Genomic DNA, 115,343 nt, shown 5'->3' on the forward strand with positions numbered 1-115,343 from the left:
CACAACGCCGATGCACGACCGCCACGTCGCGAACGGCGCCCACTTCTGGGAGGTCGCCGGCTGGGAGCGCCCGGCCTGGTTCGAGGCGAACGCCGGACTTGCCAAGTCGCTCGAACTTCCCTCGCGAACCGGTTGGGCTGCCTACGAATGGTCGCCGATCCAGGGCGCCGAGGCGATCGCCACCCGCAAGGCCGCCGGCCTCTACGACGTCTCGACCTTCACCAAGCTCGAGGTCTCCGGCGCCGACGCGGCGCGCCTGCTCAACCACGTGCTCGCCAACGACGTCGACAAGCCGGTCGGCCAAGTGGTCTACACCTGCATGCTCAACACCCGCGGCGGCGTGATCTCGGACATGGTGGTGACCCGCACCGCCGATGACGCCTTCCTGATCCTGACCGGCACCGGCTCCGGCCCCAGCGACATCGCCCACATCGAGCGCGTCGCCGCCGGCCCGGCCTTCGCCGGGGCGGACGTCTCGATCCGGAACCTCACCCACGAGCTCTGCGGCATCGGCCTGTGGGGCCCGAAGGTGCGCGACATCCTCGCCGGCCTCACCGACGACGACATCTCCGACGCCGGCTTCCCCTACTACCGCTCCCGCGAGATCGACTTCGGGCCGATCCGCGCCCGGGCGCTCCGGATCTCCTACGCTGGCGAATACGGTTTCGAATTCTACGTCGCCGCCCCGCAGGGCCGGGCGCTGTGGGACGCGCTGGTCGCCGCCGGCGAGGGCCACGACCTCGTCGTCTGCGGTATCGGCGCCCTCGACAGCCTGCGCATCGAGAAGGGCTACCGCCTCGCCGGCGCCGACCTCCACGGCGACCGCACGCCGCTCGAGGCCGGTCTCGGCTGGTCGGTGTCGTTCAAGAAGGGCGATTTCGTGGGCCGGGCCGCTCTCGCCGCCCAGAAGGCGGCCGGCGTGCCGACGCGGCTTTCCTGCCTCACCCTCGACGATCCGGACGTGGTCGTGCTCGGCAAGGAGCCGGTCCTGCGCGATGGCAAGGCGGTCGCCTACGTCACGTCGGCCAACACCGGCTACACCGTCGGCAAGACCATCGCCTACGCCTACCTGCCGGCCGACCTCGCCCGCCCCGGCGAGGCCTTCGAGATCGAGTATCTCGGCACCCGCCACGCCGCGACGGTGGTCGCCGATCCGCTCTACGACCCGAGCGGCAGCCGCCTGAAGGGGTGAGGTCGGGAGGGGGGGGACTCGGACTTCTACCCTCCCCCTTGCGGGGAGGGTCGACGGCCGAAGGCCGGCGGGGTGGGGTCGTCTCCGTCAGTGAGACGGCAAATCTTCGGCGCCTCGCGCGCGGCGCTCGCCGACGTCGAGCCCGTGGAAGCCAACCCCACCCCGGCGCTTCGCGCCGACCATCCCCGCAAGGGGGAGGGTAGAGAACGACTCGCGACGGTGCAGCGCCTACCCTCCCCCTCGTGGGGAGGGTCGACGGCCGCAAGGCCGGCGGGGTGGGGTAGCGTAGAGGCTCGGCCTCGAGCCTCCCTGCGAAGAACCCGCCCCCGCCCCCGGCAGCATTCTCCCGCCAGCGTCGCGCCACCCCACCCCGGCGCTTCGCGCCGACCCTCCCCACGAGGGGGAGGGTAGAACGGCGCCTCGCCCTACCCCGCCACCTTGTAGCGCGCGCGCATGGCGTCGACGAACTTGTCGGGCATGCGGACGGCAAGGTGGAGGCCGTCGGCGGGGGTGTCGTCGCGGTCGAGGACCTCGCCGTGCTCGTAGAGCCAGGCCAAACCCGCGCCGTCGGAGGGATCGACGACCAGCGCGTAGGTCGGACGGTCGCCGACGAGGCGGCGTTCGACCTCTGCGACGAGGGCGTCGAGGCCCTCCCCGGTCACGGCCGAGATGGCGAAGCGCAACTGGCCGGTGGCCGCCGGCGACGCCGCCTGCTCGAGGAGCTGGTCGCGGCGCACCTCGTCGACCTTGTCGAGCTTGTTCCAGACCTCGATCACCCGGGCCGGATCGGCCGGGTCGACCTCGAGCTGGCGCAGCACCGAGGCGACGTCCTCGGCCTGGGCCTCGGTGTCCGGGTGCGAGACGTCGCGGACGTGGAGGATGATCGTCGCCTCGATCACTTCCTCGAGCGTCGCCCGGAAGGCGGCGACGAGATGGGTCGGCAGGTTCGAGATGAAGCCGACGGTGTCGGACAGGATCGCGTCGGTGCCGTGCGGCAGCCGGATCTTGCGGAGCGTGGGATCGAGGGTGGCGAACAGCAGATCCTTGGCGAAGACGTCCGACGACGTCAGCCGATTGAACAGCGTCGACTTGCCGGCGTTGGTGTAGCCGACGAGCGCCACGACCGGATGCGGCGTCTTCTGGCGCTGCCGGCGGTGCAGGTCGCGGGTGCGGCGCACCTGCTCGAGTTCCTCCTCGAGCCGCGCGATCTTTTCCTGCAGCTGCCGGCGATCGGCCTCGATCTGGGTCTCGCCCGGGCCGCCGAGGAAGCCGAAGCCGCCGCGCTGGCGCTCGAGGTGGGTCCACGACCGCACCAGGCGGGACTTCTGGTAGTTGAGGTGGGCGAGGTCGACCTGGAGACGACCCTCGCGGGTACGGGCGCGCTCGCCGAAGATCTCGAGGATCAGGCCGGTACGGTCGATCACCTTGGCCGCCCAGGCCTTTTCGAGATTGCGCTGCTGGATCGGGGTCAGCGCGTGGTCGACCACCACCAGCTCGACCTCCTCGGTGGCGACGGCGAGCTTGATCTCCTCGACCTTGCCGGTGCCCATCAGCGTGGCCGGGCGCGGGGTGGCGACGCGCATCGCCACGGTGGCGCGCACGTCGAGGTCGATGGCGAGCGCGAGGCCGACCGCCTCCTCGAGGCGGGCGTCGAGGCTGCGCGACGGCGCCCGCGACTTGTCCTTGTCGGGATCGCGCGGGCCGCGCTCATCCAGCTCCGGCACCACCACCAGCGCGCGGGTTCGGGTCTTCAGGCGTGAAACGCCGGCCTCCTTCGTCCGCGGCGGCCGGTCGGCGACGTCTTCGGGGTCGCGATGTTCCAAATGTCGTCCTCTCGTGGGAAGCGCACACCCGCCCCCGTCATCCAAACGCTCGATCCGGTCGGCCGATCCCGGTTCGCCGACCGAATCACCACGCCGGCTCAGCCGGCGTCGTCGCCCTGCTCGAACAACTGGACCGGCTGCGCCGGCATGATCGTCGAGATCGCGTGCTTGTAGACCAACTGCGAATGTCCGTCACGGCGCAGCAGGACACAGAAATTGTCGAACCACGTCACCACACCCTGAAGCTTGACCCCGTTGACCAGGAAGATCGTGAGCGACGTCTTGTTCTTGCGAACGTGATTGAGAAAAGTGTCCTGCAGATTCTGAGCTCGGTCCGCCATCTTTGATCGGCCTTTTCGACTTCGTTCTTGGTTTCGAGGCGTTCATCCGAACGGCCGGACAAACCGGCATCCGGGCATTCCACCCCGAAACGGCGCGGTTGTCACCCCTCCCCGGCGCGGATCGCCGACGAGGAGCGGCGATTTTTCGCCGCGGCCGGGTCCGTTGCCGGCGTCGCGATCAGATCGGGGTCCGCTCGGCGAATTCATGGAAGCGGGCGCGCAGCAGCGTCGCGACCGAGCCCGGCGCGCCGTTGGCGACGGCCGCGCCGTCGATGCGCACCACCGGCATCACGATGGTCGAGGCGGCGGTGACGAAGACCTCGCGCGCGGCCTTCGCCTCCGCCACCGTGAACTTGCGTTCGACCACCTCGACGCCGGCCGCGCGAGCCGTCTCGATCACCACGGTGCGGGTGATGCCACGGAGGATGCCGTGGTCGGCCGGGCGGGTGACGAGGCGGCCGTCGCGGTCGACGATCCAGGCGTTGGTGGAGGCGCCCTCGGTGACGTTGCCGTCGGCGTCGACGAACAGCGCCTCGTAGGCGCCGGCCTCGCGGGCGGCCTGCTTGGCGAGCGCGTTCGGCAGGAGGCCGACGGTCTTGATGTCGACCCGGTCCCAGCGGTTGTCCAGCACGGTGACGACGGCGACGCCGGTCTCGGCGCGGCGCTCGGCGGCGGCGCGGTCCATCGGCTTGCAGGTCACGACCAGCGCCGGCCGGACCGACGCCGGCGGAAAGGCGTGGTCGCGCGGGGCGACGCCGCGGGTGACCTGGAGGTAGACGATGCCGTCGCGGACGCGGTTGCGGCGCGCGGTCTCGCGGATCACCGTGACGAGCGCACCGCGCCCCATCGGCGCGGCGATGCGCAGTTCGGCGAGCGAGCGGTCGAGCCGATCGAGATGGCGCCGCAGGTCGACGATGGCGCCGGCGCGGATCTCGCAGGCCTCGTAGACGCCGTCGGCGAACTGGTAGCCGCGGTCCTCCACGTGCACCGCGGCGTCGCGGTGCGGCACGTAGCGACCGTTGACATAGGCAATGCGGGACATCTCACCACCCTCTTCCGCCGGTCGGGTCCGGCCGCGTCGTCGTCGACGCATCTCTAGCACGGCCGGGGCGCCGCGGACGACGCGTCCACCCTCGACATTGGCGACGGCTTCGTGACGTCCCGGACGTCCGATTTGCCAGCTTTCGCATGTTTACCGATCGGTTAATTTGTTTCCCGGGGCGCACGGTCGGAGGCGCTCCCAAACGGGGAGAAGAGACATGTCGAAGATCCTCACCGCCGCCGTCCTGCTCGCGTCGCTCGCCGCCGCCGGTTCGGCCGAGGCCGCCTGCAACACCGCCGCCCTCGCCGGCAAGTGGTCGATCGCCGCCGCCAGCGGCACGCTCTGCACCATCACCGTCACCACCGCCGGCGTCACCAGCGGCACCTGCAGCGGCTTCTCGGCCGCCGGCAAGCTGGCGCTGTCGTCGGCCTGCAAGCTCTCGGGCACCGTGCTCGGCGGCTCGATCACCGGCCGCACCGAGGTGATCGCCACGACGTCGCCGCTGAAGCCCAACCTGATGCTCGGCCTCGGCGGCGGCATCATCGGGCCCTTCGCCGCCTACCGCCAGTAAGCGCGGGCGGTCGCACCGGCCGCGACGCCGAGGGCGCCGCGGCCTTCTCTCTCATTCCAACTCGACGATCCGCCCCTCTTCCAGCGTGATGCGCCGGTCCATGCGGGCGGCGAGTTCGTGGTTGTGGGTGGCGATGACGGCCGAGAGGCCGGTGGCGCGCACCAGGGCCTGCAGCGCGTCGAAGACGTAGTGCGAGGTCTTGGGGTCGAGGTTGCCGGTGGGTTCGTCGGCGAACAGCACCCGCGGTGCGTTGGCGACCGAGCGGGCGATGGCGACGCGCTGGCGCTCGCCGCCGGAGAGTTCGGCCGGCAGGTGCGAGGCGCGCTGCTCGAGCTTCATGTAGGACAGGAGTTCCATGCCGCGCCGGGTCGCCTCCTTGCGGTCGAGCCCGGCGATCATCTGCGGCACCACGACGTTCTCGATCGCGGTGAACTCCGGCAACAGGTGGTGGAACTGGTAGACGAAGCCGACCTCGGTGCGGCGGATCGCCGTGCGGGCGCCGTCGTCGAGGCTGCCGCAAGAACGCCCGCCGATGATCACCTCGCCGGTGTCGGGGCGCTCGAGCAGGCCGGCGATGTGCAGCAGCGTCGACTTGCCGGCGCCGGACGGCGCCACCAGCCCGCAGACCTCGCCGGGGAACAGCGAGAAGTCGGCCTGCCGCAGGATCGGCAGCACGCCGTCGCCCTCGCGATAGGACTTCTCGATCCCGACCAGCTTGAGGACCGGTTCCTCGACGCCCGTGATGATGCCGGCGGTCATCTCACTCGTACCTCAGTGCGTCCACGGGATCGAGACGGGCCGCCCGCCAGGCGGGATAGACCGTGGCGAGGAAGGACAACGCCAGCGCCATCACCAGCACGGTGATCGTCTCGCCGGCCTCGATGTCGGCGGGCAGGCGGGAGAGATAGTAGAGCTCCGGCGAAAACAGCTCGGTAGTGGTGAGCCACGACACGAAGCGCCTGATTTCCTCGACGTTGAGGCAGACGATCAGCCCGAGCACGAAGCCGGCGATCGTGCCGGCGACGCCGATCGCCGAGCCGGTGATCAGGAAGATCCGCAGGATCGCCGACCGCGTCGCGCCCATGGTGCGCAGGATCGCGATGTCGTGGCCCTTGTCCTTCACCAGCATGGTCATGCCGGAGATGATGTTGAGGGCGGCGACGAAGACGATCAGCGTCAGGATCATGAACATCACGTTCCGCTCGACCTCGAGGGCCGAGAAGAAGGTGACGTTGCGCTGGCGCCAGTCGGTGACCAGCGTCGGCCGCTCGGCGGCGATGGTGACGAGGTCCTTCAGCGTGCCGACCTGATCGGGATCGGACACGAAGACGTCGATCGCGGTGACCTGCGGCGAGGTCGACGGCTGCATCGCCGTGGAGAAGAACGCCTGGGCGTCGGCCATCGGCATGAACACGAAGGTCTGGTCGTATTCCGACATGCCGATCTCGAAGATCGCCGTGACCGGATAGGCCTTGACCCGCGGCGTGGTGCCGAGCGCGGTGACGTTGCCCTTCGGGCTCACCAGCGTGACCTTGTCGCCGACGGTGACGCCGAGGTTGTCGGCGAGCCGGCGGCCGATCGCGACGCCGTGGGCGTCGTCGAAGCCGTCGAAGCTGCCGAGCTTCACCGTGCCGGCGATCAGCTTCATCTTGCCGAGGTCGGCACCGGAGACGCCGCGCACCAGCGTGCCGTAGGACCCGGACGGGCCCGACGCCAGCACCTGGCCCTCCACGAAGGGCATCGCCAAGGTGACGCCGGGTACGCCGGCGATCCGCTGCGCGATGGCGTCGTAGTCGGTGAGCGGGCCGTCGATCGGCTGCACGACGATGTGGCCGTTGATGCCGAGGATCTTCTCGAGCAGCTGGCCGCGGAAGCCGTTCATCACCGCCATCACGATGATGAGCGTGGCGACGCCCAGCATGATGCCGGCGAAGGAGAAGCCGGCGATGACGGAGATGAAGCCCGCCTTTCGCTGCGACTTCAGGTAACGGGCCGCCAGCATCCACTCGAAGGGGGCGAAGGCCCGCCCCGCTTTCGCTGCGCTCATCGATGATCTCTCCAACCGTCCCCGCGGGACCGGCCCGCCACGCCGGCGGGCCGAGCGGCCCGCGGTCAGGCCTTGGCGGTGATGCGGGCGATCGCCGATTCGAGCGAGACCGCCTGCTTCTCGCCGGTCGCCCGGCGCTTCAGTTCCACGGTGCCCTCCGCGAGGCCCTTCGGCCCGACGATCAGCTGCCAGGGCAGGCCGATCAGGTCGACGGTGGCGAACTTGGCGCCCGGACGGGCGTCGGTGTCGTCGTAGAGCGGATCGACGCCGGCGGCGGCGAGCTGCTCGTAGGCCGACTGGCAGGCCGCGTCGACCGCGCCGTCGCCCGGGCGCAGGCTGACGATGCCGGCGCCGAACGGGGCGACCGAATCCGGCCAGACGATTCCGGCGTCGTCGTGGCTGGCCTCGATCAGCGCGCCGAGCAGGCGCGACACGCCGACGCCGTAGGAGCCCATGTGCACCGGCTTCTCCTGGCCGTCCGGCCCGGTGACCTTGGCGCCCATCGGCTCGGAGTACTTGGTGCCGAAGTAGAAGATGTGGCCGACCTCGATGCCGCGGGCCGAGACGCGCCGGTCCTCCGGCAGCGCCGCGAAGGCGGCCTCGTCGTGCATCTCCTCGGTGGCGGCGTAGCGGCTGGTGAAGCTCTCGACGATCGGGGCGAGGTCGCCGTCGAAGTCGACGTCGGCGCCCGGCACCGGCGTCTCGAGGAGCTCGCGGTCGCAGAACACCGCGCTCTCGCCGGTGGAGGCGAGGATGATGAACTCGTGGCTGAGGTCGCCGCCGATCGGGCCGGTGTCGGCGCGCATCGGGATCGCCTTGAGGCCGAGCCGCTCGAAGGTGCGCAGGTAGGCCACGAACATCTTGCGGTACGCGCGCTCGGCGCCGGCACGGTCGACGTCGAAGGAATAGGCGTCCTTCATCAGGAACTCGCGGCCGCGCATCACGCCGAATCGCGGGCGGATCTCGTCGCGGAACTTCCACTGGATGTGGTAGAGGTTCAGCGGCAGGTCGCGGTAGCTGCGTACGTTCGACCGGAAGATGTCGGTGATCATCTCCTCGTTGGTCGGCCCGTAGAGCATCTCGCGCTCGTGACGGTCGGTGATGCGGAGCATCTCCTTACCGTAGGCGTCGTAGCGTCCGCTCTCGCGCCAGAGGTCGGCCGATTGAATCGTGGGCATCATCAGCTCGATCGCGCCCGAGCGGTCCTGCTCCTCGCGCACGATCTGCTCGACCTTCTGCAGCACCTTGAAGCCGAGCGGCAGCCACGCGTAGATGCCCGCCGACTGCTGCTTCATCATGCCCGCGCGCAGCATCAGCCGGTGCGAGACGATCTCCGCCTCCTTCGGCGCCTCCTTCAGGATCGGCAGGAAATAGCGGCTGAGGCGCATGGAATCCCTTTCGGCGACGCGAACTCTCGATCGGCGTCACTGAAAGCGCATCGGCCGGGAAAACTCAAGTCCGGCGGCCCCGGGGGCCGTTTTCGCGCCGCTTCCGGCGCCGCCGGATCGACATGCCGAAGCGGCATCGATCGGCGCAAAAAAATTATGCCGAGGCTGCACAGGGAGATGACAACCCCAATAACGCGGTGTATGGTACCGGCCATAATAAACACGGAGACGCAGCGGACCATGTAAAGCCCCAGTAAATGGGGGCCGCGGGTTCGCAATTCAGAACGTTTCCGATCGAGCGCGGTCTGAGTCTTGGGAGGATAGCCCCGGCTGGCGCGGAAATCGCAGCCGCCTCTACGAACGAGAGGGAGGAAACTCGTTCGGAGAAGTACAAGGGGTGACACGCCGAACTGAAGAAAGCAGGGCGAAAGCCCTGCTTTTTCTTTTTAAATCGATGTACCCGCGCTCGTGGCGATCGGTTCATCGGCGCCGCCGACCAAGCCCGGTCCCGTTGGCCGATCCTTCGTCGAGATTGCTCCGGTGCGAAGCCGGCGTCGGGTGGGCCTTCCGACCGCTCGCGAATCGTCCCCGACCGGCCCGCCGCACCGTGCGTTTACCCTGGTGCGGGATGCGCCGAGGCTCTTCACCGGCGATTCAACACTCGCGTGCCGTAATCCCGCCGCCCGTCAATAGAGGCGTGCGGAGCCTCCGTCCGCACGGCAGCGTCGTCCGATGTCCCGCTTCGTGCTCCCGGTGCTCCCGCTCGTCGCCGCCGCGACCGCCCTGCCCGCGTCGGCGGCGACCGGCGACATCACGGAGATGCTGCTGATCGGCCGGTCCGCCGGCCAGTGCGCCGCCGTCGTCGCCGGCGGCACGACGCCGGGCACGCCGGTGACGCAATGGACCTGCTGGGGAACCGCCGGACAGGTGTTCGACGCCCGCGCCGCCGGCGGCGGCTACACGATCGTCGACCGCAACGGCAAGCTCTGCCTCGCCGTGAAGGGCGGCCCGAAGACGACCGGCGCCGCCGTCACCGTCGAAACCTGCGCCGGCACCAAGGACCAGGTCTGGGCGCCGATCGGACGCGGCGGCGACGACGTCTCGCTGAAGAACGCCGCCTCCGGCCTCTGTCTGGCGGTCGGCGCGACCGGGCGGCAGGACGGCGATCCGTTGGTGCAGATGCCCTGCGAGGCCTCGGCGACGCAGACCTTCGTGACCGCGCCGCGCAAGGGCACCTCGTCGTGGTCCGGCATCCTGCCGACGCCGATGCCGGCGGTCGCCTCCACGGTGCTGCCGAACGGCAAGGTGCTGCTGTGGTCGGCGCGCAATCGCTTCAAGTTCGGCTACGGCGAGATCGGCCGGACCTACACGGCCGTATTCGACCCGGTCACCGGCAAGGCCGGCGAGCGCGTCGTCTCCAACACGAACCACGAGATGTTCTGCCCGGGCATCGCGACGCTCGCGGACGGCCGCGTGCTGGTCAACGGCGGCTCGAGCAGCTTCGCCACCTCGCTCTACGATCCGAAGACCAACGCCTGGAGCAAGGGCGCCGCGATGAACGTGCCGCGCGGCTATCAGGCCGACACGGTGCTCGGCAGCGGCGACGTCTTCACGCTCGGCGGATCGTGGTCGGGCGACCTCGGCCACCGCATGGGCGAGGTCTGGAACGCCACGTCCGGCTGGCGCCTGCTCCCCAAGGTCGACGGCGACGACTTTGCCGGCAACGATCCTGGCGGCATCTTCCGCGCCGACAACCACATGTGGCTGTTCGGCTGGGGAACGAAGGACGTGTTCCACGCCGGCCCGGCCGCGGCGATGCACTGGATCGACACCACCGGCGACGGCGCGGTGAAATCGGCCGGCAAGCGTGGCGCCGATCCCTATTCGATCAACGGCAGCGTCGTGATGTACGACGCCTACCGCCTGCTGAAGGCCGGCGGCGCGCCCGGCTACGAGAGCGGCGACGGCACCACCGCCGCCTACACCATCGACTTCTCCGGCGGACCGACCAAGCCGGTGCGGGTGACGCGCCAGAAGCCGATGCTGTTCCCGCGCGCCTTCTCCAACGCCGTCGTGCTGCCCTCGGGCGAGGTGGTGGTGATCGGCGGCCGCTTCTCCGCCTCGACCAGCTCCGACGCGAACGCGATCATGGTGCCGGAGCTGTGGTCGCCGGCGACGAAGACGTTCACCCGGCTCGAGGCGATGTACGTGCCGCGGCACTATCATTCGAGTGCCGTGCTGCTCACCGACGGGCGGATCTTCGTCGGCGGCGGCGGCGTCTGCGGCACCTGCGTCAACCATCCGGACGCGCAGATCCTGACGCCGCCCTATCTCTTCGCCGCCGACGGCGGCCCCGCGGTCCGGCCGGTCGTGACCAAGTCGCAGACCGCCGCCGTGCGCGGCGCCACGCTGAAGGTGACCACCGACCGGGCCGTCGCGAAATTCGCCCTCGTGCGGATGGGCGCGTCGACCCACACGATCAACAACGACCAGCGCCGCGTGCCGCTGACGATCGCCGCGAAGAGCGGCACCAGCTACACGCTGACCGTTCCGGCCGATCCCGGCCTGATGGTCGGCGGCAACTGGCTCCTGTTCGCGCTCGACGCCAAGGGCGTGCCGAGCGTCGGCAAGGTCGTCCGGATCCGCTGAGGAGGGCCAGCCGATGCGCCGTGCGATCCGAACCGCCCTCGTCTTCGCGTTCGTCGCTCTTTCCGGCGCGGCGCTTGCACAGGACGGCCCGCAGGTGGCGCCGATCTTCGATCTCGGCACCGCCGCCGGCGGCACGGTGTCGTCGGCCGGGCTCGACGGCCGGCCCTACGCGATGTTCTTCGGCTTCACCCACTGCCCGGACGTCTGCCCGACCACCTTCGCCGAACTCGGGCTCGCCCTCGCCGCGCTTGGACCGGCGGCGAAGGACTTCCACGTCCATTTCGTGACGGTGGATCCGGACCGCGACACCCCGGATGTGGAGCGCGCCTTCCTGTCGGCCTTCGATCCGCGCATCGTCGCGCTCACCGGCCCGACGGCGGATCTCGCCGCGCTCGCCGACGACTACGGCGTCGTCGCGCGCAAGGTGCCGTTGTCGGACGGCAGCTACACCTTCGAGCACACCGCCACGATCTTCCTGGTCGACCGTGACGGCATCGTCGCCGACCGGGTCGCCTACATGGACGGGTCCGAGGTGATGGCGGCGAAGATCGGCAGGCTGATCGGGGTGGAGTGAACGCCCCGCCCTGTCCCGCGAAACGTGGGCGCCCTCAGTCTCGCGACTTCATCAGGCGGGCCTTCTCGCGGTTCCAATCGCGTTCCTTGATCGACTGGCGCTTGTCGTGGGTCTTCTTGCCCTGGGCGAGCGCGATCTCGCACTTGGCCCGGCCCTTCTCGTTGAAATAGAGCCTGAGCGGCACGATGGTCATGCCCTGGCGCTGGATCGCGGCGATCAGCCGGCTGATCTGGCGGCGGTGCAAGAGCAGTTTGCGCGGCCGGCGGGTCTCGTGGTTGAACCGGTTGGCCTGGAGATATTCGGGGATGTGGGCGTTGAAGAGCCAGATCTCGTCGCCCTTGGCGCCGGCATAGGCGTCGCCGAGGTTGGTGCGGCCCTGGCGCAGGCTCTTCACTTCGGTGCCGGTGAGGGCGATGCCCGCCTCGATCTTCTCGCCCACCTCGTAGTGGTAGCGGGCACCCCGGTTGTCCGCGACGATCTTCTTGGGCGGCTCGACGACTTTCTTGGCGGACATCTTCGTACTCGTTCAGGTCGGCGGACCGCGTCGCGGTCCGCCGTGTCCGGGCCGGCTCAGTTGAGCAGGCCGGCGTGCTCCAGCGCCTTGCGCAGCGCCGCCTCGGTCGGCCCGGAGACCGGAACGAGCGGCAGGCGCAGCTCGTTCCCCATCTTGCCGAGCAGCGAGAGCGCGTATTTGGCGCCCTGCGGATTCGGCTCGAGGAACAGCGCGGTGTGCAGCGGGAACAGGCGGTCCTGGATGGCGAGGGCGGCCTTGTAGTCGCCGGCCATGCAGGCCTCCTGGAACTCGGCGCAGAGCCGCGGCGCGACGTTGGCCGTCACCGAGATGCAGCCGTGGCCGCCCTGCGCCATGAAGGCGAGCGCGGTGCCGTCCTCGCCGGAGAGCTGGCAGAAGTCGGGCCCGCAGGCCTGACGCTGCGCGCTGACGCGGTCGAGCTTGGCGGTGGCGTCCTTGACGCCGCAGATGTTCTTCAGCTCGTAGAGCCGCGCCATCGTCTCCGGGGTCATGTCGATGACCGACCGCGGCGGGATGTTGTAGATCACGATCGGGATGCCGACGGCGTCGTTGATCGCCTTGTAGTGGCGATAGAGGCCTTCCTGGCTCGGCTTGTTGTAGTAGGGCGTCACCACGAGCAGCGCGTCCGCGCCGGCCTTCTCGGCGTGGCGGGCGAGGTCGATCGCCTCGGTGGTGTTGTTGGAGCCCGCGCCGGCGATCACGGGCACCCGGCCCGCGGCGACTTTGATCGCGGTCTCGACCACCTTTTTGTGCTCGTCGTGGCTCAGCGTCGGGCTTTCGCCCGTGGTGCCCACCGGCACGAGGCCGTGGCTGCCCTCCAGGATCTGCCAGTCGACGAAGGCCTCGAAGGCACCCCAGTCGACTTCGCCGTCCCGGAAGGGGGTGACGAGCGCGGTGATCGACCCCTTGAACATGTCTTCCCTTGAAACCCTGCCGGTGAGACGTGCCACGCCGGCCCCGTGGTCGGCGGACAATAGTGTGCGCGCCTTCGCGCCACAACAGCCGAGTTCGCCGCGCCGCCCCCGGGGGCGGGAAGGCGAACCGTTGAACGAAACCGTTCACCCTGACGCGGCCCGGCACGGACCCTCAACCTTTCGTCAACCAAACTCCGCCAAGATTTAAGATATCATCAACGCCCGCTCGGGCCGGATGGTGGGGTCCTGAAAGCCCGGGCGAGAGGTCGGAGGTCGATGCCCATGCCGTGGGCGCACCGGCTCGCCGCTGCGACGAGCCTCGTTTTCGCCGGAGCCCTGGTCGGAGCCGTGATCGCGGTTCCGAACCCGTTCGCGCGCCCCGGCGGCCCGACCCTCGGCGTCCCGTCGCCCGACGGACCCGCCACAACCGGATCGACCCGGGTCGCGGCCGTGCCCGCGGCGCCCGTCCGCACCACCACCGCGGTCGACGTCGCCGCGCTGTCGGCCGGCGACCTCACCGGCGCCCTGCCCCACGCCGCGCTCGACGTCTCCGACGGCCTGCGCGCCGCCCTCGACGCGCTCGACGGCAAGGACTACGCGGCGGCGATGCAGGTGGCGTCGAGCCTGCCGGACCTCGAGCGCGACATCGTCACCTGGGTCGCGATCCGCCGCGGCCTCGACGGCCCGAGCCCGCGCGCCATCACCGAATTCGCCCGTGCCCATCCGCACTGGCCGAGCGCGACGTTGATGCGCTCGCGCGCCGAACAGGCGCTCGCCCGCTCCGCCGACCTCGCCCCCGCCGACCTCGCGGCCGCCTACGACGCCGCGCCGCCGGTGAGCGACACGGGCATGTTCTCGCTGGTGCGCGCCTACCGGGCCCTCGGCCGGACCGAGGACGCCCGTGTCCTGCTCGCCAAGTGGTGGGCGAGCGAGAGCCTGTCGCCGCAGGAGGACGCGGCGATCCTGAAGAGCTACGGCGACCTCCTGACGCCGGCCGACCACAAGACCCGCTTCGAGATGCTGATGGCGCGCGACCGCGTCACTCAAGCCGGGGCGCTCGCCAAGTTCGTCGGCCCGGACGCCCAGACCCTGGTCGCGGCCCGCGCCGCCGTGGTGCGCGGCGCCAGGGACGCCGCCGCCAAGCTGGCGGCCGTGCCGGCGGCGCTGCAGAAGGAGCCGATCCACCTGTTCTCGGTCGCCGAGTGGAACCGCCGCCAGAACCGCCCGCGCGACGCGGCGGCGGCCCTGCTCGCCGTCGACCCCGCCGCCACCCTCGCCGAGGCCGACGAGTGGTGGGTGGAGCGCCGCATCGTCTCGCGCGACCTGATCGAGCGCGGCGAGGCCAAGCTCGCCTACCAGGTGGTCGCCGCCCACAGCGGCGGCTCGTCGGAGACGCTCCAAGAGGCCCATTTCCACGCCGGCTGGTACGCCCTGCGCTTCCTGAACGACCCGGCGCGGGCGATCCCGCATTTCGAGGCGTTGCAGAACGTCTCCTCGAAGCCGATCAGCCGCGCCCGCGCCGCCTATTGGCTCGGCCGCGCCGAGGAGGCCGCCGGCCGGATGGAGGACGCCCGCCAGCACTATACGGTCGCCGCCGCCGACGAGATCGCCTTCTACGGCCAGCTCGCCCGGGTCAAGCTCGGCCGCGACGCCCTCGAGCTGCCGCCGCTGCCGGAGCCGACCGAGGCCGACCGCAAGGCCTTCGCCGAGAACGACCTCTGCCGCGCCCTCGCCATCCTGATCGCCGCCGGCCGCGAGCGCGACGCCGCGGTGATCTACCCCGAACTCGCCCGCCGGCTGCCCTCGGGCGGACAGGTGCGGCTGCTCGCCGACTTCGTGCAGCGCCGCGGCGACCACCGCCTCGCCCTCCAGATCGGCAAGATCGCCGCCGACCGCGGCCTCGGCGTCGAGCGCCTCGCCTTCCCGGTGGATTCGATCCCCGAGCCGGCGCGCAAGGGGACGGCGGTCGAGACCGCCATGGTGTACGCCATCGCCCGCCAGGAGAGCGCTTTCGACCCGCGCGCCGTCAGCCATGCCGGTGCCCGCGGCCTGTTGCAGCTGATGCCGGCGACCGCCGCCGCGACGGCGCGCAAGATCGGCGTCGCCTTCTCGGCCGACAAGCTGACGGACGATCCCGGCCTCAATGCCAAGCTCGGCGCCGCCCATCTCAAGGACCTCGTCGACACCTTCGACGGCTCCTACATCCTCACCTTCGCCGCCTACAACGCAGGCCCCGGCAAGGCGCGCGAGTGGATCCAGCGCTTCGGCGATCCGCGCAATCCAAAGGTCGACCCGATCGACTGGATCGAGCTGATCCCATACGGCGAGACCCGCAACTACGTGCAGCGCGTCACTGAGAATTTGCAAGTCTACCGCGAGCGGCTCGCGGCGGGTACGCTGGGGATCGCGGCGGACCTTCGCCGTGGGAGCAGTTGAGCCGCGGGAGCAGTCGAGTTGTCGACACGCATCGTCGAATGGGCCGCGCTGGACGGCACGCGCCTCGCCGCCACCGTCCACGAGCCGGACACCACCGGCGATCGCGCCGACCTGCCCGTGCTCTGCCTGCCGGGTCTGACCCGCAACGGCCGCGACTTCGCCGTGCTCGCCGCCGCGCTCGCCGGCGATCCCGTCCGGCCGCGCCGGGTGATCGCGATGGACTTCCGCGGTCGCGGCCTGTCCGGCTGGGCCGACCCCGCCACCTACCGCCCCGACGTCGAGGCAACCGACGTCATCGCCGGGCTCGACGCGCTCGGGATCGCGAAGGCGGCCGTGGTCGGCACGTCGCGCGGCGGCATCGTGACCATGGTGCTCGCCGCCGCGGCCGGCGAGCGGATCGGCCCGGTGGTGCTCAACGACATCGGCCCGGTGATCGAGCGCGCCGGCCTCGTCGCCATCCGCGAGCGGATGCACCTGATGCTCGACGCCCGCCCGGCGAGCGACTGGGCCGAGGCGGTGGAGGAGCTGCGCGCCACCATGGGCCGCGCCTTCACCACGCTCTCGGACGACGACTGGATGGCGGTGGCGGAGCAGCTGATGCGCCCCGACGAGACCGGCCGGCCCGTCCTCGACTACGACCCCCGCCTGTTCGACGCCTTCGCCGACTTCGATCCCGCGGTCGGAATCGCGCCGTTCTGGCCCGCCTACGAGGCGCTCGACGGCCGGCCGCTGCTGGTGATCCGCGGCGAGAACTCCGATCTCCTCTCCGAGGAGACCGTCGACGAGATGCTGGCGCGGCTGCCGCACACCGACATCTGGACCGTGCCCGGCGAAGGCCACGCCCCGCTGCTGCGCGACGGCCCGACCATCGCCGCCATCCGCGCATTCCTCGACGGGGCGACCGTGGCCGCCCCGCCGGCGCACGCCGTCACACCGTGAGGATGCTCGAGCCGGTGGTCGCGCGCGACTCGAGCGCCTCGTGGCACTTCACGACGTCGTAGAGCGCGAATTCCTGGCCGATCGCGATCGTGACCTTGCCCGAGGCGATCATCGCGAACAGGTCGGCGGCGGTGGCGAGCAGGTCGGCGCGCGTGGCGGTGTAATGGAACAGCGTCGGGCGGGTGGCGTAGAGGCCGCCCTTCTGGCTGAGCAGCAACATGTCGAACGGCGGTACCGCGCCGGAGGCGTTGCCGAAGGACACGAAGGTGCCGAGCGGACGCAGGCAGTCGAGCGAGGCCGGGAAGGTGTCCTTGCCGATCGAATCGTAGACGACGTGGCACTTGGCCCCGCCGGTGAGTTCGCCGACGCGGGCGACGAAATCCTCCGAGCGGTAGTCGATCACGTGGGTGAAGCCGGCTTCGCGGGCGATCCGGCACTTCTCCGGCCCGCCGGCCGTGGCGATCGAGGTGCAGCCGATCGCCTTCAGCCACTGTCCGGCGATCTGCCCTACGCCGCCGGCGCCGGCGTGGAACAGCACGGTGTGCTCCGGACCGACCGGGAAGGTGCGGCGGACGAGATACTGCACCGTCATGCCCTTGAGGAGGCACGCGGCGGCGGTGCGGTCGTCGATCCCGTCCGGGATCGGCACCAGCCGGTCGGTGGCGACGACGCGCTTCTCGGCGTAGGCGCCGACCGAGCCGGCGTAGACGACGCGGTCGCCGACGGCGACGTCGGTGACGCCTTCCCCGACCGCCTCGACGACACCGGCGGCCTCCGAGCCCGGCACGAAGGGCAGACCCGTCGGCGCCTTGTAGAGGCCGGAGCGGAAGTAGGTGTCGATGAAATTGACGCCGATCACGGTGTGGCGGACCAGCGCCTCGCCGCGGCCCGGCGCCGGCACCTCGGCGTCCTCGAGGCGCATCACCGACGGGGCGCCGGTTTCGTGGACACGTACGACCTTGACCATCTCGACCTTCCTCGGGGCGACTTCGTTCGCGAACGGGAGCGGAGAAGCTAGGCCGGTCCCCCCGCCGTGGAAAGGGTCTTCGCCGTGGTCCGCGGCGCGGCCTCGCCGGCGAGCGCGACCGACATCGCGATCAGCGGCAGCATCGCGGCGAAGGCGGTGACGAGGCCGAAGCCCTCGGCGACGATGCCGATGATCGGCGGTGCGACCAGCAGCGACACCATCACGGCGAGCGCCAGCGCCGCCATGTTGTTGGCCGGGCTGGCGCCGGGCCGGGTCGCGATCGCGGAGATCGCGACGGGGAAGATCAGCGACACCCCGAAGCCCATCAGCACCAGCGCCGCCGCCGCCAGCGGGAAGTTCGGCGCGGACACGAAGCAGGCGAGGCCGATGCCGGACACGGTGGCGCAGACGCGCACGATGGTGACCGCCGGCACGCGGGCGCGGATGGCGTCGCCGGAGAAGCGGCCGACCGCCATCGCCAACATGAAGCCGGCGTAGCCGACCGACGACCAGAACGGGCTGGCACCGACCTCCTCGCGCAGGAACAGCGTGCCCCAGTCGTAGAGCGAGCCTTCCGGCAGCGTGACGCCGACCGCCATCAGGCAGAGCCCGGCGGTGTAGCGGTTCGGCAGCGCGAACACCGGCCCCTCCTGCACCGGCCCGCCGGCGGGCGCCGGCGGCACCCAGACCGGCGCCGGCAGCAGCCGGATCAGGCCGACATAGGCGGCGACGCCGAGAGCGCCGACGATCGGCAGGTGGACGCCGTAGGGGATCGACAGCCCGGCGAAACCGCCGGCCACCAGCGCGCCGGCCATGAAGCCGAGGCTCCAGAAGCCGTGGCAGCGCGCCATGACGTGGACGCCGGAGGCCTTCTCCACCGTGTCGGCGGCGGTGTTGGCGGCGACTTCGATGCCGCCGTTGATCAGCCCGAACACCAGGAGCGCGGCCGCGAGCACCGGCCAGTTCGGCGCCGTCGCGATCACGGCGATCCCGGCGGCGACGCCGATGCCCGAGGCGATCGCGATCCTGCCCGAACCGTGGCGGTCGACCAGTCGGCCGGCGAAGGTGGCCGCGACCACCGAGCCGATCGGCGCGGCGAACAGCGCGAGACCGAGCGTCGCCTTGTCGATGCCGAGCGTGTAGAGCACGTCGGGCAGGCGTGTCAGCCAGCTCGACAGGACGAAGGCGTGCAGGAAGAACAGCGCGCCGACGGGAACGACGGGGGGGAGCACCGGAGACCTCGCGGGACGTCCCGACCGGCGGCCGGGCGCGTTATTGAACCGATTCATGCCACCGGTTCAAGTTACCTCGCACGGATGTGGATCGAAAGACGGCCGGGGGCGGACGACATCTGGTCCCGCGCGTGCCCCGACCTCTCCCGCGCCGATCCGCGCCTCGACGACGGCCGCCGCCTCGGTTAATGCTGCGACGCAACCGCGGCCGTATCGGCCGGACATCGCCCGCGACGGGGAGGACGAAACCTTGAAGTCGGTGGAACAGCTGATCGAACGCCTGCTCCTCGCGAGCCGCTGGACCCTGGTGGTGTTCCTCGGCGGCCTCGGCGTCGCACTGGCGATCTACGCGATCGCCTTCGTCGGCAAGCTCTGGAAGGTCGCGGTCAACGTCCTGGTCTACGCCGAGGACGACATGATCCTCGCCATGCTCGGCCTGATCGACGCGGCACTGGTGGCGAGCCTGATCGTGATGGTGATGATCTCGTCCTACGAGAATTTCGTCGGCCGGCTCGACGAGCACGACGTCGAACTCTCGTTCATCGGCAAGCTCGACAGCGGCAGCCTGAAGATCAAGGTGGCCTCCTCGATCGTGGCGATCTCGTCGATCCACCTGCTGCAGGTCTTCCTCAACGTCGAGCACTACACCGACAATCAACTGCTGTGGTCGACGGTCATGCACCTCGCCTTCGTCGTCAGCGCTCTCCTGCTCGGCTTCCTCGACAAGCTCACGGCCAAGGCCAAGGTCTGACTTCGAGGGCGGCGGAGATACGGTCTTTTCGGAACGTATCTTTACGGAAGGTCCGCGCGGGTCCATCCTGACGGCCGGCCCATTTCCGGGCCGGAACAGGATTGATCCCATGACATATTTCACCCGTTTCCGACAGGTCGTCTGCGCCGCCGCCGTCCTCGGGGCGTCCGCCCTGCCCGCCGCGGCGATCACCGACACCAAGTTCACCTATTCCACCGAACAGACCGGCTTCCTGACGATCTCGCCGATGGACTTCGCGCCCGACGGGAGCAACAGCGCGGCGAACCCGTGGTTCGTCTCCTGGACCGGCATGTCGCTGACCGGCGACGGCTGCTTCGAGACCGGCGTCAACCTGCCCCAAGGCGCCCGGATCACCGAGATCCGAGTATGGTACCGCAAGAAGGTCTACTTCCACTTCCTGTCGACCAAGCTCGTCGACGGTTCCAGCACCAACATCGCGTTGAAGTCGGTGCCGGGCGACGGCACCACCGAGCGCCGGAGCTTCGGCGCCGCCCCGGAGGCCGAGACCATCGTCGACAACCGTAGCCGGATGTACGGCCTCGGGATCTGCGTCGCACCGGGCGAAACCTTCCACGGCGCCCGCATCATCTACAAGTACACCAGCGCCGGCGACTGATCGGGCCCGCCGCGACGGTGCCGCCGGGCGATGGCGGCACCCCGCCCGGGTGGGTCCGTGTTACGGGACGTGGCTTTACGGATGCAGGGGACGCGGTCCATCCTGGCGGCCCGCCCATTTCCGGGCGGCCGGGAATTGCGCCCATGTCATTTTCGATGCTCCTGCGCCGGTCCGCCCTGACCGTCGTCGCCCTCGCCTGCGTCGCCCTTCCGGCCGCGGCGATCACCGATCTCAAGTTCACTTACTCCACCGAACAGACCGGATTCCTGACCATCTCGCCGATGGCGATGGCACCCGACGGCGACGCCACCGCGGCCAAGCCGTGGCTGTCCTATTGGGGCGGCGCCCGCCTCACCGGCCGCGGCTGCTTCCAGACCGGCGTCAACCTGCCCCAGGGGGCACGCATCGCCGAGGTCCGAACCTGGTTCCAGAAGGCGATCACTTTCGAGATGTGGTCGGCCAAACTCGCCGACGGTGTCGCGACGAAGATCGTCGGCAAGGACACCACGGCCGCCGACCCGACGGCCCGCCGCAACTTCGGGCTCGCCCCGGCGACGGCGACCTTCGTCGACAACCGCGCGCAGACCTACGGCTTCGGCGTCTGCCTCGAGGAGAACGAGATCTTCTTCGGCGCCCGCATCATCTACAAGTACACCAGCGCCGGCGATTGAGGAGGCGGCCGCTCGATGTCGAGGCGTCCCCGCGCGAGGGGGCGCCGCATCGCACGGCAAATTCGCACATCACCTTCATAAGCGAGTGCAACCCCCTGAAATCCTTGGTGAGCGCGGTGGGACTCGAACCCACGACCCCATGATTAAAAGTCACGTGCTCTACCGGCTGAGCTACGCGCTCCCACCAAGACCGTCATCACGGCTGCGGTTCACATAGCGGACGCACGGGCGCTCCGCAACGTGTGCGCCGCGGTAGGGCGTGGACGAGCGGCGACCGACCCTCGCCGCCCGGCGCAACCGGTGATTCCGGGCCGGGCGGCAGAAGTTGCCGGGCGCGCGGCAGGAACTACCTCGGCCATGTCCGACCGATTCGCCCAGAGCATTGAATTGGCTCGGTAAAACGCCTCTTTCGAGTGGCACCGCGCTTGCAACCCCTCCGGTGAGCCGGCGTCCGTCCGGCGGCAGATCATCACCGTCGGGACCCCGTTGACCTCGATCTCGTCCTCCTCGCTGTCCGGTTATTCGTTGACGCAGATCGCGGCGTTGACGGCCACGGACATGTCCGGGCTGACGACCGGTCAGGTGATGTCGCTGACGACGACGCAGGTCTCCGCGCTCGCCGACACCCAGATCGCGGCGCTGACGCCGACCAATTTCGTGCTGACCGCCGCCCAGATGGCGGCGCTCGACGAGGAGCAGGTCGCCGCGATCGAGGCCGAGGATCTCGCCTCGCTGACGACGACGCAGATCCGCGCGCTGTCGGCGACCGAGTTGTCCGGGCTGTCGCAGGAGCAGGTCGCGGCACTGACGGCAAGCCAGATCGGTGCGCTGACGTCCGCGCAGCTCGCCGGGCTGACCACCGAGCAGATGGGCTGGCTGTCGACGACGCAGGTGGGCGGCTTCTCCTCGGCCCAGGTCGCGGCGCTGACCGAGACCCAGATCGCGGCGCTCTCGACCGATGCGATCGGCGCGCTGACGGCGTCGCAGGTGCGCGGCCTCGCCACCACCGACCTCGCCGCGCTGTCGCCGACCGCCTTCGCCGCGCTGTCGCCGACCGCCTTCGCGGCGCTGGCGGCCACGCAGATCGCCGGTCTCACGACCACCGCCGTCGCCGACCTCACGGAGACGCAGGCGGCGGCGCTGACCTCGACCCAGATCGGCGCGCTCACCGACACCCAGCTCGCGGTGCTCACGGCGACGCGGATCGCCGCGCTCGGCGTCGATCAGGTCCGCGGCTTCTCCGCGTCCGACTTCTCGCTGTTCTCGTCGACGCAGCTCGCGGCACTGACCACCACGCAGATCGCCGGGCTGTCGACCGTCCAGGTCCGCGCGTTGGCGCCGACGGTGATCGACGCGCTGTCCGACGCCCAGTTCGAGGCGCTGACCGCAACCCAGTTCGCGGTGCTGACGGCGGGGCAGGCGGCGGGCCTCGCCACCACCGACCTCGCCGGCCTGCCCGCCGACGAGTTCGCGGCGCTGTCCGGCACCGCGATCAAGGCGCTGACGACGACGCAGCTCGCCGCGCTCGACACGACGCTGATCGCGGCGCTGACCGCGACGCAGATCCCGATGTTGCAGCGGACGCTGCTGCAGGCGTTGTCGTCGGCGCAGTTCGCGGCGCTGTCGTCGTCGCAGTTCGCGGCGATGGCGACCTCGCAGGTCGCGAGCCTGACCACCGCCCAGGTGGCGGCGATGACCGCGACCCAGATCGCCGGGCTCACCACCAACCAGGTGACGGCGCTGACGGTGACGCAGGTCGGCGCGATGACGCCGACGCAACTCGCCGCGATGACGCCCGGCCAGATCCGCGGCATCTCAAGCGGCGACGTCGCAAGGCTGAGCGCGTCCCAACTCGCCGCCCTCGACACGGACCAGATCGCGGCGCTGACGACCTCGCAGGTCCGCGGCCTGACCTCGCTCCAGATCGCCGGCCTCGCCACCACCCAGATCGCCGCGCTGACGCCGGCGCAGGCGGCCGTGCTCGAGGGCGTCGACGTCGCGGCGCTGTCGAGCGAGCAGTTCGCCGTGCTGTCGGCGTTGCAGATCGCGTCGCTGTCGACGGCCGCGGTGTCGGCGATGACCTCGACCGAGGTCGCCGCGCTCAGCGCCACCCAGCTCGGCGCGCTGACCGGCGTGCAGTTCGCGGCGCTGAAGCCGACCCAGATCTCGCAGATCTCCACCACCGCCGTCGCCTCGCTGACGACGACGCAGCTGCGCGGCCTGACCTCGACCGCGCTCGGCGCGCTCGCCGACACCCAGATCGACGTGCTCTCGACCACGCAGGTCGCCTCGATCGGCGCCGGACAGGTCCGAGGGCTCACCGCCGACCAGATCGCCGGCCTCGCCGACACGCAGTTCGCGGCGCTGACGTCGACCACGCTCGCCGGGCTGTCGACGACGCAGATCGGCGCGCTCTCGACCACCCAGGTCGCCGGCCTGACCACGACCCAGCTCGCCGGCCTCACCAAGACCTCCATCGGTCAGCTCGACGCCGACCAGATCGGCGCGCTGACCACGACCCAGGTCGCGGCGCTGACCGCGACCCAGCTCGGCAACTTCTCCTCGGCCGACGTCGCGGCGCTGCGCACCACGCAGATCGACGCGCTGACGACGACGCAACTCGCCGGCCTGTCCTCGACCGCGCTGCAGGGGCTGGTCGAGACCCAGATCCAGGCGCTCGACACCACCCAGATCGCCCTCCTGACCTCGACCCAGGTGGCCGGGCTGTCGTCGAGCGCGGTGGCGGCGATGTCGACGACCCAGCTCGCGGCGCTGACCGCGACGCAGTTCTCGGCGCTGCGCTCCAGCGCCATCGGCCGCCTCGACGCCACCCAGATCGGCGCGCTCACCGCGGCCGAGATCGAGGCGCTGAAGTCGACCCAGATCAAGGGCCTGACCGCCGACCAGTTCTCGGCGCTGACGACGACGCAACTCGCGGCACTGACCTCCACCGCGCTGTCCGGCCTCACCACCACCCAGGTGGCGGCGCTGCCGACGGCCCGGCTCGCCCTCCTCACCACCACCCAGGCCGCCGGCCTGTCGTCGACCCAGGTCGGCGCCCTCACCGACGACCAGATCGCCAACCTCACCACCACCCAGATCGCCGGCCTCTCGACCACGCAGGTCACCGGCTTCTCGTCGACCGACCTGCAGGCGTTGACGACCGCGCAGATCGCGGCGCTGCAGCAGACCCAGATCGCCTCGCTGCGCACCGCCGCGATCTCCGGCCTGAGCGAGACCCAGGTGGCGGCGCTGTCGCCGACCCAGATCGCCGCCCTGACGACCACGCAGGTGTCCGCGCTCACGGCGACCGAAATCGGCGCGCTCACGACGACGTCGGTCGCGGCGCTGTCGGCCTCGCAGCTGAAAGCGATCTCGTCGACGGCGATCGCTGGCTTGAAGAACGCGCAGGTCGACGCGCTGACGACCACGCAGCTCGGCCTGATCACCCAGACCCAGGTGGCGGGCCTCTCGAACGACCAGATCGTCGCGCTCGACGCGACCCAGCTGACGAGCCTGTCCTCGACGGCGCTGCGCGGCCTAACCGCGACCCAGATCGGCGACCTGCCGGCCTCGGTGTTCGCGACCTTCGCCACCGACCAGCTGCGCGGCCTGACCACGACCCAGTTCGGCGCGATCGCCGGCACCCAGATCGACGCGCTGTCGACGACAGCGGTCGCCTCGCTGGCGACAACGCAGCTGAAGGGGCTGAAGGCGGAGGCCGTGGCCGCGCTCGGGGCCGACCAGATCGCGGTGCTGTCGTCGTCGCAGATCGCCGGGCTGTCGGCGGCCGGCGTCAAGGGGCTGACCGAGACGCAGCTCGCAGGCCTCGACCAGACCCAGCTCGCCGGCCTGACCTCGACCCAGATCGCCGGCCTCGCCGATACCGCGCTGGCGGCGCTGTCGCAGACGCAGATCCAGGGCCTCACCACCACGCAGGTCGCCGCGATCTCGGCGACCGCGGTCGATTCGCTGTCGACCACCCAGATCGCCGACCTAACCACCACGCAGCTGGCGGCGCTGACCTCGGCGCAGATCCGCGTGCTCGACGAGGACCAGCTCGCGGTCCTCACCGGCACCCGGCTCGCCGCGCTGACCTCGACCGAAGTGTCGGCCCTGACGGCGACGCAGATCGGCCAGCTCTCGGCCGAGCAGGTCGCGGCCCTGACGACGACCCAGCTGAAGGGCCTCGGCGCCACGTCGATGGCGGGCCTGCGCACCACCCAGATCGACGCGCTCAGCGCGACGCAGCTGGCGGCCCTGACCTCGACCCAGATCGGCGGCCTCGGCACCACCGCCATCGCCGAGCTCGACGCCACCCAGATCGCGGTGCTGACCTCGACGCAGATCGCCGCGCTGACCACCACCGGCGCCCAGAGCCTGACCAGCGAGCAGGTCTCCGGCCTGACGACGAGCCAGTTGGCGGCGCTCTCCACCAAGGCGATCGGGGCGCTGACCACGACCGCGCTGCGCGGTCTCGACGCCACCGACGTCGCCGGCCTGACCACCACGCAGATCGCGGGCCTGTCGACCACCGGCATCGCCAGCCTGTCGGCGACCCAGCTCGGCGGGCTGACCACGCAGCAGATCGCCAACCTGACGCGGACGCAGCTGGCGGCCCTCGGCACCGACCAGCTCGCGGCCCTCACCGACACCCAGTTCGCCGGCCTGACCTCGACCGGTGTCGCGTCGCTGACCACCACCCAGGTCGCCGCGCTCGACCCGACGCGCCTCGCCGGCATGACCTCGACGCAGCTGAAGGGCCTGACGTCGTCGCAGGTGGCGGCGCTGACCGACACCCAGGTCACCGCGCTCGGGACGGAAGACCTCTCGGCGCTGACCACCACCGCCGTCGCGGGCTTCACCGCCACCGAGATCGGCCAGCTGACCACGACCCAGCTCGCCGCCTTCGCCACGACCCAGGTCGCGGCGCTGTCGACGTCGGGAATCGACGGACTGACGGCGACGCAGATGGCGGGGCTGTCGACGACGCAACTGCGGGCCTTCCAGACGACGCAGATCGGATCGCTGTCCGAGGACCAGATCGCCGCTCTGACCACCTCGCAGGTGGCGGCGCTGACCGCGGCGGGCATCCGCGGGCTCACCTCGACCCAGGTCTCGGCGCTGACCGACGACCAGATCGGCGTACTCACCGCCACCCAGATCGCCGCGCTCGCCGCCGAGGCCGTCGCCGGCTTCTCGGCGACCGACATCGCGGCGCTGTCGACGACGCAGCTCGGCGCCCTCACCGCCACCGAGATCGGCGCGTTCACGACCACCCAAATCGCCGGCCTGTCGCCGTCGCTGATCGCCTCGCTCAGCACGACCCAGATCGCCGGCATGACGGCGACGCAGATCGGCACGCTGACGACGACGCAGATCGGAGCCCTCGGCACCCGTCAGATCGAGGCGCTGACCAACACCGAGATCGGCGGCCTCACCTCCGAGCAGGTCGCGGCGCTCACGACGACGCAGTTCGACCGCCTGACCGAGACCCAGATCGGCGCCCTGTCGGCGACGGGCCTCGCCGGCCTCGACACCACCCGGCTCGTCGGCCTCGACACCACCCAGCTCCTGGCGCTGAAGACCGCCCAGGTGGCGACGCTGTCGACGACGCAGGTCTCGAATCTCGCGACCAGCCAGATCGACGCGCTGACCACGGACGAACTCAAGGGCCTGACCGCCACCCAGGTCGCGGCGCTGTCGACGACCCAGCTCGCCCGCCTCGTCTCGACCCAGATCGGCGCGCTGACCGCGACCGCGGTCGCCGGCCTCACCACCACGCAGATGCAGTCGCTGTCGGCGAGCCAGCTCGCCGCGCTGTCGACGACGCAGGTCGGCGCGCTCTCCGACTGGCAGATCGCGGCCTTTTCGGCGACCCAGGTCGCCGGCCTCGCCACCACCCAGCTCGCCGCCCTCTCCGGCACGGCCTTCTCGGCGCTGACCACCTCGGAGATCGCGGCGCTGACCACGACGCAGCTCGGCGCGCTGACCGCGACCCAGCTCGGCGCGCTCTCCGACACCCAGGTCGCGGCGCTGACCGCGACGCAGATCGGCCAGCTCGGCACCACCTCGCTCCGGATGCTCGGCACCGACCAGATCGAGGCGTTGACGGCGACGCAGCTCGGCCAGCTCTCGACCACCCAGCTCAACGGTCTGGCGACCACCCAGCTCGCCGGCCTGACCGAGACCCAGGTCGAGCAGCTGACGACGGCGCAGATCGCCGCGCTCGGCACCACGCAGGTGTCGAGCCTCACCGGCCGCCAGCTCGCCGCGCTCGACACCACCGGCCTCGCCGCGCTCACAACCACCCAGATCTCGGCGCTGTCGACGTCGGCGATCGGGTCGCTGACGACGACGCAGGTGTCGTCGCTCACCTCGGGCCAGCTCGCGGCGCTGACCGCGACCGAAGTCGGCGCGCTCCTGGCGACGCAGGTCGCCACGCTGTCGACCGGGCAGGTCGCGGCGCTGACCACGACCCAGCTGAAGGGCCTGTCGGCGGCCGGCGTCCAGGCGCTGACGACCACGCAGGTCGCGGCGCTGACGACGGCGCAGGTCGACAACCTCACCACGACGCAGATGGGCGCGCTCGCCGACACCCAGGTGGTGGCGCTCGGCGCGACCGGCGTCGCCCGCCTGTCCACGACCCAGGTCGCGGCGCTGTCGACCGCGGGCATCGCGGCGCTGACCACGGCCGAACTCGCCGCGCTGGCGACGACGCAGGTGGCGGCGCTGACGGCGACGCAGACCGGCGCGCTGGCGACGACGCAGATCTCGGCCCTGGCGGCGACCCAGCTCGCGGCGCTGACCACCTCGGCCGTCGCCGGCTTCACCGAGGTCCAGGTCGGCGCCCTCTCCGAGACGCAGATCAACCAGCTGTCGACCCAGCAGCTCGGCGCGCTCACCGCGACGGCGCTGCGCGGCCTGACGGCCACCGAGGTCGGCGCGCTGACCACGACGCAGGTCGCCTCGCTGTCGGCCTCGGCACTGTCCGGCCTGACCACGACGCAGCTCGGCGGCCTGACCGCGACGCAGGTGGCGGCGCTGACCACCACCCAGGTCAAGGGCCTGACCGCGACCGAACTCGGCGCGCTCTCGGCGACGCAGGTCGCCGCGCTCGGCACCCGTCAGGTCGCGGCGCTGACCACCACCGCCCTCGCCGGCCTCGGCTCGACCGCGGTGGCGACGCTCGACGCCACCCAGCTCGGCGCGCTGACCACGACCCAGGTGGCGGCACTGTCGACCACCGGCGTCAAGGGCCTCAGCGCGGCCTCCTTCGCGGCGCTGTCGACCCGTCAGCTCGCGGCCCTCGGCTCCACCCAGGTCGGCGGTTTGACGACCGCTCAGGTCGCCGGGCTGACGACGACCCAGCTCGCCGGCATCGCCACCACCGCCCTCGCCGGGCTCGCGGCGACGCAGGTCGCCGCCCTGACGCCGGCGCAGTTCGCCGCGCTCGGCACCACCCAGATCGCGGCACTGTCGACCACCGGCGTCTCCGGCCTGACCGCGACCGAACTCGCGGCGTTGTCCACCACCCAGCTCGGCGCGCTCAAGGCGAGCCAGCTCGGCGCGCTGACGTCGACCCAGGTCGGCCAGCTCGCGACCACCCAGATCGCCGCGCTCACCACCACCCAGGTCGCCGGCCTCGGGGCGACGGGCGTCGGCGCGCTCTCGGCCGCCCAGGTCGCGGCCCTGTCAACCAGCCAGATCGCCGCGCTGAGCTCCGCCGGCCTCAAGGGCCTGACCGCGACCCGGATCGGCGACTTCGCCGCGACCCAGCTCGCCGCGCTGAAGACCGGCCAGATCGCCGCGCTCGCGACCACCGCGGTCTCCGGCCTCGACGCCACCGACCTCGCGGCCCTGGCGACGACCCAGTTCAACGCGCTGACTTCGACCCAGATCGGATCGCTGACGACCACCCAGGTTGCGGCGCTGTCGGCCGGCCGCGTCGCCGACCTCACCACGATCCAGCTCGCCGGCCTCGCCGAGACCCAGACCGCGGTGATGTCGACCACCCAGCTCGCCGCGCTGACCACCGGTCAGATCGCCGCGCTGTCGACCTCCGGCGTCGCCGGCCTCGGCGGCACGCAGCTGTCGGGTCTCTCGGACGCCCAGGTCGACGCCCTGACGACGACGCAGTTCGGCTCGCTGTCGACGACCGCGATCAGCGGCCTGACCGCCACCGACATCGCCGCGCTCAACACCACCCAGTTCACCAGCCTGTCGACTACGCAGGTCGGCGCCCTCACCGCGACCCAGGTGGCGGGCCTCTCGACGACGCAGCTGAAGCTGCTCACCACCCGTCAGGTGGCGGCGCTGACCTCGAGCCAGGTCGCCGCCCTCGGCGAGGCGCAGATGGACGCGCTGACGACCACGCAGGTCTCGCACCTGTCGTCGACCGGGCTCGCCGGCCTCACGGCGTCGCAGGTCGCCGGCCTCGAGGCGACGCAGATCGCCGCGCTCGGCTCCGACGAGTTCTACGCGCTGACCTCGACCGCGGTGTCCGGACTGACCACCACCCAGTTCGCCGCGCTGACCTCGACCCAGCTCGGCAGCCTGTCGTCGACCGGCATCGCCGGCCTCGCGACCACCCAGCTCGCCGGCCTCACCACCACGCAGATAGGCTATCTCGGCGAGGAGGAGATCTACGGCCTGACCGCGACCCAGGTCTCGGCCTTGACCAAGAGCCAGATCGAATCGCTGTCGTCGACCATGATCGGCGCGCTGTCCTCGAACGGCATCTCCGGCCTCACCACCACCCAGATCGACGCGCTGACGGTGACGCAGATCGCCGGCCTGTCCTCGACCCAGATCGGCGCCTTCACCGTCACCGGCATCGGGGCGCTCGAGCCCGAGGACCTCGCGGCGATGTCGTCGGAGCAGCTCGCCGGCCTCGTCCGGATGCAGCTCCGGGCGCTGTCGACGGCGCAGATCGCGGCGCTGTCGACCGGCCAGATCGGCGCGCTGTCGCCCGACCAGATCGGCAGCCTGACCTCGACCGAGCTCAACGCCTTCTCGCCGGCGCAGTGGTCGGCGCTGTCGCCGCAGCAGGTGGCGGCGCTGTCGGGCTACCAGTTCGGCCTGCTCGACGTCACCCACGCCCAGAGCCTTTCCCCGGTGCAGTTCTCGGCGCTGACGACGACCACGGTGTCGAGCCTCGCCACCACCTTCATCCAGATGCTGACGACCACCGAGATCCAGGGCCTGAATGCCACGCAAATTGACGCCCTGACGACGACTCAGCTAGCGGTCATGTCGGAAGAGCAGCTGGACGCGCTCGAACTGGCGCTGTCTTGACCGGCGCCGCCCGGCCGCGTCCGTGATCCCTCGAGACCCGGGACGCCGGCATGGTCGACGACGTCTTCGCCTCCGAGATCGGCGCGGCCACCGGGCGCGGCCTCGGCGTGATGGAGCTGATCCGGTCCGCCGAGACGTTGAAGGCCGCCGGTGAACTCGCCGCGGTCGGTGCGCTCTACGGCTCGTGGATCCAGCACAATCGCGACAACGGGCTGCTCTACGCGGTCCTGTTCAACTACGCCGTCGTCCTGACCGACGCCGGCGATCTCCAGCGCGCCCGCGACTGCCTCGAGCAGGCGCTGCAGCTGAAGCCCGATTTCATGCCCGCCCACATCAACCTCGGCCGCGTCCACGAGCGGATGGGGGCGGTGGGCACGGCGGTGCAGCAATGGTCGCAGGTGGTGGACCGGCTGCCGCAGATCGAGGGCAACGGGATCTCGCACAAGCTGACCGCGCTCAACCAGATCGCGCGCACCCTCGAGGGCGCAGGCCAGGACGAGAGCGCCGAGGCGATGCTGCGCCAGAGCCTCGACATCGACTGCCACCAGCGCGAGGTGTCGCAGCATTTCACCGCGCTGCGCCAGCGCGCCTGCGAATGGCCGGTGGTGCAGCCGTGGGAGCGGGCGCCGCGGGCGGCGCAGATGAAGGCGATGTCGCCCCTGTCGGCCGCCGCCTACAGCGACGACCCGCTGTTCCAGCTCGCCGTCGCCGCCAACTACAACGCCGTCGACGTCGGCACGCCCGCCGCCGCGATGGACGCCTGGCCGAAGGCGGCGGCGCGCGCCGACCGGCCGATCCGGATCGGCTATCTCTCGTCGGATCTGCGCGAACACGCGGTCGGCCACTTGATGGCCGAGGTGTTCGGCCTGCACGACCGCGGCGCCGTCGAGGTCTATGCCTATTATTGCGGCATCCCCGCCGCCGACCCGATGCACGAGGCCTACAAGGCCGCGGCCGACCGCTGGGTCGACGTCTCGCGCATGGACGACGCCACCGCGGCGCGGCGGATCGCCGACGACGGCATCCAGATCCTGGTCGACGTCAACGGCTACACCCGCGAGGGCCGCACCAAGCTGCTGGCGCTCCGGCCGGCGCCGGTGATCGTCAACTGGCTCGGCTATCCCGGCACGCTCGGCAGCCCCTACCACCGCTACGTGATCGCCGACGAGGTGATCATCCCGCCGGACCACGAGCTCTACTATTCCGAAAAGGTGCTGCGCCTGCCCTGCTACCAGCCGAACAACCGCAACCGCGTGGTCGCCCCGGTCGGGCAGACCCGTGCGGAGGCGGGGCTGCCGGAGACCGGCACGGTGTTCTGCTGCTTCAACGGCGCCCACAAGATCACGCCCTTCACCCTCGACCGCTGGCTGACCATCCTCGACCGCGTGCCCGGCTCGGTGCTGTGGCTGCTCGCCGGCGCCGACGCGGTCGCCGAGCGGCTGAAGGCGCGGGCGGCGGCACGCGGGGTCGACCCGGCGCGGCTGGTGTTCGCGCCGAAGCTCGACAACCCGCACCATCTCGCGCGCTATCCGCTCGCCGACCTCTTCCTCGACACCACGCCCTACGGCGCCCACACCACCGCCTCCGACGCGCTCTACATGGGCGTGCCGGTGCTGACCTACGCCGGCCGCTGCTTCGCCTCGCGCGTCTGCGGCAGCCTCGTCACCGCCGCCGGCCTGCCCGACCTCGTCGCCGGCACCGCCGAGGGCTTCGTCGACAAGGCGGTGGCGCTCGGCCGCGACCCGGCGGCGCTGGCCGCCCTGAAGGCACGGCTGGCGGAGAACCGCGACACCTGCACCCTGTTCGACATGCCGGGTCTCGTCCGCGCGCTCGAGGGGCTCTACGGCGAGATGTGGGCCGACTTCCGCGCCGGCGCGCTGCCCGAGCCGGACCTTTCCAACATGGACGTCTACCTCGAGGTCGGCATCGAGCCCGACCACGAGGCGATCGAGGTCCAGACCATCGCCGACTACGAAGGTTGGTGGCGCGAGCGGCTGGAACGGCGCAACCGCGTCCGCCCCTTCCCGCACGACCGCCGCGCCTTCCCGGCGCGCTGATCGGCCCCCGCCTTCCTCGAAACGTCACGATGGACGGCTAGAGCGACCGGGCCGGGTCGCCGTCCATCTCCCCGCTTTCGCCGCGCCGCGGGACCGGCGAGGATGACGCGGCGGCCGTCGGGCGGCCGGCCCCGCGGACGGAGCGCAGATGAACAAGGTCGCACGCGAGATCCCGGGTCTGGTCTGGGGCTACCGGTTTCCCGCCGAGGGCGGCGCGCCCGAGACGCTCGGCGCCGTCGACGGCGAACGGGCGCTCGCCGACGGCGGCTTCGTCTGGCTGCACCTCGCCCTCTCCGACGCGCGGGTGCCGGGCTTCCTCTCCGGCATCGACGGCCTGCCGGCGGCCGCGCTGCAGACGCTGACGGGGCGCGACGACCACCCGGTCACCGAGATCGACGACGGCATCGTCCACGGCGTCCTCGTCGACTTCCAGCGCGAGTTCGACCAGGAGACCCGCGAGTTCGGCTGGCTGCGCTTCGCGATCGGCCCGGGCTTCATCCTGACGACGCGGCTGCACCCCCTGCGCAGCGTCGACCGCGCCCGCTCGGCGGTAGCGCACGCCGGCCGGATCGGCCGGACCAGCGACGTACTCGAATTGATCGTGATGGAGTTCGTGCGGGCGCTGACCGGCCTGGTCGGCGAGATGACCGACGAGCTCAACCTGATCGAGGACTACGTCTACGACGATGCCCCACGCGACGAGCGCCGTCGGCTCGGCCCGGTGCGCCGGCTGCTCGCGCGGATGCACCGGCATCTGCGCGCCATGCTGAGCGGCTTCCGCAAGACCGAGATCGCCGATCCCGGCGAGGTGGCGGCCCCGGTCCGCGACATGGCCGAACGGCTCGCCGACCGCATCGAGCGCGTCAACCGCGACGTCTTCGCCCTCCAGGAGCGTGCCCGGCTGCTGCACGAGGAGATCGACAGCAAGATCTCCGCCGAGACTAACCGCCACCTCTACATCCTCTCGGTGATGACCGCCTTCATGCTGCCGCCGACGCTGGTCGCCGGCATCTTCGGCATGAACACCGCCGACCTGCCGTTCCTGCACGAGCCCGGCGGCACCTGGTACGCGGTCGGCCTCTGCGCCATGTCGATCGCGCTGGCCTGGGCGCTGCTGCGCCGGATCGGGATCTTCTGAAGGCCTGCGTTTGCGCACCCCTGCTCTCCCCGCCGCCTCGGTCCGCGGAGGCGGACCGTCCACGAAGGGGCCGGCGGAGACGTTCACCCGGTCGGCGCCGCAACCGGTGGCCGGGTCGTAGATGGTCCGCCTGCGCGGACCATGACGGATCGGGGGCGGAGCGGCATGGCGGCAACCGGCCTGAAACGATCGGGCGGTACCTGATGTCGAGACCGGGATCGGTCAGGCCTTCTTCACCCAGCGGCCCTGCTCGTTCTGCTGCCAGTAGGTCACCGCGTGGCCGGCGGCCTTGAGGGTCTTCCAGTGCGTCCGGGCGTCGGCGAGGGCGTCGGGGTCGTTGCCGTCGAAGAGGAGGACGAGGCGGTCGTAGCCGGCGGCGTCGGCCGGCGGGGCGGCGCGGTCGACCAGGAAGCGGACGGTGGCGCGGTTGGGGTTGACGTCGTCGGTGGCGAGGAAGACCGGTTGCTCGGCCTCGTGGCCGTCGGCGGCGGTGCCGTGCGGCAGGAAGCTCTCGTCCTCGAAGGTCCAGAGCAGCGTGTCGAGCGCCTCGAGCCGCTCGGCCGACCCGGCCTGCACCACCGCGCGCCAGCCGCGCTCCAGCGTCAGCTGCAAGAGCTTCGGCAGGACGCGGTCGAGCGGCTGGCGGTCGAGGTGGTAGAACAGGACGTCGGTCATCGGCTCCGCGCCGTGGTCGCCGCGAGGGGGCCGGCCCCCTCGCGGCGGGATGTCGTACCGAGTTCGCGGCGCTCCGACCCGTGGTCGGAGTGCCGCGCGCGAGAAGCGCCCGACCGGGCGCCGGCCGAATGGCCGAAACCTCGTGAAGTCTCGACGAAGCGAGACTTCACGAGACGGCGTCAGCTCTCGAAGTTGTCGCGGACCAGCCGGTCGAGCAGGCGGACGCCGAAGCCCGAGCCCCAGGAGCGGTTGATGTCGCTGTCGGGGCTCGCCATCGCGGTGCCGGCGACGTCGAGATGCGCCCACGGGGTGTCGGCGACGAAGCGCTTCAGGAACTGCGCCGCGGTGATCGCGCCGCCGTAGCGGCCGCCGGTGTTCTTCATGTCGGCGAAGCGGCTGTCGATCTGCTTGTCGTACTCGGGGCCGAGCGGCAGGCGCCACAGCTTCTCGCCGGAGGCCTTGCCGGCGGCGGTGAGCTTGTCGGCGAGGCCGTCGTCGTTGGAGAACAGGCCGGCGTGCTGGGTGCCGAGCGCCACCATGCAGGCGCCGGTGAGCGTCGCGAGGTCGACCATGAAGGCCGGCTTGAAGCGGTCCTGGCAGTACCAGAGCGCGTCGGCCAGCACGAGACGGCCCTCGGCGTCGGTGTTGATGATCTCGATGGTCTGGCCCGACATCGACTTCAGGATGTCGCCGGGGCGGTAGGCGTTGCCGTCGGGCATGTTCTCGACGAGGCCGAGGATGCCGATGGCGTTGACGCGCGCCTTGCGGCCGGCGAGCGCGCGGATGGTGCCGATCACGGCGGCGGCGCCGCCCATGTCGCCCTTCATGTCCTCCATGCCCTGGCCGGGCTTGATGGAGATGCCGCCGGTGTCGAACACCACGCCCTTGCCGACGAAGGCGATCGGCTGCTCCTTGGCCTTGCCGCCGTTCCAGCGCAGGATCGCGAGCCGGGCCGGCCGGGCCGAGCCCTGGGCGACGCCGAGCAGCGCACCCATGCCGAGCTTGCGCATGTCCTTGTCGGTGAGAATCTCGACCTCGACGCCGACGCTCTCGAGACGCTGGGCCTCCTCGGCGAACTCGACCGGACCGAGCACGTTCGGCGCCTCGTTGACGAGGTCGCGGGCGAGCTCGACGCCGGCGGCGACCTCGGCGAGGTCGGCCCAGGCCTTCTTCGCCTTGGCGTGGTCGTCGACATGGAGGACGATCTTCGGTGCCGGCGCCGGCTCGTCCTTCTTGCGGGTCTTGTGCTTGTCCCAGTCGTAGGCGCGCAGACGCAGGCCGAGCGCGAATTCGGCGACCAGCGCCGGATCGAACGCCGCCCCGTCGGAGCGCTCCAGGACCACCGACACCTGCCGCGCCTTCATCTCGCGCAGCTTGCCCATCACCGCGCCGCCGAGCTTCAGCATGCCCTCGGCCGAGAGGTCGGCGAGCGGGCCGACGCCGGCGAGGACGACGCGGTCGACCTCGAGGCCGGTCGGCGCGACGACGTCGAGGAAGCCCTGGGCCTTGCCCTTGTAGTCGGTGGCGGCGACGGCGCGTGCGATTCCCGGGGCGGCCTCGAGCAGCGCGGCGCCGGAGGGACCGAAGGCGCCGCTCTCGTCGGCGAGGAGGACGACGACGCCCGAAGTCGCCTGCGCGGGCTTGGCGACGGTGATGCTCGGTAGCGGTGCCATGATGACGCTGTGGATTCCCGTGGATCGGATGCAGCGGCGCGGGTCGCGCCGGCGAGAGCGGGAAGGTGGCGCTTTGCGGCGGCGAGGGCAAGCACCCTTCGACAAAGGCCCCTGCGCCGCCGTTCGCGGGTCCTTCACGGCCAGTTGGTCGACGGCCCCCTTGCGTTCCGACCGTCGGGCCGGCCAAACATCGTCGCGAACCGCCGGGCGCTCGACCCGGGACTCGGGCGGGCGCGGACCGTGGACGGGCGATGGGACGGATCGGCAGGTACATCTTCGTGCGCAGCGCCGTCGCCTTCTCGGCGGTGGTGGTGACGCTGACGGCGATCGTCTGGGTGACGCAGGCGCTGCGCCGCTTCGACCTCGTCACCGCCAAGGGTCAGGCGATCCTGGTCTACCTTGGCATGACGCTGCTCGCGGTGCCCTCGCTGGTCGCCTATGTCGCGCCCTTCGCGCTGGTGGTCGGCGCGGCCATGGTGCTGAACGGCCTGCACGGCGACAGCGAGCTCGTCGCCATGAACGCGGCCGGCGCCTCGCATCGGCGCATCCTGACGCCCTTCCTGGCGCTGTCGCTGCTGGTCGCGGCGCTGTGCGGCTGGATCGCGCTGTGGTCGGGGCCGCAGACGCTGCAGAGCCTGCGCGACGTCACCAACGCCATTCGCGCCGACATCGTCGCCAACGTGGTGCAGCCCGGCCGCTTCATCGACATCGACGACGACTTCACCTTCCACATCCGCAACCGCGCCGGCGACGGCTCGCTCGAGGGCCTGTTCATCCACGACGGCCGCGACCGCCAGTACGAGTACACCTATTCCGCCGAGCGCGGCCGGATCGCCGAGATCGCCGGCCGCACGCTGATCGTGATGGAGAAGGGCACCGTCGAGCGCACCCGGCGCGCCGAGCGGTCGAGCACCTTCGTCGAATTCGGTTCCTACGCCTTCGACCTCACCGACCTCGTGCCCGCCGACACCGGCAAGTCCTACCAGCTCAACGAGCGCACCATCGGCGAACTCTTGACGCTGCCGGCGAACGATCCGACCGTCGACGGCAAGCCGGCCAAGCTCACCGCCGAGATCCTCGGGCGTCTCGCCACCCTGCTCTATCCGCCGGCGATGATGCTGGCGCTGTTCCTGTTCATGGGCTTCCCGAAGACGACCCGCAGCGGCCGCGTGCTCGCGATCCTCGGCGGCCTCGGCGCCGCCAGCCTCGTCCGTCTCGCCGGCTTCGGCGTCGCCGGCGTCGCGGCGGCGGACGAGACGCTGGCGATCCTCGCCCTCGCCGTCCCGGCGGCGATTCTCGCCGTGCTCGGCGTCTGCGTCTTCTTCGGCATCGAGCCCTTCGTGCCGCGCTTGGTCGCCCGGCCGCTGATGGCGCTGGGCGACGCCTGCGGCCGCCTCGCCGGGCGCTTCGGCGTCAAGGGAGGCGCGCGATGATCCTCGGCACCCTCGGCCGCTATTTCGGGGCGGTGTTCCTGCGCTGGATCGGCGGCCTGTTCCTCGGGGCGGCGCTGCTCGTCTTCCTGATCGACGTGCTCGAGTTGATGCGCACCCGGCTCGACGACGCGCCGGAGGCCTTCCTCGGCCTGCTCGCGGTGTCGGCGCTGCGCGTGCCGCTGATCATGGAGCAGGTGCTGCCCTTCGCCGTGCTGATCGGCTCGATCGCCGCCTTCGTGTCGCTGTCGCGGCGTTCCGAGCTGGCGGTGGCGCGCGCCTCCGGCCTGTCGGTCTGGCAGTTCGCGGCGCCGGGCGTCGCGCTGGCGCTGGCGCTCGGCGTCCTCGCCACCACGGTCTACAATCCCGCCGCGGTGGCGATGAAGGTCGCCTCCGATCGGCTCGCCGGCGAACTGGTCGGCCGCGCCGCCTCGATCCTCAGCGAGCAGTCGAGCGAATCGTGGCTGCGCCAGCGCACCGCCGAGGGCGACGCCATCCTCTGGGTCGGCGGCGTCGCCGACGGCGGCACCACGGTGATCGACCCCGTCGCCTGGCAGTTCGACAAGGACGGCCGGCTCGAACGGCGGATCGAGGCACCCGTGGGCCGGCTCGGCGAGGGCACCTGGATCTTCGAGCGCGCCACGGTGGTCGACACCGACGGCACCCCGCGCCGCGAGGCGGAGTTCCGCCTGCCGACGGCGTTGACGCCCGACCAGGTACGCGGTCGCTTCGCCTCGCCGGACAGCGTGTCGTTCTGGGCGCTGCCGGGCACGATCGGGCGCGCGGCGGCATCGGGTCTGCCGCCGTACAGGTTTCGTTTGCAATTCCATGCGCTTCTATCGAGACCGCTGCTCCTCGCGGCGATGGTCCTGATCGCGGCCACGGTCTCGCTCGGGTCCGCCCGTTCGGGGGGTACGGGGCGGATGATTCTCGGTGGCGTGGTCGCGGGCTTCATGCTTTATGTGATCACCGAGATCGCCCGCGACCTGGGTAGCGAAGGGCTGGTTCCGGCCGCCCTGGCCGCCTGGGCGCCCGCGGTCGTGGCCACGTGGTTGGGTTCGACCGTCCTGTTGTTCCGGGAGGATGGGTGACGTTGCGTAGATCCGTCGGCTCCCGACTCCCAGCGGGACGGTCCCGCGCCCTGTGCGGGGTCGCCCTCGCGGCACTGATCGCGGCGTCGGGCGGGGCCCATGCGCAGGAGCAGGCGGCCGGTGCCGGCCTCGTCGACCTCGTGAAGGCGCAGGCGCCCGCCGGCGACGCGCGCATGCTGGTCGAAGCCGACAGCGTTCTCTACGACATCGACAGCCAGAGCATCGCCGCCGTCGGCAAGGTGGTGATCTACTACGGCGCCTACACGCTCCTCGCCGACCGCGTCGACGTCGACCGCAGGACCAAGCGCGTCACCGCCACCGGGTCCGTCGAACTCTCCGACGGCGACGGCAACGTGGTGCGCGGCGACAGCGTCGACCTCACCGACGACCTGCGCGACGGCGTCGCCGAGGGCCTCGAACTCGTCACCGCCGACCGCGTCGCCTTCACGGCGCGCAAGGCGACGCGCGCGGCCGACGACGTCACCACCTTCGAGGAAGGCGTCTACCAGCCCTGCGTCGACTGCAACGGCGAGAAGGGGCGCAAGCCGATCTGGCAGATCCGGGCCAACCGGATCATCCACCGCCAGGGCGAGCGCACCATCACCTTCGAGGACGCCAAGTTCGAGTTCCTCGGCGTGCCGATCGCCTGGGTGCCGCGGCTGACGCAACCCGATCCCTCCGTGAAACGCCTGTCGGGCTTCCTGATGGCGCGGCCGACCTATTCGGAGAAGCTCGGTTTCGGGCTGTCGGTTCCCTATTTCTGGGCGCTGGCGCCGAACACGGACGTGACCTTCTCGCCGGGCTACTACACCCGCCAGGGCGCCTTCGCGGATCTCGAGTTCCGCCACCGCACCATCGACGGCGCTTGGTCGATCCGGCTCGCCGGCCTCAACCAGTCCGATCCGAGCGTGTTCGGCGACCTCTCCGGCAACCGCGACTGGCGCGGCGGCGTGCTCTCCAAGGGCGAGTTCGCCCTCAACGAGCGCTGGAAGTGGGGCTGGAACATCGGCCTCGCCACCGATCGCTCGTTCTTCTCCGACTACGACCTGCCGGCGCCGAGCAGCTCCGACGCCGTCACCAACGAGCTCTACCTGACCGGCGTCGACGGTCGGAACCGCTTCGACGCCCACGCCTACGGCTTCTTCGTCCAGCAGGAGGACAGCACCGAGGCCGGCGCGCTGCCGCAGGACCTCGACCTGCAGAGCAAGCAGGCGCTGGCGGTGCCGGTGATCGACCATCAGGTCTACGCGCCCGAACCCGTGCTCGGCGGCGACTTCTCGGTCACCAGCAACTTCACCACGGTGACGCGCCAGCGCACCGACGTGTTCGAATATTCCGACGGCACCACCCGCCTGCGCGGACCGGCCGGCACCTATTCGCGCGGCAGCATCGATGCGCTCTGGCGGCGCCGCTTCGTCGACGGCATCGGTCAGGTCTTCACCCCCTTCGCCTACTTCCGCGGCGACGTCTTCTTCAGTGCGCCGAAGGGCGACGGCGTCTCGAGCCCGTCGTCCGAGACCGAAGTCCGCGCCATGCCGGCGGTCGGCCTCGAGTACAGCTACCCGATCCAGATCCTGTCGCCGGTCGGCAGCCACGTGATCGAACCGGTGGCCCAACTGATCGTGCGCCCGAGCGAGACCGAGACGGCGAGCCTCGCCAACGACGACGCCCAGAGCCTCGTCTTCGACGCCAACTCGCTGTTCGACTACGACAAGTTCTCCGGCTACGACCGCGTCGAGGGCGGCACCCGCGCCAATCTCGGCCTGCGCTACGTCGGCCGGTTCGACAACGGCATGACGGTGTCGGGCGTCGCCGGCCGCTCCTTCCTGATCGCCGGCCAGAATTCCTTCGCCACCGACACGCCCTACGACACCGGCGAGGACTCGGGCCTGCAGACCGATTCGTCGGACTGGGTCGGCTCGCTCGGCCTCAACACCAACCGCGGTCTGCTCGCCTACGTCTCCAGCCGCATCGACGGCGACGACCTGTCGCCGAACCGGCTCGAGGCGCAGCTGATCGGCCTCTCCGGCCCGCTGACGACCGCCCTCACCTACGCTTTCGTGCGCAAGCAGCCCGACTACGGCCTCGACGAGGACCGCCAGGAGCTCCAGGCCTCCGGCAGCCTCCGGCTCGACGAGAACTGGCGCGCCTTCGGCTCGGTCCGGTTCGACCTCGTCAACGAGGAAGTGGTCCGCCACGCCTTCGGCGTCGCCTACGACGCCGAGGAGTTCTCGGTGTCGCTCAGCTACGCCGAGGACCGCTCGACCGAGGACACCGTGCCGGACCGCACCGTCTACCTGCGGCTCGGGCTGCGCACCCTCGGCGACGCCTCGACCTCGATCGACGGCAACAACTGAGCGCGGCACCCCCGACCGGCCATGTTTCGGTCGGAAAACATGTGCAATTTCGGGCATCCTGATCTACAAGACCGTTCACCTTTGAACGGCCCGATCGCCCCTGAATCGCCATGGACGGACACATGACGCGCCCGACGTCGCCCCTGAAGACGCTCCTCGCCGCCGCGGCCGTCGCCGTTCTCGCGCTCGGTGCGCCGGCGACGCCGGCCCTGGCGCAGTCGTCCTCGATCAAGGTGGTGGTGAACGACGACGCCGTCACCTCGATGGACGTCTCCAACCGGGCGCGCCTTCTGCAGATCGCCAACAAGCTCGCCCCCGCGGCGGCGCAGAAGGCGGCCCTCGAGGAGCTCGTCAACGACACGCTCCGCCTGCAGGAGGCCAAGCGTCGCGGCATCGTCGTCCCCGAGGCCATGGTCGATCAGGCGATCTCGGAGATCGCCGGCCGCTCCAAGATGAGCCCGGCGCAGTTCGCCCAGGCGCTCGGCGGCGCCGGCGTCAACATCCGCACCCTGAAGGACCGCATCCGCGCCCAGATGGCCTGGGGCCGGGTGGTCCGCGCCAAGGTGCAGCAGTCGGTCCGCCAGGAGCAGGACGACCTGATCGCGCAGATGCGCCGGCAGGAGAAGTCCGCGTCCGACCTCTCCGCCGAGGACTACGTGCTGCAGCGCATCGTGTTCACGCTGCCGTCCAAGGCCGGCGCGGCGGACGTCGACCGCCGCCGCAAGGAGGCCGAGAACCTGCGCGCCCGCTTCAAGGGCTGCGACAGCGGCATCGCGCTCGCCAAGCAGCTCCGCGAGGTCGCGGTGCTCAACGTCGGACGCAAGCTCGCCAGCGAGGTTCCCGCCGGCTTCCGCGACATGCTCAAGGAAACGCCCGAGGGCGGTCTGACCAAGCCGTCGGTCGCCGACAACGGCATCGAGATGTTCGCGGTCTGCCAGAAGATCAAGGTGCAGGGCGAGAGCGCGGTCTCCGCCGGCCTCGACGCCGAGACGCTCAACGACCAGGGCAAGAAGGTGTCCGACCAGCTGACGCAGGAGCTGCGTCAGAAGGCCAACATCACCTACCGCTGATGACCGCGGACCCGGCCGCGCCGCCGCTGGCGGTTTCCGTCGGCGAGCCCGCCGGCATCGGCGCCGAGGTCGTCGCCATGGCCTGGGCGCGCCGTGCCGTGGCCGGACTGGAGCCCTTCTACCTCCTCGCCGATCCCGCCTTCGTCGCCGCGCGCCTCGCCCGTGCCGGCATCGCGGTTCCGATCGCCGTGGTCGAGCCCGAGACGGCCGCCGCGCAATTCGCCGACGCCCTGCCCGTGGTGGCGGTCGACGGCGCCATGGGCGACCGGCCGGGCCGGCCCGATCCCGCCGACGCCGCCGCGGTGATCGCCGCGATCGAGACCGCCGTCGCCCACGTGCGGGACGGCCGCGCCGGCGCGGTGGTGACCGCGCCGATCCAGAAATCCAACCTCTACGCCGCCGGCTTCGCCTTCCCCGGCCACACCGAGTTCCTCGGCGCCGTCGCCGCGCGCCACTGGCCGGGCGCGCCCTGCGACCCGGTGATGATGCTGGCCGGGCCCGAGCTCTCCACCGTGCCGGTCACGGTCCACGTCGCGCTGAAGGACGTGCCGCGGCTCCTGACCCGCGAGCGCATCGTCGCGGTCGGCCGCATCGTCGCCGGCGACCTCGCCCGCCGATTCGGGATCGCCGACCCGCGGATCGCCGTCGCCGGCCTCAACCCGCACGCCGGCGAGGACGGCACCATGGGGCGCGAGGACCTCGAGATCGTCGGCCCGGCGGTGGCGGATCTGAAGGCCCTCGGCATCCGTGCCTCCGGCCCGTACCCGTCCGACACGCTGTTCCACCGCCGCGCCCGCACCGGCTACGACGTCGTGCTCGGCATGTACCACGACCAGGTGCTGATCCCGGTGAAGACGATCGCCTTCGACGAGACCGTCAACGTCACGCTCGGCCTGCCCTTCGTGCGCACCTCGCCCGACCACGGCACCGCGCTCGACATCGCCGGCCGCGGTGTCGCCGATCCCGCCAGCATGGTGGCGGCACTGGCGCTCGCCGGCCGGATGGCGGCGACCGGCCGGACGGGAGCGCCGACGTGAGTCAAATCGACGACCTGCCGCCCCTGCGCGAGGTGATCGAGCGCCACGGCCTCCAGGCCCTGAAGAGCCTCGGCCAGAACTTCCTGCTCGACCTCAACCTCACCGCCCGCATCGCCCGCACCGCCGGCCGCATCGACGACCTCGCGGTGGTCGAAGTCGGTCCGGGTCCCGGCGGCCTGACGCGCGCGCTGCTCGCGGTCGGCGCCGGCCGCGTGGTCGCGGTCGAGCGCGACCGGCGCGCCATCGCCGCGCTGGAGGAGGTCGCCGCGCATTATCCGGGCCGGCTCGACGTGATCGAGGGCGACGCCCTCGCCATCGACACCGCGGCGCTCGGCGACGGCCCGGTCGCGATCGTCGCCAACCTGCCCTACAACATCGCGACGCCGCTCCTGACCGGCTGGCTCTCGGCCGAGCCGTGGCCGCCGCGCTGGCGCGTCATGGTGCTGATGTTCCAGAAGGAGGTCGCCGACCGCATCACCGCGGCGCCCGGCGACGACGCCTACGGCCGCCTCGCCGTGCTGACCGGCTGGCGGGCGATCGCCACGCAGATGTTCGACATCTCGCCCAAGGCCTTCGTGCCGCCGCCGAAGGTGACCTCGACCGTGGTGCACTTCGAGCCGCGGCCGGCGCCGCTGCCGTGCCGGCGCGAGAGCCTCGAGGCCGTCACCGCCGCCGCCTTCGGGCAGCGCCGCAAGATGCTGCGCCAGAGCCTGAAGGCGCTCGGCGTCGATGTCGCCGCCCTGGTCGAATCGGCCGGCCTCGACCCGACCGTCCGCGCCGAGACCGTCCCGGTCGCCGGCTTCGTCGCCCTCGCCAACGCCTGGGACAAGCTGCGCGGCGGGCGCGCGCCCGGGGGCTGAGGCCGCGGTCGAGCGCCGTTTCGACGTGGAAGACGGCCCGATCGGTCCCGCGAGCCGACGTGCCGCGGGACGTTCCGACGACGCCCTTGCCAGCCGGCCCGAACCCCACTATAAGCCGCCCCGTTGGGCGCCCTTCGTCTATCGGTTAGGACACTAGCCTTTCACGCTGGAGAGACGGGTTCGATTCCCGTAGGGCGTACCACCCCAACATTTCCCTGTGATTTCAACGAGCGACGAACGGCTTTTCAAGCCGTTTCGCAACCTGCTTATCAGCCCTTCTCGGACGACCGCCGCGCCATCGCGTCGGCGATTCCAGTCGCGCCGGTCCGGCGCAGGCCGTCGACCGCGCCGGCGTGGTCGCGGGCGTCGCGATTCTGGCTGAGCTTCGATTTGGCGAGCGTGCGGACGATGTCGATCCGGAAGGCGACGATCGCTGCGAGCATCCGGTCCATGTAGTCGGCCGGGGCGTCGGCCATGCGCCAGGCGTCGGCGCCGTTGAGGCGGCGTTCGTGATGGCGGGTCAGGAGGCCGACGGCGGCGCGCTTGGCCTTGTCGTCGTGCTGGAACGCGATGGTGCCGTGGACGTGGACGACCTGGTAGTTCCAGGTCGGGACGTGGCGGTGGTGCTCGGCCTTGCCCGGATAGAAATTCGGCGACACGTAGGCATCGTCGCCGCGGAAGATCGCCAGCACCTCCTGCCCCTCGGCGATCTCGCGGTGCATGGCGTTGGCGAGCGCGCAATGGCCGATCAGGGAGCCGTCGGCACCGACGAGCAGCGGCAGGTGGTTCGCGACCAGCCCTGACGCCGTCTGCGCGACCACGCAGGCGAGCGGGAAGGCCTCGAGCAACGCCGCGATCGCGGCGGCGTCGGTCTCGGCGAAATGGGCGGGCACGTACATGGATCCGAATCCCCCGGGCTCACGGTCGATGCACGATCGTCGCCCGGGACGTCGGCACCGTGAAGGCGGCGCCGACGGCAAACTCCTGTTCCGCGACGGTGCGGAAAGCGTCAGTCCGCCAGCATCTTGCGGACACGCGCCTCGAGCCCCGAGGCGAAGCGGTTCACCTCCTCGGAGAGCGACGCGACCACCTCGGCCGCGCTGCGCGTCGCCGCCGCCTCGTCCGCGACCCGCACGATGGTGGCGGCGACGTCGGTCGCGACGGCGCGCTGTTCGTCGGTGGCGGCTGCGACTGCCGAAGAGATGCCGGCGATCCGCTGGACGCCGTCGATCGTGGTCGTCACGGACTGGGAGGTGCGCGTCGCCTCCGATTGGATCCGCCCGATTCGCTGGGTGATGTCGCCCGTCGACTTCGCGGTCTGGTCGGCGAGCGCCTTCACCTCGGCCGCGACGACGGCGAAGCCCTTGCCCATCTCGCCGGCGCGCGCCGCCTCGATGGTGGCGTTGAGGGCGAGCAGCTTGGTCTGCGCCGCGATGCTGTTCACGACGTCGAGGACCTCGCCGATGCTGCCGACCGCCGTGACGAGCTCCCGGAGCTGTTCGCGGGTCGCGGTGGTCGCCTCGCCTACTTCGCCAGCCTGCACCGCGGTTTCGCTGGTGCGCTGCGCCACCTCGGCGATCGCCGCTGCCTGCTCCTCGCCCGCAGCGGAGACCGTCGACGCCATGGCGTTGAGCTGCGAGGCGGTGGAGACCAGTTTCTCCGCGGCTGCAGCGACCCGCTTGGCGACCTCCTCCAGCCCTTCCACGGTCGCCGACAGCTCCTCGGCCATCTCGGCCTTCTCCGTCACGATCGACCAGATCAGCAGCGGGCGGCCCGCGACGTGGCTGATCCTGAGATCGAGATATTCGGGTCCGACACGGATGCGCGCGTGATGCGGCACGCCGCGTCCGACGATCTCCCGCTGGTGCATCGGGCGCTTGTGGAATACGTCGATCGAGCTGCCGATCAACTGGTCGGCGGAGATCGGCAGGTGCGCCTCGAGACGGCGCAGCAGCGTCTTCGAGGTGGTATTGGCGTAGTCGATGACGAAGGTCGCGGGATCGCAGGTCATGACCGCGATCGGCAGGTCGTCGAGGGTGGCGAGCAGCGCCTCGGTGCGGCGGCGCTCGGCGCGGCGGGACGGCACTTCGATCGCCGTCTTGACGAAGCCGGCACCGTCCTGCATCGGCGAGTAGGTAGCCGCCAGCGTCACCAGCGAGCCGTCCTTGCGGAACCGCTCGAACTCGCCGGCCTGGATCCGCCCCGCCCTGAGATTGTTCCAGAACTCGGCATAGGCGGGCGAGTCCGCATAGGCGGGATCGCAGAAGATCCGGTGGTGCTTGCCGATGATCTCCTCGGCGCGATAGCCCATCGTCCGGAGAAAATTCTCGTTCGCCTCGACGACCTTGCCGGACGCGTCGAAGCGGATGACGGCTTGTGCCTTGCTGATGGCGTCGAACTGCTCCGACGTTCCCTTGACAGAACGAAAGTTGAACACGACTGGCTCCGGGGGAAGAAGCGTGCCGGCCGATCGTCCAGCACGAAGGAAATTTGCTTCCCTAGGGAACAGTTCGCGCATTAATACATCATGAAGATGAAAGCTAATGTGGATCACCGCCAAATTTGCGAATGATTACCGTTACATCGCTCAAGTTGACCCAAACGACCGGTGCACGGGTTATCGCCGTCGGTCACACGGAATACGCGGTAAAATTGTCAGATCTGAAGCGGTGGCACGACCCACCATCGGTAGTCCTGTCCGCGATTCCACCTATCACTGCCGGACTCGACGCATGTGCGCATGTACGAATGTTTTCTTGTGGACCTCGTCGACCATGGCGCAGCGGCGACGCGACGATCGCCGCGACGACGCCGGCGGCGCCCCGTCCGCTCACCGCGACAGGCGCGGCGGCACGGCCCGGGCGTAGAGCGTCTTGAAGCTGTCGACGACCGATTCGGCGCTCGTGGCGAGGTGGTAGAGGTCGCCGCCACAGCGCTGCAGCGCGTAGGTGGTGTCGGCGTGGCGGTCGCCGTTGCGGCCGAGGAGGCTGGGCATGCCGAGCGTGGCATCGTAGCCCCAGTCCCCGGTCAGATCGAGATAGGGGACCTGGACGACCCCGACCTTGGCGTTCTGCATGCGCAGGGTGTCGCAGACCGTCGGATCGAACTCGCGGACGTAGTCGCGCAGCGGCGTATCCCAGGTCCAGGTGCGGTTCGGGTCCTGCACGCCGTCGGTGAGCATCATGACGAGCTTGATCGCCTTGGCCCGCGACGTGCCGTCGCCACCGCCGCCGATCAGGCCGGGGATGGTGTCGGCATACGTCCACCAGCGTGTTCCACCCACGGTCTCGCCGGACGTCTGGGGGGCGGCCGGCAGGTTGGCGCGGACCTGCACCATGTCGGTGGTCAGGGCGAGGTTGCGGCGCAGGGAATCGTCGAAGGTGTAGATCTGGACCCGGGTGTGGCCGACCGTGTCGATGTCCTCGATGTAGTCCGCGAAGTTCAGGACGCTTTGGCGGATCAGGTCGTAGCGCAGCGTGACCCCGTTGGCGGCGGCCCAGGCGAAGGAATCGGCGCCCGGGTTGTCGTGGCAGGCGAAGGCACAGCGGACGTTGGCCACGAGGCGGTCGATGTCGGCGGCGGTGGCGCCGAGTGCCATCGAGCCGGACGTGTCGACCAGCAGGGTGACGTCGACGTAGGGCGTCGACGTGCTCTCCGACGACGACGACAGCGTGAAGTCGATCCTGTCGACGCCGATGATCCCGAGGAACGAAGTCGGCACCGAGACATCGGCGGTGGCGGTGACGGTGGAACCGAGGCCCGACGTCACCACCTCGGTACGGGCGTCCGCGAGCAGGCCCGTGGCATTCGACGAGGCGATGTAGGAGTCGACCGACGCGCTCGCCACCTTGGTACGCGCGGCGTCGGTGGCGGCGCGGCTCTCCATCAGGTTGGCCGCGGCCGTGACGACGGCCGTGTCGAGCACGCCGAGCGCGTAGTCGCGCTGACGGACGGCATACCCGTAGTCGATGGCACACCCGACCGCGACGATGATCACCAGCATCGCCACGGCGAAGATCAGCGACACGGCGCCGCCCCGGTTCCCGGCGAGCCGACCCAGCGACCTGGAAACCGACCGCGGCGGACGGGGGGCAGGCGGCTGTGGCGTCAACACGAGGCTCCGGCAACGATGGCGGGTACACATGCAGCTTGCAGCAAGTTCTTGAAGATTCCCTTAGCCAAGTGCCTGTGGATCCTGCGGTATCGGGGCGTCGACCGCCCTTCGTGCAGCATCGCCCGCTTCGATCCCACGCCGTAGGGAGGTTCTCGCCGGCCGCGCCGTCGGCTATGACGGTCGCGACCCGAAACGGAGACGACCGCGGCCGTGCCCTCCCCCGCCGACGACCTGATCACCATCCGCGACCTCGTGCGCTACGCGGTGTCGCGCTTCAACGCCGCCGGGCTCTCCTTCGGCCACGGCACCTCGAGCGCGCTCGACGACGCGGTCTTCCTGGTGCTGGAGACGCTGAAACTACCGATCGACGAACTCGATCCCTGGCTCGACGCCCGCCTCACCTGCGCCGAGCGCGAGACGATCGTCGGCCTGATCGAACGTCGCGTCGACGAGAGGATCCCGACGCCCTATCTGGTCGGCCGCGCCTACATCCAGGGCATTCCGTTCCACGTCGACGAGCGGGTGATCGTGCCGCGCTCCTTCATCGGCGAACTGCTGGTGTCCAGCCTCGTCGGTGGCGAAGGCTTCGCGTTGATCGACGACCCCGAGGCGGTGACCTCGGTGGTCGACATCTGCACCGGGTCCGGTTGCCTCGCGATCCTCGCCTCGCGGCTGTTCCCCAACGCCGAGGTCGACGCCGTGGACCTCTCGCCGGACGCGCTCGAGGTTGCGGCGATCAACGTCGAGACGCTCGGCGCCGACACGGTGCACCTCCACCAGGGCGACCTGTTCGGGCCGTTGGCCGGGCGGCGCTACGACCTCATCGTCACCAACCCGCCCTATGTCGAGGCGGAGGTGATGGCGGAACTGCCCGAGGAATACCGGCACGAACCGGAGATGGCGCTCGCCGGCGGCCATGACGGCCTCGACGTCGTGCGCCGCATCCTCGCCGCCGCACCCGACCACATCGCGCCCGGCGGCGGCCTGATCTGCGAGATCGGCACCGGCCGCGAGATCCTCGAGGCCGAGTATCCCGACCTGCCCTTCCTCTGGCTCGACACCGAGGAATCCGAGGCCGAGGTGTTCTGGCTGACCGCCGAGGCGCTCGGCGTCGCCTGAAGAGATATGCCGCCGACGCATGCCGACGGCATCAAGTGCGCCTAGTTATGTGCTGAGCGAGGCGCCATGGCGAATTTTCCGGCCGGATCCGCCGGCCGCGGCGCCATGCCTATGGACACGCCACATTCCGCGGATCACAGTCCACGTGACATCGCCGTGACGCACGGTCGGCACTTCGAGCCGCGCCGACTGCGCGAAACGGTTCCGGACCGACGCGCCGTTCGCCGAAATTCCTCCTCTCGCGACGGCCGATCAGGGATGACGAGCCGATGAACGTGACGCCGGACATGACCAGGACGACGGCCTCCACGGCGGAGCCGCGCGCCGCCGACGCGGATTCGCTGAAGCGGGCGATCGTCGAGAAGCTCGCCTACGTCGTCGGCAAGGATCCCGGCCACGCCACCCAGAAGGACTGGTGCACGGCGCTGTCGATGGCGGTGCGCGACCACGTGGTCGACGCCTGGTTCGACGCCACCCGCCGCGGCTACGCCACCCGCCGCAAGCGGGTCTACTACCTCTCGATGGAGTTCCTGATCGGCCGGCTGTTGCACGACGCCGTCTGCAACCTCGGCCTCGAGGACGCCGTCCGCAAGGCCGCCGCCGACCTCGGCATCGACTACGACGCCCTCGTCGGCCAGGAGAGCGACGCCGCGCTCGGCAACGGCGGCCTCGGCCGTCTCGCCGCCTGCTTCATGGATTCGATGTCCAGCCTCGGCATCCCCGCCTACGGCTACGGCATCCGCTACGAGCACGGCCTGTTCCGCCAGCGCTTCCACGACGGCTGGCAGGTCGAGGAGCCGGAGGACTGGCTGGTCTCCGGCCACGTCTGGGAGTTCGAGCGGCTCGAGGTCGCCTATCCCGTCAAGTTCGGCGGCCACATCTCCTTCGACGGCCACGGCCGGACCTATTGGCACGCCGACGAGACCGTGCTCGCGGTCGCCTACGACACCCCGATCGCCGGCTGGACCGGCCGCCACGTCAACACGCTGCGGCTGTGGGCGTCGAAGCCGGTCGAGGTGCTCGACCTCCGGCGCTTCAACCACGGCGACTACGTCTCGGCGGCCGAGAAGACCATCCGGGCCGAGACCATCAGCCGCGTGCTCTACCCGGACGACACCACGCCCGAGGGCAAGGAACTCCGCCTCAAGCAGGAGTTCTTCTTCACCTCGGCCTCGCTGCAGGACCTCGTCCGCCGCTTCGTCTCCGAGTTCGACGACATCCGCCAGATCGCCGACCACGTCGCGATCCAGATGAACGACACCCACCCGGCGATCGCGGTCGCCGAGCTGATGCGCATCCTCGCGGACGAGCACCGCCTGCCCTTCGCGGAGGCGTTCGAGATCACCCGCAAGTGCCTGAGCTACACCAACCACACGCTGATGCCGGAGGCGCTGGAGCGCTGGAGCGTCGGCCTGTTCCGGCGGGTGCTGCCGCGGCACATGCAGATCATCGAGTGGATCGACTACCACCACCTCGCCGAGGTGCAGGGCCGCAACGTACCCGTCTCGCTCGACGACATCCGCATCATCGAGTGGGGCAACGAGATCAAGATGGGCAACCTCGCCTTCATCGGCTCGCACCGGGTGAACGGCGTCTCCGCGCTGCACACCGAGCTGATGAAGCAGACGGTGTTCCACGACTTCCACACGCTCTACCCCGACCGCATCGTCAACGAGACCAACGGCATCACGCCGCGCCGCTGGCTCTACGAGTGCAACCCGGGCCTGCGCGGCCTCCTGATCGACGCCATCGGCGACGGCTGGGTCGGCGACCTCTCGGAGATCGAGAAGGCGGTGCCGCTCGCCACCGACGCCGCCTTCCGCGAGCGCTTCGCCGCCGCCAAGCGCGCCAACAAGATCCGGCTCGCCGCCGAGATCAAGCGGCGCATCGGGCTCGACGTCGACCCCTCGGCGCTGTTCGACATTCAGATCAAGCGCATCCACGAATACAAGCGCCAGCTGCTCAACATCCTGGAGACGATCGCGCTCTACCAGGCGATCCGGCGCACCCCGGGGGCGGAGTGGACGCCGCGGGTCAAGGTGCTCGCCGGCAAGGCGGCGCCCGGCTACCACATGGCCAAGCTGATCATCAAGCTCGCCAACGACGTCGCCCGCACCGTCAACGCCGACCCGATCGTCGGCGACCGGCTGAAGGTGGCGGTGCTGCCGAACTACAACGTCAGCCTCGCCGAGGTGATCATCCCGGCCGCCGACCTCTCCGAGCAGATCTCGACCGCCGGCATGGAGGCGTCGGGCACCGGCAACATGAAGCTGGCGCTCAACGGTGCGCTCACCATCGGCACCCTCGACGGCGCCAACGTCGAGATCGGCGAGCGGGTCGGTCCGGACAACATCTACATCTTCGGCCTGACCGCCGAGAATGTCGCCGAGATCCGCAAGACCGGCTACAACGCCCGCGCCACCATCGAGAACGACCCGACGCTGCGCGCCGTGCTCGATTCGATCGCCGCCGGTGCCTATTCGCCCGACGATCCCGGCCGCTTCAACGAGTTGCTCGACCGGATGTGGAACGTCGACTGGTTCCTCGTCTCGGCCGACTTCCAGGCCTATTTCCAGCGCCAGCGCGAGGTCGACGTCGACTACCGCGACGCCACGCGCTGGACCGAGCGGGCGATCCTCAACACCGCCAAGGTCGGCTGGTTCTCCTCCGACCGCACCATCAAGGGCTACGCCAAGGACGTCTGGGACGTCGACACCTTCTGACGCACGCGGCGGGCGGCTCTGCCCACGGCGGATCGGAACGGACGCGGAGGCCGGTATCCCCAGGGGTACCGGCCTTCTTCGTTCGAGGCGGCGGTTCGGTAGGGAGAGCGGGCGGACGGCGAAGGATGCGCGGCACCGGAGTGCAACCTGCGGAGAAATCATGCGGGCACGCATCCCCGACGTGATGAGCCGGCTTTTCAATTGCAGAGCCGGTGAAGAACGCTCTGCCTGCCGTGACCGATGCCAACGCCCTCCGATTGAAGTCGCCTCGACCCGCCGCCGCACCTCGCCGAGACACCTCGTTTACCCCCCGTCAACCACTGTGGCCGGACACTGGAGCGATGCGAATCCGGTGCGCCGCGCGCCGGTCCGGGTCCCGGGGGCCGCCATGACCGACGCCGACAAGCCGCTCCACGTCATTCCGCAGTTGGAGGCGGTCGCCAATCTCAAGGCCAACCCGGCGGCCTATTGGCGCTCCACCGTCGGCCGGGTCAACAACGGGCACCTGCGCACCTGGATCGCCCCGAAGGTGCTGCTCGGGCCGGACGATCCGGTCTACGCCATCGGCTCCTGCTTCGCGCTCGAACTCGAGAAGGCGCTGCTCGGCCGCGGCCACAAGGTGCTGAGCGCGCTGTCGCCGGACGATCCGTTCCTGATCCGCGCCTATCTCGCCCGCTACAACGTGCCGTCGATGGCGCGCGAGTTCGAGCGCTGCCTCGTCGACCCCTGCCCGATGCGCGACGAGGACCTCGCGGTCGCCCTGCCCGACGGCAGCTACCGCGACGGCCACTATTACGCGCTCGACCGGCTGCGCAACATGAACGCGCTGTCGAACAAGCGCGCCGCCGCGCGCAAGTCGTTCCGGCGCATCCGCGAGGCCAAGGTGGTGATCCTCACTCTCGGCCTCAACGAGGTCTGGTACGACCCTGACGCCGGCGCCTATCTCAACACCTGCGTCGACCTCGACCTGATCTCGGCCAAGCCTCGGCTCGAGGTGCACGTGCTGTCGGCGGCGCAGAACGTGCGCCATCTCGAGGCGATCCGCGACCTGATCCGCACCCACATCCCCCACCCGGTGCAGATCATCGTCTCGGTGTCGCCGGTGGCGCTGTCGGCGACCTTCTCGATGGACGACGTCGTCGTCGCCAACATGCGTTCGAAGTCGATCCTGCGCGCCGCCGCCGAGGAGTTCTGCGCGCGCCACGACGACGTCCACTATTTTCCGTCCTACGAGATCTCGATGTGCTCGGACCTGCGCGAGACCTTCCAGCAGGACGGCCGCCACGTGAAGCCGACCATGGCGCAGCACATCATCCGCACCTTCAACGCGGTCCACATGGGCGGCCTGGGTATGGACGCCGTCGAGGAGGCGCCGCTCGCCGCCACCGGCTGACCAGATCCTGCGATTCCGCTCCCCGAAACGAAGAGGCCCGCGGCGTCGACGCCGCGGGCCTCTTCGTTTCGGGTCATGGCTCGACGGGCTGGCAGAGGCTCAGCCCTCCTCGCCGCCCTCGCCGATGTCCGAGAGGTGCTCGACACCGACGACGCGCTCGCCCTCGCCGGTGGTGAAGATGCGCACGCCCTTCGACGCGCGCGAGGCGATGCGGATGCCCTCGACCGGCACGCGGATCAGCTGGCCGCCGTCCGAGATCAGCATGATCTGGTCGGTCGCCTCTACGGGGAAGGCGGCGACGAGCTTGCCGATCTCGTCGAGCTTGGTCTGGTCGGTCGCCTTGTTGCCCTTGCCGCCGCGGCCCTTGATCGAGAACTGATAGGACGACGAGCGCTTGCCGTAGCCCTTCTCGTTGACGGTCAGGACGAACTGCTGGTTGGCGTCCATCTCGGCGTAGCGCTCCGGCGAGAGCTGGGCGTCGCCGCCGATCTCCTCGTCGGCCTCGTCGGTGTCGGCGTCCTCGAGATCGGCCTCTTCGCCGGTGACCGCGCGCTGGTTGGCGTTCCACTGCTTCTGGAACAGGTCGCGCTCGGCCGGCTCTGCCTCGAAATGGCGCAGGATCGTCAGCGAGATCAGCTGATCGCCCTCGCCGAGCGCGATGCCGCGCACGCCGGTGGAATCGCGGCCCTTGAAGACGCGGACATCGGTCACCGAGAAACGGATGCACTGGCCGAGCGCCGAGACGAGCAGGAAGTCGTCGTTCTCGGTGCAGGTCTCGACGCCGACGATGCCGTCCGCCTCGTCGTCGAACTTCATCGCGATCTTGCCGTTGCGGTTCACGTTGGTGAAGTCGCTCAGCTTGTTGCGGCGCACGGTGCCGAAGCGGGTCGCGAACACCACGTCGAGATCGGCCCAGGTCTCCTCGTCCTCGGGCAGGGCCAGGATCGAGGTGATGCGCTCGCCGTCCTGCAGCGGCAGGAGGTTCTTGATGAACTTGCCGCGCGACTGCGGATTGCCGAGCGGCAGACGCCAGACCTTCATCTTGTAGGCGATGCCGCGCGAGGAGAAGAACAGCACCGGCGTGTGGGTGTTGGCGACGAACAGGCGGACGACGAAATCCTCCTCCTTGGTCGCCATGCCCGAGCGGCCCTTGCCGCCGCGCCGCTGCGCCCGGTAGGCCGACAGCGGCACACGCTTGATGTAGCCCTCGTGCGACACGGTCACGACCATGTCCTCGCGGGCGATCAGGTCCTCGTCCTCCATGTCGGCGTCGGATTCGAGGATCTCGGTCCGGCGCGGCGTGGCGAAGGCGGTCTTGAGGTCGGTGAGTTCGGTGCGGATGATCTCCAGCACCCGGGCACGCGAGCCGAGGATGTCGAGATAGTCCTTGATCTCGTCGGCGAGCTTGTTGAGCTCGTCGGCGATCTCGTCGCGGCCGAGCGCCGTGAGGCGCTGCAGGCGCAGATCGAGAATGGCGCGGGCCTGCTCCTCGGAGAGGTTGTAGGTGCCGTCCTCGTTGACGGTGTGGCGCGGGTCGTCGATCAGGCGGATCAGCGGCGCGACGTCGTGTGCCGGCCAGCGCCGCGTCATCAGCTGCTCGCGGGCGGTGGCCGGATCCGGCGCGTTGCGGATCAGCTGGATGACCTCGTCGATGTTGGCGACGGCGATGGCGAGGCCGACGAGGACGTGGGCGCGGTCGCGCGCCTTGCCGAGCAGGAAGCGGGTGCGGCGGGTGACCACCACCTCGCGGAAGCCGACGAAAGCGACCAGCACGTCCTTGAGGTTCATCACCTCGGGCCGGCCACCGTTCAGCGCCACCATGTTGACGCCGAACGAGGTCTGCAGCGGCGAGAAGCGGTAGAGCTGGTTCAGGATCACGTCGCCGACGGCGTCGCGCTTCAGCTCGATCACCACCCGCATGCCCTGGCGGTCGGACTCGTCGCGCAGGTCCGCGATGCCCTCGATCCGCTTCTCCTTCACCAGTTCCGCGATCTTCTCGACCATCGCGGCCTTGTTGACCTGGTAGGGGATCTCCGTGACGATGATCGCCTCGCGATCCTTGCGGATCTCCTCGATCGTGGCGCGGCCGCGCATCACCACCGAGCCGCGGCCGGTGAGATAGGCCTGCCGGATGCCGGAGCGGCCGAGGATCTGGGCGCCGGTCGGGAAGTCCGGACCCGGCACGATGTCCATCAGGTCCTCGATCTCGACGTCGGGCTGGTCCATCACGCGGATGGTGGCGTCGATGACCTCGCCGAGATTGTGCGGCGGGATGTTGGTGGCCATGCCGACGGCGATGCCGCCGGCGCCGTTGACCAGCAGGTTCGGGAAGCGCGCCGGCAGCACCGACGGCTCGCGTTCCGAGTTGTCGTAGTTCGGCGTGAAGTCGACGGTGTCCTTGTCGAGGTCGTCGGTCAGCGCGTTGGCGACCTTCTCGAGCCGGACCTCGGTGTAGCGCATCGCCGCCGGCGGATCGCCGTCGACCGAGCCGAAGTTGCCCTGACCGTCCACCAGCGGCAGCCGCATCGAGAACGGCTGCGCCATGCGCACCAAGGCGTCGTAGATCGACTGGTCGCCGTGCGGGTGATACTTACCGATGACGTCGCCGACGACGCGGGCGGACTTGCGATACGGCTTGTTCCACTCGTAGCCGTTCTCGTGCATCGAGTAGAGGATGCGCCGGTGCACCGGTTTCAGGCCGTCGCGGACATCCGGGAGGGCACGGCTCACGATCACGCTCATGGCGTAGTCGAGATAGCTGCGCTTCATCTCGTCGGAGATCGAGATCGGCTTGATGTCGGCGGGCGGCTCCGTGCCCGCCGGTCGGTTGTCGTCGTCGGCCAAAAGAGGGCGTCCCCTGCATTAAATCGATGCCCCTTCTAGCCGATTCCGGCCGGCGAGGCCAATCGAAGGGACCGCTCGTCCACTATCCCGGCGATCCGGCCGAAACGTGGCGCATCACCCCTGCCCTCACGTCTTCACGTCGATCGATTCCGCCACCGGTTGGAACAGGCCGACGAGGTCCTGGTCGAGCTTGCCGCCCATCTCGCGCAGGATGGAGAAGGCCTTCTCGGGCGAGAACGGGGGCTTGTAGGCGCGGCGCTCGATCAGGGCGGCGTAGATGTCGGCGATGGTGACGATGCGGATGAGGTCGGGGATCTCGCCGCCGCGCAGACCGTGCGGATAGCCGGAGCCGTCGAGGTATTCGTGGTGCAGCAGGGCGACGTCGGCGATCTCGCCGGCGGTCTCGGGAAAGCGGCGCAGCATCTCGTGACCGACCGTGACGTGGGTGCGCATCAGCCGCATCTCGTCGTCGGTGAGCTTGCCCGGCTTGTCGATCACCGCCTTCGGGATCGCCGACTTGCCGATGTCGTGGAAGAAGGCGGCGAGGAACACGCGCTCCATCTCGCCGTGCGGAAAGCCCAGCGAGGACGCGAAGGCGGTGGCGAGCGTCGTCACCAGCGAGCAGTGCTGGATCGTGGTGTCGTGGTTCTGCGAGATGGTGTCGACCAGGAGGAACAGGCTGGTGCCCTGGATCTTGTCGACGTAGGTGGAGGTGAGGTCGGTATAAAACTTGTGATCGAAACTTGTCTGTCCGGAGAAGAGATCCAGCGCCGACGTCGTGGCCTGGAAGACCGACATCGCCACCGCTTCCGCCTCGGCGGCACGGGCGCGGGCACCGAGCAGGACGTCGGCCTTGATCTGACCGATCAGCTTGAAGAGATGTCCGAGGCCGTTGTTGGCGTTGCAGTAGTAGCGGATGCCGAGCTGCTCGAGCGCGGCGATGTCGCGCGCCGGCACGGATTCGGCGTAGGCGATCGCCTTGCGCATCGCCGGTGAACGTCCGACGCTCTCGCGAAACTGCCGGGCCACGGGCACGCCCGGTCCGTCGAGCAGGATGTAGACGTCTCCGTCCGGGACCGCGGTAGAGCCCTTCAGGACCGAGACGGGCGCGTCGATGCCGGATCGCTGCAGCGCGGCCGCGAGGGGGCGGCCCGCCTCGGGCGTCCGGCACACCACGGGAACCATGCGAGCAACCCTCCATGCCCGACCAGCGATACGAGCATGTTGCGCTCGGCTGCTTAATGTTGGGTGACCATGCGGTATGTCTCGCAAAATTTTGCAATCGCCCTGCAGTTCCAAACCATGTCTCTTTGCACGGCGCAAGGGCGATCGGTCGGACATTGAAGGATGAGGGTCGGTACTTCGTCGAGCCCCGGCATGCCGGAGCTCGACGTGACCGAGGTCAGTCCTTCTTGTCGAACGGGTTGTCGCCGCCCGCGCGCATCTGGATGCGGATCGGCACGCCGGGCATCTCGAAGGTCTCGCGCAGGCCGTTGACGAGATAGCGCATGTAGCTCTCCGGCATCGCCTCGGGGCGCGAGCCGAACAGCACGAAATAAGGCGGGCGGGTCTTCGCCTGCGTCATGTAGCGGATCTTGAGGCGGCGCCCGGCGACGGCCGGCGGCGGATGGTGCTCGAGCAGGCCGGTCAGCCAGCGGTTCAGGCGACCCGTCGAGACGCGGGTGTTCCACAGGTCGTAGGCGCGCACGCAGGCGTCCATCAGCTTGTCTAGGCCCTGGCCGGCGAGGCCGGAGAGCGTGACGAGCTGGACGCCGCGCACCTGCGGCAGCAGCCGGTCGGCCTCCTCGCGCAGTTCCTTGAACTTGGCGGCGCGGTCCTCGACGAGGTCCCACTTGTTGAGGCCGATGACGAGCGCCCTGCCCTCGCGCACGATCAGGTCGACGATCTGCAGGTCCTGCTTCTCGAACGGGATGGTGGCGTCGAGCAGCACGACGACCACCTCTGCGAACTTGATCGCGCGCAGGGCGTCGGCGACGGAGAGCTTCTCGAGCTTCTCCTGCACCCGCGCCTTGCGGCGCAGACCCGCGGTGTCGAACAGCTTGACCTCGCGCTCGCGCCACGACCAGTCGACGGCGATGGAATCGCGGGTGATGCCGGCCTCGGGGCCGGTGAGCAGGCGGTCCTCGCCGATCAGGCGGTTGATCAGCGTCGACTTGCCGGCGTTCGGGCGCCCGACCACGGCAATGCGCAGCGGCCGGACCGGGTCGTCGCCGACGACGTTGCCCTCCTCGTCGACCGCGACGCCGGTGACGGCCTCGTCGGCTTCGGCCGGCGCGGCGAAGCCGGCCTTGTCCTCGATCGCCTCGCGCAGCGCGTCGTAGAGGTTCGACATGCCCTCGCCGTGCTCGGCCGACAGCGGAATCGGATCGCCGAAACCGAGCTCGAAGGCTTCGTAGAGGCCGGGCTCGGCGGCACGGCCCTCGGCCTTGTTGGCGACCAGGATCACCGGCCGCTCCATGCGGCGGACCACTTCGGCGAAGTGCTTGTCGAGCGGCGTCAGGCCGCTGCGGGCGTCGATCACGAACATGATCGCGTCCGCCTCGCGGATGGCGTTCTCGGTCTGCTGGCGCATCCGGCCCTCGAGGCTCGCCGGATCGGCCTCCTCGAGGCCGGCGGTGTCGATGACGCGGAAGCGCAGGTCGCCGAGCTTGGCGTCGCCCATGCGGCGGTCGCGCGTCACGCCCGGGGTGTCGTCCACCAGCGCCAGCTTCTTGCCGACCAGCCGGTTGAACAGGGTGGACTTGCCGACGTTCGGCCGGCCGATGATGGCGACTGTGGCCTCTGCGGGCATGGCGGAATGGTCCTCTCGCGTATCGGGGCCGCGACGGGGCGGCCCTCTCTTGCATCTTAACGTCCGGAGCATCGTCCGGAAACGAACGAGGGCGGCACCCGCGGGATCGGACCCGCGCGCACCGCCCGGAATATCCGGCACCGCCGGTCAGTTCAGTGCGGTCAGCCGGCCGTCGCCGCCGAGCACGACGATCCGTCCGTCGACCGCGATCGGCGCGATCGCGCCCTCGAGGCCGATCGCACCGACCGGGCCCGACGAGCCGTCGCGCGCGTCGACCGAGGCGATCTTGCCGTCGACCGAGACGGCCCAGAGCCGGCCGTTGGCGAGCAGCGGACCGGCCCAGGTGACGCGGCGCTTGCCCGAGGCGGATGGCAGCTGCGTCGCCCACAGCACCGTGCCGCGGGTGCGGTCGAAGGCGACGAGACGGTCCGACAGGTCGACCAGGAACACGGCCTCGCCGGACACCACCGGGGTGTGGGCGCTGCCGATCGCCTGATCCCAGACCACCTCGCCGGTGTCCGCCTTCAGCGCCACCAGCCGGCCGCCGACGCCGGTGGCGTAGACCACGCCGGCGTGGACGACCGGGCTCGCCGACGCGTCGCGCAGGCCCGTGACGGCGTCGATGCGCGATCCGCCGGTGACCGTGCCGCGCCACTTCTCGGCGCCGCTGGCGAGATCGAGCGCCAGGATCGCACCGGAGTTGGTCGGGGCGATCACGAGGTTGCCGGCGACCGCCGGGCTCGAGGTGCCGAGGAGGCCGGCGCCGCTGCCGTCGGACGACGCGGTCCAGGCCTTGGCGCCGGTGGCGGCGTCGAGGGCGAACACGGTGCCGGCCTGCGTCACCGCCACGACCTTGCCGGCCGCCGCGGTAGGCGCGCCGCGCGCGGGCGCGTCGAGCTTGGCCCGCCAGACCACGCCGCCGGAACCTGCGTCGAGCGCCACGACCTCGCCGAAGCCGGTGGCGGCATAGACGCGGCCGCCGTCGACGGCGACGCCGCCGCCGTTGACCGCATCGCCCTCGCCCTGCGGCCGGACGTTGACGCGGAACACCCGGCCGCCGTTCGAGGCGGCGGTGGCGGTGACGTTGCCCTCGGGATCGTAGCTGTAGACGACGCCGCCGGCCGCCACGGGCCGGGCGGAGACGCGGATGCCGGCGCTCGAGGAGAAGCCGAAGGTGCCCGACGCCGAGGCGCGGCCGGCGTCGGTGCTCCAGGCGCTGCCGCCGGCCGAGCCCGCGGCGACGTTGCCGGGGTCGTTGGCGGCGTTGCCGCCCGGCTGCGGCCAGCCGGACAGCGCCGTCGGCGCGCCGATCACGGCCGGCTTGCCGGTGACGGCGGCGACAGGGTCGGCGCCCTCCAGGACGGAGCGGCGGTTGCCGGGAACCTTCTGCTCTTCCTGCTTGAACGGGTTCAGGTTGGAAATCGCGTCCACCGGCCCGTCGGTGCCGCAGCCGGCGACGGCGAGCGGGGCGATCGCGGCGAAGACGAGGGCGTAGCGGCGGGCGCGGGGCATCGGATCAGGACCCGGCCGGCGTGGCGGGCTTGGCCGGCTCGCCGGCCGCGGCGCGGACGATACCGGAGAGGATGCCGGCGCGGGACGACACGTCCTGCGGCGTCTGCGGGTCGTTGTCGATCTTGGCGAGGGCGGCGCGGGCCTCGTCCCAGGCCTCGGCCTTGACGGCGGCGAGCGCCACCAGTTCGCGCGCCGAGAAGCGCCACGGGCTGACGTCGTTGTCGTAGGGGGCGACGCGGGCCTTGATCGCGGCGAGGTCGTCGCGGTCGACAGCGACCATGGCGGCACGGAGCGCCGCGACGTCGCGGATCTCCTGCGGCACCGCGGCGTCCTTGGAAATCGTCTCGAAGGCGGCGAGGGCGTTGTCAGTCTCGCCGGCGGCGAGGCGCTCGGCGGCGGCGCGCATCAGGGCGAGCGCGCGATAGTCCTTCGGCGCGTCGGAGGCGAAGGCGGTCAGCGCCTCGGCGACGGCACCGTGGTCCTCGTCCTTGGCGGATGCGAGGGCGGCGCGGAAGGCGTCGCCGGCGGCGGCGGCCTGGCGCTCGGTGTAGTATTCCCAGCCGCGCCACGCGGCGGTGCCGGCGACGATCAGGACGGCGACACCGATCACGACGCCGCTGTAGCTCTTCCAGAGCTTCGTCAGCCGGTCGCGCCTGAGGTCTTCGCCGACCTCGTCGAAGATGTCCGTCATTCCGTCCTCTCGGATCGTCCCGTCGGGCCGGCGCTCCGCCGACCTCCTCCGGACAGGCGTTTACAGGCTTTTCGGCGCGTCGCCAACGTCGCGGCGCGCCGGAAGCCCGGAAATCCGTCAGCCGAGCGGCGCGACGCCGATCAGCCACAGGTGCAGCACCGTGACGAACAGGGCGTAGACCACGAGACCGGCGATGACCGCGATCGCGTCGTTGGCCGCGCGTGGCGGCGCCGTGACCACCGCGGGGCGCGGGTGGCGCTTGGCCGAGATCCGCGCGGCGACGGCCCAGGCGAGGAACGAGCCGAACAGGACGACGTCGGCGAGCGTGCCGTTGGCGATCAGGTGGGCGAAGGCCCAGATCTTCACCGCCGCCAGCATCGGGTGCTTCGTCGCCCGCGAGATCCGGCCCGGCAGGTAGGCCGCGAACAGGAGCGGGAACACGAAGATCATCAGCGTCGCCGCGAGGTGACGGGTGAAGACCGGCGGATCCCACAGCGGGACGGGGGCCTCGCGGGCGGCGCCGTAGCCGACCACGATCAGCACCAGACCGACCAGCGAGACGAGGGAGTAGAGCGCGCGGAACGGCATGGCGCCGAGGCGCGCCGCGAGGGCGTCGCGCGCCGACGGCGCCACGATGCGGACGGCGTGCGCGCCGAGGAAGACGACGAGGCCGAGGAGCAGGATCGTCATGGGATCACCCGTCGGGGGCGTTCGCGCGGACGGCGGGTGTCCGCTCGGGCGGGTGCGCGGGGGCGCGCCGACGCCGTGCGCCCTCCCCGAACGAGGGCAGCGGCGAAGACTTAGCTCGAATTATCTCAATCTCAACCCCTTCGCGTCATCGTGGCTCGGTCCCCGGGAGGTCGTCATGTATCGCTTCGCCACCCTGGCCGGTCTCGTCGCGTCCGTCGTCGCGATCGCCCCCGCCGCGTCCGCCGCCGAGGCGCCGCTACCCGATTCGCTCCAGCTCGCCCTGATCCGCCCCGCCCTGCCGACCACGCCCGACCTCGTCGAGCCGGCGGCGCTGCATCCGGACGGCGACGTCGCCGAGGCCCCGCGCCAGCCCTCGCTGGCGGCGCGCGCCGCCCTCGCGCCGAAGGTGATCGTCAAGGTCGACATCGGCGCGCAGCGCATGCGCGTGATCGTCGACGGCACCGAGCGCTATTCCTGGAAGGTCTCGACCGCCGGCCGCGGCTACGTCACGCCGACCGGGCAGTGGACGCCCTACCGGATGCACACGATGTGGTACTCGCGCAAATACGACAACGCGCCGATGCCGCACGCGATCTTCTTCACCGGCGGCTACGCCATCCACGCGACGCCGCACGTCCGCCGCCTCGGCTCGCCCGCCTCCCACGGCTGCGTCCGCCTGCACCCCGACAACGCCAAGGCCCTGTTCGCGCTCGCCAAGGAATACGGCCGCGACAGCATGCGGGTGGTGATCAAGCGCTGAAGGGGTGGTGCGGTCGAAGCGCGGGCACCCCGCTCGAGCCGACTTGGTCCGCGAAGGCGGACCATCCACGCCCGTTCAGGGCCGCATCGGCATGAAGGCGGACACGGAAACGTCCGGCCCCAGCCCGTAGATGGTCCGCCTGCGCGGACCAGCCCATCCGGAGGGCATGCGAATCCCGAACCCGGTTCGACTTCGCCGCGTGACACTACCCGAGGGGCCGCCCGAACCGGCCGGCCGGACCTGACGTCCGACCGGCCTGTCCGTTCTTACTCCGCCGCTTCGGCGGCCGCTTCCGCGCGGGCTCGGGCGACGTCGGGCGGGGTGGTCTCGGCGGCGAGCATGGCGAGGGCGTCGGCAAGGCTCGTCGCCTGAGGATGCTGGCTGCCGAGCCGGCGGACGTTGACCGCGTTCTCCTCCGCCTCGCGCTTGCCGCAGACGAAGATCAGCGGGACCTTCGCGTGGCTGTGCTCGCGGACCTTGTAGTTGATCTTCTCGTTGCGCAGATCGACCTCGGCGCGGATGCCGGCCTTGCGCAGGGTCTCGTAGACCTTGAAGGCGTAGTCGTCGGCCTCGGAGGTGATGGTGGTGACGACCACCTGCACCGGCGAGAGCCACAGCGGGAAGTGCCCGGCGTAGTTCTCGATCAGGATGCCGAGGAAACGCTCCATCGAGCCGCAGATGGCGCGGTGGATCATCACCGGCGTCTTCTTCTCGCCGTCCTTGTCGACGTAGAAGGCGCCGAACCGCTCCGGCAGGTTGAAGTCGACCTGGGTGGTGCCGCACTGCCACTCACGGCCGATGGCGTCGCGCAGGGTGTACTCGAACTTCGGGCCGTAGAAGGCGCCCTCGCCCGGATTGATGCCGGTCTTGATCCGCCCGCCGGAGTTGGCGGCGATCTCCTCCAGCACCTTGGTCATCACCTCCTCGGCGTGATCCCAGAGCGCGTCGGAGCCGACGCGCTTCTCGGGCCGGGTCGAGAGCTTGACGGTGACCTCGTCGAAGCCGAAGTCGCGGTAGACCGACAGGATCAGGTCGTTGATCTTGTGGCACTCCGCGGCCATCTGCTCCTCGGTGCAGAAGATGTGCGCGTCGTCCTGGGTGAAGCCGCGTACGCGCATCAGGCCGTGCATGGCGCCGGAGGCCTCGTAGCGGTGAACGACGCCGAATTCCGCAAGACGGAGCGGCAGTTCGCGGTAGCTCCTCAGACCGTGCTTGAAGATCTGCAGGTGGCCGGGGCAGTTCATCGGCTTGAGGGCGAACAGGCGCTTGTCCTCGGCCTCGTCGCCGGCCGACTGCACGCCGAACATGTTCTCGCGGTACCAGCCCCAGTGGCCGGAGGTCTCCCACAGGCTCTTGTCGAGCACCTGCGGGGCGTTGACCTCCTGGTAGTCGCCGCGCAGGCGCCGGCGCATGTAGGCGACCAGTTCCTGGAAGATGGTCCAGCCCTTGCCGTGCCAGAACACGACGCCCGGGCCCTCTTCCTGGAAGTGGAACAGGTCCATCTCGCGGCCGAGCCGGCGATGGTCGCGCTTCTCGGCCTCCTCGAGCATCTTCAGATAGGCGTCGAGGTCCTCCTGGGTGTGCCAGGCGGTGCCGTAGATGCGGGTCAGCATCTCGCGGTCGCTGTCGCCGCGCCAATAGGCGCCGGCCACCTTCATCAGCTTGAAGGCGTTGCCGATCTTGCCGACCGAGGTCATGTGCGGACCGCGGCAGAGGTCGAGCCACTGACCCTGGCGGTAGATCTTGAGGTCCTGTCCGGCGGGAATCGCGTCGACCAGCTCGATCTTGAACGCCTCGCCCTTGGTGGCGAACCAGTCCTTGGCCTGATCGCGGGTCCAGACCTCCTTGGTGAAGCGGGCGTCGCGCGCGATGATCTCGCGCATCTTGGCCTCGATCTTCGGCAGGTCCTCCGGGGTGAACGGGCCCTCGGGGCGGTAGAAGTCGTAGTAGAAGCCGTTCTCGATCACCGGGCCGATGGTGACCTGGGTGCCGGGGAACAGCTCCTGCACCGCCTCGGCCATCACGTGCGCGGCGTCGTGGCGGATCAGCTCGAGCGCGCGGGGATCGTCGCGGGTGACGATCTCGAGCCGGGCGTCGGCGGTGATGGGATCGGAGAGATCGGCGAGCACACCGTCGAGCGCCATCGCCACGGCCTTCTTGGCCAGTGACTTGGAGATGCCCTCGGCGATCGCCTGTCCGGTGGTGCCGGGCTCGAAGGGCCGCACGGAACCGTCGGGGAAGGTGACGTGGATCATCGCACACGCGTCCTCTGCTGCTCACTCCCGCAGACGAGCGCGGGTAAGCGGGTTTCCAAACGGAAGCGGGTATAGAAGGCCGGGCGGCCGTTGTCCAACCGGCGGACGACGCCGGTCTGCCGGCAGTGACCTTGCCTTGCCCGCGAAGGACGACGATCCCCCGCGACCGTCGTCGCGGGGGATCGTGGATTCGGGAGCGGCACCGGGTCAAGGCGCCGGGCGGAGCCTCAGAGCCCGAAGGTCGAGCAGAGCGAGGCGCCGACGCCGGCGGCGGTCTTGGTCAGGCCCGCGGCGGTGGAGCGGCCGAGCACGACGCAGACGTCGTAGAAGAGGATGCCGCCGGAGGGGTAGCCGACGAAGCTCTGCGACGTCGTGGGGCTGTCCCACACGGTCTTCAGGCCGGGGCCTGTGCCGTAGAAGGCGCTTGAACCCCAGGCGATCTTCTTGCCGGTCGTCGGGGTGGTGTTGCTGTCGTAGGGCAGGCTGTACTGCAGCGACTGGTAGGGCCACTCCCAGTCGCAGGGCAGCAGCTGGGTCTGCCACTCGCAGCCCTTGCCGCCGCGGTAGGTCGCCGAGGTCGAGCCGCGCTCGTCGGCGTAGCCGTCGCGCAGCGAGGAGCTCGCGAAGGGCTTCGGCTCGAACATGCCCATCTCGTAGCCGTTGGCGATCAGCGCGACGTAGCGGCCGCCGGAGTTGGCCGCGTTCCAGGTCCAGCTGGAATTGCGGGTGACCGGGTTCGTCGTGGTCACGAAGTGCTTGCGGTCGCCCCACATCACCTTGCCGACCGCGCTGTTGCCGCCATTGTCGAAGGCGAGCACGCCATAGGGGGCACGGACGTCGAAGCTGGCCTGATCGGGCTTCAGGCCGGACATGTTCACCTGGACGCGGACGAGCGGATAGTCGCGGCCGGACTGGAAGTACCAGGTCTGGGTCGCCGGCATCAGGTAGCGGGCGTAGGCCGACGCGGTCAGCGGCAGCGCCGGGCTGTCGGAGCCGTTGGCGTTCACCGGGCGCTGCGCCACGGTGCCGTAGCGCGGGTAGGCGATGGTGGCCGCGTAGGCCATCACGGCGCCGTTCTGGCGCACCGCGGTGCCGATGGTGGCCGGGAAGCCGAGGCCGAGCGGCGAATCGTCGGCGTGGAAGATCTTGCCCGCGATGGTGTCCTGGCTGCCGTCGGCGAAGTCGCGGTAGCGCTCGTGCGAGACGAAGTAGCCGAAGCCGCCGTCGCCGCCGGCTGGAGCCGGTGCCACCACGTTCTTGACGCCCGAGGCGTCGCGGTACTGGTAGGTCATCCGGATGGCGTAGCCGCCGTTGCCGGTGTTGCCGGAGCCCTGCTTCTTGAACGAGACCGAGCGGACGAGTCCGGCGGAGTCGTACCAGCGGAAGGTGTCGACGGCGACGCCGCCGATCGTCTCGGCGACGCGCTCGACCTTGCCGGCCTCGAGGGCGGCGGCCGAATGGCCCGTGAGGGCGGTGGCGAGAAGGAGCGTGGGCAGGAAGAACTTGGCGAGCATGTCCGATTTCCTCGTGCAGCGGGTTCGCTCTGGACGGTCCTCCGACATCCCGCATGGTCGGTCCGAACCGTTCGCGGTGCCGTCGGCCCCGCTTGCCCCCTCCGCGCCTTACGGTCTGTCGCCGCGGCGTCACGACCCTATCACCGGCGTTCACGGCTTCGTAGCGGGACACTTTCCCTCTCGACCGTCGGCGCGCCCTGATCCATAAGGTCGCCTTATCAATTCTTCGTCCGGCCGATCATGCTGATCCCCCTCATCGTCGCCTGCGCCCTCTTCATGGAGAACCTCGACTCGTCGGTGGTCTCCACCTCGCTGCCCGCCATCGCCCACGACCTCGCGGTCGACCCGATCGCGCTCAAGCTGGCCTTCACGAGCTACCTGATCTCGATCGCGGTGTTCACGCCGGTGTCGGGCTGGTTCGCGGACCGCTTCGGTGCCCGCACCGTGTTCCGCACCGCGATCGTGGTGTTCGTCGGCGGATCGATCCTGTGCGGGCTGTCGTCGACGCTCGAGGGCTTCGTCGCCGCCCGCGTCGTCCAGGGCGCCGGCGGTGCGATGATGGTGCCGGTCGGCCGGCTCGTGCTGCTGCGCACGGTCCCGAAGGCGGACTACGTCCGGGCGCTGTCCTGGCTGACCGTGCCGGCGCTGATCGGGCCGGTCATGGGCCCGCCGGTCGGCGGCTTCATCACCACCTATTTCGATTGGCGCTGGATCTTCTGGATCAACGTGCCGATCGGCATCGTCGGCATCGCCCTCGTTCAGGCCTACATCGCCAACATCCGCGAACCCGAACCGCGCCGCCTCGACGTCGCCGGCTTCCTGCTCTCGGGCATCGGTCTCGGCGGCTTCGTGTTCGGCGTCGCCGCCAGCGGCATCGGGCTGCTGCCGGCGCCGGTGATCGCCGCGATGGTGACGGTCGGCGCCGTGGCGCTCGCCGGCTACGTCGTCCATGCCCGCCGGGCGGCCGACCCGCTGATCGATCTCCGGCTGTTCCGGATCGGCACCTATCGGACGTCCGTCGTCGGCGGCCTGTTCTTCCGCGTCGGAGTCGGGGCGATCCCGTTCCTGCTGCCGCTGATGCTCCAGGTCGGCTTCGGCCTCACCGCCTTCCAGAGCGGCATGCTGACCTTCGCCGCCGCGGCGGGCGCCATCACCATGAAGTTCACGGCGCCCTGGATCCTGCGCCGCTTCGGCTTCCGCACCGTGCTGGTGGTCAACACCGTGACCGCCACGGTCTTCCTGGTCGCGAGCGCCCTCTTCACGGCGGCGACGCCGAGTGCGGTGATCTTCGCGGTGCTGCTCGTCGGCGGCTTCTTCCGCTCGCTGCAGTTCACGGCGCTGAACGCCCTCGGCTTCGCCGACGTCGACCGTCCGCGCATGAGCCAGGCGACCAGCCTGTCGAGCGTGACGCAGCAGCTGTCGGTGTCGCTCGGCGTCGCGGTCGCGGCCGGGGCGCTGGAGTGGACGCGCAGCATGCGCGCCGACCACGCGCTGATCGCCGCCGACTTCGGCCCCGCATTCCTGATCGTCGGTGCGATCAGCCTGATCTCGCTGGTGTTCTTCGTACGGCTGCCGCCGGGCGCCGGCGCCGAGGTCTCGGGCCACCGCGCCCGGCCGGTGCCGGTCGCGGCGGAGCTTCAGGACCCCAGCCGTGTCGAAGGGTCGATGTGAGCGCCGGTCCAGCGCGCCGCGCGCCAGGGCGCCCACCAGCGGTGCCCGGGCGGCAGCGCCTCCGGGATGGGATCGTAGCCGTCGGCACCCCACGGGTTGCACCGCAGGATGCGGGCGAGGCCGATCCAGCCGCCGGTCCACAGGCCGAAGCGGGCGATCGCCTCGTCGGTATAGGCCGAGCAGGTCGGGGCGTAACGGCACTGCCGGCCGATCAGCGGCGACAGCGTCAGTTGGTAGAGGCGGATCGCGGCCCGGCCGATCAACCGGCCGGGCGTGCGGGGTGCCGGATCCCCGGGGCGGCAGGCGGCGCACATGCCGTCAGATCCGGGTGTCGGACACGGGGACGTCACTCCGCCGCGCCGTCGGCGGTCGCCGCCGCGCGCTTGCGTTCGATCTGGTCGAGGCAGTCGACCACCGCGTCGAAAGTCAGCAGCGTCGAGGCGTGACGGGCCTTGAAGTCGCGCACCGGTTCGAGGAAGCGGAAGTCCTCGAAGCGGCCGGCCGGCGGCGGACCGTTCTCCTTCAGCATCCGGCGCATGGTGTCGCGCAGGTCGCGCAGCTCCGGCGCCGTGGCCCCGACCACCGTGCGCGCCATGATCGACGACGACGCCTGGCCGAGGGCGCAGGCCTTGACGTCGTGCGCGAAGTCGACGACGCGGTCGCCGTCGAGCTTCAGGTCGACGATCACGGTGGAACCACAGAGTTTTGAATGCGCCTTGGCGCTCGCGTCCGGCTCGGCGAGGCGGCCGAGACGGGCGATGTTTCCGGCGAAGTCCAGGATCCTGGCGTTGTAGATGTCGTCGATCATGACAATCGGCCGCGGAACCGAGTACTCGCTTCCGCTCTTCGAGGGGACGGGTCGCCTTTCAAGGCGTTCTGGTCCCGCGTATATAAGCGAGCCCGGCCGGATCCGCCATCGCCGCCGGGAGGCGCGTCGGCATGCCGTCGCGTGGTCCGATCCTCGCGCCGGGACGTAAGACGGGTGGATTACACGAAGTCAGGGAGTTTCCCCATGGACGCCATCCTCACGCCGGCCGGCCTGTTGCAGCGCAGCGCGCCGGCGACCGACGCGCCGCGCCGCCGCCCGACCCGCGAGGAGGCCGAAGCGGCCGTCCGCACGCTGATCGCCTGGGCCGGCGACGATCCGACCCGCGAGGGCCTGCTCGACACGCCGAAGCGCGTGGTCAAGGCCTACGGCGAACTGTTCCGCGGCTACGACGAGGATCCGCACGCCGTCCTCGACCGCGTGTTCGAGGAGGTGTCGGGCTACGACGACCTCGTCCTCGTCCGCGACATCCCGTTCCAGTCGCACTGCGAGCACCACATGGTGCCCTTCGTCGGCAAGGCGCACGTCGCCTACTACCCGGCCGAGGGCGTCGTCGGGCTGTCCAAGCTCGCCCGCGTCGTCGACATCTACGCCCGTCGCCTCCAGACCCAGGAGACGATGACCGCGCAGATCGTCGCCGCCATCGACGAGGCGCTGAAGCCGCGCGGCATCGCCGTGATGATCGAGGCCGAACACATGTGCATGTCGATGCGCGGCGTCCAGAAGGCCGGCGTCTCCACGCTCACCACCCAGTTCACCGGCGTCTTCCGCGACGATCCGACCGAACAGGTCCGTTTCATGACGCTCGTCCGCTCCAAGTGAGCGGACGGCCCCCCTCGAAAGCCACGATGACCGCCGACCGCCCCCTCTTCCCCGCCCTCGCCTCCAAGCAGGAGGCCGAGGGCGGCGCCGTGTTGGCGCCCCGCTTCGGGGCCGACGGCACCATCACCTGCGTCACCCTCGACGCCGACACGGCCGAGGTGCTGATGGTCGGCCACATGAACGCCGAGGCGCTGGCGCTGACGATCGAGACCGGCGAGGGCTGGTACTGGAGCCGCTCGCGCGGCGAACTCTGGCACAAGGGCGCCACCAGCGGCAACGTGCAGAAGGTGGTCGACCTCAGGATTGACTGCGACCAGGACGCCGTGGTGATGACCGTTCGCGTCGACGGTCACGGCGCCACCTGCCACACCGGCCGCGTCTCCTGCTTCTACCGCTCGGTTCCGCTCGGCCAGAAGGCGGCCGACGGGCCGGTGCGCCTCGTAGACGTCGGCGGCGAGCGGCGCTTCGACCCGAAGGACGTTTACGGCAAGGGATGACCAGCCTCAGCTGGAGACACGGGGGAAGGACCGCATCGCCTTGAAGATCGTCTCGAATGCCGCGTCGATCTGCTCCGGGGTGTCTCCGACGGCGTAGAGCCCGGGCGTCGCGCAGGAGGCGAGGTTGGGGCCGAGGTTGGCCCGGATAGGTTTCACGTATGTATTGTACCATCCATTGTAAGGGATGTCGTAGTACATCGTGTAGATGACCGCCAGCTTGTAGCCCGCGTCCTTGATGGCCTGGCACTGGTCGAGGTCGAAGGCGCGGATCAGAGGACGGCCGTTCGAATCCTTGCCGCTGCCGCCGTCCTGCGAGCGCAGACCGTCGGTGACGAGTACGACGATACGGTCGGCATTCGGATCGTTGCTGGCGGCCGTCAGCCGGGCGAGTTCGGTCAGGTAGTTCGGCACCGACGATTCCCACAGCGTGTTCGCCAGTCCGCTGGTGCCGTAGCCGAGGTCCACACCGGAAAGCTGCGATGAGAAAGCCGACGCGTCGGACGTCAGGTCGGATACCGTCTTCAACTGGGAGGCCATCGACGTCAGGGCAAAACGGTTCACCACGCCATCGCGTGCCGCCGCGGCCTGCGCCAGCGACACGATCTTCGTGATGCCTTCCTTCGCGACGTCGATGCGCAGCTTCAGATTGTTCGCGCGGGCGATCGCGAGCAGGCTCTTGGAGCCTCCGCGAACGACGTGGCAGGCGAACTCGCAGCTGCCGGACCCGTTGGCCTGCGACAGGGCGATCAGGCTGCCGCGTGCCGCATCCGTCGCCGCCAGCCCCATCGAGTCGGAAGTGTCGAGCAGGAAATAGAAGTTCGTGTCGGGCGGCAGCCCGGACACGGCGGACGCCGCCCCGCCGATTCCGAGTTTCGAGATGCCGACGACGCCCATGAAGGTCGTCGACAACTCGGCCTTGTAAGAGACTGACGAGCGGCGCTGCGACGTGGCGAGGTCGATGGCGACCTCGACCTCGAAGTCGACGCCGATCGACAGGTTCGTCGAGGCGGTGCTCTTCAAGTAGCTTTCGGCGCTCGCCTTCAGTTCCGCCGCCGTCTTCGTGTTGTGCTCGTCGGACACGGCGAGCACGGCACCCTTGTCGGCGATCTCCTGGATAGCGTCGCGTGTCTCCGCCTGGCGGATGTAGTCGATCGACATTCCGACCGTCAGGGCGAGCGGCAACAGGCAGAGCGCTGCGATCATGGATATGGAGGCCCGGTGATCACCACGGAAAGAGCGCATGGCAGGTCCTGAGGGCTGCGCGGTCGAAACGACTGCACCCTCGGACCGATGCGGTGGACGAATTCATAAAATGAAAATGAGTGGAATTACCTGTTTGTATTAGGATTACCGTCGCATCAATCGGCGACGTAGGATTTTACGCGCTGCCTACCCATGGCCTCTGGAGCACGAGTTCCGTCACCGTCCCTCCCCATCGCCCTGCTACCATCGCCGAATCGCATCCAGCCGGAGCCGAGCCCCGCCGATGACCAGCTTCCGCACCGCCCGCGACATGGCCCTGACGCTGCGGCCCGACGAGTCCGTCTATTGCTTCCGGCGGTCGGTGCTGGAGAAGGACGCGAAGTCCTTCATGGAGTCCTTTCCCGGCAAGACGGCATATGCGGTCAAGACCAACGGCGAGCCCTTCGTGCTGAAGACCCTCGCCGATCTCGGGATCGACTGCTTCGACGTCGCCTCGCCGGCCGAATTCGCGGCGGCGCGCGCGGTCGCCCCGTCGGCGGAACTGCTCTACATGCATCCCGTCAAGGCGCAGTCCGACATCCGCCTCGCGCTCGAGACCTACGGCATCCGCACCATGGCGGTCGACCACGAGGACGAAGTCGCGAAGATCGTCCGCATCGTCCGCGCCCTCGACATGGACCCGGAGACGATCACGCTGTTCGTCCGGATCGCCACCAAGGGCCACGCCGCCTACGAACTCTCCAAGAAATTCGGCGCGGCGCCCGGCCACGCGGTCGAGCTAGTGCAGCGCATCCACGGCATCGGCTTCAAGGTCGGCCTCTGCTTCCACGTCGGCAGCCAGATCGAGGACCCGGACACCTACGAGCGCGCCCTCGCCTCGGCCGCCTGGGTGCGCTCGCGCGCCGGGGTGGAACTTGCCGGCCTCGACGTCGGCGGTGGCTTCCCGGCCGTCTACGGCGTCGACCGGCGCACCATGGGCAACGGCATGCCGGCCCTGACCGACATCATGGCGCGGCTGCGCCAGGACATCGTGGAGTGGGGCTTCGACGACCTGCCGCTGGTGGCCGAGCCCGGCCGGGTGATCTCGGCGCACTGCCTGTCGCTGGTGGTGCGGGTGCTGCTCAAGAAGGGCCGCCGGCTCTACATCAACGACGGCATCTGGGCGTCGCTGTCCGACAGCTGGACCGGCAAGATCACCCTGCCCGCCCGCCACGTCCCCGATCCGGCGCGGCGCCGGCGCACCGGCGACCCCAAGAACATCGTGCCGTTCCGCGTCTGCGGCGCCACCTGCGACAGCGTCGACATCCTGTCGCGGCCGTTCTGGCTGCCGGAAACGGTGGACACCGGCGATTGGATCGAGATCGGCCACATCGGCGCCTACTCGATGGCGCTCAGGACCCGCTTCAACGGCTTCTATCCCGACAAGGTCGTCGACGTGGAGGTTCCGTTCGACGAGGATGGGGCGGCCGAAAGCCTGGTTTCGCTGGAGACGATGGGCAGTTGACCGAATACACCGTCCGGACGGTCCGCAGCATCGACGACATCCCCGCCGCCGACTGGGACGCCCTCGCCAACCCCGGCTGGACGATGGCGCCGGGCGGAGCCCTGACGAAGGCGGCGGACGCCTCCGCGGCGCCGTTCAACCCCTTCGTCTCCCACGCCTTCCTCGCCGCGCTGGAGCGCTCGGGCTGCGTCTCGGCGCGCGCCGGCTGGCAGCCTTCGCATCTCCTGCTCGGCGACGACACCGGCGCGACCGTCGGCGCGGTGCCGGCCTACCTCAAGGCCCACTCGATGGGCGAATACGTGTTCGACCATTCCTGGGCCGACGCCTACGAGCGCGCTGGCGGGCGCTACTACCCGAAGCTCCAGGCCACCGTGCCCTTCACGCCGGCGACGGGACCGCGCCTGCTCGCCGCCGACCCGGCCCACCGTGCGGCCCTTGCCGACGCGCTGAAGGCGGTGGTGCGCCAGATCGGCCTGTCGTCCGGACACGTCACCTTCGCCACCGCCGCCGAGATCGAGACGCTGGAGGCGCGCGACTTCCTGGTCCGGTTCGACCAGCAGTTCCACTTCCTCAACCGCGGTTACGACAGCTACGACGACTTCCTCGCCGAACTCTCCTCGCGCAAGCGCAAGGCGCTGAAGCGCGAGCGTCGCGACGCGCTGGCGAACGGCATCACGGTGCGGCGGCTCACCGGCGCCGACCTGACCGAGGCGCACTGGGACGCCTTCCACGCCTTCTACATGGACACCGGCAGCCGCAAGTGGGGCCGGCCGTACCTGAACCGGGCGTTCTTCTCGCTGGTGTCGGAGGCGATGGCCGAGCGCATCCTGCTGGTGATCGCCGAGCGCGACGGCCGCCCGATCGCCGGCGCGCTCAACTTCCTCGGCTCCGACACGGTCTACGGCCGCCACTGGGGTTGCGTCGAGGACCACCCCTTCCTGCATTTCGAGGTCTGCTACCACCAGGCGATCGACCACGCGATCGCCCATCGGTTGGCGGTGGTCGAAGCCGGGGCGCAGGGCGAGCACAAGCTCGCCCGCGGCTACCTGCCGACGGTGACGCGCTCGGCCCATTTTATTCCCGACCCCGGTTTCCGCCGCGCCGTCGCCCGCTTCCTTGCCGAAGAGCGCGCCGCGGTGCTCGAGGCCGGCGAGGCGCTGACCGAGGCCGGTCCGTTCCGCCGTGGCGGCGAGGCCGAGGACGATTGAGGCCGGTTGCAGGCGCCATCGGTTGAAACGACGTGCAAACCTGCAACTTAAGATGATAGGATCATCCGCTCGCGGGGCGGAAGCAGCAGCGCCGTACCCGGCCGGCGCGATCCGGGGGACGGGCCTCCCGGACCGTGGCGACGGCCTCGCCCCCGAGCAGGAGACCGGCCATGACGCGCAAGCGTTGGAAGCTGGAGGTCGGCTTGACGAAATATGCGGACCGCTGGGTGATAACGGTCCGCATAACGTTCGCGTAGTCGATCAGAGGGAGGGCGGGGGCAAACCGCCCTCCCTCACTCCGAAAAGATACGCTCGCCATCCCGCGATTTCAATCACCGGCGGCAGGTCCGCCTCATCCGAGCAGGGTCGCGACGAAGCCCTCGACGCCGGTGGCGATGCGTTCGCGCTTCTTGCGCTCGGCGCGCAGGATCGCCTGCAGGTCGGCGTAGGCGCCGCCGAGGTCGTCGTTGACGACGATGTAGTCGAAGTTCGGCCACTGCGCGATCTCGGTGCGCGCGTTGAAGAGGCGCTTCTCGATGACGTCGGCGGCATCCTCGGCGCGCCGCGTCAGGCGCGACTTCAGCTCGGCCATGGTTGGCGGCAGGATGAAGACCGAAACGACGTCGGACGCCATCTTGTCGCGCAGCTGCGCGGCGCCCTGCCAGTCGATGTCGAACAGCACGTCGAGCCCGCCGGCGAGCGCGGTCTCCACCGGCTCGCGCGGCGTGCCGTAGAAGTTGCCGTGGACCTCGGCGGATTCCAGCAGTTCGCCGCCCTCGCGCATGCCATGGAAGCGCTGCGGCGTGATGAAGTGGTAGTGGACCTTGTCGACCTCGCTCGGTCGGCGGCCCCGGGTCGTTACCGAGATCGACAGCGTGAGGTCGCGGTCGTTCTCGAGCAGGAGGCGCGAGAGCGTGCCCTTGCCGGCGCCCGAGGGCGAGGAGATCACCAGCATCAGCCCGCGGCGGGCGATCTTGACGCGTTCGGTCGTGGTGGCGGTCATGGCACTCGTCCCGGCGGGCGACGTCGACATCTTGTGGCACGGACCGCTTGCCGTCCGATGAACGGCCGTTCCGCTGGCCGGGCGAATACGCGCCGCCGCGGCGACGGTCAAGCGCGGGCACGGCGCGCCCTTGCGGGCGGGCGCCGGGGCGTGCGAAAGCGGGCGGACGCCACGCGAGCCCGGAGTTCCCGCCATGACCATCGCCTCCATGACCGGCTTCGCCCGCCGCGACGGATCGGTCTCCGGCTACCGCTACGCCTGGGAGATCCGCTCGGTGAACGGCCGCGGGCTCGACATGCGCTTCCGCCTGCCGCCGGGCTGGGACGGCGTCGAGGCGAAGGCGCGCGCGAAGGCCGGCGAGGCGCTCGCCCGCGGCAACGTCTCCGCCTCGCTCCAGCTCGCCCGCGAGGGTGCGACCACCACCTTCCGGATCGACACCGCCCTCCTCGACGCCCTGGTCGAGACCGCGCGCCGCTACGGGGACCTCGAGGGCCTGAGGCCGGCCTCGGTCGACGGCCTGCTCGCGGTCAAGGGCGTCGTCGAGGTGGTCGAGAACCTACCGGACGAGGCGGCACGCGCCGCGATCGAGCGCGACCTCGTCGCCGCCTTCGAGGCGACGCTGAAGGACTTCGTCGCCGCCCGCCGCGAGGAGGGCCGCGCCCTCGCCGGCGTGCTCGGCCGCCACGTCGACGAGATCGAGCGGCTGTTCACCGAGGCGGAGGCGCTGCCGGCACGCACGCCCGAGGCGATCCGAGCCCGGCTCGCCGAACAGCTCGCCGTGCTGCTCGGCCGCCAAGAACTCGACCCGGTGCGCCTGCACCAGGAGGCGGCGCTGATCGCCACCCGCGCCGACGTGCGCGAAGAGATCGACCGGCTGAAGGCCCACGTGGCACAGGCCCGCCAGCTGCTCGCCTCGCCGGACGCGGTCGGCCGCCGGCTCGACTTCCTCGCCCAGGAGTTCAACCGCGAGACCAACACGCTCTGCTCGAAGTCGAACGACACCGAGCTGACGCGGATCGGGCTCGCCCTGAAGGCGACCGTCGACCAGTTCAAGGAGCAGGTTCAGAACGTGGAGTGATCCCGGGCCTTCGACGTCCCGACCGCCTGGAACCTTGCTAGACCGGTTCGACACCGCGGGAGCTGTGGAGACGGCCGCGTTCCGCTTGCCGTTTTCGCCGATCGGGCCTATCACGCGGGCTCATGACCACCGCTGCCAACCCCTACGGGTTCGACCGCCCCCACCTGCTCGGGATCGAGGGGCTGTCCAAGCCCGAGATCCTCGACCTCCTCGACCGGGCCGAGGCCTTCGTCGACATCGAGCGGCAGAAGAACAGGCGACGCGACACGCTCGCCGGCCGCACCCAGATCAATCTCTTCTTCGAGAACTCGACGCGCACGCAGTCGTCGTTCGAGCTCGCCGGCAAGCGGCTCGGGGCCGACGTCATGAACATGGCGGTGTCGCAGTCCTCGGTGAAGAAGGGCGAGACGCTCATCGACACCGCGATGACGCTGAACGCCATGAACCCCGACGTCATCGTGGTCCGCCACCACGCCTCCGGCGCGGTCGCCCTGCTCGCCCAGAAGGTCGACTGCTCGGTGGTCAACGCCGGCGACGGCAGCCACGAGCACCCGACCCAGGCGCTCCTCGACGCGCTGACGATCCGCCGCCACAAGGGCAGGATCGAACGCCTGACGGTGGCGATCTGCGGCGACGTCGCCCATTCGCGCGTCGCCCGCTCGAACATCCTGCTGCTCACGGCGCTCGACGCGCGGGTGCGGCTGGTCGGGCCGTCGACGCTGGTGCCGGGCGCCTTCCGCGACATGGGCCTCGAGGTCACCACCTCGATGAAGGACGGCCTGAAGGACGCCGACATCGTCATGATGCTGCGCCTGCAACGCGAGCGGATGCAGGGCTCCTTCGTGCCGTCGGTACGCGAGTATTTCCGCTACTGGGGCCTCGACGAGGAAAAGCTCGCCTATGCCAAGCCCGACGCGCTGGTGATGCACCCGGGCCCGATGAACCGGGGCGTCGAGATCGATCCGGCCGTCGCCGACGGACCGCAGAGCCTGATCCGGGAGCAGGTCGAGATGGGCGTGGCGGTGCGCATGGCGGTGCTGGAGGCGGTCGTCGCCGGCCGCGGCAACGGCGCGGAGGCGGTTCGATGAGCCCCACCCCGCTCCATGGCGACGCCCGCCCGATCGTCCTCGACAACGCCCGCGTGGTCGATCCCTCCCGCGGCATCGACGCGCCCGGCGCCGTCATCGTCACCGGCGGAGTGATCCGCGCCGCCGGACCGGACGCCCGCGGCAACGGCCGCCCAGACGGCGCCGAGGTGATCGACTGCGGCGGCGCCGTGGTCGCGCCCGGCCTCGTCGACCTGCGCGCCTTCGTCGGCGAGCCCGGCCACGAGCACCGCGAGACCTTCGCCAGCCTGTCGCGGGCCGCCGCGGCCGGCGGCGTCACCACGCTGGTCACGATGCCGGACACCGATCCGGTGATCGACGATCCGGCGCTGGTCGACTTCGTGCTCCGCCGCGCCCGCGACACCGCGGTGGTGCGGATCCATCCGCTCGCTGCCCTGACCAAGGGCCAGAACGGCACCGAACTGACCGAGTTCGGGCTGCTGAAGGAGGCCGGCGCGCTCGGCTTCACGAGCGGCCGGCGCTCGGTCGCCAATGCCAACGTGCTGCGCCGCGCCCTCACCTACGCCCGCGACTTCGACGCGCTGGTCTCGAACCTGCCCGCCGACGCCGACCTGACGGGGTCCGGCGTGATGAACCTCGGCGACGCCTCGGTGCGGCTCGGCCTGCCGGGCATCCCGTCCGAGGCCGAGACCGTCGTGCTCGCCCGCGATCTCCGCCTCGCCCGCCTCGCCAAGGGGCGCTACCACGCCGCGGCACTGTCGACAGCCGAGAGCGTCGCGATGATCGCCTGGGCCAAGAACGAGGGCATCGCGGCGACGGCGGCGGTGGCGATCAACAACGTCACCCTCAACGAGATCGACATCGGCGCCTACCGCACCTTCTACAAGGTGAACCCGCCACTGCGCTCGGAGGACGACCGCCGCGCCCTGGTGCAGGCGGTGGCCGACGGCACCATCGACGTGATCGTCTCCAACCACGACCCGCAGGACGTCGAGACCAAGCGCCAGCCCTTCTCGGAGGCCGCCGACGGCGCGATCGGCGTCGAGACCCTGCTCGCCGCGGGCCTGCGCCTCGTCCATTCCGGCGACCTGTCGCTGTCCAGGCTGATCGAGGCGACGGCGACCCGCCCGGCCCGCCTGGTCGGCCTGGACGCCGGTACGCTCGCGCCGGGCGCCCCGGCCGACCTCGTGGTGTTCGACCTCGACGAGCCCTGGGTGCTCGCCAAGGAGGACATCGTCTCGCGGGCAAAGAACAGCCCCTACGAGGACGCCCGCTTCACCGGCCGGGTGAGGCGCACCATGGTCGGCGGCCGCACCGTGTTCGCGCGGGGCTGAAGCCGGTTACCGAACGAGACGGGGTTCCCTTTCGAGACCATGTCGGGCTAGGATGCCGGCCGATCCCGGTCCGGAGTGCCGTTCCATGAGCCTGCCCGTCACCCTCGACGTCGTCGTCGACGTCGTCTGCCCCTGGTGCTTCCTCGGCAAGCGCCGGCTCGACGCCGCCCTCGCCGGCCTGCCCGACGTCGCTGCGACGGTGCGCTACCGGCCCTTCCAGCTCGATCCCGACCTGCCCGCCGAGGGCGTCGAACGGCAGGCCTACATGAAGGCCAAGTTCGGCGACCTCGGCCGGGTCGACGAGATCCACCGCCGCCTCGTCGACATGGGCGCCGACGTCGGCATCGCCTTCGCCTTCGACCGCATCGAGCGCACGCCGAACACCCTCGACGCCCACCGTCTGATCCGCTGGGCCGCCGCGGAGGGCAAGGGCGAGGCGATGGTCGAGCGACTGTTCGCGCTCTACTTCGAGGAGGGCGAGGACATCGGCGACACCGCCGTGCTCGCCGCCGCCGCCGAGGCGGTCGGCCTCGACGGTGCCGAGATCCGCGACCGTCTCGACGCCGGCGAGGACCGCGAGGCGGTCGCCGCCGAGGTCGCCGAGGCCTCCCGCATCGGCGTCACCGGCGTGCCCTTCACCATCCTCGCTGGCAAATACGGCCTAAGCGGCGCGCAGTCGACCGAGGTGTTCGCCGACGCGATCGGCCGCGTCGCGACCGGCGGGTGACGCGTGCCCGACCCCGGCCCGGCGGCACCTCGGCGTGCCGGCTGGATCGGGCGCGTTCGGAGGCGCGGCATGCGGACCTGCCATCGACGCTCGGGGTGTGTTGGCCGCAGTAGAGACGGTAGGCGCCCGCGGCGGTGATCCGCAGGGAGACAGCCGCTCGTCCACTGGCGGAAGCGGTGGTAGGCACCGCGACGCCCCGGCTCGTCGTGCGGACGTGCGTAGTCCGACGTGCCTGCCGCAATAGCGGCCCGGCGGGAAGCTGCGGATGGCTCATACGGGGGACTCTCCGCCCTCGCCGGCGCTCGCTGCTTGTCCACCCTCGCCGGCATCCGTGGACTGCCCTCCTTCGCCGCCCATCGGCGGCGCCGCCGCCTGGGCCGGCCGAACCGGACGGGGTTCGCCCGCCTGATCGATCTCGAAGTCGTCGTCGAGCGCCAGCGCGTCCTTGCCGAGCGACTTGCCGATGTCCTCCCAGATCTTGCGCAGGCGGATGACGTGCAGGTCGTCCATCATGACCTTGACGAAGTGGCGCAGCCCGGCGTCGAAGCTGTCCCCCTTCTGCCACAGCGACAGCTGCGCCTTGTCGAAGGCCTCGGGCGTCAAGCTGTCGCCGCCGCCGTCGCCGAAGCTCGCCGGCTTGGAGCCGCTGATCTCCAGCACCTCGCGGCTGCGCCGGGTGCCGGTGAACAGCACACCGGCGATCCAGCGGCGGATCTCGGGTGTCGAGGTCGCGCCGCGGACAAGGCGCTCGAGGTCGAAGATGGTGCGGATGTGGTTCTCGCGCAGCATCAGGAAGCGCTCCGGTCCGACGTTGGAGCAGAGCTGCGCCTGCGCCACCCAGTCGATCGTCTCGTAGAGCCCGTAGGGCGTCTCGATGTGCAGCATGATCGGGTTGGCGGTGGCGAGGTTCTGGACCTCGAGCACGTTGGCCTCCTCCAGGCGGAAGCGCGTGAAGAAGTCGATGCCGTCGATCAGGTCGAGCGGGATCGACGCCGCCGGCTTGGTGAAGCGGTTGTCGGGCGCCTTGACGGTGCGGACGAGTTCCCCGGCCGCGCGAAACAGGAATTCGAGCACCACGTTGGGCACGAACCCGAACACCAGCGCCGCCACGATCCAGCCACCGGTCGGCCCGGCGCCCGGTACGGCCGCTTCGACGCCGGGAATGGCGGCGAGCGGTTCGGGAATCGCGAGGTAGAGCGACGTCGCGAACACCACGTTGAGCAGGATGTGGACACCGGCCCTGAGCATCGTCACCGAGGTGAGATCGAACAGCGCCACGGCCTGCACGAACATCCGGAGCGTGAAGATGTAGGAGGAGAGGAACGTCAGCAGCGCGACGATGGCGGCGTCGTGGAAATAGGCACAAGCCTTGCGGGCGATCTCGGGGCAGACCCGCGCCGGTTCGGCCACGACGCGGACCAGTTCGAGCGGTTCGATGCCGGTCGCGATCAGTCCGGCCAGCGCGAATCCGAGGAAACAGACGACGACGTAGAGGACGGAAGCGCCGAGCAGCCGGCGATTGGACGTGAGGTCCCACCAGCGCAGGCCGGAGAGATAACGGTCGACCGCCGGATCGGAGAGGTCGAGATCGCGCAGCTTCGCCAGGTCGACGACGCCGTCCTGGCCAGTCGTCGTCGGCGGCGGGTCGAGGTCGGCACCGTATTTCGCCTTCACGAACTCGAAGGACGTGTTCGGTTGGGCGCTGCCGTCGCGGTCGATCGGCTGGAGGTCCTTGAAGATCTTGCCGACCACGTCGATCAGCCGGATCCGGCGCAGCCGAACCTCGTGGCGGATCTTGATGACCGAATAGGGTGTCAGCAGCGCCAGTACCATGGCGCCGCCGAAGATGGCGACGCCGAGCAAGAGCCACGTCGGAAACAGACTGGAGACATCCATCGCACGCCCCCCGTGAGTGGAACGTGCGAGTGTAGGAATCATTTACACAATTTTAAAACGCACCGATTCGCGCCGATCTCGACCTCTGGTCGGTGCCCGGTTGCGTTCAGGTCGATTCGAACTTGGTCATGTCGGTGTGGCTGGCCTTGATCCAGCGCACGGTGCCGCTCGAGGAGCGCATCACGACGGTGTGGGTGGTGACCCGGTCGCCGCGCGAAAACTTCACGCCCTGCAGCATGTTGCCGTCGGTGACGCCGGTCGCGGCGAACAGCACGTCGCCCTTGGCCATCTCCTCCATGGCGAATTTCTTGCGCACGTCGGCGATGCCCATGCGCTGGGCGCGCTGGACCTGGTCCTCGCGGTTGATCACGAGACGGCCCTGCATCTGGCCGCCGATGCAGCGCAGCGCTGCGGCGGCGAGCACGCCCTCGGGGGCGCCGCCGATGCCGAGGTAGATGTCGATGCCGGTCTCGTCCGGCTCGGTGGTGTGGATCACGCCGGCGACGTCGCCGTCGCCGATCAGGCGGATCGAGGCGCCGGTGGCGCGCACCTCCTCGACGAGGCGGGCGTGGCGCGGCCGGTCGAGGATGCAGGCGGTGATCTCGCCGACCGGCACACCCTTGGCGGCCGCGAGCGCGCGGATGTTCTCGGACGGGGTGGAATCGAGGTCGATGATGCCCGGCGGGTAGCCCGGGCCGATCGCGATCTTGTCCATGTAGACGTCGGGCGCGTTGAGGAGGCCGCCCTGCTCGGCGATGGCGATCACGGCCAGCGAGTTCGGCAGGTTCTTGGCGCAGATCGTGGTGCCCTCGAGCGGGTCGAGCGCGATGTCCACCTTCGGACCCTTGCCCTGACCGACCTCCTCGCCGATGTACAGCATCGGCGCCTCGTCGCGCTCGCCCTCGCCGATCACCACCGTGCCCTGGATCGGAAGCTGGTTGAGCTCGCGGCGCATCGCGTCGACCGCTGCCTGATCGGCGGCCTTCTCGTCACCCCGGCCGCGCAGGCGCGCGGCGGCGACCGCGGCCCGCTCGGTCACGCGCACCAACTCGAGGGTGAGGATGCGATCGAGCGAATTGCCGGGTTTCAGCGACATGGACGTAACCTCGATGGACTAGGGTCCGCACCGACGTAGATCCGGGGCGACCCGGCCGTCAATGCACCGAATTGCGAAGTTCGCGCGCAAACGCGTGCCAACCCGGCGGAGCAAACCTCAGAGATCTTCGATTCTGATTAGTTTGGGAGTCGAAGCAATGTGACCGTCCTGCTCGATCAGGCGCAGGGCGTCGCGGATCGCGGTCTCGCGGGTGGCGTAGGTGATCATCACCAGCGGCTGCGGATCCACCGGCACAGCCGTGGTCGGCGCCTCCTGGCGCGGGGCCCGGCGGCGCTGCACGATCGATTCCAGCGAAATGCCGTGTTCGGCCATACGGGTGGCGATCGCCGCCAGAGCGCCCGGGCGATCGTAGACCAGCATGCGGACGTAGTAGCCGCCGGTGTGGGTCTGGATCTCGGCGCGGACGTAGGGCTCGAGTTGCGCCGTCGGCCGGCCGAAGGCCGGGATCACGCCGCCGCGGGCGACGTCGACCACGTCGGCGATCACCGAGGAGGCCGTGGCGTTGCCGCCGGCGCCGGGGCCGACCAGCACGATCTCCCCGACGGCGTCGCCGTCGAGCGCCACCGCGTTGAGGACGCCGTCGGTACGGGCGACCGCGGAGGACTTCGGCACCATGGTCGGGTGCACGCGCGCCTCGACGCCGGTCTCGGTGAGCCGGGCGATGCCGAGCAGCTTGATGCGGTAGCCGAGTTCGTCGGCGGCGAGGATGTCGGCGAGCGTGATCGAGGAGATGCCCTCGACGTAGATGGCGTCGGCGTCGATCTCGGTGCCGAAGGCGAGGCTGGCGAGGATCGACAACTTGTGGGCGGTGTCGTAGCCCTCGACGTCGAAGGTCGGATCGGCCTCGGCATAGCCGAGCGCCTGGGCGTCGCGCAGGCAGACGTCGAAGGTCAGGCTCTCGCGCTCCATCCGGGTCAGGATGTAGTTGCAGGTGCCGTTGAGGATGCCGTAGACGCGGCTGATCCGGTTGCCGGCGAGGCTCTCCTTCAGCGTCTTGATCACCGGGATGCCGCCGGCGACCGCCGCCTCGAAGGCGAGCGCGACGCCGCGGTCCTCGGCGAGCCGGGCGAGTTCGACGCCGTGGCGGGCGAGCAGGGCCTTGTTGGCGGTCACCACCGGTTTGCCGAGGTCGAGCGCCGCGCGGACCACAGCCTCGGCCGCGCCGGAGGCGCCGCCGATCAGTTCCACCACCACGTCGACGTTCGGGTCGCGGGCGAGGTCGACCGGATCGGCGTGGAAGGCGACTTCGGACAGGTCGACGCCGCGGTCCCGCGTGCGGTCGCGGGCCGACACCGCGGTGACGACGATCGGACGGCCGGCGCGCGTCGAGGCGGTCGAGCGGTTCCCGGCGAGCAGCCTCAGGACGGACGAACCAACGGTGCCGAGGCCGGCGATCCCGAGACGAAGCGGTGTCGACATGTCATTTCCCGATGATGTCCCGCGCCGGGACGACCGCTCTCGCCTTAGCAGGGACGACGCCCAAAAGGAAAGAGGGACGGTCGGCGAGGTGTCCCGGCCCTCACCCGGATCAGCCGCGGGTGGTGGCGGCGAGCGCCGTGACGAGCGCGATCACCGCCTGCTTGCGGTCGAGGTTGAGGCCCTCGGTCTCGGCGACGACACGGGCGACGGTGTCCCACGCTTCGGCGAGACGGATCAGGTCGGCCGGGGCGGCGTGGACGCGCTCGCGCAGCCGTTCCGACAGGAAGGCGCGGCAGAGGTCCGCGACGAGACCGAAGGAGTCCTCGCCCTTGCGCCCGCCGGCGGCCTCGGCGAAGCGGTGCAGCGCGCTGCGGTCGATCCGCGGGAAGCCGTCGACCAGCTTGCGGAAGCCGCCGTGCAGCGCCAGCCCCTCGCTCTCGACGCAGGCGACGGCGCGGCGGACGCTGCCCTCGGCGAGCGCCGCCAGCGCCGGACGCTCCGCCTCGGCGACCTCGAGGCCGAGGGCGGTCACCGCGGCGTCGAGTTCGTCGGCCGAGAGCGGCTCGAGCGGCAGGCGGCGGCAGCGCGAGCGGATCGTCGGCAGCAGTCCGCCGGGGGCGTGCGACAGCACCAGGAACATCGCCCGCGCCGGCGGCTCCTCGAGCATCTTCAGGAGCGCGTTGGCGGCGTTGGCGTTCATGTCGTCGGCGGCGTCGACGATGGCGATGCGGTAGCCGGCCGAGCCCGCCGAGGTGCCGAAGAAGCCGGCGGCACGGCGGACCTCGTCCACCGTCAGCAGCGTCTTCAGCTTCTTGTCCTTGTCGTCCCAGGGACGGCGCAGATGCATCAGGTTGGGGTGGGCGCCGGTGGCGACCTGCGCCGCGACGCGCGGATCGACCGGCAGCAGCGGCGCCTCACCCGGCGGCGGCGCCCGCATCGGGTCCGGATGCGACAGGGCGAAACGGGCGAAGCGGAAGGCGAGCGTCGCTTTGCCGATGCCCTTCGGCCCGGTGATCATCCACGCATGGTGCATCCGGCCGGAGCGATAGGCCTCGTGGAGCGCCAGCGCCGCCGCCTCGTGACCGACGAGGTCGGTCTGCTCGCGCGGCAACGGCAGGCCCTCGATCCAGTCGGCCTCGTTGGAGTGGTCGACGGCGGCGATCATCGGGCGTCCGCCGGCCCGGCCAGTCGGTCCGCGACCACGGCCGCGATCTCGGCCGCAACCTCGTCGACGCCGCGGCTGCCGTCGACGACGACGCAGCGCGCCGGGTCGAAGGCGGCGACGGCAAGGAAGGCGCGCCGGCGCGCCTCGTGGACGGCGACGTCGTCGGCCTCGAAGCGGTCGGGCGCCGTACCCGACCGCAGCGCAACGCGGCCGAGGCCGACCTCGACGGGCACGTCGATCACCAACGTGAGGTCGGGCGTGGTGCCGTCGACGGCGACGGTTTCGAGATGATCGATCAGCCCGGCGTCGATGCCGCCGGCGGCGCCCTGGTAGACGCGGGTGCTGTCGGCGAAGCGGTCGCACAGAACCACGGCGCCGCGGGCGAGCGCGGGGCGGATGGTCGCGACCACGTGGTCGAGCCGCGCCGCGGCGAACAGCCAGGCCTCGCCGACGGTGCCGAGCGGGCGGGCGCGGCCGGACAGCAGGAAGTCGCGGATCACCTCGGCGGTCGGAGATCCCCCGGGCTCGCGGGTCGTCACCACGTCTCGGCCTGTGGCGCGCAGGCGCTCGGCGAGCCGGCGGATCTGCGTCGACTTGCCGGCGCCCTCCCCGCCCTCGAAGGTGATGAACATGCCGCGCCGTTCGCTCAACGTCCGCCCTCTGTAATGCGCTCCGCGCATCCATAGCGCAGATGGCCGCGTCACCACCAGCCGAACAGCAGTTCGGAAAGGCCGTCGCGGGCCCGGTCCGAGAGCCCGCCGACCGGCACGTCGCGGGCGGCGACCAACGGGATCGTCTGATAGAGCCGGCCGTCGATGGTGATCTCGATCCGGGCCACGGTGGCGCCGGCCCGCACCGGCGCCGGGATCGGTCCCTCGTAGGCGATGGCGGCGCGGAAGCCGTCGCGGTCGCGGGTCGGCAGCGTCACCGCGACCGGGCCGGCGCCGGTGACGTCGACCCGCCCCGCCGCGCCGCCGAACACCCGCACCGAGCCGACCGTCGCGCCGGCGGGGAACAGTTGCACGGTCGAGAAGTCGGCGTAGGCGGCGTCGAGCAGCGCCTTGACCTGCTTGTCGCGCTCGGCGCTCGAGCGGAAGCCGCTCGCCAGCACCAGCATCCGCCGGCCGCCGCGCACCGCCGAGACGGCGGCGCCGAACAGGGCGTCGGCGTCGTAGGCGAGCACGAGGCCCTCGACCCCCGCGGTGTCGCGCAGGAAGCCGGTCTTGTTGGTCTGGCGGATCTTGTTCCAGGTGAACTCGGGCAGCGCGTAGAGCGCGTAGCGGTCCGGGTGGGTGGTTCGGATGTAGTCGATCAGGCGGCGGAGATCGCGGACCGACGTGGTCGCGCCGGGCGCGGCGAAGCCGGTCGGATTGACGAAGCGGCTGTCGGTCATGCCGAGGCGCGCCGCCGTCTCGTTCATCCGGCGCACGAAGGCGGTTTCGCCGCCGGGGAAGCCGGCCGCCAGCACCAGCGCGGCGTCGTTGGCGTAGTGGACGACGAGGCCGCGCAGGAGGTCGCCGACCGTGACGGTCGAGCGTGGCGCGGCGAACATGGTGGTGACGCGGGCGGGTGCGCCGCCGGCGCGCCAGGCCGCCTCGCTCACCGTGTAGACGTCGTCCTCGCGGATCTCGCCGGCGGCAAGCGCGTCGAACACCACGGCGGCGGTCATCAGCTTGGCGAAATTGGCGGGCGCGAAGCGGTCGTCGTCGGCCTTGGCGTAGAGCACCGAACCGGTGTCGCTCTCGACGACGAGGGCGCGCGGCGCCGGCGTGTCCAAAGCCGACGCCGGAGCGGGTGACAGTGCGAGCGAAAGCAGCAGCGCGGCGGCGATCCGACCCGAACAACGGGCGTGTCTTGGGCCGAGGACCATGGCGTCGTGCCGTTCCCGGTGGTGAACCGTCGCGGACGCGGGGCCCTCGCCGTCAGCGCAGGACGACGACGCCCCGGGCGCCCGCCTTCTCGGCGGCGGCGACCGCGTCGGCGGCCGAGACGCCCGCCGCGGCGGAAACCCGGACCCGCTTCAGCGTGGCGCCGTTGACGACGACGTCGTCGACCGCGACCGCGCCGACGTCGCCGAGCGCCGCGGCGATGCGGGCGGCGTTGGCGGGATCGCGGAACATGCCGACCTGGAGCAGCACGCCGGCGGTCGCCGGGGCCTTGGCGGAGGAGAGTTCGCCGAGGCTGCGCGTCAGGTCGGCGAGGCCGACTCCGGCGCCGACGTCGTCCACCGCCGCATAGGCGGCGTCGATGCGGTCGGCGGCGTAGGAGGTGCGGCCGGACGGCGCCGGCTGCGGCAGGATCGGCTGCGGGCCGACCTGGAACACCATCGGCGGCTGGGCCGTGGCGGGGGCCGGCTGATAGGCAACCGGCGCCTCGGCGGCCGGGACGTAGGTCTCCGCCGCGGGGGCCGCGGCCGGAACCGGCACGGGCGCGGCGGCCGGGCGGTAGGCCGCCTGCACCACCGGCAGTTGGACCGGCTCGGCCATGGCGACCTGGATCGGAGCGACGACCGCGGCCGGATCGGCCGAGGCGACGACGGCGTAGGTCTCGATCACGGCCGGACGCGGCTGCGGCAGCACGGCGGTGCGGACCACGGGGGCGGCGTCCTCGGCGAGCGAGGCGGTGACGATCGGGGCGGCGGCCGGCGCGGCCGTGCGGGCCGGGGTGCGCACCACCGGCGCGGCCGTCGAGGCGACCTGGACGCGCGGCGCGGCGGCGGCCTTCGGCGGTTCGTCGCCGCCGGTGATGCCGCGCACCAGCACGCCCGGCAGCGAGGTGACCGAGGCGACCAGCGTCTCCGGCAGGCTCTCGCGCTCCGGCGCGCCGACGTTCGGGCCGCGATAGGACGCCATCAGGAAGCGGGTGTCGTCGCCCTCGACCGGGGCGGGGCCGACATACTCGACCTGCACCTTGGCGATGCCGGCCTGCCGCACGCCGAGCATCTCGGCGGCCCGGCGCGACATGTCGAGCACGCGGTTGGAATGGAACGGGCCGCGGTCGTTGACGCGGACGACGATGCTGCGGCCGGTCGTCAGGCTGGTGACCCGGGCATAGGACGGCAGCGGCATGGTCGGGTGCGCCGCCGAAATCGAGGCCGAATCGAACACCTCGCCGTTGGCGGTGCGCCGGCCGTGGAAGGCGTCGCCATACCAGCTGGCGAGACCGACGGCGCGGTAGCTCGGGTCGAGGCGGGGGATGTAGCGCTTGCCGGCGACCTTGTAAGGCGTGCCGACCATGGCCCGGCCGCCGCCCTTGGGCACCGGATCGCCGGGCTTCACCACCCGCGGGCTCGGCGCGACGCCGAGCTTGGGATCGATTTCGGACCTGGCGGAGCCATGGGTGGTGCGGGGCGAGGATCCGCAGCCCGCGAGCGAGACCGTGACCAGGAGCGTTGCTGCGACCGTTGCGACGAGTGACCCTACGGATCGTCCGGTGACCGTGTCCGTCTGCGGTCGCTTGCCCGTCATGTCGCGTGCCTTGCTTCTGTCGAACTCCCGGCCGACACCAGGGCGTCGCGGGCAAGACCCGTGACCGCACCCGTCGTCCATCCGGCGCCGTGGCATCGCAGCCACGTTTCCGGATCTTCGCGGCGCACCGTTAACGGATGGTTAATCCGCGTTCCGAGCGCCGGCCCGCACCGTTCGTTCTCGTTTCCCTGGCCCTGCGCGGAGCCGGGAGGAAGTGCCCTACCGCCCGATCCGCGCCTCACCTTCTAACCCGTCGTCCCGTTTCCAGTAAAGAGTGGTTTCCCCGGTGCGGATCAGGACGAAGCACTGCGTCCGGCCGTCGTACCATTCCGTCCATTTCTGGCACAACCGGCCCTTGTCGATCCACCAGCGCCCGGTGTCCTCGGGGGCCATCAGGCGACCGAGGCCGAGTTTCTCGCCGTCGCCGTCGACACGGCCGTTCTTCCTGTAGTTCAACGGAAACTCGCCGCCGAGCGGCGTCTGCAGGTAGATCCGCCGGCCGCTCACCGCCGCCCGGATCTCGGCGTCCTTCATCGGCGCGGTCTCCGCCGCCGCCGTGGCCGTCCCCGCCAGCAGCGCGATCACCGCGCCGAGGGTGCGAATTGTCATGGGGATCCTCCTCGTCCGTCCGCGGCCGGGCCCGCACCACGTCCGCCGCGCCCCGAATCCGGAGCCGCGTCGAACGTCGGCACGCCCGCGCCGCACGCCCCGTCCGAGGAGATCTACGCACCCACCCCCGCCCCGGTTTCGTCGCCCTCCCCCGGCGAGCCTTGAAAATCGCGGCGGGCTCGACCATGGTCGCGCGGGTCCGGACGGGTGGCCGAGTGGTTTAAGGCAGCGGTCTTGAAAACCGCCGTGGGTGCGAGCCCACCGTGGGTTCGAATCCCACCCCGTCCGCCAGACCTGCGCTCACGACGGTTTCGCTTCGCTCGACGCCTCCGCGGACGAACGGTCGTCAGGAATCTCCCCGCTCCTCGCCTTTCGCGGCCGGCTCCCTTCCAGGGCGGCACGCGCTTTCGCCCGGCGCGTGGGCCGGTGGACGCAGGCCAAGTCCCGGGCAACTCCAGGCCGGACGAGCGGCCGAAGCCCGCGGATCGATCCGCCGCTTGCAGTCCTGGGACATTTGACCTAAAACGCCCATAGGTCAATCGTCCTAGAAGATGGCGTTCGCCGTTCAGCGCCCCACTTTGTCGTTCCGGAGGTCCGTGATGCGCGCGAGCGAAACGCGTCGGCAGATCGTGGAAGTCGCGGATCGGCTCTTCTACGAGATCGGCTACGAGGCCACCTCCTTCGCCGACATCGCCCGCGACGTCGGGCTGTCGCGAGGAAATTTCTATTATCATTTCAAGACGAAGGACGAGATTCTGGATGCGGTGATCGAACGGCGCGCGGCCACGGTGCACGCCCTGCTCGACACCTGGGAGGACGCCGGGGAATCGCCGTCCGACCGGATCCGGAGCTTCGTGCGCATCCTCGTCGAGAACCGGACGAAGATCATGGCGCACGGCTGTCCCGTCGGGACGCTCTGCGCCGAACTGTCCAAGCTGCAGCACGCCGCCAGGGACGACGCCGCCCGCCTGTTCGCCCTGTTCCGGACTTGGCTCGCGCGGCAGTTCGTGGCGCTGGGACACGAGGGTGAAGCGGACGCGCTGGCCCTGCACCTTCTGATGCGCAGCCAAGGCGTCGCCGCGCTCGCGACGGCCTTCCGCGACGAGGACTTCATCCGCCGCGAGGTCGCCGACATGGAAGCCTGGCTGGAGGCGCGGTGTCCGGCCGCGCCGTCAACCGTTTCCCACCGACCGGACTGAGGGAGTCATCGTGTTCGTCGTCATCCTTCGATTCGCCGACAAGTCCAAGGCCCCCCGCTTCATGGACGGGCACAACGCCTGGATCCGCCGCGGCTTCGACGAAGGCGTTTTCCTGCTGGTCGGTAGCATCCAGCCGAACGTCGGCGGCGCCATCCTCGCCCACGGCACCTCGCTCGAGGCGTTGGAAGCGCGCGTCCGGGAGGATCCCTTCGTGGCCGAAGGCGTGGTCGGCGCCGAGATCCTCACCGTCTCGCCCTCCCGGACGGACGAGCGGCTCGCCTTCCTGAAAGGGTGACGGGCCGCGCGCGGCAAAGGGGGCGGTACAACGCCGGTTGCGGTCGCTTCCCGCGCTTCCCGCGCCGCTCGCCGCCAAACCGCCGCCATCGGCCGCGAGTGTCCGCCCGCGGACGGTCGACGGCCGCGGGAGATGGTTGGAATGCACGGATCGGACGTCGCCGCCACGGTGACACTCGCGGTCGCCACGGCGGACGACCTGCCCTGGTTCAAGGACGAACTGCGCGCCGCCTTCGCTGTCGCAGCGATCGAGGCCTTCGGCAGCGCGGAGGGGGCCATCCCCGGCGACGACGACGTCGAGAATTCGTTCGCGGCACCGGGTGCCGTCGCGCTCTTGGTGCTCGCCGACGGCCGGCGTGTCGGCGGCGCGATCCTGACGATCGACGCGGCGAGCGGGTGCAACGCGCTCGACTTCTTCTTCATCTGCGTCGCGGAGCACGGCCGCGGCCTCGGGCTCGCCGCCTGGAAGGCGATCGAAAGGCGCTATTCCGAGACGAAGGTCTGGGAGACCCACACGCCCTATTTCGAGAAGCGGAACATCCACTTCTACCTCAACAAGTGCGGCTTCAGGATCGTGGAATACTACCACGAAGGCCATCGCTCGCCCGACGGCCCGGATCTCGTCGATCTGCCCGGCGACGGCGGCATGTTCCGTTTCGAGAAGGTGATGGATCCGGCCGCATTGGCCGCGCCCCCCCGGACACGCCCCTATTTTACCCGGGTGATATTGACTCGAATTTCACCCGGGTATAAACGGCGCACTCCCCGTCGCAGCAGGAGACGCACCGTGACCGACAGTCCATTACCGCCCGCCACCGCCTTCCGCGGCCATCGCCGGCTCGCCGCCGGTCCGCTCGCAGCGGTGGCGCTCGCCGTGCGCGACGCGCTCGCCGCGGGCGGCGACGAGCCCGTGCTGGTGTTCGACGACGCCAGCGGCAAGGTGATCGACTTCGACCTGCGCGGCGACGACACCGCGATCCTGGCGCGTCTGACACCGCAACCGACCGCGGGTCGACCCGACGAGGCGTCCGGCGCCGACGACGGCGGCGAGGCGCGCGGGCGCGGACGGCCGCGGCTCGGGGTGGTCTCGCGCGAGGTCTCGCTGCTGCCACGGCACTGGGATTGGCTCGGCGGCCAGCCGGGAGGAGCGTCGTCGGCGCTGCGCCGGCTCGTCGACGAGGCGGCGCGTCGGCCGGATCCGCGCCGCGCGCGCAAAGCAGCCCAGGAGAGAGCCTACCGCTTCCTCCAGGCGATCGCGGGCGACTTCCCCCACTACGAAGAGGCGACGCGCGCCTTGTTCGCCGACGACCGGGCGGGCTTCTCCGCCCGGATCGCCGACTGGCCGGCCGACGTGCGCGACCACGCCCTCCGCCTCGCCTTCGGCGCGGACGAGGCGGTGTCCAACTGAACTGAACGGAGCGGGACGGCCCGTCCGTTCGGGCCGTCCCCCGTTTCGTTCCGAGCCGGTCAGGCCGCGGCGGCGGCCTCGGCGTGGCGGGCGACGATCTCCTCGGCGAGCCGGCCGGTCAGCTCCTGGAGGTGGTCGAAGCGGCGCTCGAAATGGGCGACGCCCTGGGTCGCCGAACGCAGCTCGACGATGAGGTCGCCGATCTCGCTCGCCGGCATCAGCGCCTCGACCACGTCCCAGCCGTCCCAGCCGGGGCGGGCATCGAAGCCGAGCAGCTGGCCGCGCCGGGCCGAGACGATGGCGTTGACCCGCGCCGTCGCCTCCGACGGACAGGACACCGTGACCCGCTCGATCGGCTCCAGCAGCACCGGATTGCAGGCCGGCAGGCCCTCGCGCATGGCGATGCGGGCGGCTGCCTGGAACGCCTGGTCGGAGCTGTCGACCGCGTGATAGCTGCCGTCGGTCAGCGTCACCTCGACGTCGACCACCTCGAAGCCGAGCGGCCCGCGTCTCAACGCGTCGCGGACGCCGGTCTCGACGCCGGGGATGTACTGCCTGGGTACCACGCCGCCGGTGATCTTCTCGGTGAAGCGGATGCCCTCGCCGCGCGCGAGCGGGGCGATCTCGAGATGGACGTCGCCGAACTGGCCGTGGCCGCCGGACTGCTTCTTGTGCCGGCCGTGCTGGGCGGCGCGGCCGCGGATCGTCTCGCGATAGGCGACCTCCGGCCGCGTGGTGCGCAGCTGCAGACCCCAGCGCCCGGCCAGCCGCTCGGTGGCGACGCGCAGGTGCATCTCGCCCTGGCCGCCGAGCAAGGTCTCGCCGGTCTCGGCCGACACGGTCACCGTCAGCGAGGGATCCTCTTCGACGATGCGGGCGAGCGCGGCCGACAGCTTGGCCTCGTCCTTACGCTCGTTGGCGCGGATCGACAGCGCCATCACCGGCCGCGGTAGCTCTACCGGGGCGACCGGCTCGGGCGCGGCGCGGCCGCCGCCGAGCGTGTCGCCGGTGCGGGCGTGCTCGAGCTTGCCGAGGGCGACGAGGTCGCCGGCGCGCGCGACGTCGCGCTTCTCGGTACGCGCGCCGACGAGGCGGTAGAGGCCGGAGACGCGGTCGGCCCCGGAGGGGCCGGCGAGCGCGGAGCCGTCGCGGATCTCGCCGGCGAGCACGCGGCCGATCGACAGCTTGCCGCCGTGGGCGGTGTGCAGCGTCTTGACGACGCGCACCACCGCGTCGGTCCCGGGCGCGAAGCCGAGGCGGGCGTCGAGGTCTTCGAGGCCGGGCGCCTCGTGGCGCAGGGCCTTGAGGAGGCGGCCGATGCCGTGGCCGTCCTCGGCCGAGCCGAAGAACACCGGGCAGATCAGGCCGTTGCGCAGCTCGGCGACGAGGTCGCCGAACACCTGGTCGCGCGGCGGCGCGACGTCGGAGAGCAATTCCTCCATCAGCGCGTCGTCGTGGTCGGCGAGGCGCTCCAGCATGGTGAAGCGGGCTTCGACCTCGCGGGCCATCTCCTCGTCGGGGATGTCGATGGTCTCGCTCGGGGCGTGGTCGCGGTAGACGAAGGCGCGCTCGAGCGCGAGGTCGATGAAGCCGGTGACCTTGCCGTCGGTCCAGATCGGGATCTGGCGCAGCACCAGCGGCGTCTTCGAGGCCGGCTGCAGCATCGCCAGCGTCTCGCGGACGCGCGCGTCCGCCTTGTCGATCTTGTTGAGGAACAGCATGTGCGGCACGCCGGCGTCGTCGAGCCGCTTCAGGATCAGCTGCAACGCGGCGATCTTCTTCGGATCGGCCTCGCAGACCACCACCGCGCAGTCGACCACCGGCAGCACCGACAGCGTCTCGCCGAGGAACTCGGTGGAGCCCGGGCAGTCGAGGAAGGTGTAGTCGTCGCCCATGAAGCTGGTGGTGGCGACGTTGAGTTCCACGCTCATGGCGTGGGCGCGGGCCTCGGGGCCGGCGTCGCCCACCGTGGTGCCCGCGGTCGTGCTGCCCTGGCGCTGGACCGCCCCGGTCCGTGCCAGGATGGCTTCGAGGAGGGTGGTCTTGCCGCTCGAGAACGGCCCCACCAACGCGATCGTCCTGGCCCCCGTCCGGGGCCCGCGACCTCTACCGCCGTCGTCTCCCATGATCTTTCACTCCCGTTCTCGACTTGTTCCAGTCATGTCACGGGGCTCTCGGGTCGTCCGCTCTCCGGTGGCATGGCGCACCCGGGGCCGAGACGATGGTCGCGCCGACGCTGCGCCGGCGCAAGAGGGCTTCGCCGGTCCGTAGCTTCACGGGGGGTGAACCACCGGCCGCGACATTGCGGAAATTTAAGGCCGGCGCGACGATCGGGGCGGTTTCCCCGTCGGGATTATTTCCCTAGTCTCCCGCCTCACCAACGAGAAGGCCGATCGCGGCCGCCGTTCCCGGGAGGACCCACCGATGACCCCGATGCTCTCGCGCCGCCGCGTGCTGGCGCTCGCCGCCGCCTCCGGCCTCGCCGCCGCCGCCGGCCGCCCCGCCTTCGCCGCCGGCCCGACGATCCGGATCGCCGTGCTGAAGACCGGCACGGTCAACTGGGAGCTCGACGTCATCCGCACCAACGGCTTCGACCAGAAGCACGGCTTCGCGCTCGACGTCGTCGAGGTCGCCAACAACGAGGCGACCCGCGTCGCGCTCCAGGCCGGCGACGTCGACCTGATCACCTCGGACTGGCTGCTGGTGGCGCGCGAGCGCGGCGAGGGCTCCGACCTCACCTTCGTGCCGTTCTCCTCCTCGGTCGGCTCGATCATGGTCAAGGACGGCGGCGGCATCGCCACGCTGGCCGACCTCAAGGGCAAGAAGATCGGCGTCGCCGGCGGTCCGCTCGACAAGAACTGGCTGCTGATCCAGGGCATGGCCAAGCGCGACTTCGGCCTCGACCTCGCCAAGGACGCCGAGCCGGCCTTCGGCGCGCCGCCGCTCTTGTCGGAGAAGCTGCAGTCGGGCGAACTCGACGCCGCCCTCACTTTCTGGAACTTCTGCGCCCGCCTCGAGGCGGGCGGCTTCAAGTCGATCCTGTCGGGTCTCGAGGCCGCCCAGGCGATGGGCGCCAAGGGCGCGATCTCGGCGGTCGGCTACACCTTCTCGGAGGGCTGGGCCGCCAAGAACCTCGACGCCGTCAAGGGCTTCGTCGCTGCCTCGCGCGAGGCCAAGGAGCTGCTGCGGACCTCCGACGCCGAGTGGGCGCGCATTCGTCCGATGATGAACGCCGACGACGACAAGGTGTTCGCCAACCTCCGCGACCGCTTCCGCGACGGCATCCCGTCGCGCCCGATCGCCGACGAGATCGCCGACGCCACCACCCTCTACGGCGTCCTCGCCGACCTCGGCGGCGAGAAGCTCGTCGGCAAGTCGAAGACCTTCGCCGCCGGCACCTTCTGGTCCGAACTCGCCAAGGGCTGACGCACCGAGCTTGGTCTCGTCCCGAACCGTCGGGACGAGACGGTTGCCCGGCCGATCCGGCACGCAAATCGAGCGGTCCCATCCCGCGGCCGGTGCCGCGGGACGCGCACCGGCATCGAAACCTCCGTCACCGCCTCCGGTCGAACGCGCTGCCGCCCTTGCGGCCGGTCTTGCTCTTGAAGCTGGCGACGCTCGGATAGGCGCCCTTCCTCGTCGGCTCCGGCGGCGGGGGCGGCGGAGTCGCGGGCATGGTCAGCTTGGTGTTGGCGCCCTGCCCGGCCTCGTCGACCATCTTGGCGAAGCGGACCAGGATGGCGGCGACGCCCTTGAGGCGCTGTTCGGGATCGGGCCAGTCGCGCACCAGCACGATCTTCTGGTCGGGCCGGATCTTGGCGAGGATGCCCTGTTCGCCGACGTATTTGACCAGCGCCGGCGGGTTCTCGAACTTGCCGTCACGGAACGAGATCACCACGCCCTTCGGACCGGCGTCGACCTTCTCGACGTTGGTCTTGCGGCACAGCGCCTTGATGGTGACGATCTTGAGCAGATGCTCGACCTCCTCCGGCAGCGAGCCGAAGCGGTCGACCAGCTCGGCGCCGAAGGCGTCGATCGAGCGGGCGTCCGGCAGGTCGCCGAGGCGGCGGTAGAGGCCGAGGCGCAGTTGCAGGTCCGGCACGTAGTGGTCCGGGATCATCACCGGCGTGCCGACGGTGATCTGCGGGCTCCACTGCTCCTCGCCCTCGGCCTCCGGCCCGCCGGCCTTCAGCGACGCCACCGCCTCCTCCAGCATCTGCTGGTAGAGCTCGTAGCCGACCTCCTTGATGTGGCCGGACTGCTCCTCGCCGAGCAGGTTGCCGGCACCGCGGATGTCGAGGTCGTGGCTGGCGAGTTGGAAGCCGGCGCCGAGCGTGTCGAGGCTCTGCAGCACCTTCAGGCGCCGCTCGGCCACGGTCGTCAGCTTCTTCTCCGCCGGCGTCGTGAACAGCGCGTAGGCGCGCGTCTTGGAGCGACCGACGCGGCCCTTGAGCTGGTAGAGCTGGGCGAGGCCGAACATGTCCGCGCGGTGCACGATCAGCGTGTTGGCGGTCGGGATGTCGAGGCCGGATTCGACGATGGTAGTCGAGAGCAGCACGTCGTACTGGCCCTCGTAGAAGGCGTTCATGACGTCTTCCAATTCGGTCGCCGCCATCTGGCCGTGGGCGGTCGCGACCTTCACCTCGGGCACGTGCTTGGCGAGGAACTCCTTCTGGTCGGCGAGGTCGGCGAGCCGCGGGCAGACGTAGAAGGCCTGGCCGCCGCGGTATTTCTCGCGCAGCAGCGCCTCGCGGATGATCAGCGGATCGAAGGGCGTCACGAAGCTGCGGACCGCGAGGCGGTCGACCGGCGGCGTCGCGATCAGCGACAGCTCGCGCACGCCCGTCAATGCCAGCTGCAGCGTGCGCGGGATCGGCGTCGCCGACAGCGTCAGCACGTGGACGTCCGACTTCAGCTCCTTCAGCCGCTCCTTGTGCTTGACGCCGAAGTGCTGCTCTTCGTCGATGATCAGGAGGCCGAGGTCCTTGAACTGGATCCCCTTGGCGAGCAGCGCGTGGGTGCCGACCACGATGTCGACGGTGCCGTCGGAAAGGCCCGCCTTGGTCGCCGCCAGTTCCTTGGCCGAAACCAGCCGCGAGGCCTGCCGCACCTCGACCGGGAGGCCCTTGAAGCGCTCGGCGAAGGTGCGGAAATGCTGGCGCGACAGCAGCGTCGTCGGCACCACCACCGCCACTTGCCGACCGGACAGCGCGGCGAGGAAGGCGGCGCGTAGCGCCACTTCCGTCTTGCCGAAGCCGACGTCGCCGCAGACCAGCCGGTCCATCGGCCGGCCCGAGGCGAGGTCGGTCGCCACAGCCTCGATGGCGTTCAGCTGGTCGTCGGTCTCGTCGTAGGGGAAGCGGGCGGCGAACTCGTCGGCGAGGCCCTCGGCGGGCACGAGCGCCGGCGCGGTCTTCATCAGGCGGGCGGCCGCGGTCTTGATCAGCTCGTCGGCGATCTCGCGGATCCGCCGCTTCATCTTGGCCTTGCGGGCCTGCCACGCGCCGCCGCCGAGCTTGTCGAGCACGGCCTCGGTGTCCTCCGAGCCGTAGCGCGACAGGAGCTCGATGTTCTCGACCGGCAGGAACAGCCGGTCGCCGCCCTGGTACTGGATCTCCAGGCAGTCGTGCGGCGCGCCGGCGGCCTCGATGGTCCTAAGGCCGACGAAGCGGCCGATGCCGTGGTCGACGTGGACGACGAGGTCGCCCTCGGCCAGACTCGCCACCTCTTTCAGGAAGTTGTCGGCGCGCTTGCGGGCGCGGGCGCCGCGCACGAGGCGGTCGCCGAGCACGTCCTGTTCGGCGACGACCACGAACTCCGGCAGCGAGAAGCCGGTCTCGATGCCGAGCACGGCGAGCGGCAGTTCGTGCGCCGGCGCCTTCAGCGCCTCGTCGAGATAGGCCACCGGTCGGGTCGCCTGGACGCCGTGGTCGGCGATCACCTGGGCGAGGCGGTCGCGCGAGCCCTCGGACCAGCAGGCGAGCACCACGCGGCGGTTCTCCGCCTTCAGCGCGCGGATGTGCTTCACCAGCACGTCGAAGATGTTGACGTCGGGCGCGGCGCGTTCGGCGGCGAAGCTGCGGCCGGTCTCGCCGCCGAGGTCGACGATCCGGGTCGCCGACTGGTCGGGCTGGTGGAACGGGGTGATGCGCGCGACGTCGCGGCGCGACAACAGTGTGCCGAGTTCGGCCTCGGTCAGGTAGAGCCGGTCGGGCGGCAGCGGCTTGTAGGGCGCGCCGGCGCCGCCGGACTTCAGCGAATCCACGCGGGCGTCGTGGTGGTCGGCGACCATGACGAGGCGCTCGCGCGCGGCCTCCCGGTCGAGCGGGTCGAGCAGCACCGGGGCGTCGCCGACGTGGTCGAACAGCGTCGACAGCTGTTCGTGGAACAGCGGCATCCAGTGCTCGAGGCCGGCGTAGCGCCGGCCCTCGCTGACCGCCTCGTAGAGCGGATCGCCCGAGGTCGCCGCGCCGAAGGCGGCGACGTAGCCCTGGCGGAAGCGCTTGATCGCGGCCGGCGTCAGTTGCACCTCGCTCATCGGCACGAGGTCGAGCCGGACCAGCTGGCCGGTCGAGCGCTGGGTCTCCGGGTCGAACGGGCGGATCGATTCCAGCGTGTCGCCGAAGAAGTCGAGGCGGACCGGCGCCTCGGTGCCGGGGGCGAAGAGGTCGAGGATGCCGCCGCGCACCGCGTATTCGCCGGTGTCGCGCACCGTGCCCGAGCGCGAGAAGCCGGCGTTCTCGAGCCAGCCGGCGATGGTGGTCATGTCGGCGCGCCCGCCGGGCACCAGCGAGAACACCTGGCCCTCCACCAGCGCCGGCGGCACCACGCGCTGCACCACCGCGTTGACGGTGGTGAGCAGCACGAAGGGCTTGTCCTCGCCGCGCCGGGCGGCGAGTTCGGCCAGCGTCGTCATCCGCCGCGCCACCACGGCCGGCGTCGGTGACACCCGGTCGTAGGGCAGGCAGTCCCAGGCCGGGAACTCGAGCACGCCGATCTCCGGCGCCACGAAGGCGAGCGCGCGCTGCAGCTGCGCGAGCCGCTGGCCGTCGCGCGCCACGTAGACCGCGTCGACGCCGCGGCGCCGGTTCGCCCGCACCAGCCGGGCCAGCGCCACCGCCTCGGCGCCGTCGGGCACGCCGGCGATGGTGACGGCACGGAATTCGTCGAACAGGTGGGCAAGGGGATCGCTGGACATCGGACCGGACGGTGACATGTGGACGTGCGCGCGGGCGGGCTCGCCCGCGGACGCGAGGTTCGGCGGCGCCCCGCCGCGGCGGGACCCCGTTGGTCGTGGCGACCGGGCGGCGCACCCGGTCGCGGGGGAGGCGGGCGAAGCGGCCTCCCCGGGCGCCGCCGTCCGGCGCGGACGGCATCCGTGCGGCTCGGAACCCCGGCCGCGGAAGCCGACGGCCGACCGGACCGAAGCTCCCGCCAGCCGCAAACTCCCGGTTCCCTCCGCCCCTCTCGACACCCCAACCGCGTCCCCTCCCCCTGGAGGGGGAGGGACAGGGAGAGGGGGGAGCCCCGCCGCAACGCCGGCCACTGCGGGGACGAGGCCAGCGATCGGACAGGATCGGCCCGTCGGCCCCCTCTCCCCGACCCTCCCCCTCCAGGGGGAGGGAGCATGTCGCGGTGCAGGTGCCACACCGGCAACCGGAGCCCGAACGTCGAAGCCGGGATGCGGAAGCCCTGCTGCCGATTGGCGACAGCGCGCGGCATGAGCCCGACTGCCGACTGCCGACTGCCGAAGCCCTACTGCCCCCTACCCCCTACCCCGTCAGCGGATTCGCCTTCGCATACTCGACGATCCTCGCCAGCACGCCGCCGTCGCGCTCGGCCGGGATCGGCTCGCGGCCGAGGATCCAGCCGAACAGCTCGCGGTCGGGCACCTCCATCAGCGCCTCGAACTCGCCGAGTTCGGCCTCGGACAGCGCGGCGATCTCGGCGTCGGCGAAGCGGCCGAGCAGGAGGTCGAGCTCGCGGGTGCCGCGGTGCCAGGCGTGGTAGAGCGCCTTGCGGCGGCGGACGTCGAGGTCCTCCGAGGTGCGCGACAGCCCGTGGGACTGGATGGCCATGGAAAGCTCCGGTAAGACGCATCGCCGCCGGGCCGGATCGCCGGCCCGTCGGTGCGGGAGGATATGTAGCGTCCCCTCCCGGCGCTGTCAGGTGTCTTGTGGCGCGGCGGCGGTTCGGCGCAGCGGCTCGGGTCCCGGCCGGAGCACCCGGGCGGCCGCGCCTCGGACGGCACCGGGTCGGCACGACCGCGCCGCGACCTCGGACCGGACGCGCCGCCGCGGCGCCGCATCCGGCGGCACGGGATCGGCACGGATACGCCGGCGACAGGAGCGGGCCGCCCGGCGGGCCGGCGATGACGAGGCGCGCATGGGCGCGGGCACGAGGGGAACGAGGCGATGACGGACGGACCGACCATCCGGGTGATCCGCGGCGACGCCGCCGCCGAGCTGCGGCCGGCGATCGTCGCCCCGCTGATCGCCTTCAACCGCGAGACCTTCGGCCCGAGCGACCGCGAACTCTTCGCCGCCGTGCTCGAGGACCCCGCCACCGGCGAGACCGTCGGCGGCCTCTACGGCGAGGCCAGCTACGGCTGGACCTACGTCCAGCTCCTCGTCGTCCCCGCCGCCCAGCGCGGCCGCGACCTCGGCACCCGCCTGATCGCCGAAGCCGAAGCCTTCGCCCGCGCCCGCGGCAGCCGCGGCGTCTTCCTCGACACCTTCGAGTTCCAGGCCAGGGGGTTTTACGAGAAGCTGGGTTACGTGGTGTTCGGGGAGCTGGAAGGGGGAGAGGGAGCGGTGCGGCGGTTTTTTCTGAAGAAGGTGTTCTGAGGGGGCGGGTCAGTGGGAAGGCGGGGTGGAGGTGCGGGCGCGGGCGAGCTCGGCGTAGCGGTAGAAAGTGCTCGATGCCCCGCCGTCCGGATCGTGGATCGCGCCGTCCGGGTCGATGCGATACCTGATGGTCTCCGGGATCGGGCCTCCGGCTACGGTCGTCCCGAGGAGGACGAGTTCCTCCAAGCTGCATTCGGTAAAGACTTGCGCGGGAAGGACCGTCCGAAGGTTCGCGGCATACAGCGAACGCAGTGTCCGACAGCTTCCGAGCCAGCACGGATCGGCCACCGACGTGTTCGACAGGTCGATCGAGTGGAGCCGAGGGGCTCGGCGAAGGAAGGCGACGTCCTCGACGCCTGTGTTGGCAAGGTCCACGAACTGCAACCTCGAGAGGCTCGACAGCGGCCCGAGGTCCGTCACGCCGGTTCGACGCAGCCATAGGGACCGGAGCAGGGTGAGGCCGCTCAGCGGCCCGAGGTCCGAAACGCCCGTGCCGTCGAGACGGAGGGAAGTCAATTCGGTGAGGCCCGCCAGCGGGGCGAGGTCCGTGACACCCGTGTCGGCGAGATGGAGACTCCGCAACTTGGTCAGGCCCGACAGGGGCCGGAGGTCCGTTGCACCCGTGCGGTCGCAATGCAGGGACGACAGTTGCGCGAACCCGGCCAATGGGGCGAGATCCTTGACGGCGGTACCGTCCAGGTCGAGACTCTTCATCCCGACGTGTCCGGACACGGGCTCGAGGTCCGACACGCCCGTCCCGGAAAGACCGAGCCGCTGCAGTTCGGTGAGGCCCGACAGCGGAGCGAGGTCCGTGACGCCCGTGCCTTCGAGCTCGAGGCTCCGCAGCCGGCGAAGGCCGGACAGTGGAGCGAGATCCGTTGCACCCGTGCCCCCAAGGACGAGTTCCCTCAAGGTGGAGAGGCCCGACAGCGGAGCGAGGTCCGCGACGCGCGTGCTCCCGAGGTCCAGAGTCCGTAACGTCGTCGAGCCGGAAAGCAGGGCGAGATCCGTGAAGCTCGTGCCGTGCAGATCGAGATCTAGCAGCTGCGCGAGAGTGGACAGCGGGGCGAAGTCGGTGATTTCCGTTCCGTCGAGCCCGAGAGTCGCCAACCGGTTGAGGCCGGACAGCGGGGCGAGATCCCTGACGCCGGTCTCGCCGAGGTCGAGACGTTGCAAGTTGGCGAGTCCGGACAGCGGCGAAGGATCGGAGACACCCGTCCCGCGGAGGTCCAGATCCTCCAGGTGCGAGAGTGTCGCGAGCGGGGCGGGATCCACGACCTTCGTCTTGCAGAGATCGAGTATCTCGAGCCGGTCGAGGCCGGCCAGCGGCGCGAGATCGACGACGGCCGTCTCGCCCAAACGGAGGTTCCACAGCATTCGGAGGCCGGACAGGGGTTCCAGATCGGTCACGTCCGTGCAGGTAAGGTCGAGCTCTTCCAACCGAGTCAGACCGGCGAGCGGCGCAAGATCCCGGATGCCGGCCCCATCGGCGGAGAGATATCGGAGTCTGTGCAGCCCGGACAACGGTGCCAAGTCGACCACGCGGCGGGACGAGAAATCGAGCGTCTCCAGTTCGGAAAGGCCCGCCAACGGCCCGAGATCCTCGACGGGAGACAATCGCAAGTATAGTTTGCGCAGAGCGACAAGTCCCGCCAGCGGGCCGAGATCGGTGACATTGGTCGAGACCAGATCGAGGCACTCCAACACCCGCAACCCGGCCAGCGGTGCGACGTCGGCGACCGTCGTGCAGCCGAGATCGAGGCTGCGCAACGCGACGAGACCGGCCAGTGGCGCGATGTCCGCCAGTATCAGGCAGTCGAGTTCGAGAGACCGCAGCTGTACGAGCTCGGCCAGGGGCGCGAGATCGGCCACCGCGGTGGCGGTGAGATCGAGCGACCGGAGCGCGTGGAACTTCGCGATCCTCGCCAGATCGGAGAACGCCCGTTCGCGCGACAGGTCCAGGCTGGTCACGTGCGGGATCCAGTGCGTCGGCGGATCGATCCCGGCCAGGACCATGCGGCGCACTTCGTGCGAGTCGAAATCAGTCGGGATCATCCGTCCGCCGTCGTCCTAGCGCGCGTCGAGCTTCCGTTTCGGGTTCATCCGCCGCGCCCGACCCGCCTCCACGCTAGCGCACGACAACCGTCGGCACCAGCGCGGCCGTCTCCACACGCCGCAAGCCGGCGCTTTCTTCGCCCTCCCGCCGTGCTATCCCTCCCCCATGCGTCCCGCCCTGCTCAACCCGTTGTTCCTGCCCGTGTCCGCGCTCGCCGGCGTCGGGCCGAAGCTCGCGCCGAAGCTGACGCGGCTGGTGCGGCCGGGGGCGGAGCCGGGGCGGGAGGGGGTGGTGGCGGACCTGTTGTTCCACCTGCCGACCCAGGTGATCGACCGCTCGCGCGAGGCCTCGGTGGCCGGGGCGCCGGAGGGGGCGATCGTGACGCTGCGGCTGACCGTCGACCGCCACCGCCCGACGCCGGCGGGCGGCCGGGCGCCCTACCGCGTCATGGCCTTCGACGACACCGGCGAGATCGCCCTCTGCTTCTTCCACGCCGAGAAGGGCTGGCTCGAGAAGCTGCTGCCGGTGGGCGCCGAGCGGCTGGTGTCGGGGCGGGTGGAATGGTTCAACGGCGCGCCGCAGATGGTGCACCCGGATCACGTCGTGCCACCGGAGGAGGCAGTGAAGCTGCCGCGGATGGAGCCGGTCTATCCGCTCACCGAGGGCGTCTCGGGCAAGGTGCTGCGCAAGGCGGTCGACTCGGCGCTGGAGCGGCTGCCGGCGCTGCCGGAGTGGCAGGATCAGAGCGTGCTCGACGCGCGGCGCTGGGGTCCGTTCGCCGAGGCGATCGGTCGGGTGCACCGGCCGGAGAGCCCGGCGGATCTCGCCGACGACAGCCCCTTCCTCGCCCGCCTCGCCTACGACGAGCTGCTCGCCAACCAGCTCGCCCTCGGCCTCGTCCGCGCCTCGCTGCGCGTCGTCGCCGGCCGGGCGCGGGCGCCGGACGGCTCGATCCGGGCGCGACTGCGCGCCGCCCTGCCCTTCGCGCTCACCGGCTCGCAGGAGCGCGCGATCGCCGAGGTCGAGGCGGATCTCGTCAAGCCGCTTCGCATGGTGCGGCTGGTGCAGGGCGACGTCGGCTCCGGCAAGACCATGGTGGCGCTGTTCGCCGCCGCCGCGGCGATCGAGGCCGGCGGCCAGGCCGCCATCATGGCGCCGACCGAGCTGCTGGCGCGCCAGCACGCCCGCTCGATCGCGCCGCTGGCGGAGGCGGCGGGCCTCCGCCTCGCCGTCCTCACCGGCTCCGACCGCCAGAAGGTGCGGCGCGAGACACTGGCGGCGCTCGCCGCCGGCGAGGTCGACCTCGTCGTCGGCACCCACGCGGTATTCCAGGCCGGGGTCGAGTTCCGCGACCTCGCGCTCGCGGTGGTCGACGAGCAGCACCGCTTCGGCGTCCACCAGCGCCTCGCGCTGTCGGCCAAGGGCAGCCGCACCGACCTCCTGGTGATGACCGCGACGCCGATCCCGCGCACGCTGCAGCTCAGCTATTTCGGCGACATGGACGTCTCGCGCCTGACCGAGAAGCCGGCCGGGCGCAAGCCGATCGTCACCGTGGCGGTGCCGGCCGAGCGGATCGGCGAGGTGGTCGAGCGGATCGGCCGGCGGATCGCCGAGGAGGGCGCGCGGGCCTACTGGGTCTGCCCGCTGGTGGAGGAGAGCGAGGCGGTCGACCTCGCCGCCGCCGAGGAGCGCTTCGAGGATCTGCGCAAGTATTTCGGCGATCGCGTCGCCCTGGTCCACGGCCGCATGAAGGCCGCCGACAAGGACGCGGCGATGACGCGTTTCTCGTCCGGCGCGGCGTCGATCCTGGTGGCGACCACGGTGATCGAGGTCGGCGTCGACGTGCCCGCCGCCACCATCATGGTGATCGAGCACGCGGAGCGCTTCGGCCTCGCCCAGCTGCACCAGCTGCGCGGACGGGTCGGCCGCGGCGACGCGGCGTCGAGCTGCGTGCTGCTCTACAAGGGTCCGCTCGGCGAGACCGCCAAGGCCCGGCTCGCCATCCTGCGCGAGAGCGAGGACGGCTTCCGCATCGCCGAGGAGGACCTGCGCCTGCGCGGCGGCGGCGAACTGCTCGGCACCCGCCAGAGCGGCATGCCCGGCTTCCGCCTCGTCCGGCCGGAGATCCACGGCGCCCTCACCGAGATGGCCCGCGACGACGCCGCCCTGATCCTCGCCCGCGACCCCGAGCTGACCGGCCCGCGCGGCGAGGCGCTGCGCGTGCTGCTGCACTTGTTCGGGCGGGACGAGGCGGCGCGGCTGATCCGGGCGGGGTGAGCGCCTTCTCGGGCGAGGTGCGTTTCCCCCCAGCGTCGAGCCACCCCACCCCGGCGCTGCGCGCCGACCCTCCCCACGAGGGGGAGGGTAGAGCCATGGCCAGCGACGGTGGAACTCCTACCCTCCCCCTTGCGGGGAGGGTCGACGGCCGTAGGCCGGCGGGGTGGGGTCGCCTCCGCCCGTGAGGCCGCTGTTTCCGGGTGCCCGACGTGGAGAGATCGACGACGTCGCGCCGGTCGAAGCCACCCCACCCCGGCGCTCCGCGCCGACCCTCCCCACGAGGGGGAGGGTAAAGCTGTGGCACGCGCTCGCCATTTTACTACCCTCCCCCTTGTGGGGAGGGTCGACGGCCGTAGGCCGGCGGGGTGGGGTAGCGCCGACGTTCGAGTTGGCGGCGCTCTACGCCCCCCCTCAGCAGGCCGTCACGTTCACCGCCAGTCCGCCGAGGCTGGTCTCCTTGTACTTCGACTGCATGTCGAGACCGGTCTGGCGCATGGTCTCGATGACGGTGTCGAGCGAGACGATGTGCTCGCCGTCGCCGTTGAGGGCGAGCGAGGCGGCGTTGATGGCCTTGATGGCGCCGAAGGCGTTGCGCTCGATGCAGGGGATCTGGACGAGGCCGCCGACCGGGTCGCAGGTCATGCCGAGGTGGTGCTCGATGGCGATCTCGGCGGCGTTCTCGACCTGGGCGTTGGAGCCGCCGAGCGCGGCGGCGAGGCCCGCGGCGGCCATGGCGGCGGCCGAGCCGACCTCGCCCTGGCAGCCGACCTCGGCGCCGGAGATCGAGGCGTTGCGCTTGATCAGGCCGCCGATCGCGGTGGCGGCGAGGAAGAAACGGCGGATGCCGTCGCGGTCGGCGCCGGGGCAGAAGTCGCGGTAGTAGCGCAGCACCGCCGGCACGACGCCGGCCGCGCCGTTGGTGGGCGCGGTGACGACGCGGCCGCCGGCGGCGTTCTCCTCGTTGACCGCGATGGCGAAGCAGGAGACGTAGTCCATCACCTGATGCGGGGCGCGGTCGTTCTTCAGGCGCTTCTCCTCGATGCGCTCGAAGATCCGCTTGGCGCGGCGCTTGACCCTGAGCCCGCCGTCGAGTTCGCCGTCGAGCGTCAGGCCGCGGTCGATGCAGGCGAACATGGTGTCGGCGATCGTGTCGACGTCGGCGATCACCGCCGCGCGCGGGCGCTGCGCCGCCTCGTTGGCGAGCGTCAGCTCGGCCACCGACAGCCCGGCGGCGTCGGCCATGGCGAGCAGCTCGACGCCGCTGCGATAGGGGAACGGCACCGGCACCTTGGCGCCCTGCCCGCCGTCGTCGCCATCGCGCACCACGAAGCCGCCGCCGACCGAGAACCAGACCTCCTCGGCGAGGAGATCGCCGGCCGCGTCGTAGGCCGAGAAGCGCATGGCGTTGGGGTGGCGCTCGTAGGTGCGCTCGAGGTCGAACACCACGTCGCGGTCGGGATCGAAGGCGATCGTGCCGCCGCCGGCGCGCGCCAGCACCCGTTCGGCGCGGATGCGCGCCAGAACGGCCTCGGCGTGGTCGGGGTCGAGGCTGTCGGGGCGCAGGCCCGCGAGGCCGAGGATCATGGCCTTGTCGGTGGCGTGGCCCTTGCCGGTCCAGGCCAGCGAGCCGAAGGCGGTCGCGGTCAGGCGGTCGACCCGGGCCGAGGCGTCGGCGCCGAGACCGGAGACGAAGGAGAAGGCGGCGCGCATCGGGCCGATCGTGTGCGACGACGACGGGCCGATGCCGATCTTGAACAGGTCGCCGAACGCGACCGGAACCTCGCCGGCATGCAGCGGCGACAGGCGGTCCTCGTCGAGGTTGGCGGCGGGGGACGTGTGGGCGACCATGATGGGAAGGGCTCCGCGGCGCATCTCTCTGCCGGGGTCCGAGCCGGTGGCCGGACCGCTGGCATTGCCGGGATCCGCCCCGGCGTCGGCTTCGTCGCGCCCCATCTGTCCTCGTCGCCTGAGAGCGTTATCCCGTCGGCGGGAGACCGGGGACCGGTCTCCACTCTCCAGATGTCCTCCGCCCCGCGCGGTCCTTCTGCCTGACGAGTTTCCGGGGCGGTTGCTCCGTCGGCGCCCGGAGATCCGGGTCTCTCCCGCGCGGGAGGGCCGGTGCACCGGCCGATGTCGGGGATTATGCGGACACTCGCCCCCGATCCGCAAGGCCGGACAGGGCGAAGTCGTTGTCGGTTCGCGACATCCCGCCACGATGATCCGACCGGGGCCGGGGCCCGTAGAGACTTCACCTGTAACGGTTCCCCGGGCGTCGCCCCCACGGTGTTCATGAACGCGAGACCTTCCGACGTCACCGGACCCGCCCTCGTCTGGCTGCGCGACGACCTGCGCCTCGCCGACAATCCGGCGCTCGCCGCCGCGGCCGCCGGCGGACGGCCGGTGACCGTCGCCTACGTGCTCGACGACGCACCGGCACGCCGGCCGCTCGGCGGGGCCTGCCGCTGGTGGCTGCACCGGTCGCTCACCGCGCTCGCCGCCGATCTCGCCACCCGCGGCGTGCCTCTGGTGATCCGCCGCGGCGATCCGGCCGAAGTGGTGCCCGCTCTCGCCGCCGAGACCGGCGCCGCGCTGGTGACCTGGAACCGGCGCTACGAGATAGCCGCCCGCGAACTCGACGCGACCGTCAAGGCCGAACTGATCGGCCGCGGCGTCCGCGCGGAGAGCCACAACGGCCACCTGCTCGCCGAACCATGGACGGTGCGCACCAAGGCCGGCGAGTGGTTCCGGGTTTTCACGCCGTTCTGGAAGGCGACGCGCCTCCTGGTCGACGACGCACCCGGCCCGATCCCGGTGCCGGAGCGGATCGTCGCCGCGCCCGACGTGCCGTCGTTGGCGATCGCCGACCTCGGCCTCGCGCCACGTGCGCCCGACTGGTCCGGCGGCCTCGCCGCGACCTGGACGCCCGGCGAGGCCGGCGCGCGCGCTCGGCTGGCGGCCTTCCTCGACGGCCGCCTCGTCCGCTACGCCGCCGCGCGCGACTTCCCCGACGCGTCCGCGACGTCGGAGCTGTCGCCGCACCTGCGCTTCGGCGAGATCTCGATCCGCACCGTCTACGAGGCGAGCCGCCACCACGCGGCGGCGACCGGGATCGCGGAGCGGACGCTGGCGAAGTTCCAGGCCGAACTCGGCTGGCGAGAATTCTCCTATCACCTGCTCTACCACTTCCCCGACCTGCCGCGCCGCAACTTCCAGCCGCGCTTCGACGGCTTCCCGTGGCGCGAGCCGGATCCGAGCGCGATCGCGGCGTGGCGCCACGGCGAGACCGGCTATCCGGTGGTCGACGCCGGGATGCGCCAGCTGTGGACCACCGGCACCATGCACAACCGGGTGCGGATGATCGTGGCGTCCTTCCTGGTCAAGCACCTGCTTGTGGACTGGCGGATCGGGGAGGACTGGTTCTGGGACACGCTCTGCGACGCCGACCCCGCCAACAACGCCGCGGGGTGGCAGTGGGTGGCAGGCTCCGGTGCCGACGCGGCTCCGTATTTCCGCGTCTTCAACCCGGTGCTGCAGGGCGAGAAATTCGACCCCGACGGCCGCTACGTCCGCCGCTTCGTGCCCGAGCTCGCCGACCTGCCGTCCGCGGTCGTGCACCGGCCCTGGCAGTGCGACGGCGTGAAACCCGGCGGCCGCGGCCGGCGTAGCTACCCGGCGCCGATCGTCGACCACGCGGCGGCGCGCGAACGGGCGCTCGGTGCCTTCTCGTCGCTGAAGGCCGGCGCCTGAACGCTTAATTGGATTTCGCGAGGAATAACGACATGCGGATCGCCGTCATCGGCTCTGGCATCTCCGGCAACGCCGCAGCCTGGGCGCTGTCCGCCCGCCACGACGTGGTGCTCTACGAGAAAGCGCCGCGCGCCGGCGGACATTCGGCCACCGTCGACGTCGACTACGACGGTACCGTGGTTCCGGTCGACACAGGCTTCATCGTCTACAACGAGCTGAACTACCCCAACCTCGTGGCGTTGTTCCGCCACCTGGACGTCCCGACCGAGGCGAGCGACATGTCCTTCGCGGTGTCGGTCGGCGACGGCGGGCTCGAGTGGGCGGGCACCTCGCTGGCGAGCGTGTTCGCCCAGCCGGTCAACCTGTTCCGGCCGCGCTTCCTCGGCATGATCCGCGACATCCTGCGCTTCAACCGCGAATGCACCCTCGACCACGACGCCGGCCGACTCGACGGTCTCACCCTCGGTGCCTATCTCGAGCGCAAGGGTTTCGGCCGCGGCTTCCGCGACGACTACCTGGTGCCGATGGGCGCGGCGATCTGGTCGACGCCGGACGCCGAGATCCTGGAGTTCCCCGCCTCGAACTTCGTCCGCTTCTTCCGCAACCACCGCCTCGTCGACCGCGAGCGGCCGATCTGGCGCACCGTCTCGCGCGGCAGCCGCGAATACGTGGACCGGCTGCTCGCGCCCCTGAAGGCGCTCGGCAAGGTCCGCCTCGCGAGCCCGGTGGTGGCGGTGACGCGCGGGCGCACCCACGTCGAGGTCCGCACCGCCGACGGCGAGACCGACCGCTTCGACGAGGTCGTGTTCGCCGCCCACGCCGACCAGACCCTCGCCATGCTCGCCGACGCCTCGGCCGACGAGCGCGCCGTGCTCGGCGCTGTGCGCTACCTGCCGAACCGCGTCGTGCTCCACCGCGACACGGCGCTGATGCCGAAGCGGCGCAGCGTGTGGTCGTCGTGGAACTACCTGCGCGGCGAGCGCGACGACGGCCGCGCCCCGGTGTCGGTGACCTACTGGATGAACCGGCTGCAGAACATCGACCCGGCCCGGCCGCTGTTCGTCACCCTCAATCCCGTGCGCGAGCCCGACCCGGCGCTGGTGTTCGGCGAATGGAGCTACGACCACCCGCAGTTCGACGCCGCCGCCATCGCCGCCCAGCGCCGGCTGCCGGCGATCCAGGGCCGCCGGCGCAGCTGGTTCTGCGGCGCCTGGACCGGCTACGGCTTCCACGAGGACGGGCTCGTCTCGGGTCTCGCGGTCGCCGAGTCGCTCGGCGGCGCGATCCCCTGGCGGCCGCACACGCTCGCCGCGGCGCGCGTCGCGGAGGCGGCCGAATGAGCGTGCGGATCCCGACCACGGTCGCCGCCAACGGCGCGCCGCCGGCGACGGCCGTCACGCTCTACGAGGGCAGCGTGATGCACCAGCGGCTGAAGCCGCTCGCCCACCGCTTCACCTACCGGATCGCCAGCCTGCTGGTCGATCTCGACCGCCTCGCCGAGGCGGACGCGGCGAGCCGGCTGTTCTCCGTCGGCCGCTTCAACCTCTACGGCTTCGACCCGCGCGACCACGGGCCCCGCGACGGCGGCGACGTGCGCACCCACGTCGACGGCCTGCTCGCCGAGGCAGGTCTGGCGCGGCCGGCGCGGGTGCTGCTGCTCTGCCAGCCGCGCGTCCTCGGCTTCGTGTTCGACCCGCTGTCGGTCTATTTCGCCTACGACGACGCGGGCGCGCTGACGGCCCTGGTCTACGAGGTGCGCAACACCTTCGGCGAGCACCATTGCTACGTCGCGCCTGTCGCCGCCGGCGAATCCGACGCGGCCGGGGTGCGGCAGTCGCGCCGCAAGCGCTTCTTCGTCTCGCCGTTCATGGACATGGAACAGCGCTACGACTTCCGCGTCCTGCCGCCCGGCGAGGGCCTCAGGGTGCGCATCCTCGAGTGCGACCGCGACGGCCCGACGCTCGCCGCCACCTTCGCCGGACGGGCCGTGCCGCTCTCTTCAGCGGCGCTGGTCCGGCTGTTCGCCGCGATGCCGTTCCACACCCTGAAGGTCGTCGCCGGCATCCATTGGGAGGCGGCGCGATTGTGGCTCAAGGGCGCGCCGCTGTTCCGCCGCGGCCCCCGTCCGCTGCCGGCCAGCTACGGCGACGCCGCGCCCTGAACGGGGCCCGGACGCGACCGGCGGACTGGACAAAGCGGAAAGTTGCCGCAAAACTGACGCACCGACGACGAAATGCAGGCGCCGCAGGGACTTGTTCCGGATGTGAACGGTCCCCGAGGGGCGCTCGTGTGGGGGATTGTCCGGCGATGACGACGCTTACGCACCCGATCGTTCTCCATCCCGACACGCGCCATCTGCTGCGCGGATTGCCGGGCATGGTGCGCCGGGCCCTCGATCTGGTGGCTTCGCTGCGCTACGGCACGCTCGACGTGACACTGCCCGACGGCCGCGTCGTGCGCATCCCCGGCAAGGAGCCGGGGCCGCACGGCCAATTGGTGATGCACGACCACCGCTTCGTGCGCCGCGTCCTCGCCGCCGGCGACCTCGGCGTCGCCGAGAGCTTCATCGCCGGCGAGTGGTCGAGCCCGGACGTGACCAGCTTCATCGAGCTGTTCTGCGTCAACCACGAGGTGCTCACCAAGAAGGTCACCGGCAGCGCGCTGGTGCGCAACCTCCTGCGCCTGCGCCACTGGATGAACGAGAACACCCGGCGCAAGGCGCGCCGCAACATCGCCGCCCACTACGACCTCGGCAACGCCTTCTACGCCGAGTGGCTCGATGCGACGATGACCTATTCCTCGGCGCTGTTCGCGCCCGACGAGACGGATCTCGAAGCCGGCCAGACACGCAAGTACCGCCACCTCGCCGAGACCACCGGCATGCGCGCCGGCGACCGGGTGCTGGAGATCGGCTGCGGCTGGGGTGGCTTCGCCGAGTTCGCCGCCCGCGAGGTCGACTGCCGCGTCACCGGACTCACCATCAGCCGCGAGCAGTTCGACTTCACCCGCAAGCGCATCTTCGAGGCCGGCCTTGCCGAGAAGGTCGAGATCAAGCTGCAGGACTACCGCGACGAAACGGGCCTCTACGACCGCATCGCGTCGATCGAGATGTTCGAGGCGGTCGGCGAGAAATACTGGCCGGTGTATTTCCGCACCCTGCGCGACCGGCTGAAGCCGGGCGGTGCCGCCGGCGTCCAGGTCATCACCATCCAGGACCGGCTGTTCCCGACCTACAAGGCGACGCCGGACTTCATCCAGCGCTACGTCTTCCCCGGCGGCATGCTGCCCTGTCCGTCCGCGCTCGACCGCGTCAGCGCCGCCGAGGGCCTGCGCCGGGTCGACCAGACCATCTTCGGGCGCGACTACGCCCTCACCCTGGCGCTCTGGCGCGAGCGCTTCCGGGCCGCGTGGCCGCGTCTGCAGCCGATGGGCTTCGACGAGCGCTTCAAGCGGCTCTGGGAATACTACCTGCACTATTGCGAGGCCGGTTTCCGCGCCGGCAACATCGACGTCCGGCAGGTCGTCTACGCGCGGGACTGAGCGCTGGACGCGCGACGCCCCCGGCGCCCCGCGCCGGCCCCGGCGGTGCTCCCGAGCGGAAAAGGCGCCGCGCGCAGGTGACGGGGTGTTTGCGCGTTCCGGTTCGGCGGGTATCGATCACCCGTCCACGCCGAATCGAGCATGAACAGGGTGATGCACGAAGCCCCCTCGGAAACCGAGACACGCTCCGTCCGGGAGCGTCTGGCGGAGCGCGTCGCCCTCGGCGTCACGATCGCCGCCGTCGTGGCCTGCGCCCTTGTGTTCCTGATCCGCGCGGCAGAGACGTTCCACCACGGGCGCTACACCTTCACGAGCGGCCTCGAGGGCGCCGGGATCCTCGGTGTCCTGAAGACCTGCGCCGGCGAGAGCCTCTACGGCAATCTCGCCACCGATCCGAACGGATACATCTTCAATTTCCTATTCTACCTCGTCTACGGATCGGTGACGCGCCTTTCCGGCGCCTGCGACGTCGACGCGATCCTCCTCGCGCGCGGACTGTCCGGCCTGACCGCCCTCGCCGCGGCGGCGCTGGTCCTCTGGTACGCCCTGAGATCGAAGGTCTCCACCGCGACGGCGCTGCTGCTCGCGTCGGCGAGCGTCTCGCCGTTCATCGGCTGGTGGGCCTTCGCCATTCGCCCTGATATCGGCGGCTATTTCCTCGCCCTGGTCGCGGTCTTCGGGCTCGTCGTCGCGACCGAGCGCGGGAGCGCGACCCTGGCGGTGGGCGCGATCCTCGCGAGCGCGCTGTCCTACGGCTTCAAGCAGCCCAATCTCGTCCTCGTCGCGGCGACGACCGTGATCCTGATCGTCAACGCGCGCGGCGCGCGCATGCGGATCGCCGCGACGGCGACGGGCGCGGCCGTCGCAGGCCTGATCGTCGCCGCGAACACCGCTTGGCCGGACTACTACACGCAGGCCTTCGTCGTTCCCGCGAGCCACCAGCTTCGGCCGAGCGTCGGCATCGCCAATCTGACGGCCTTCGTCGCCAAGGCCCTGCCCTATCTCGTGCTGCTCGTCCTGACCGCCGTCCTGGCGCGCCGCGCATCCTGGGGCCGGCTCGAGATCTCGCTCGCCGGCGCGTTCCTCGGTTTCGTCGCGATCTTCGGCGTGGCGGCCTCCAAGGTCGGGGCGTCCGACAACTATTACTTCCCCGCCCTCGCCGTCTGCATCGCGCTGATCCCGTTGTTGTCGCGGCGACAGCCGGCACTCGCCGGCCATGTCGCCACCATGCTCTCCGCGGCCGTGCTGCTCGCGTCGAGCCTGCTCGTAGCCCTCGGCGGCGCCGGTCGAACGGGGCTGGATCCCCTCGACCAAGACGCGCGGCGACGGCTGATCCACGACATGGAGACGTCCGAGGCGCCGCGACTGATCATCGGAGAGCCCTGGGCGCTGCCGACCCATTCGGGCCCGGCCGACGTGCGTCTGCTCGACGACTACATGTACTTCCACGGCCTCTCCGAGCAGCCGGGCGCGATCGACATCGTCGATCTCGTGAAGAAGAACCGGTTCGGAACGATCTACACGATCGACCTGAAGCTCGTGGCCGGCGACGAGCCTGTCCTCCACGGCTACTGCCCGAAGGGCAAGATCGACATCCTGACGGTGATCGCGCGCGGGCCGTGCGACATCGACGTGCCCCGCTGAGACCGTGATCACATGCCCCGACCTACACGGATCGGTCGGCCCCGCGGAACGAGAAGTGCCGGTGGCCGAGGTAGCTGCCGACGATCGGGCTGGCGACGCCGACCGCGTGGGCGAGCGTATCGGCGTGCCACGTGACGGCGAGCGCGGGAAACAGCCACCGCGCGAGCCCGACCGAGACGATCCAGACCTGTGCGGCGGCGATCAGGTTCACCAGGGCGAACCGGGCGTACTGCCCGTGGACGCCGTCGCCGGCGTGGGCGAACACGAACCGTCGGGCCAGAACGAAGGCCGTCGTCATGCCGCAGAGATAGGCGAGCGGCACCGCGACCTCGAAGGACACGAAGCGGCCGAAGGCGATGCGGCAGAGCACGTTGACGCCGGCGGCCATGCCGCCCGTGAGGAGGAAGAGCAGGAAGCGCCGCCGCTCGTCCGTCATCGGCCGCTCCGTTCGGACGGGGCGTCGGCGACCGCTCGTGCCATCTGCCGCCCGAGCCGCACGCTCTCGGCGATGCCGCGATCCTCGGGATAGTAGAAGCAGGTGTCGGCGATCTGGAGGCCGGCGATCGGCGTCTCGACCGGCGGAATCGTCGCCGCGAAGCCCGGGGGACAGACCGGCTGGGCATGGTGCAGCCGGCCGACCTCGGCGGCGATCACGTCGCCCGCGCCGACGGCGCCGTTGATCCGCCGCAGGCAGTCGACGGCCTCCGCGACGAAGGCGGCGTCCGGGCGCGCCCACAGCGGGTGGGTCGGCGGCATGTAATAGGGCACGTAGACCACGGTCTCGGCCGTGGGCCGGAGGTTCGAGAACTCGATGACGCCCGCGATCGGCAGGTCCGGTACGACCACGTTGACCCAGAAGTGCGGCGAGACGGAGCGCTTCAGCTTCAGCACCACGCAGACAACGCCGATGTTCTCGATCGCCTCGTAGCGCGCCTTCCAAGCCGCCGGCAGATCCGGCACCAGCGCGGGAACCAGGGGCGTCGGCACCGTCGATATCACCGCGTCGGCGGGATGGAAACCGTGGCGCGTCTCCACGCCCTCGACGGCGGCGCCGTCGGTCACGACGCGCAGCGCCGGCTCGCCGAGCCTGATCTCGCCGCCCGCGGCCTCGATCGCCCGCGCCAGTGCGTCCACCAGGGTCTCGCTACCGTCTTCGACGTAGCCGAGTTCCTCCTGCATCGGGGAGCGGCGCGAGCGGCCGACGCGGCGGATCCGCGTCCAGATCCACGCCGCGGAGATGTCGTCGGCGCGGTCGTGGAACTTCAGGTCGAACAGGTTGCGCCAGAGCTTGTCGTAGACGGACGGGCCGCACCAGCGCTCGATCCAGCGCCGGGCGCTGTCGTGCTCCAGCGCCGGCCAGGTGTCGCGGCGTGTGCAGACCAGCGCCCACAGCCCGTAGCGCAGCTTTTCGATCGCCGTCAGGCCGGGAAAGCGCAACAACGCGAGCGGGTCGCCCCAGCGGTGCAGACGGCCGCCGGTGAAGTAGCCCATCGACGTCGCCCGCCACCGCATCCGGTCGGCGATCCCGAGTTCGGCCATGAGCTCGAAGGTCGGCCGGTCCGACTTGCAGACGAAGTGGTAGTAGCGCTCGATCGACAGGCCGGCGAGATCGAAATGCGCGGCCATGCCACCGGCCTTCGCCCCCGCCTCAAGCACAACGACGCGGTGGCCGAGTGTCGCGGCGTGGTGGGCGGCGGCCAGCCCCATCGCACCCGCCCCGATGACGACGACCCTGGCCACGGCGCTCAGAACTCCAATGCGATCTTGGAGTAGACCGGATGCCCGAAGGTCTCGCGCATCGCCTCCGGCAGCGGCGTCGCGCGGACGCCGAACAGGCCGGGCCAGTCGATCACCTCGAACACGTCGGGCGTCACGAGCGCCTTCAATTGCCGGGTGGTGAA

Annotated in this window: 85 protein-coding genes, 3 tRNA genes and 1 riboswitch (2 of these 89 only partly in view); of the genes, 44 read left to right on the forward strand and 44 right to left on the reverse strand. The window is 70.7% G+C overall.

Annotated features, from left to right (window positions below):
- Nucleotides 1–1,192, forward strand: partial view of a GcvT family protein gene (locus EDD54_RS03070; RefSeq protein ID WP_165644321.1) — the end only. It extends 1,283 nt beyond the left edge of the window; only the last 1,192 of its 2,475 coding nucleotides appear in the window; the start codon falls outside the window, past its left edge; the stop codon is at nucleotides 1,190–1,192.
- Between the two features lie 425 nt (nucleotides 1,193–1,617).
- Here the strand turns inward: EDD54_RS03070 and hflX are convergent, their stop codons facing one another.
- The 3 genes from hflX to EDD54_RS03085 form a co-directional block, all read right to left on the reverse strand.
- The gene (gene hflX, locus EDD54_RS03075; protein ID WP_165644324.1) at nucleotides 1,618–2,946 is read right to left on the reverse strand and encodes a GTPase HflX; all 1,329 of its coding nucleotides are present in this window, start codon (nucleotides 2,944–2,946) and stop codon (nucleotides 1,618–1,620) included.
- 167 nt (nucleotides 2,947–3,113) lie between these two features.
- Entirely contained in the window at nucleotides 3,114–3,356 is a 243-nt protein-coding gene (gene hfq / locus EDD54_RS03080; protein WP_126536678.1) for an RNA chaperone Hfq, read from the reverse strand.
- 178 nt (nucleotides 3,357–3,534) lie between these two features.
- The gene (locus EDD54_RS03085; RefSeq protein ID WP_126536676.1) at nucleotides 3,535–4,398 is read right to left on the reverse strand and encodes a D-amino-acid transaminase; all 864 of its coding nucleotides are present in this window, start codon (nucleotides 4,396–4,398) and stop codon (nucleotides 3,535–3,537) included.
- Between the two features lie 217 nt (nucleotides 4,399–4,615).
- Here EDD54_RS03085 and EDD54_RS03090 point away from each other — a divergent pair, with 217 nt between their 5' ends.
- Entirely contained in the window at nucleotides 4,616–4,969 is a 354-nt protein-coding gene (locus EDD54_RS03090) for a hypothetical protein (protein ID WP_126536675.1), read from the forward strand.
- 51 nt (nucleotides 4,970–5,020) lie between these two features.
- On the opposite strand, the gene EDD54_RS03095 is transcribed toward EDD54_RS03090, so the two are convergent.
- The 3 genes from EDD54_RS03095 to proS all read right to left on the reverse strand — a co-directional run bounded on the left by EDD54_RS03095 (nucleotide 5,021) and on the right by proS (nucleotide 8,404).
- The gene (locus EDD54_RS03095) at nucleotides 5,021–5,728 is read right to left on the reverse strand and encodes an ABC transporter ATP-binding protein (RefSeq protein ID WP_126536673.1); all 708 of its coding nucleotides are present in this window, start codon (nucleotides 5,726–5,728) and stop codon (nucleotides 5,021–5,023) included.
- A 1-nt stretch (nucleotide 5,729) separates the two neighbouring features.
- A complete protein-coding gene (locus tag EDD54_RS03100) occupies nucleotides 5,730–7,016 on the reverse strand; it encodes a lipoprotein-releasing ABC transporter permease subunit (protein WP_245515623.1) in 1,287 nt (428 codons plus the stop codon).
- 65 nt (nucleotides 7,017–7,081) lie between these two features.
- On the reverse strand, nucleotides 7,082–8,404 hold the full coding sequence (gene proS, locus EDD54_RS03105; protein WP_126536671.1) for a proline--tRNA ligase: 1,323 nt from the start codon (nucleotides 8,402–8,404) through the stop codon (nucleotides 7,082–7,084).
- A gap of 744 nt (nucleotides 8,405–9,148) precedes the next feature.
- Here proS and EDD54_RS03110 point away from each other — a divergent pair.
- On the forward strand, nucleotides 9,149–11,053 hold the full coding sequence (locus tag EDD54_RS03110; RefSeq protein WP_165644322.1) for an RICIN domain-containing protein: 1,905 nt from the start codon (nucleotides 9,149–9,151) through the stop codon (nucleotides 11,051–11,053).
- Between the two features lie 13 nt (nucleotides 11,054–11,066).
- Nucleotides 11,067–11,627, forward strand: coding sequence for an SCO family protein (locus EDD54_RS03115; RefSeq protein WP_126536667.1), 561 nt, complete (start codon nucleotides 11,067–11,069; stop codon nucleotides 11,625–11,627).
- Between the two features lie 34 nt (nucleotides 11,628–11,661).
- Here EDD54_RS03115 and smpB read toward each other — a convergent pair whose 3' ends face one another.
- The gene (smpB, locus tag EDD54_RS03120; RefSeq protein ID WP_126536665.1) at nucleotides 11,662–12,141 is read right to left on the reverse strand and encodes an SsrA-binding protein SmpB; all 480 of its coding nucleotides are present in this window, start codon (nucleotides 12,139–12,141) and stop codon (nucleotides 11,662–11,664) included.
- Nucleotides 12,142–12,197: 56 nt separating this feature from the next.
- Complete coding sequence (gene dapA / locus EDD54_RS03125) at nucleotides 12,198–13,073, reverse strand: 4-hydroxy-tetrahydrodipicolinate synthase (protein ID WP_126536663.1); 876 nt, start codon at nucleotides 13,071–13,073, stop codon at nucleotides 12,198–12,200.
- A 282-nt stretch (nucleotides 13,074–13,355) separates the two neighbouring features.
- Here dapA and EDD54_RS03130 point away from each other — a divergent pair, with 282 nt between their 5' ends.
- Nucleotides 13,356–15,509 (forward strand): lytic transglycosylase domain-containing protein, encoded by a 2,154-nt coding sequence (locus tag EDD54_RS03130; RefSeq protein WP_126536662.1) that lies wholly within the window; start codon nucleotides 13,356–13,358, stop codon nucleotides 15,507–15,509.
- 18 nt (nucleotides 15,510–15,527) lie between these two features.
- Nucleotides 15,528–16,448 (forward strand): alpha/beta fold hydrolase, encoded by a 921-nt coding sequence (locus EDD54_RS03135; protein WP_126536660.1) that lies wholly within the window; start codon nucleotides 15,528–15,530, stop codon nucleotides 16,446–16,448.
- Here the strand turns inward: EDD54_RS03135 and EDD54_RS03140 are convergent.
- Together EDD54_RS03140 and EDD54_RS03145 are read right to left on the reverse strand one after the other, a co-directional pair.
- Complete coding sequence (locus EDD54_RS03140; RefSeq protein WP_126536658.1) at nucleotides 16,438–17,415, reverse strand: quinone oxidoreductase family protein; 978 nt, start codon at nucleotides 17,413–17,415, stop codon at nucleotides 16,438–16,440. The two genes, EDD54_RS03135 and EDD54_RS03140, sit on opposite strands and share 11 nt — an antisense overlap.
- A 47-nt stretch (nucleotides 17,416–17,462) precedes the next feature.
- Nucleotides 17,463–18,647, reverse strand: a complete 1,185-nt coding sequence (locus EDD54_RS03145) for an MFS transporter (RefSeq protein WP_165644303.1) — start codon at nucleotides 18,645–18,647, stop codon at nucleotides 17,463–17,465.
- A 250-nt stretch (nucleotides 18,648–18,897) separates the two neighbouring features.
- Between EDD54_RS03145 and EDD54_RS03150 the strand changes: the two genes are divergently transcribed.
- The 3 genes from EDD54_RS03150 (at nucleotide 18,898) to EDD54_RS03160 (ending at nucleotide 20,706) form a co-directional block, all read left to right on the forward strand.
- Nucleotides 18,898–19,398 (forward strand): TIGR00645 family protein, encoded by a 501-nt coding sequence (locus EDD54_RS03150; RefSeq protein WP_126536654.1) that lies wholly within the window; start codon nucleotides 18,898–18,900, stop codon nucleotides 19,396–19,398.
- Nucleotides 19,399–19,507: 109 nt separating this feature from the next.
- Nucleotides 19,508–20,035: a hypothetical protein gene (locus tag EDD54_RS03155; RefSeq protein WP_126536652.1), complete on the forward strand. Its 528-nt coding sequence runs from the start codon at nucleotides 19,508–19,510 to the stop codon at nucleotides 20,033–20,035.
- A 143-nt stretch (nucleotides 20,036–20,178) separates the two neighbouring features.
- Nucleotides 20,179–20,706 carry a hypothetical protein gene (locus EDD54_RS03160; RefSeq protein ID WP_126536650.1) on the forward strand — a complete coding sequence of 176 codons (528 nt, stop codon included), beginning with the start codon at nucleotides 20,179–20,181 and terminating at the stop codon, nucleotides 20,704–20,706.
- 105 nt (nucleotides 20,707–20,811) lie between these two features.
- Here EDD54_RS03160 and EDD54_RS03165 read toward each other — a convergent pair.
- A tRNA-Lys gene (locus EDD54_RS03165) sits at nucleotides 20,812–20,887 on the reverse strand.
- A 377-nt stretch (nucleotides 20,888–21,264) separates the two neighbouring features.
- Between EDD54_RS03165 and EDD54_RS03170 the strand changes: the two genes are divergently transcribed.
- The 3 genes from EDD54_RS03170 (at nucleotide 21,265) to EDD54_RS03180 (ending at nucleotide 33,198) form a co-directional block, all read left to right on the forward strand.
- Nucleotides 21,265–30,003, forward strand: a complete 8,739-nt coding sequence (locus tag EDD54_RS03170; protein WP_165644304.1) for a beta strand repeat-containing protein — start codon at nucleotides 21,265–21,267, stop codon at nucleotides 30,001–30,003.
- Nucleotides 30,004–30,053: 50 nt separating this feature from the next.
- Nucleotides 30,054–32,060 (forward strand): O-linked N-acetylglucosamine transferase, SPINDLY family protein, encoded by a 2,007-nt coding sequence (locus EDD54_RS03175; RefSeq protein ID WP_126536646.1) that lies wholly within the window; start codon nucleotides 30,054–30,056, stop codon nucleotides 32,058–32,060.
- A gap of 148 nt (nucleotides 32,061–32,208) precedes the next feature.
- Nucleotides 32,209–33,198: a transporter gene (locus tag EDD54_RS03180; RefSeq protein ID WP_126536644.1), complete on the forward strand. Its 990-nt coding sequence runs from the start codon at nucleotides 32,209–32,211 to the stop codon at nucleotides 33,196–33,198.
- 222 nt (nucleotides 33,199–33,420) lie between these two features.
- Here EDD54_RS03180 and EDD54_RS03185 read toward each other — a convergent pair whose 3' ends face one another.
- Nucleotides 33,421–33,873 carry a DNA polymerase III subunit chi gene (locus tag EDD54_RS03185; RefSeq protein WP_126536642.1) on the reverse strand — a complete coding sequence of 151 codons (453 nt, stop codon included), beginning with the start codon at nucleotides 33,871–33,873 and terminating at the stop codon, nucleotides 33,421–33,423.
- Between the two features lie 179 nt (nucleotides 33,874–34,052).
- A complete protein-coding gene (locus tag EDD54_RS03190) occupies nucleotides 34,053–35,546 on the reverse strand; it encodes a leucyl aminopeptidase (protein ID WP_126536639.1) in 1,494 nt (497 codons plus the stop codon).
- A 251-nt stretch (nucleotides 35,547–35,797) separates the two neighbouring features.
- On the opposite strand from EDD54_RS03190, the gene EDD54_RS03195 reads away from it, so the two are divergent.
- The 7 genes from EDD54_RS03195 (at nucleotide 35,798) to EDD54_RS03225 (ending at nucleotide 43,593) form a co-directional block, all read left to right on the forward strand.
- A complete protein-coding gene (locus tag EDD54_RS03195) occupies nucleotides 35,798–36,979 on the forward strand; it encodes an LptF/LptG family permease (RefSeq protein ID WP_126536637.1) in 1,182 nt (393 codons plus the stop codon).
- Nucleotides 36,976–38,067: an LPS export ABC transporter permease LptG gene (gene lptG, locus EDD54_RS03200; protein WP_126536636.1), complete on the forward strand. Its 1,092-nt coding sequence runs from the start codon at nucleotides 36,976–36,978 to the stop codon at nucleotides 38,065–38,067. The genes EDD54_RS03195 and lptG overlap by 4 nt, the downstream gene beginning before the upstream one ends.
- Nucleotides 38,068–38,069: 2 nt before the next feature.
- Nucleotides 38,070–40,424 carry an LPS-assembly protein LptD gene (locus EDD54_RS03205; RefSeq protein WP_126536635.1) on the forward strand — a complete coding sequence of 785 codons (2,355 nt, stop codon included), beginning with the start codon at nucleotides 38,070–38,072 and terminating at the stop codon, nucleotides 40,422–40,424.
- Between the two features lie 122 nt (nucleotides 40,425–40,546).
- Nucleotides 40,547–41,494: a SurA N-terminal domain-containing protein gene (locus EDD54_RS03210; RefSeq protein WP_165644305.1), complete on the forward strand. Its 948-nt coding sequence runs from the start codon at nucleotides 40,547–40,549 to the stop codon at nucleotides 41,492–41,494.
- The gene (gene pdxA, locus EDD54_RS03215) at nucleotides 41,494–42,531 is read left to right on the forward strand and encodes a 4-hydroxythreonine-4-phosphate dehydrogenase PdxA (protein WP_126536632.1); all 1,038 of its coding nucleotides are present in this window, start codon (nucleotides 41,494–41,496) and stop codon (nucleotides 42,529–42,531) included. The genes EDD54_RS03210 and pdxA overlap by 1 nt, the downstream gene beginning before the upstream one ends.
- A complete protein-coding gene (gene rsmA / locus EDD54_RS03220; RefSeq protein WP_126536630.1) occupies nucleotides 42,528–43,391 on the forward strand; it encodes a 16S rRNA (adenine(1518)-N(6)/adenine(1519)-N(6))-dimethyltransferase RsmA in 864 nt (287 codons plus the stop codon). The genes pdxA and rsmA overlap by 4 nt, the downstream gene beginning before the upstream one ends.
- A gap of 127 nt (nucleotides 43,392–43,518) precedes the next feature.
- Nucleotides 43,519–43,593 (forward strand) — tRNA-Glu (locus tag EDD54_RS03225).
- 67 nt (nucleotides 43,594–43,660) lie between these two features.
- Here EDD54_RS03225 and EDD54_RS03230 read toward each other — a convergent pair.
- The 3 genes from EDD54_RS03230 to EDD54_RS03240 form a co-directional block, all read right to left on the reverse strand.
- The gene (locus tag EDD54_RS03230) at nucleotides 43,661–44,290 is read right to left on the reverse strand and encodes an FMN-binding negative transcriptional regulator (protein ID WP_126536628.1); all 630 of its coding nucleotides are present in this window, start codon (nucleotides 44,288–44,290) and stop codon (nucleotides 43,661–43,663) included.
- Nucleotides 44,291–44,400: 110 nt separating this feature from the next.
- Nucleotides 44,401–45,828: a methyl-accepting chemotaxis protein gene (locus EDD54_RS03235; RefSeq protein ID WP_165644306.1), complete on the reverse strand. Its 1,428-nt coding sequence runs from the start codon at nucleotides 45,826–45,828 to the stop codon at nucleotides 44,401–44,403.
- Between the two features lie 393 nt (nucleotides 45,829–46,221).
- The gene (locus EDD54_RS03240) at nucleotides 46,222–47,418 is read right to left on the reverse strand and encodes a Tad domain-containing protein (RefSeq protein ID WP_165644307.1); all 1,197 of its coding nucleotides are present in this window, start codon (nucleotides 47,416–47,418) and stop codon (nucleotides 46,222–46,224) included.
- Nucleotides 47,419–47,715: 297 nt separating this feature from the next.
- Between EDD54_RS03240 and prmB the strand changes: the two genes are divergently transcribed.
- The 3 genes from prmB to EDD54_RS03255 all read left to right on the forward strand — a co-directional run bounded on the left by prmB (nucleotide 47,716) and on the right by EDD54_RS03255 (nucleotide 52,740).
- Entirely contained in the window at nucleotides 47,716–48,624 is a 909-nt protein-coding gene (prmB, locus tag EDD54_RS03245) for a 50S ribosomal protein L3 N(5)-glutamine methyltransferase (RefSeq protein ID WP_126536622.1), read from the forward strand.
- A gap of 269 nt (nucleotides 48,625–48,893) precedes the next feature.
- Nucleotides 48,894–51,347 (forward strand): glycogen/starch/alpha-glucan phosphorylase, encoded by a 2,454-nt coding sequence (locus tag EDD54_RS03250; protein ID WP_207620215.1) that lies wholly within the window; start codon nucleotides 48,894–48,896, stop codon nucleotides 51,345–51,347.
- Between the two features lie 388 nt (nucleotides 51,348–51,735).
- On the forward strand, nucleotides 51,736–52,740 hold the full coding sequence (locus EDD54_RS03255) for a GSCFA domain-containing protein (RefSeq protein ID WP_165644308.1): 1,005 nt from the start codon (nucleotides 51,736–51,738) through the stop codon (nucleotides 52,738–52,740).
- 99 nt (nucleotides 52,741–52,839) lie between these two features.
- On the opposite strand, the gene gyrA is transcribed toward EDD54_RS03255, so the two are convergent.
- From gyrA to EDD54_RS03285, 6 genes are all read right to left on the reverse strand, one after another.
- Nucleotides 52,840–55,509 carry a DNA gyrase subunit A gene (gyrA, locus tag EDD54_RS03260; protein WP_126541721.1) on the reverse strand — a complete coding sequence of 890 codons (2,670 nt, stop codon included), beginning with the start codon at nucleotides 55,507–55,509 and terminating at the stop codon, nucleotides 52,840–52,842.
- Between the two features lie 201 nt (nucleotides 55,510–55,710).
- Nucleotides 55,711–56,769 (reverse strand): HD-GYP domain-containing protein, encoded by a 1,059-nt coding sequence (locus EDD54_RS03265; protein ID WP_165644309.1) that lies wholly within the window; start codon nucleotides 56,767–56,769, stop codon nucleotides 55,711–55,713.
- Nucleotides 56,770–56,986: 217 nt separating this feature from the next.
- Nucleotides 56,987–58,396: a ribosome biogenesis GTPase Der gene (der, locus tag EDD54_RS03270; RefSeq protein WP_126536616.1), complete on the reverse strand. Its 1,410-nt coding sequence runs from the start codon at nucleotides 58,394–58,396 to the stop codon at nucleotides 56,987–56,989.
- Between the two features lie 147 nt (nucleotides 58,397–58,543).
- Nucleotides 58,544–59,908, reverse strand: coding sequence for an outer membrane protein assembly factor BamB family protein (locus EDD54_RS03275; protein ID WP_126536614.1), 1,365 nt, complete (start codon nucleotides 59,906–59,908; stop codon nucleotides 58,544–58,546).
- A 4-nt stretch (nucleotides 59,909–59,912) separates the two neighbouring features.
- Nucleotides 59,913–60,599, reverse strand: coding sequence for a tetratricopeptide repeat protein (locus EDD54_RS03280; protein ID WP_126536612.1), 687 nt, complete (start codon nucleotides 60,597–60,599; stop codon nucleotides 59,913–59,915).
- 117 nt (nucleotides 60,600–60,716) lie between these two features.
- On the reverse strand, nucleotides 60,717–61,289 hold the full coding sequence (locus tag EDD54_RS03285; RefSeq protein ID WP_126536610.1) for an NnrU family protein: 573 nt from the start codon (nucleotides 61,287–61,289) through the stop codon (nucleotides 60,717–60,719).
- A gap of 175 nt (nucleotides 61,290–61,464) precedes the next feature.
- Between EDD54_RS03285 and EDD54_RS03290 the strand changes: the two genes are divergently transcribed.
- Nucleotides 61,465–62,049: a L,D-transpeptidase gene (locus EDD54_RS03290; RefSeq protein WP_126536608.1), complete on the forward strand. Its 585-nt coding sequence runs from the start codon at nucleotides 61,465–61,467 to the stop codon at nucleotides 62,047–62,049.
- Between the two features lie 266 nt (nucleotides 62,050–62,315).
- Here EDD54_RS03290 and thrS read toward each other — a convergent pair whose 3' ends face one another.
- Nucleotides 62,316–64,304, reverse strand: a complete 1,989-nt coding sequence (gene thrS, locus EDD54_RS03295) for a threonine--tRNA ligase (protein ID WP_126536606.1) — start codon at nucleotides 64,302–64,304, stop codon at nucleotides 62,316–62,318.
- A gap of 227 nt (nucleotides 64,305–64,531) precedes the next feature.
- Entirely contained in the window at nucleotides 64,532–65,818 is a 1,287-nt protein-coding gene (locus EDD54_RS03300) for a hypothetical protein (protein WP_126536604.1), read from the reverse strand.
- 240 nt (nucleotides 65,819–66,058) lie between these two features.
- Between EDD54_RS03300 and EDD54_RS03305 the strand changes: the two genes are divergently transcribed.
- Nucleotides 66,059–67,489 carry a DHA2 family efflux MFS transporter permease subunit gene (locus EDD54_RS03305; protein ID WP_126536602.1) on the forward strand — a complete coding sequence of 477 codons (1,431 nt, stop codon included), beginning with the start codon at nucleotides 66,059–66,061 and terminating at the stop codon, nucleotides 67,487–67,489.
- On the opposite strand, the gene yidD is transcribed toward EDD54_RS03305, so the two are convergent.
- Both yidD and EDD54_RS03315 read right to left on the reverse strand, forming a co-directional pair.
- Nucleotides 67,456–67,803, reverse strand: coding sequence for a membrane protein insertion efficiency factor YidD (gene yidD / locus EDD54_RS03310; RefSeq protein ID WP_126536600.1), 348 nt, complete (start codon nucleotides 67,801–67,803; stop codon nucleotides 67,456–67,458). The genes EDD54_RS03305 and yidD overlap by 34 nt on opposite strands.
- A gap of 32 nt (nucleotides 67,804–67,835) precedes the next feature.
- Nucleotides 67,836–68,297, reverse strand: coding sequence for an iron-sulfur cluster assembly scaffold protein (locus EDD54_RS03315; RefSeq protein WP_126536598.1), 462 nt, complete (start codon nucleotides 68,295–68,297; stop codon nucleotides 67,836–67,838).
- Nucleotides 68,298–68,501: 204 nt separating this feature from the next.
- Here EDD54_RS03315 and folE point away from each other — a divergent pair, with 204 nt between their 5' ends.
- Together folE and hisI are read left to right on the forward strand one after the other, a co-directional pair.
- Nucleotides 68,502–69,137 (forward strand): GTP cyclohydrolase I FolE, encoded by a 636-nt coding sequence (folE, locus tag EDD54_RS03320; RefSeq protein ID WP_126536596.1) that lies wholly within the window; start codon nucleotides 68,502–68,504, stop codon nucleotides 69,135–69,137.
- Nucleotides 69,138–69,163: 26 nt separating this feature from the next.
- Nucleotides 69,164–69,634 carry a phosphoribosyl-AMP cyclohydrolase gene (hisI, locus tag EDD54_RS03325; RefSeq protein WP_126536594.1) on the forward strand — a complete coding sequence of 157 codons (471 nt, stop codon included), beginning with the start codon at nucleotides 69,164–69,166 and terminating at the stop codon, nucleotides 69,632–69,634.
- Between the two features lie 6 nt (nucleotides 69,635–69,640).
- Here hisI and EDD54_RS03330 read toward each other — a convergent pair whose 3' ends face one another.
- Nucleotides 69,641–70,837, reverse strand: a complete 1,197-nt coding sequence (locus tag EDD54_RS03330) for a vWA domain-containing protein (RefSeq protein WP_126536592.1) — start codon at nucleotides 70,835–70,837, stop codon at nucleotides 69,641–69,643.
- Nucleotides 70,838–71,120: 283 nt separating this feature from the next.
- On the opposite strand from EDD54_RS03330, the gene EDD54_RS03335 reads away from it, so the two are divergent.
- Both EDD54_RS03335 and EDD54_RS03340 read left to right on the forward strand, forming a co-directional pair.
- Entirely contained in the window at nucleotides 71,121–72,341 is a 1,221-nt protein-coding gene (locus EDD54_RS03335) for an alanine racemase (protein ID WP_126536590.1), read from the forward strand.
- A complete protein-coding gene (locus tag EDD54_RS03340) occupies nucleotides 72,338–73,549 on the forward strand; it encodes a GNAT family N-acetyltransferase (protein WP_207620255.1) in 1,212 nt (403 codons plus the stop codon). The genes EDD54_RS03335 and EDD54_RS03340 overlap by 4 nt, the downstream gene beginning before the upstream one ends.
- Nucleotides 73,550–73,901: 352 nt before the next feature.
- Here the strand turns inward: EDD54_RS03340 and gmk are convergent, their stop codons facing one another.
- Nucleotides 73,902–74,552, reverse strand: a complete 651-nt coding sequence (gmk, locus tag EDD54_RS03345; RefSeq protein WP_126536588.1) for a guanylate kinase — start codon at nucleotides 74,550–74,552, stop codon at nucleotides 73,902–73,904.
- Between the two features lie 193 nt (nucleotides 74,553–74,745).
- Between gmk and EDD54_RS03350 the strand changes: the two genes are divergently transcribed.
- The 4 genes from EDD54_RS03350 (at nucleotide 74,746) to EDD54_RS03365 (ending at nucleotide 78,758) form a co-directional block, all read left to right on the forward strand.
- The gene (locus EDD54_RS03350) at nucleotides 74,746–75,630 is read left to right on the forward strand and encodes a YicC/YloC family endoribonuclease (protein ID WP_126536586.1); all 885 of its coding nucleotides are present in this window, start codon (nucleotides 74,746–74,748) and stop codon (nucleotides 75,628–75,630) included.
- Between the two features lie 122 nt (nucleotides 75,631–75,752).
- Nucleotides 75,753–76,718, forward strand: a complete 966-nt coding sequence (locus EDD54_RS03355) for an aspartate carbamoyltransferase catalytic subunit (RefSeq protein WP_126536584.1) — start codon at nucleotides 75,753–75,755, stop codon at nucleotides 76,716–76,718.
- Nucleotides 76,715–78,031 carry a dihydroorotase gene (locus EDD54_RS03360; RefSeq protein WP_126536582.1) on the forward strand — a complete coding sequence of 439 codons (1,317 nt, stop codon included), beginning with the start codon at nucleotides 76,715–76,717 and terminating at the stop codon, nucleotides 78,029–78,031. Before EDD54_RS03355 ends, EDD54_RS03360 begins: the two co-directional genes overlap by 4 nt.
- A gap of 85 nt (nucleotides 78,032–78,116) precedes the next feature.
- Entirely contained in the window at nucleotides 78,117–78,758 is a 642-nt protein-coding gene (locus tag EDD54_RS03365) for a DsbA family oxidoreductase (RefSeq protein ID WP_126536580.1), read from the forward strand.
- Nucleotides 78,759–79,028: 270 nt separating this feature from the next.
- Here EDD54_RS03365 and EDD54_RS03370 read toward each other — a convergent pair whose 3' ends face one another.
- The 8 genes from EDD54_RS03370 to EDD54_RS03410 form a co-directional block, all read right to left on the reverse strand.
- Nucleotides 79,029–80,654, reverse strand: a complete 1,626-nt coding sequence (locus EDD54_RS03370; RefSeq protein WP_126536578.1) for a hypothetical protein — start codon at nucleotides 80,652–80,654, stop codon at nucleotides 79,029–79,031.
- Nucleotides 80,655–80,760: 106 nt separating this feature from the next.
- Nucleotides 80,761–81,750: a class II fructose-bisphosphatase gene (glpX, locus tag EDD54_RS03375; protein ID WP_126536576.1), complete on the reverse strand. Its 990-nt coding sequence runs from the start codon at nucleotides 81,748–81,750 to the stop codon at nucleotides 80,761–80,763.
- A 117-nt stretch (nucleotides 81,751–81,867) separates the two neighbouring features.
- The gene (locus EDD54_RS03380; protein WP_126536574.1) at nucleotides 81,868–83,190 is read right to left on the reverse strand and encodes a homoserine dehydrogenase; all 1,323 of its coding nucleotides are present in this window, start codon (nucleotides 83,188–83,190) and stop codon (nucleotides 81,868–81,870) included.
- A gap of 109 nt (nucleotides 83,191–83,299) precedes the next feature.
- Nucleotides 83,300–84,355 carry a DNA polymerase III subunit delta' gene (locus EDD54_RS03385; protein ID WP_126536572.1) on the reverse strand — a complete coding sequence of 352 codons (1,056 nt, stop codon included), beginning with the start codon at nucleotides 84,353–84,355 and terminating at the stop codon, nucleotides 83,300–83,302.
- Nucleotides 84,352–85,005: a dTMP kinase gene (gene tmk / locus EDD54_RS03390; RefSeq protein ID WP_245515624.1), complete on the reverse strand. Its 654-nt coding sequence runs from the start codon at nucleotides 85,003–85,005 to the stop codon at nucleotides 84,352–84,354. The genes EDD54_RS03385 and tmk overlap by 4 nt, the downstream gene beginning before the upstream one ends.
- A 50-nt stretch (nucleotides 85,006–85,055) precedes the next feature.
- The gene (locus EDD54_RS03395) at nucleotides 85,056–86,132 is read right to left on the reverse strand and encodes a D-alanyl-D-alanine carboxypeptidase family protein (protein ID WP_165644346.1); all 1,077 of its coding nucleotides are present in this window, start codon (nucleotides 86,130–86,132) and stop codon (nucleotides 85,056–85,058) included.
- Between the two features lie 145 nt (nucleotides 86,133–86,277).
- A complete protein-coding gene (locus EDD54_RS23715; RefSeq protein WP_321184117.1) occupies nucleotides 86,278–87,636 on the reverse strand; it encodes a septal ring lytic transglycosylase RlpA family protein in 1,359 nt (452 codons plus the stop codon).
- Between the two features lie 405 nt (nucleotides 87,637–88,041).
- Nucleotides 88,042–88,431: a hypothetical protein gene (locus EDD54_RS03410; RefSeq protein WP_133673954.1), complete on the reverse strand. Its 390-nt coding sequence runs from the start codon at nucleotides 88,429–88,431 to the stop codon at nucleotides 88,042–88,044.
- A 201-nt stretch (nucleotides 88,432–88,632) separates the two neighbouring features.
- Between EDD54_RS03410 and EDD54_RS03415 the strand changes: the two genes are divergently transcribed.
- The 4 genes from EDD54_RS03415 (at nucleotide 88,633) to EDD54_RS23720 (ending at nucleotide 91,332) form a co-directional block, all read left to right on the forward strand.
- A tRNA-Ser gene (locus tag EDD54_RS03415) sits at nucleotides 88,633–88,722 on the forward strand.
- Nucleotides 88,723–89,030: 308 nt separating this feature from the next.
- Entirely contained in the window at nucleotides 89,031–89,630 is a 600-nt protein-coding gene (locus tag EDD54_RS03420; RefSeq protein ID WP_126536566.1) for a TetR/AcrR family transcriptional regulator, read from the forward strand.
- A gap of 10 nt (nucleotides 89,631–89,640) precedes the next feature.
- Nucleotides 89,641–89,925, forward strand: a complete 285-nt coding sequence (locus EDD54_RS03425; protein WP_126536564.1) for a YciI family protein — start codon at nucleotides 89,641–89,643, stop codon at nucleotides 89,923–89,925.
- Nucleotides 89,926–90,066: 141 nt separating this feature from the next.
- Nucleotides 90,067–91,332 (forward strand): DUF2239 family protein, encoded by a 1,266-nt coding sequence (locus tag EDD54_RS23720; RefSeq protein WP_321184114.1) that lies wholly within the window; start codon nucleotides 90,067–90,069, stop codon nucleotides 91,330–91,332.
- A gap of 59 nt (nucleotides 91,333–91,391) precedes the next feature.
- Here EDD54_RS23720 and EDD54_RS03435 read toward each other — a convergent pair whose 3' ends face one another.
- Nucleotides 91,392–93,458 carry an elongation factor G gene (locus tag EDD54_RS03435; protein WP_126536562.1) on the reverse strand — a complete coding sequence of 689 codons (2,067 nt, stop codon included), beginning with the start codon at nucleotides 93,456–93,458 and terminating at the stop codon, nucleotides 91,392–91,394.
- 298 nt (nucleotides 93,459–93,756) lie between these two features.
- On the opposite strand from EDD54_RS03435, the gene EDD54_RS03440 reads away from it, so the two are divergent.
- Nucleotides 93,757–94,758: an ABC transporter substrate-binding protein gene (locus EDD54_RS03440; RefSeq protein ID WP_126536560.1), complete on the forward strand. Its 1,002-nt coding sequence runs from the start codon at nucleotides 93,757–93,759 to the stop codon at nucleotides 94,756–94,758.
- 127 nt (nucleotides 94,759–94,885) lie between these two features.
- On the opposite strand, the gene mfd is transcribed toward EDD54_RS03440, so the two are convergent.
- Nucleotides 94,886–98,530, reverse strand: coding sequence for a transcription-repair coupling factor (gene mfd / locus EDD54_RS03445; protein WP_126536558.1), 3,645 nt, complete (start codon nucleotides 98,528–98,530; stop codon nucleotides 94,886–94,888).
- A gap of 574 nt (nucleotides 98,531–99,104) precedes the next feature.
- Entirely contained in the window at nucleotides 99,105–99,410 is a 306-nt protein-coding gene (locus EDD54_RS03450) for an FAD assembly factor SdhE (protein ID WP_126536556.1), read from the reverse strand.
- Between the two features lie 336 nt (nucleotides 99,411–99,746).
- Between EDD54_RS03450 and EDD54_RS03455 the strand changes: the two genes are divergently transcribed.
- Nucleotides 99,747–100,178: a GNAT family N-acetyltransferase gene (locus EDD54_RS03455; RefSeq protein ID WP_126536554.1), complete on the forward strand. Its 432-nt coding sequence runs from the start codon at nucleotides 99,747–99,749 to the stop codon at nucleotides 100,176–100,178.
- 9 nt (nucleotides 100,179–100,187) lie between these two features.
- On the opposite strand, the gene EDD54_RS03460 is transcribed toward EDD54_RS03455, so the two are convergent.
- On the reverse strand, nucleotides 100,188–102,233 hold the full coding sequence (locus EDD54_RS03460; RefSeq protein WP_126536552.1) for a leucine-rich repeat domain-containing protein: 2,046 nt from the start codon (nucleotides 102,231–102,233) through the stop codon (nucleotides 100,188–100,190).
- Between the two features lie 166 nt (nucleotides 102,234–102,399).
- Between EDD54_RS03460 and recG the strand changes: the two genes are divergently transcribed.
- A complete protein-coding gene (gene recG / locus EDD54_RS03465; RefSeq protein WP_126536550.1) occupies nucleotides 102,400–104,511 on the forward strand; it encodes an ATP-dependent DNA helicase RecG in 2,112 nt (703 codons plus the stop codon).
- 411 nt (nucleotides 104,512–104,922) lie between these two features.
- On the opposite strand, the gene EDD54_RS03470 is transcribed toward recG, so the two are convergent.
- Nucleotides 104,923–106,359, reverse strand: a complete 1,437-nt coding sequence (locus tag EDD54_RS03470) for an L-serine ammonia-lyase (RefSeq protein WP_126536548.1) — start codon at nucleotides 106,357–106,359, stop codon at nucleotides 104,923–104,925.
- A gap of 178 nt (nucleotides 106,360–106,537) precedes the next feature.
- Nucleotides 106,538–106,626: riboswitch (glycine riboswitch) on the reverse strand.
- Between the two features lie 174 nt (nucleotides 106,627–106,800).
- Here EDD54_RS03470 and EDD54_RS03475 point away from each other — a divergent pair.
- From EDD54_RS03475 to EDD54_RS03495, 5 genes are all read left to right on the forward strand, one after another.
- Nucleotides 106,801–108,258, forward strand: coding sequence for a cryptochrome/photolyase family protein (locus EDD54_RS03475; protein WP_126536546.1), 1,458 nt, complete (start codon nucleotides 106,801–106,803; stop codon nucleotides 108,256–108,258).
- 32 nt (nucleotides 108,259–108,290) lie between these two features.
- Nucleotides 108,291–109,598: an NAD(P)/FAD-dependent oxidoreductase gene (locus tag EDD54_RS03480; RefSeq protein WP_126536544.1), complete on the forward strand. Its 1,308-nt coding sequence runs from the start codon at nucleotides 108,291–108,293 to the stop codon at nucleotides 109,596–109,598.
- On the forward strand, nucleotides 109,595–110,419 hold the full coding sequence (locus tag EDD54_RS03485; protein WP_126536542.1) for a DUF1365 domain-containing protein: 825 nt from the start codon (nucleotides 109,595–109,597) through the stop codon (nucleotides 110,417–110,419). The genes EDD54_RS03480 and EDD54_RS03485 overlap by 4 nt, the downstream gene beginning before the upstream one ends.
- A gap of 146 nt (nucleotides 110,420–110,565) precedes the next feature.
- A complete protein-coding gene (locus tag EDD54_RS03490; protein ID WP_126536540.1) occupies nucleotides 110,566–111,798 on the forward strand; it encodes an SAM-dependent methyltransferase in 1,233 nt (410 codons plus the stop codon).
- A gap of 141 nt (nucleotides 111,799–111,939) precedes the next feature.
- A complete protein-coding gene (locus tag EDD54_RS03495; RefSeq protein WP_126536538.1) occupies nucleotides 111,940–113,442 on the forward strand; it encodes a hypothetical protein in 1,503 nt (500 codons plus the stop codon).
- A gap of 22 nt (nucleotides 113,443–113,464) precedes the next feature.
- Here the strand turns inward: EDD54_RS03495 and EDD54_RS03500 are convergent, their stop codons facing one another.
- The 3 genes in view from EDD54_RS03500 to EDD54_RS03510 are tightly spaced (at most 5 nt apart) and all read right to left on the reverse strand, a layout consistent with a single transcriptional unit that may run on beyond the window.
- Nucleotides 113,465–113,878, reverse strand: coding sequence for a GtrA family protein (locus EDD54_RS03500; RefSeq protein WP_126536536.1), 414 nt, complete (start codon nucleotides 113,876–113,878; stop codon nucleotides 113,465–113,467).
- The gene (locus tag EDD54_RS03505; RefSeq protein WP_126536534.1) at nucleotides 113,875–115,182 is read right to left on the reverse strand and encodes an NAD(P)/FAD-dependent oxidoreductase; all 1,308 of its coding nucleotides are present in this window, start codon (nucleotides 115,180–115,182) and stop codon (nucleotides 113,875–113,877) included. The genes EDD54_RS03500 and EDD54_RS03505 overlap by 4 nt, the downstream gene beginning before the upstream one ends.
- 5 nt (nucleotides 115,183–115,187) lie before the next feature.
- Nucleotides 115,188–115,343, reverse strand: partial view of an NAD-dependent epimerase/dehydratase family protein gene (locus tag EDD54_RS03510; protein WP_126536532.1) — the 3' end only. The gene runs 792 nt beyond the window's last position; only the last 156 of its 948 coding nucleotides appear in the window; the start codon falls outside the window, past its right edge; its stop codon occupies nucleotides 115,188–115,190.

The organism is Oharaeibacter diazotrophicus, from assembly GCF_004362745.1.
Classification (GTDB): Bacteria; Pseudomonadota; Alphaproteobacteria; order Rhizobiales; family Pleomorphomonadaceae; genus Oharaeibacter; species Oharaeibacter diazotrophicus.

What these genes read in the sequence shown, in the direction of transcription:
- hfq (WP_126536678.1), bottom strand. Translation starts at nt 3,356, where the DNA reads ATGGCGGACCGAGCTCAGAATCTGCAGGACACTTTTCTCAATCACGTT.
- EDD54_RS03085 (WP_126536676.1), bottom strand. Translation starts at nt 4,398, where the DNA reads ATGTCCCGCATTGCCTATGTCAACGGTCGCTACGTGCCGCACCGCGAC.
- EDD54_RS03090 (WP_126536675.1), top strand. Translation starts at nt 4,616, where the DNA reads ATGTCGAAGATCCTCACCGCCGCCGTCCTGCTCGCGTCGCTCGCCGCC.
- EDD54_RS03095 (WP_126536673.1), bottom strand. Translation starts at nt 5,728, where the DNA reads ATGACCGCCGGCATCATCACGGGCGTCGAGGAACCGGTCCTCAAGCTG.
- EDD54_RS03100 (WP_245515623.1), bottom strand. Translation starts at nt 7,016, where the DNA reads ATGAGCGCAGCGAAAGCGGGGCGGGCCTTCGCCCCCTTCGAGTGGATG.
- proS (WP_126536671.1), bottom strand. Translation starts at nt 8,404, where the DNA reads ATGCGCCTCAGCCGCTATTTCCTGCCGATCCTGAAGGAGGCGCCGAAG.
- EDD54_RS03115 (WP_126536667.1), top strand. Translation starts at nt 11,067, where the DNA reads ATGCGCCGTGCGATCCGAACCGCCCTCGTCTTCGCGTTCGTCGCTCTT.
- smpB (WP_126536665.1), bottom strand. Translation starts at nt 12,141, where the DNA reads ATGTCCGCCAAGAAAGTCGTCGAGCCGCCCAAGAAGATCGTCGCGGAC.
- dapA (WP_126536663.1), bottom strand. Translation starts at nt 13,073, where the DNA reads ATGTTCAAGGGGTCGATCACCGCGCTCGTCACCCCCTTCCGGGACGGC.
- EDD54_RS03130 (WP_126536662.1), top strand. Translation starts at nt 13,356, where the DNA reads ATGCCGTGGGCGCACCGGCTCGCCGCTGCGACGAGCCTCGTTTTCGCC.
- EDD54_RS03140 (WP_126536658.1), bottom strand. Translation starts at nt 17,415, where the DNA reads ATGGTCAAGGTCGTACGTGTCCACGAAACCGGCGCCCCGTCGGTGATG.
- EDD54_RS03155 (WP_126536652.1), top strand. Translation starts at nt 19,508, where the DNA reads ATGACATATTTCACCCGTTTCCGACAGGTCGTCTGCGCCGCCGCCGTC.
- EDD54_RS03160 (WP_126536650.1), top strand. Translation starts at nt 20,179, where the DNA reads ATGTCATTTTCGATGCTCCTGCGCCGGTCCGCCCTGACCGTCGTCGCC.
- EDD54_RS03170 (WP_165644304.1), top strand. Translation starts at nt 21,265, where the DNA reads ATGTCCGGGCTGACGACCGGTCAGGTGATGTCGCTGACGACGACGCAG.
- EDD54_RS03175 (WP_126536646.1), top strand. Translation starts at nt 30,054, where the DNA reads ATGGTCGACGACGTCTTCGCCTCCGAGATCGGCGCGGCCACCGGGCGC.
- EDD54_RS03180 (WP_126536644.1), top strand. Translation starts at nt 32,209, where the DNA reads ATGAACAAGGTCGCACGCGAGATCCCGGGTCTGGTCTGGGGCTACCGG.
- EDD54_RS03185 (WP_126536642.1), bottom strand. Translation starts at nt 33,873, where the DNA reads ATGACCGACGTCCTGTTCTACCACCTCGACCGCCAGCCGCTCGACCGC.
- EDD54_RS03190 (WP_126536639.1), bottom strand. Translation starts at nt 35,546, where the DNA reads ATGGCACCGCTACCGAGCATCACCGTCGCCAAGCCCGCGCAGGCGACT.
- EDD54_RS03195 (WP_126536637.1), top strand. Translation starts at nt 35,798, where the DNA reads ATGGGACGGATCGGCAGGTACATCTTCGTGCGCAGCGCCGTCGCCTTC.
- lptG (WP_126536636.1), top strand. Translation starts at nt 36,976, where the DNA reads ATGATCCTCGGCACCCTCGGCCGCTATTTCGGGGCGGTGTTCCTGCGC.
- EDD54_RS03210 (WP_165644305.1), top strand. Translation starts at nt 40,547, where the DNA reads ATGACGCGCCCGACGTCGCCCCTGAAGACGCTCCTCGCCGCCGCGGCC.
- pdxA (WP_126536632.1), top strand. Translation starts at nt 41,494, where the DNA reads ATGACCGCGGACCCGGCCGCGCCGCCGCTGGCGGTTTCCGTCGGCGAG.
- EDD54_RS03230 (WP_126536628.1), bottom strand. Translation starts at nt 44,290, where the DNA reads ATGTACGTGCCCGCCCATTTCGCCGAGACCGACGCCGCCGCGATCGCG.
- EDD54_RS03250 (WP_207620215.1), top strand. Translation starts at nt 48,894, where the DNA reads ATGAACGTGACGCCGGACATGACCAGGACGACGGCCTCCACGGCGGAG.
- EDD54_RS03255 (WP_165644308.1), top strand. Translation starts at nt 51,736, where the DNA reads ATGACCGACGCCGACAAGCCGCTCCACGTCATTCCGCAGTTGGAGGCG.
- gyrA (WP_126541721.1), bottom strand. Translation starts at nt 55,509, where the DNA reads ATGAAGCGCAGCTATCTCGACTACGCCATGAGCGTGATCGTGAGCCGT.
- EDD54_RS03265 (WP_165644309.1), bottom strand. Translation starts at nt 56,769, where the DNA reads ATGGTTCCCGTGGTGTGCCGGACGCCCGAGGCGGGCCGCCCCCTCGCG.
- der (WP_126536616.1), bottom strand. Translation starts at nt 58,396, where the DNA reads ATGCCCGCAGAGGCCACAGTCGCCATCATCGGCCGGCCGAACGTCGGC.
- EDD54_RS03275 (WP_126536614.1), bottom strand. Translation starts at nt 59,908, where the DNA reads ATGCCCCGCGCCCGCCGCTACGCCCTCGTCTTCGCCGCGATCGCCCCG.
- EDD54_RS03280 (WP_126536612.1), bottom strand. Translation starts at nt 60,599, where the DNA reads ATGACGGACATCTTCGACGAGGTCGGCGAAGACCTCAGGCGCGACCGG.
- EDD54_RS03285 (WP_126536610.1), bottom strand. Translation starts at nt 61,289, where the DNA reads ATGACGATCCTGCTCCTCGGCCTCGTCGTCTTCCTCGGCGCGCACGCC.
- EDD54_RS03290 (WP_126536608.1), top strand. Translation starts at nt 61,465, where the DNA reads ATGTATCGCTTCGCCACCCTGGCCGGTCTCGTCGCGTCCGTCGTCGCG.
- thrS (WP_126536606.1), bottom strand. Translation starts at nt 64,304, where the DNA reads ATGATCCACGTCACCTTCCCCGACGGTTCCGTGCGGCCCTTCGAGCCC.
- EDD54_RS03300 (WP_126536604.1), bottom strand. Translation starts at nt 65,818, where the DNA reads ATGCTCGCCAAGTTCTTCCTGCCCACGCTCCTTCTCGCCACCGCCCTC.
- EDD54_RS03305 (WP_126536602.1), top strand. Translation starts at nt 66,059, where the DNA reads ATGCTGATCCCCCTCATCGTCGCCTGCGCCCTCTTCATGGAGAACCTC.
- yidD (WP_126536600.1), bottom strand. Translation starts at nt 67,803, where the DNA reads ATGTGCGCCGCCTGCCGCCCCGGGGATCCGGCACCCCGCACGCCCGGC.
- EDD54_RS03315 (WP_126536598.1), bottom strand. Translation starts at nt 68,297, where the DNA reads ATGATCGACGACATCTACAACGCCAGGATCCTGGACTTCGCCGGAAAC.
- folE (WP_126536596.1), top strand. Translation starts at nt 68,502, where the DNA reads ATGGACGCCATCCTCACGCCGGCCGGCCTGTTGCAGCGCAGCGCGCCG.
- hisI (WP_126536594.1), top strand. Translation starts at nt 69,164, where the DNA reads ATGACCGCCGACCGCCCCCTCTTCCCCGCCCTCGCCTCCAAGCAGGAG.
- EDD54_RS03330 (WP_126536592.1), bottom strand. Translation starts at nt 70,837, where the DNA reads ATGATCGCAGCGCTCTGCCTGTTGCCGCTCGCCCTGACGGTCGGAATG.
- EDD54_RS03335 (WP_126536590.1), top strand. Translation starts at nt 71,121, where the DNA reads ATGACCAGCTTCCGCACCGCCCGCGACATGGCCCTGACGCTGCGGCCC.
- gmk (WP_126536588.1), bottom strand. Translation starts at nt 74,552, where the DNA reads ATGACCGCCACCACGACCGAACGCGTCAAGATCGCCCGCCGCGGGCTG.
- EDD54_RS03350 (WP_126536586.1), top strand. Translation starts at nt 74,746, where the DNA reads ATGACCATCGCCTCCATGACCGGCTTCGCCCGCCGCGACGGATCGGTC.
- EDD54_RS03355 (WP_126536584.1), top strand. Translation starts at nt 75,753, where the DNA reads ATGACCACCGCTGCCAACCCCTACGGGTTCGACCGCCCCCACCTGCTC.
- EDD54_RS03360 (WP_126536582.1), top strand. Translation starts at nt 76,715, where the DNA reads ATGAGCCCCACCCCGCTCCATGGCGACGCCCGCCCGATCGTCCTCGAC.
- EDD54_RS03365 (WP_126536580.1), top strand. Translation starts at nt 78,117, where the DNA reads ATGAGCCTGCCCGTCACCCTCGACGTCGTCGTCGACGTCGTCTGCCCC.
- EDD54_RS03370 (WP_126536578.1), bottom strand. Translation starts at nt 80,654, where the DNA reads ATGGATGTCTCCAGTCTGTTTCCGACGTGGCTCTTGCTCGGCGTCGCC.
- glpX (WP_126536576.1), bottom strand. Translation starts at nt 81,750, where the DNA reads ATGTCGCTGAAACCCGGCAATTCGCTCGATCGCATCCTCACCCTCGAG.
- EDD54_RS03380 (WP_126536574.1), bottom strand. Translation starts at nt 83,190, where the DNA reads ATGTCGACACCGCTTCGTCTCGGGATCGCCGGCCTCGGCACCGTTGGT.
- EDD54_RS03385 (WP_126536572.1), bottom strand. Translation starts at nt 84,355, where the DNA reads ATGATCGCCGCCGTCGACCACTCCAACGAGGCCGACTGGATCGAGGGC.
- EDD54_RS03410 (WP_133673954.1), bottom strand. Translation starts at nt 88,431, where the DNA reads ATGACAATTCGCACCCTCGGCGCGGTGATCGCGCTGCTGGCGGGGACG.
- EDD54_RS03420 (WP_126536566.1), top strand. Translation starts at nt 89,031, where the DNA reads ATGCGCGCGAGCGAAACGCGTCGGCAGATCGTGGAAGTCGCGGATCGG.
- EDD54_RS23720 (WP_321184114.1), top strand. Translation starts at nt 90,067, where the DNA reads ATGCACGGATCGGACGTCGCCGCCACGGTGACACTCGCGGTCGCCACG.
- EDD54_RS03435 (WP_126536562.1), bottom strand. Translation starts at nt 93,458, where the DNA reads ATGGGAGACGACGGCGGTAGAGGTCGCGGGCCCCGGACGGGGGCCAGG.
- EDD54_RS03440 (WP_126536560.1), top strand. Translation starts at nt 93,757, where the DNA reads ATGACCCCGATGCTCTCGCGCCGCCGCGTGCTGGCGCTCGCCGCCGCC.
- mfd (WP_126536558.1), bottom strand. Translation starts at nt 98,530, where the DNA reads ATGTCCAGCGATCCCCTTGCCCACCTGTTCGACGAATTCCGTGCCGTC.
- EDD54_RS03450 (WP_126536556.1), bottom strand. Translation starts at nt 99,410, where the DNA reads ATGGCCATCCAGTCCCACGGGCTGTCGCGCACCTCGGAGGACCTCGAC.
- EDD54_RS03455 (WP_126536554.1), top strand. Translation starts at nt 99,747, where the DNA reads ATGACGGACGGACCGACCATCCGGGTGATCCGCGGCGACGCCGCCGCC.
- EDD54_RS03460 (WP_126536552.1), bottom strand. Translation starts at nt 102,233, where the DNA reads ATGATCCCGACTGATTTCGACTCGCACGAAGTGCGCCGCATGGTCCTG.
- recG (WP_126536550.1), top strand. Translation starts at nt 102,400, where the DNA reads ATGCGTCCCGCCCTGCTCAACCCGTTGTTCCTGCCCGTGTCCGCGCTC.
- EDD54_RS03470 (WP_126536548.1), bottom strand. Translation starts at nt 106,359, where the DNA reads ATGGTCGCCCACACGTCCCCCGCCGCCAACCTCGACGAGGACCGCCTG.
- EDD54_RS03475 (WP_126536546.1), top strand. Translation starts at nt 106,801, where the DNA reads ATGAACGCGAGACCTTCCGACGTCACCGGACCCGCCCTCGTCTGGCTG.
- EDD54_RS03480 (WP_126536544.1), top strand. Translation starts at nt 108,291, where the DNA reads ATGCGGATCGCCGTCATCGGCTCTGGCATCTCCGGCAACGCCGCAGCC.
- EDD54_RS03485 (WP_126536542.1), top strand. Translation starts at nt 109,595, where the DNA reads ATGAGCGTGCGGATCCCGACCACGGTCGCCGCCAACGGCGCGCCGCCG.
- EDD54_RS03490 (WP_126536540.1), top strand. Translation starts at nt 110,566, where the DNA reads ATGACGACGCTTACGCACCCGATCGTTCTCCATCCCGACACGCGCCAT.
- EDD54_RS03495 (WP_126536538.1), top strand. Translation starts at nt 111,940, where the DNA reads ATGAACAGGGTGATGCACGAAGCCCCCTCGGAAACCGAGACACGCTCC.
- EDD54_RS03500 (WP_126536536.1), bottom strand. Translation starts at nt 113,878, where the DNA reads ATGACGGACGAGCGGCGGCGCTTCCTGCTCTTCCTCCTCACGGGCGGC.